This is a genomic window from Delftia sp. RIT313, assembly GCF_000632165.1.
In the GTDB taxonomy this organism is placed as follows: Bacteria; Pseudomonadota; Gammaproteobacteria; order Burkholderiales; family Burkholderiaceae_C; genus Comamonas; species Comamonas acidovorans.
This window is the reverse complement of the sequence record NZ_JFYT01000079.1, coordinates 1-110446: the sequence shown is the minus strand read 5'-3', so window position 1 is coordinate 110446 and position 110446 is coordinate 1. Positions and strand designations below refer to the sequence as shown.

Below are 110446 nucleotides of genomic sequence, written 5' to 3'. Positions count from 1 at the left end.
GAGCATGGCGGGATGCTGCGTACCCTGGCCCGAAAACAGCAGTGCAAAGCTCATGGCCGCTCGCAGACACGCAGCACCCAGCAGGCCGCCGCCAGGGTATCGGCCGCGCCGCCCGGCGAAAGGCGGCGCGCCACGAAATCGTCGCAAATGGCCTGCGCCCTGGACAGGCCTTCGGGATGCGCGCAGCCGCCCGCCTGGAGAAAGCGCCGCGCGGCATCCTGGCCATGGCGCAGCCCCTGCATGCCCGCGCGGTGGGCCAGGTTGCAGTCGTCCAGCACCGCCATGATGTGGAACAGGGCCTCCAGCCGCGCCAAGGGAGCGGGCAGCCCGCTGGCATGCGCTCTGGCCAGCGCCGGCACGGCGGTCTCGAACAGGATGGGGAAACCCAGGGCAGCCTCCTGCGAGGCGCCCCGCAGGCCGTGGCGGCGCGCGGCGATGCCGCCGGGCAGGGCGGAGGTCCGCAGGCTGCGCTGCTGCAGCGCCTCCCCCCAGTGGCGGCACAGGGCCTCGCGCAGCCATGCGGCGCCGGGAATGCAGGCCTGCTCGGCCAGCACCGCGCCGCCGGCCGCGCACAGCAGACCCAGCATGAAGACGGCGCCACGGTGGGTGTTGATGCCGCCGGTGGCGGCCAGCATGCGCTGCTCCGCCTCGATGCCCAGGCGCTCCAGCACGGGAAACGATGCGCCCTGGCTGCCTGCCTGGGCCATTTTGGGGAAGTAGCTGCGCAGCGCGAACAGGCTGCGCATGAAGCTGTGGGCATCCATGTCGTCATGGCTGCCGCGGTCCACCAGGGTCACCAGGCCGGGCTTGGGTGTCAGCGACAGCTCGTCGTAGAGGGCCAGCGTGGCCGCGCGGCCGATATGCCCGGTCGATGGCAAGGTCCGGGCCGGGTGGAGAAGGGCAGGTTTCATGCAGGAACTCCAGGCGCCGCAGCCGACGCACACCAGTCATGGTCTTCACGCAGTGCCACCCCGTGCAGGCCCTTGACCAGGACCGATCGCACCTTGCCTGCACGCCAGGCGGCCCATTCGCGCCAGACCACGGCCCAGCCGCCGGGAAACACCAGCTCGGCATCCACGCGCGGGCCTTCCTGCGGCATGGCCTGCAGCAGGCTGGCCAGCCGATCGCCCTGTTCGGCGCCATCGACCGGCACCCAGAGGTCGATGTCCGAGCCGGGCCGCAGATAGGGCAGGCCCGTGATGCACTGCCATCCGTGGCTGCCGAAGACAAAGCCCGTCGCACCGGCCGTGTGCAATCGCTGCTGCAAGGAGTCCAGCGCCTGCCGCAGGGCGCCGGACACCGCCAGGGGCGAGGCCATCAGCCCATCCAGCGAGGGAAATTCGCGGGTGCCGATGGCCGCGCCGCGCGCCACATCGAAGCCCATGCGCCGCCGCTGCCAGCGCCCGGGCGCAGGCAGGCCCAGCGCCATCAGGCCGGCGGCGGCATGGTCGGCCGACTGCCGCGCGACCACCAGCGGCAGTGCATGGTCGCGCCAGTGCGTGAGGATCTCGCGCGCCTGCGCATCCCAGGGGCGTTCCAGCAGGTCCGCCCAGGCCTGCGGGCCCAGGTCCACCAGCTGGTGGCGGTGCAGGGTGTCCAGCATGCTGCGGCCTGCCTTCATCCAGCGGCCAGGACGCGCTGCACCACCTCGGCGGCCAGCTTGCGGCCGCCGCGCTCGGCGCCGTCCAATGCGCGCATGTCCTCGCGCGGGCTGTGGGCCAGGGCGTCGCGCAGCGCCGCCTGCAGATCGCCTTGCCACAGGCCGCGCACGCCGCCCATGGCCACGTAGTTGCCCACGCCGGGTGCGAACACCGGGTTGGACTCGGACAGGGCATTGAGCAGGGATTCGGGCAGCTTGGTGATGCGCGACATGGCGGGGATGCGCATCACGCGGATCTCGGCTTCGGGCAGGGCGTAGCAGGCATCGGCGATCAGGCCCGAGGTGATGAAGCCGCCCGACAGCGCCTGGTCATAGACCAGGCCGATGACGCGGTGGCCCCGGCGCCGAGCCAGGTCGATGCAGGTGCCCAGGTGGGCCATGGCGCGGTTGATGCCCAGCAGCTCGTCATGGCGGCGCAGTTGCTGGCCCTGCGTGTCGATCAGCAGCACGATGGGGCGGCCAGGGTGCGCGCCGACCGTCTCCAGCACCACCCGGGCCTGGGCCAGGGCCAGCCGCACGCCGATGGGCGCGTGGCCCGTGGTGCCGACGATGGCGAGGGTCTGGCCATCGAACACGGCGTGGCCTTCGAGGAAATCGCCGTTGGCCTGAATCTGGTGGCCCGGGCCGAACAGGTGCTCGGCAAGTGTGTTCCATTGCATGGCGGCTACTCCTGTGAAATGCCCGTGGCGGGCGTCGTGCGCAAGGCACGCACGGCGGCGGCGTCCAGGTCGGGCACGCGCCAGGCGTCGGGCACGCCCAGGGCCTGCCACAGGCGCATGGCCTCGTCCTGCGGGCCGATGGCGCTGCCCGCCTTGAGGGCGTCCAGGGTGTCCAGCCGCGCGCGCAGCAGCGCATGCTCGTGCAGCAGCCCTTCAAGAGTCACCGGACGGGAGTGGTCCAGCGCGGCGATGGCGGCGGCGCGGAAGGCCTCGACATCGTCGGCCACCAGCGCATCGCAGTCGCCGCACAGCCAGCGGTGCTTGCCGCCGGTGGTGCGCCAGACCAGGGCGCGATCGCGCGCATCGAATTCATCGACGCCGTGCGAGGCCTCGATCACTTCCGGTCCCGACATGGCCAGGCGGCCTATGTCGCTCATCACCACCTGGTCGGCGCAGCGCGCCACGATGCCCATGCCGCCGAAGCAGCCGTTGGCCCCGCCGATGAGGACCACCACAGGGATGCCAGAGGCGCGCACGTCCAGCAGGGCGCGCATGACCTCCGACACCGCGATCAGCCCGGCATTGGCCTCATGCAGCCGAACGCCGCCCGACTCGGCCAGCAGCAGCACGGCCGCGGGCCGCTCCAGCAGGGCGCGGCGCAGCAGGCCCACGAGCTTGGCGCCATGCACCTCGCCCACGCCGCCGCCCATGAATTCGCCCTCCTGCGCGGCCACGAACACCGTGCGCCCGCCCAGCAGGCCCCGGCCGATGGCCACGCCGTCGTCAAAGGCGCTGGGCACGCCCAGCTGTGCCAGATGCGGGCTGGTCAGACGCTCGGAGGGCGGCAGCCATTCATGGAAGCTGCCGGCATCCAGCAGCTTCGCCAGGCGCTCGCGCGCCGTGCATTCCGCGTAGCTGATCATGGCTGGCCTCCCTGCAGTTCGGCCAGGGCCTGGTCCAGCCGCAGGCTGACCACGGCCGGCGTGGCCCCCATGTCGTTGATGGACACGCGCACGCCGCCCACGGGGTGGCGCTCGCGGAAATCCTCCACCACGGCCTGCCATATGGCGCCGAAGCCGTGTGCCGAGGTCTGCACCTGCACTTCGCAGCCATCGCCGCCCGTGCTCTCCAGCATCACCTCCAGGTTGCCCGAGCCGACCACGCCGACCAGGACGGGGGCAAAGCCGCCGGCCGGCCGGCCGCCTGCGAAGCAATAGCTCAGGGACTCCAGCCCTGCGGGTATCTCGCTCATATCGTCTCTCCTACCAGTTCCTGAATCGGCGGGGAGGCTGGTACAGCCCGCCCGAGGCCTGGGCCAGATCGCGCATGCTGCGCGCGGCCAGCAGATTGCGCGTGGCCTGGCGCGGGTCGATGCCCAGGTCCTGCGGACGGCGGATCACCCCGCGGTCGCGCAGGTTCTCCACCATGCGACGGTCGCGCGCCAGGCCCACGGCCGTGTAGCCGGCCACGCCGCGGATGGCCTGCTCGCGCTCTTCGTCGCTGCGGCACAGCAGCAGGTTGGCAATGCCTTCCTCCGTCAGGATGTGGGTCACGTCCTCGCCGTAGATCATGATGGGCGGCAGGTCCATGCCGGCCTGCTCCTGCAGCGTCCAGGCATCGAGCCGCTCCACGAAGGCGGGCTGCATGTGCTCGCGGAAGGTCTCCACCATCTGCACCACCAGCTTTTGCCCGCGCGGCGTGCCTGCCGCGCCGCTGCGGCCCGCCCGCGCCTCGCGCCCGGCCTTGAGCCAGGCGGCGCTGGCATGGCGCCGGCCGCGCGCGTCCGCGCCCATGTTGGGGGCGCCGCCGAAGCCGGCAATGCGCCCCAGCGTCGCGGTGGAGCTGTTGCCGTCCAGGTCGATCTGCAGCGTCGAGCCGATGAACAGGTCGCAGGCATAGTGGCCCGCCGCCTGGCAGAAGGCGCGGTTGCTGCGCAGGCTGCCGTCGGCGCCGGTGAAGAACACGTCCGAGCGCGCCCGGATGTAGTCCTCCATGCCCAGCTCGGAGCCGAACGAATGGATGGACTCCACCCAGCCGGCCTCGATGGCCGGTATCAGCGCCGGATGCGGGTTCAGCGCCCAGTGCCGCGCAATGCGGCCCTTCAGCCCCAGCGATTCGCCGTAGGTCGGCAGCAGCAGCTCGATGGCCGCCGTGTCGAAGCCGATGCCATGGTTCAGGCGCTGGACCTCGTACTCGGCGTAGATGCCCTTGATGGCCATCATGGCCATCAGCACCTGGATTTCGCTGATCTGGGCCGGGTCGCGCGTGAACAGCGGCTCGATGACGTTGGGCCGGGGCGCCTGCACGACGAAATGCACCCAGTCCGAGGGAATGTCCACGCGCGGCAGCGCCGTGGTGGTGCCATCCACCATCTCGTTGACCTGGGCGATGACGATGCCGCCCGAAAAGGCCGTGGCCTCGACGATGGCCGGCGTGTCCTCGGTGTTGGGGCCGGTGTACAGGTTGCCCTGGGCATCGGCCGCGTGGGCCGCCACCAGGGCCACCTTGGGCGTCAGGTCCACGAAGTAGCGCGCGAACAGCTCCAGGTAGGTGTGGATGGCCCCGATCTCCAGCTGCCGGGCCGAGACCAGCTTGGCCAGCCGCGCCCCTTGCGGGCCGGAGAAGCTGAAGTCCAGCCGCCGCGCGATGCCGTTTTCAAACACATCCAGGTGCTCCGGCAGCGCCAGCACCGACTGCACCATGTGCAGGTCGTGCACCTGCTGCGGATCGAGCTGGACCAGGGCGCGGGCCAGGAAGTCGGCCTGCTTCTGGTTGTTGCCTTCGAGGCAGACGCGGTCGCCGGGCGCCAGCACGGCGTGCAGCAGCTCGGTGATGGCGCCGGCATCGACGCGCTTGCCGGCCAGACGCGGCCCGAGGGCGGCCCGGGCGCGCGCCAGCCTGGCGGCGCGCTCCCCGGCTTTGAGGTTCCAGGAGGGGTCAGTCATGGGATATCAGGGGTTGGCGTGACATGGAGGGGGCAGGGGGCGTGCGTCCCGGTCGAAGTGCCTGGCTAGAGGACCACGAACAGCAGCCACACGAGCAGCGGCGCCACCAGGGTGACAAGGCCGCCGTAGACCATCAGCTGGCGGAAGAAGCGGTCGCGATCCACGCCCTTGGCATTGGCCAGGACGAGGGCGCCGTTGGTCGAGAAGGGGCTGACATCCACGATGGTCGAGGACACGGCCATGGCCGCGATGAAGCCGACGGCGCTCACATCGGAGCCGCCCTGCAGGAAGGGCACGGCCAGCGGAATCAGCGAGCCCAGCACCGCCGTCGAGGAGGCGAAGGCCGACACCACGGCGCCCACGAAGCACAGCAGCAAGGCCGCCACCAGGGGCGAGGTCAGCTGCGCCACGCTGTGGCCTACGAAGTCGATGGTGCCCATCTTGTCCATCACGCCCACATAGGTGCTGACACCCACGATGAGCATGATCTCGGGCCAGGACACCTGGCCCAGCGCGCGCTTTTGCAGGTTGGGCGCCATCAGCGTCAGCACCAGGCCGATGGTGATGGAGACAAAGCCGATGTCCTGCTTGAAGAACAGGGTGAGGACCGCGAGCGCCAGCAGGCCGACCACGGTGGCCACCTGGTAGCTGCGCGATTGCGGGGCGGCGTCCTGTTCAGGGGCGGCGCGCATCAGCGAGTCGCTGGAGCGTGCAGCCGTGTTGCGCTCCTCGGACAGGGCCTCGCCTTCGGCGTCTCCATACACCTGGGCGCCGCCCTGGGCATGCGAGACGCGCGGCGTGGCGGGCACGCTGCCATCGGCGTCGGCCTTCATGCGCATCAGCCGGGCGCCGCCCATCAGGAAGAACAGCAGCACGGCCACGGCCAGGTTGACCCCCATGCTGGCCAGCATGGTGGCCATCTCGTTGAGCGGCAGGCCCGCCTTGGCCACGATCTTGTTGGTGATGCCGCCGTAGATGCTGATGGGCGAGAAGCCGCCGCCCTGCGCGCCATGGATCACCAGCAGACCCATCATCAGCGGATTGATGCCGTACTTGGCGGCAAAGCCCAGGGCAATGGGCGCGATGATGGCCACGGCCGCAGGGCTGACGGCGCCCACCGCCGTCAGCAGGGCCGCAATGAAGAACATGATCCACGGTATGGCGGCAATGCGCCCGCGCACGGCGCGCACCGCCATGCGGACCAGCCAGTCGATGGTTCCGTTGTTCTGCGCCAGCGCGAACAGGTAGGTGATGCCCGCCAGCGTCAGAAACAGGTCGGCGGGAAAGCCGCCAATGATGGCCTTGGTCCCCATGCCGGCCACCAGGGTGCCGACCAGGAAGGCCCCGACAAAGGCCAGCAGGCCCATGTTGATGGGCAGTGCCGTCGCCAGGACGAACATGCCTATCAACGCGCCAATCGATATCCAATGGGAATTCATGCGATGTCTCCGGTTTTTTATGCGCCTGCAATACGTGTGCATGCTGGTATGCACGGTACGCGGCGGCCCGGAGCGCATCAATAAAGCGCGAGCGCCAACAATTACGCAGAGAGAAACAATGAAGGGTTAACCCGGCGAAGCGGGGCTGTCGCCCCCGGTATGGCGGGTCAGCCGAGCTGCCCGTCCGCGAGCCGGCACACGCTGAGCAGGGCCAGCAGGTTGGGGTCGCGTTCGCGGGAGCGCAAAAAGGTCAGCACGATGGTCTGGCGCATCAGGTACCTGGCCTGCAGCGGTATCAGCTGCACCTTCTGCGGCATCACGCCGCGCACCCGCCCGGGCAGCAGCGTGTAGCCGACGCCGCCGCTGACCAGGTTCATCAGCGAGAAGATGTCATCCGTCTTCATCACCACGTTGGGCGTGAAGCCGGCCACCCGGAAGGACTCGATGAAGCCGCCATAGGTCGCAAAGCCTTCGCCCAGGCTCACGAAGTTCTCGCGCGCCATGGCGCCCAGATCGACCTCGGCCAGATGCGCATAGGGCGAGCCCACGGGCGCGGCAAAGAAAATGTCGTCCTCGAACAGCAGCTGCGTCTGCATGTCGGCGGCGTTGTCCGGCATGGCCATCAGCGCCGCGTCCAGCGTTCCGTTGCGCAGCCGCTCCAGCAGGCCGGCGTTCGAGCCCAGCACCAGTTCGGTCTGCAGATCGGGGCGGCGCAGCTTCAGCGCCATCACCAGCGCCGGCACGGTGCGGTTGGTCAGGGAGTACAGCGAGCCGATGCGGATGCGGTCCGCCGAGTAGCCTGCCACCTCGCGCGTGGCGCGTATGCCCTCGGACATGGTGGCCAGCACTTCCCTGGAGACATCGGCCAGGGTCTGCGCTGCCTCGGTGGGCTTGAGGTTGCGCCCCTCGTGCCGGAACAGGGCGCAGCGCATGCCGGCCTCCAGCGCGTGCAGGGCGCGGTGCACGCTGACCGAACTGGTCTCCAGCCGTTCCGCCGTCTTGGCGAGATTGCCTGTCTCCAGGAAGGCGAGCAGCACCTCCAGTCTGCGGAAGGTTATTTCGTCATCGATTCTCAGGCTCATGGCAACGTCACGCTCTCATCGTGGGGGACGGGCGGATTGTGGCGTTGATCGCGTTGCGTGCACAGACTCCGGTCTGTCCGGGGGCGCGGCCCCGGGCGGCTCACGATGCGGATTGGCTGCGCTGGATGCTGCGGATATCGAAGGCGCCGCCGGTCTGGGCCTGGTCGCTGGTGGTGACCGCCCGCTTGCCGAGCAGGGGGAAGACCAGCTCGGCAAAGCGGATGGATTCCTCCAGGTGCGGGTAGCCCGAAAGCACGAAGCTGTCCGCACCCAACGCGGCGTACTCGCGCAGGCGCTCGGCCACGGTGGCGGCATCGCCGACCAGGGCCGTGCCGGCGCCGCCGCGCACCAGGCCCACGCCGGCCCAGAGGTTGGGCGCCACCTCCAGCCGGTCGCGCCGCCCGCCGTGCAGCGCGGCCATGCGCGACTGGCCCACGGAGTCCATGCGCGCATAGCCGGCCTGGGCGCGGGCGATGTCCTCGTCGGTGAGCTTGCTGATCAGGCGCTCGGCATCGGCCCAGGCCTCTTCGTTGGTCTCGCGCACGATGACGTGCAGCCGCACGCCCAGGCGCACCTGGCGGCCCTGCTGCGCGGCGCGGCGGCGGATGTCGGCGAACTTTTCGGCCACGGCGGCGGGGGGCTCGCCCCAGGTGAGGTAGGCGTCCACCTGGCGCGCGGCCAGGTCATGGGCGGCGTCCGAGGAGCCGCCGAAGTACAGCGGCGGATGCGGCTTTTGCACCGGGGGAAAGAAGTTGCGGCCCTGCTTGACCTTGAAGTATTTGCCGTCGAAATCCACGGCCTCGCCGGCGAGCAGGCGGCGCCAGATGGTCAGGAATTCATCGGCGTAGGCATAGCGTTCGTCGTGGGCCAGGAAGATGCCGTCGGCCTCCAGCTCGGTGGCATCGCCCCCGGGCACCACGTTGAGCAGCAGGCGCCCGCCCAGGGCCTGGTCCAGCGTGGCGGCCTGGCGCGCGCTGGACACGGGCGCGCCCAGCGAGGTGCGCAGGGCCACCAGCAGCTTGATGCGCTGCGTGACGGGCACCAGGCTGGAGGCGACCACCCAGGGGTCCAGGCAGGAACTGCCGGTGGGGATCAGCAGGCCGTCGTAGCCCAGCTCCTCTGCCGTGACGGCGATCTGGCGCATGTAGGCGTTGGTGGGGGCGCGGCCGAAGTCGGAGGTGCCGAGGTAGCGCGTGTCGCCCGAGGTGGGCAGGAACCAGAAGATGTCTGGCGATGCGTGGGGGTCTTGGCTCATGGGATCTCCGGGGACGATGGAAAAGACGGTGGCGCGGCCTCGCCCGGCACCTGGCCCAGGCGCTGCAGCCGCGCGCGCACCACGCTGCGGCTGATGCCCAGCTGGCGCGCGGTCTGCACCTGGTTGCCGCGGTTGCGCTGCCAGGCCTTGAGCAGCAGGGCGCCCAGCACGTGCTGCTCCAGGCCTTCGGCATGCACGTCGCACAGGCTGTCCAGCGCTTCGCCCAGGGCCAGTTCGGCGGCGGCGGCCTGGGCGCCGTGTTCGGCCTCGCGTGTGGGGACGGGATCGGGCTCGCCCTGGCTGCTGGCGATGTGCAGGTCGCCCGCGCCGATGTGCATGCCCTGGGTCAGCAGCAGGCTGCGGTGGATGACGTTCTCCAGCTCGCGGCTGTTGCCGGGCCAGTCGTGCTCCAGCAGCTTGCGCTGCGCGTCCTGGCTCAGTGCCATGGGCGCGTAGCGCATGCGCTGGCAGTAGCTCTCGATGAAGTGGCGCGCCAGCGGCAGGATGTCGGCCGGGCGCTGGCGCAGCGGCAGCACGGTGAGGGTGACGACATCGAGCAGGTAGTACAGGTCTTCGCGAAAGCGCCGCGCCGCCACCTTGGTGTGCAGCGGCGCGCTGCTGGCCGCGAGCACGCGCACATCGGCCGGCGTGCGCTGGCTGGCGCCGATGCGGGTGACCGCCTTGTCCTGCAGCACGCGCACCAGCTTGCTCTGGATGTGCAGGGGCAGGTCGTCGATCTCGTCCAGCAGCAGGGTGCCGCCGTGGGCGTCCTCGAAGCGGCCGGGCAGGTTGCCGAAGGCACCCGTCAGCGCACCGCTTTCGTGGCCGAAGAGCTCGGCGTTGATCAGGGCCTCGGACAGCGCGCCGCAGTTGACGGCGACAAAGGGGCCGTGGCGGCGCGGGCTCAGGCGGTGGATGTGGCGGGCCACCATTTCCTTGTCGGCGCCGCTGTCGCCCAGGATGAGGACGCCGGCCTCGCTGGCGGCCACCTGTCCCATGGTCTTGAGCAGGGCCTGCGAGGCCGGGTCTTGCAGTATCCACGGCGCGGGCGCGGCGCCGTCATCGTGCGCGGCAGAGGCTGCGGGCGCGGGCGCAGGTGTTGCCGAGGACTTGCCGGGCGGCCAGGTGGGCAGACGGGTGTTCATGGCGCGGCGTCACGAGTAGAAGCTGGGCTGCGGATGGGTTCCGTTGAGCACCCAGTCGCCCAGCTCCTGCAGCTTGTAGTGCAGCGGGTCGTGCAGCGTCTGCGTGCGCAGGTTGCGCCAGAAGCGGTCAAAGCGCAGCGCCGCGTGCGTGGCGCGCGCGCCCGTGGCCTCGAAGATGCGGCTGGACAGGTCCAGCCCCGAGCGCGTGGTGGCAATCTTGGCGGCCGTCACGGCCACGGCGACTTCGCCGCGCTGGTGGGCGGTCAGCGCCGGGCCCCGGCGCCAGGCGGCGTCAAAGCGCTGCGCGGCCTGCAGGGTCAGCAGGCGCGCGCCTTCCAGCGCGGCCCACAGCTCGCCATACAGCGCCTGGATGTGGGGGTCTGCGCTGGCTGCATCGGCAGGGGACTTGAACCAGGGCCGCGCCTCGTTCAGCGTGTAGCCGCGCGCCTGCTCCAGCGCACCCTGGGCAATGCCCAGGAACAGATGGGCCAGGATGAGCTGGGCCAGCAGCGGGCGCAGCGCGGCATGGGGAGTGGACAGCGGGCCGGGGTCGAGCAGCAGCTCGGCCGCCTCCACGCGCACGCGCTCGAACAGGGCCGAGCCGCTGTCGGTCTGGCGCTGGCCCATGTTGTCCCAGTCGCGCAGCAAGGTGATGCCCGTGCGCTCCGTGGGCACCACGCCGATCAGCAGCTGGCCGCTGTCGGCATCGATGGCCGAGGCCACCAGCATCTGCGAGTCCAGCGCGCCCGAGGTAAAGCTTTTCTTGCCCGAGAACTCCCAGTGGCCGGGCTGGCGCGTGGCCGTGGTGCGGCGGTCCAGAGGGTTCAGCGTATTGCCCCAGAACCAGCGGTGGCGTGCCGTCTGCAGCAGCCAGGGCCGCCACTGGGCGGGCTGGCCGAACAGCTGCACGGTGGCCAGGTGCAGGTGCTGGAAGCCGTAGACATGGGCCAGCGAGCCGTCTGCCGTGGCCAGGATGCGCACCGTCTCCAGCGTCTGCACCCAGTCCGCGCCCAGGCCGCCCAGCTCGCGCGGAATGCTCAGTGCCAGCAGGCCGCTGGCGCGCAGCGCATCGCGCTCGGCCTTGGGCGTGCCGCCTGCGGCATCGCGCCGGGCCGCCGTGGCGGCAAGGCGCTGCGCCAGATCCTGCGCAGTGGCTATCGGGTCCGCAGGGACAGCCTCTGCCTGGCTCACGCGGGCTGCCCGGCCAGGGCCAGGTCGGCGGCTTCGGGAACGGGCCGCTGTGCCTCGGCCTGTGCCTGGGCCTGCACCAGCTGCTGCAGCGCACCGCGCAGCACCGGGGCCGACAGCTGCACGGTCAGCTCGATGCGCTGGCGCAGCGATTCGCTGTGGACCTGGCCGTCCTGGATGTCCTCGGGCGTGGAGTACACGCCAATGGGCAGGGTGAGGGCCGAGAAAAAGCCGAACAGCGGGCGCAGCTGGTGGTCCAGGATGAGGGCGTGGCGCGGGCTGCCGCCGGTGGCGGCCAGCAGCACGGGCGTGCCCTGCAGCGCGTCCAGGTCGATGAGGTCGAACAGGTGCTTGAGCAGGCCCGGCAGGCTGGCGCGGAAGACCGGCGCGCCGACGATCAGGAAGTCGGCCTGCTCGATGGCTTCGATGGCCTGCAGCGTGGCCGGCGGCAGGTCGCTCTTGGACAGGGCCGCGCCCAGGTGGGGCTGCAGGTCCAGCAGGTCGATGACCTGTGCCTGCAGCGGCAGCTCCTGGCCCAGGCGGGCATGCAGGGCGTCCAGCAGGACACGGGTGCGGGAGGGGCGGCTCAGGCTGCCATTGACGATGACAGTCTTCAGCGATCGGCTCATGGAAACTCCTTGGCGTGGGTTCCAGGAGGCAGCGCGGCATGCGGTTTGCGAAGACTGCCAGCCCGGATGAGGTGGGATGGATGCCTTCATTACAGGGCCGAACGCCGGTATGGCGAAAGAAACTTAACGCATTTGCTTATCGGTTTGGGTGCCTTGGCAAGTGCTTGTTTCTGAAAGGAATTTTGTGGCGCATGGCATGTGCTAATGCGTTCTGGCGATATGCGCACGGCCGCTGCGCCCGTCCCTGCGCAGCGCGGCCGCGCAAGGGCCTTCAGCCCGCCACGCCCGTCACGCCCACGTGCCAGTAGTAGATGGGGTCGGCGCCGTTGAGCAGGATGTCGCCCGCCGAGCGGGCCTTGTACAGCACGGGGTTGTGCGAGGCCAGGGTGCGCGCATTGCGCCAGTGGCGGTCCAGTGCCAGGTCTTCGGACAGGGCGCTGGAGCCGCCCACCTCGAACAGCCGCGCGGCCGCCTGCAGCACGGGATCGACCACGGCCACCTGGGCCTGGGCCGTGCGCAGCTCCAGGGCATGCAGCTGCTGCAGCGGCACCTCGCGCCCGGCCTCGCGCTCGCGCGCGATGCGGCCCAGTTCGGCGGCCACGTCGGCCACGGCCAGGCCCGCGATGTAGGCCGTGCCGGCCAGCTGGCCGACGATGTGCTGCACCAGCGGATCGTCCTTGGGCAGGGTGGCGCTGCCGTGACTGAACACGCGGCGGCGCGCCTGCACATAGGCGATGGCATCGCGCTGCAAGGCCCGGGCAATGCCGGCCAGGGTGGCCAGGTGGGCCAGCTGGAAATAGGCCACCAGGGGTGTGGGCTGGGCGCGCGGGAAGCGGATCACGGCGTCGTCGGGCACGCGCACCTGGCTGAGCACGGTGGTGCCCGAGCCGGTCAGGCGCTGGCCAAAGCCGCGCCAGTCATCGAAGCGCTGCACGCCGGCCTCCGAGGTGGGCACGACGGCGTGCACGGTCTGGTCCTCCTTGCCCGGCTCCACCGCGCGCGCCACCACGGTCACCCAGTCGGCATACAGCGTGCCCGTGCTGTAGAACTTGCGCCCGTCCAGCCGCCACCAGCCGGGCTGCGTGTCGGGCACCAGGGTGGTCTGCAGCGTGCCCAGGGTGCCTGCGCCGACCTCGGTGGTGGCATTGCCGAACACGGCGCCGCGCGCGGCCAGCGGCAGCCAGCGGGCCTGGGTGGCGGCATCGCGGTCGATGAGCACGCGGTCCAGAAAGCCGAAGTGCGGGCGCAGGATCTGGGCGACGTTGGAGTCGGCCTCGGCCAGCTCGGTCCACAGCGCGAACAGCTGCTCCACGCTGGCGCCGGCCCCGCCAAGGCGGCGCGGCACGCGCAGCGCGGTGAAGCCGCTGTCACGCAGCCAGGCGATGGGTTCATGGGCCAGGCTGCGCGTGCGTTCGCGCTCGGCCGCACCCTGGGCGATGCGGTCGAACACAGGGCGAAAGCGCGCCTGCAGGGATGGCAGCGAGGGCGCGTCGGGATCGGCCGGGCCGTCTGTGGTTGGGCCGGGCGCCGCGTAGGCCGCAGGCTCGGTGGCGCAGGGGAGGGTGGTGGTCATGGCTTTGCAAATTCAAAGGCCCGCCAACCCGGCCTGCCTGCAAGGCAGAGCCGGGCCACGGGCCGGTGGGGGAGGGTGGCTAAGGACTTCAACGCCGCCAGCGCGCGGCGGCGTGGCTGGCGGGCAGGCGGTCGCCCTGGCCGAACAGGCGCTGGCGCAGCGTGGCGTCGTCGCCGTAGCTGGTGCGGTAGCGGCCCCGGTTCTGCAGCTCGGGCACGACCAGGCGGGCGAAGTCTTCCCAGGTCTCGGGCGCGACGATGCGGGTCAGGTTGAAGCCGTCGATCTCGCCCACGTCGATCCAGCGCTCCAGCTCGTCGGCCACCTGGGACGGGTCGCCCACGATGGTGGCGTAGCGGCTGCCCAGCGTGAACTGCTCCAGCAGCTTGCGCCGCGTGGTCCAGCCCTGCTTCTGCGCGGCCTGCGCCGCCGACTGGATGGCGTTGGTGTTGCCGAAGGAGATGGGGTCGTCCAGCCCGTACTGCGCAAAGTCCACGCCGGTGCTGGCGGCAAAGTGGGCCAGCCCGCTTTCCGCGCTGGCGTGGGCCAGGTAGTCGGCGTATTTCTCGCGCGCCTCGGCCTCGGTGGGGCCGGGCACCACGGCCACGCCGGCGTAGATCTTGATGTCCTCGGGGCGCCGGCCCGCGTCCACGGCGGCCTGGCGCAGCTGGCGCGAGGCCTCGCGCGCGGCCTCGGGCGTGCGCGCGCCGATGAAGATGCCCTCGGCATGCCGGCCCGCAAAGCGCAGCCCGCGCGGCGAGGTGCCGGCCTGGAACAGCACGGGCGTGCGCTGGGGCGAAGGCGCGCTCATGTGGATGGCGTTGGCGCGGTAGAACGGCCCCTCGTGCACCACCGGGTGCACCTTGTCGGGCAGGGCGTGGATGCGCCGCGCCTTGTCGGCGATCACGGCACCCTCTTCCCAACTGCCTTCCCAGAGCTTGTAGGAAAGCTCCAGGAAGTCGTCGGCCCGGTCGTAGCGGCTGTCGTGCTCGGCCAGGCCGTTCTGGCCCAGTCCGCGCGCGCCGCTGTCCACATAGCCGGTGACGATGTTCCAGCCGATGCGGCCATTGGTCAGCTGGTCCAGCGTGGTCACGTCGCGCGCGAAGGTATAGGGCTGGTGCGCGCCCACGGTGGCCGTGAGGCCGAAGCCGATGTGCCGCGTCACCGCCGCCATGGCCGAGACCAGCAGCCAGGGGTTGTTGACGGGCAGCTGTATGCCTTCGCGCAGGGTCAGGTCCACGCCGCCCTGGTAGACGTCGTAGTAGCCGACCACGTCGGCGATGAAGATGCCGTCGAACAGGCCTTCCTCCAGCACCCTGGCGATGTGGGTCCAGTAGGCCAGCGTGCCGTACTCGGTGGAGCGGTCGCGCGGATGGGTCCACAGGCCGTGGTGTATGTGGCCCACGCAGTTCATGTTGAAGGCGTTGACGTGGATGTGGCGCTTGGCTTGCGTCATGGGGCGGGTCCTGCAGTCCGTTGCGTCAGTTCTTCAACCAGGCCAGGCGGTAGAGCTTCTGGTCGTTCAGGTAGAAGGCGTGGATGGTCTTGCGCACCACGTCGGAGTTTTTGTAGATGTCCAGGAAGCGGGCGATGCGCGGGTCGGCCGCGCGGTCGCTGCGGGCCACGAACTGGATGGCCCAGGAGTCGTCCTCGTAGCTGGTGTAGGCCAGGCCCTTGCTGGCATCGAAGGCCTTGGAGGCGATGATGAAGTACGGAAAGCCCTGGGCCAGGTCCACGTCGGGCGTGGTGCGCGCCAGCTGCGGGCCTTCGATCTCCACGAACTGCAGCTTCCTGGGGTTGGAGACGATGTCCGCCTGGGTGCCCAGCAGCCCGGTGTCGGGGCGCAGCGTGATCAGGCCCGCGTGCTGAAGCAGGCGCAGGCCGCGGCCCACGTTGACGGGGTCGCTGGCAATGGCCACCTTGGCGCCCGTGGGCAGGTCGGCCAGGGATTTGTGGCGCGTGGAGTACAGGCCCAGGTAGGACAGGATGCCCGCCTGCACGCTGGTGAACTTGAAGCCCTTGCTGCGCGCTGCATTGGCCAGGTAGTTGCTGTTCTGGTAGTAGTTGAGGTCGATGTCGCCCGCGTCCAGCGCCACGTTGGGCGTGGCCCAGTCCGTGAATTCCACCACCTGCACGTCCAGGCCCTGCTTCTTGGCTTCCTTGGCGGCGGCTTCCACCGAGTCCGCGAAGATGCCCGGCACCACGCCGATCTTCAGGGGCGCGGCCAGGGCGCTGCCCGCGAGCAGGGCAGCGCCCAGGAAGGCGGCCAGCCGGGGCCAGAGTGTGGGGGAGGTCGTTGTCATCATTGCATTCCTGTGTCGTTGATAAAGGTCAGAGCGCGCCATGGCGCGGCGGGCGTATGCCGTTGAGCACGTAGTTGCCCACGGCGTGGTATTTCCAGCGCACGGGGTCGTGCAGGGTGTGGGTGCGCGCGTTGCGCCAGAAGCGGTCCAGGCCCTGTCCCGCCAGGGTGGAGGCCGTGCCCGCCAGCTCGAACAGCTTGCTGCCCGCCAGCAGGCTGGCGCTGGTGCTCAGCGCCTTGGCCTGGGCCACGGCCACCGAGGCGGCGGCCACGCTGTCGTCCGTGGGCGCGCGCTGGGCGGCGTCCACGGCCAGGGCCGCGCGGGCCACTAGGGCATCGGCGGCGCGCAGGCGCACGTGGACATTGCCCAGTTGCTGCAGCAGCAGCGGGTCCTGCGTGGCGCTGGCCACGCCCGCGTCCACCCAGGGCCGCGCATGCTCGCGGATGAAGGGCAGGGCAGCCTGCAGCGCGCCGTGGCCAATGCCCGCGTCCAGGGCGGCATGGATGATCTGGGCAAAGGGGCCGATGGTGGTGGGCCGCTCGAAGGAACTGGTGAAGGGCACCACCCATTCGGGCTCCACGCGCACGCGGTCGAACTGCACCGAGCCGCTGCCCGTCACGCGCTGGCCAAAGCCATCCCAGTCGTCGGTGACGGTGACGCCGGCCGCATCGCGCGGGATGAAGACCAGATACATGCGCTCGCCTTGCCCCGGCGCCTCTTCCTGCGCGCTGACCAGGGTGGGAATCCAGTGCGCGAACAGGGCGCCCGTGCAATAGAACTTGCGCCCCTGCACGAACCAGCCGCCGCTCTCGCGCAGCAGCCGGGTGCGGCGCTGGAAGTCGCGGTGGCCGATCTCGGCCAGCGCATTGCCCAGGCGTTCGCCGCGCAGCACACGGTCATAGAAGAAGGCCTTTTGCGCGGGCGATCCGCCCACGCGCAGCACTTCCAGCGAGTAATAGTGGTTCTGCGGAATGTGGCCGAAGTTGCCATCGGCCGCCGCAATCAGGGCAATGGCCCGCGCCAGCGTGGCCGTGGACACGCCCGCGCCGCCGTACTCCCGGGGAATGGTGATGCCCCACAGGCCGCTCTGGCTGAACTGCTCCACCTCCTGCCAGGGCAGCAGGCGGTCGCGGTCGCGCGCCAGCGCGCCGGGGCCGATGAGGGCGGCAAAGCGGCTGGCCGCTTCGAGGGCCTCGGCCTCGCTGCCGATGATGTGGGCGGGCCGGGCCGGAGGCGCTGCGGGAGCGGGCTGGCTGCCCGGTGTGGAGGCCAGGGCCTGCAGCTCTTGGGTCGATGTCTGTGTCATGGCGGTCAGTTCCACTGGTGGCGGCGCGGCAGGGCGCCGTTGAGCAGGTAGTTGCCCAGCAGGTGGTATTTCCAGCGCACGGGGTCGTGCAGCGTGTGCACGCGGGCGTTGCGCCAGTGGCGGTCCAGGCGGTGGGCAGCGCGGCTGGCCGAGGAGCCGGCCAGCGCGAACAGGTGCTCGCCGGCCTGCAGCGCGGCCTCGGTGGTGAGGATCTTGGCCTCGGCCACGGCCACCGAGGCCTGGGCGCTGGCCTGCTCGTCCACCGCGCCACCAGCCGCTGCAGCCAGCGCATCCAGCGCGCGCGCGGCCTCCAGCAGCACGGCATGGGCCGCGTCCACCTCGATCTGCAGCTGGCCGACCTCGTGGATGAGGTGAGGATCGTCGCTGGCACGCGCCACGCCCGAGTCCATCCAGGGCCGGCTCTTGTCGCGCACGAAGTCCACCGCGTCGCGCAGCGCGCCCTGGGCAATGCCCGCGTCGATGGAGGCCTGGATCAGCTGCGACACCGGGCCGGACAGCGAGGGCGTGGCCTCGAACTGCCAGGCAGGCACCACGTCCTCGGGCTGTACCTGCACCTGGTCCAGCTGCACGCTGCCGCTGGCCGTGGTGCGCTGGCCGAAGGAGTCCCAGTCGTCGAACACGGTCACGCCCGGCGCATCGCGCCGCACCCAGACCTGCACGATGCGGCCCTCCTCGTCCTGGGCGCGAAACGGCACCCAGTGCGCGAAGGCCGAGCCCGTGGAGTAAAAGCGCGTGCCGCTGACGCGCAGGCCGCCTGCGGCATCGCGCGACAGGCGCGCCGTGGCCTCCAGCACATGGGCCGCGCGGCCCTTGCGCTCCGGCCCGGCATTGCCCAGGCGGTGGCCGGCCAGCACGTCGGCGAACCAGCGGCGCTTCTGGGGCTCGCTGCCCATGTCCCGCAGGTTCTGCAGCACGGCGAAATGGTTCTGCGGAATCTGGCCCAGCGAAGGGTCGGCCGCGCACAGCGTGACGAAGACCTGGGCCAGCGTCTCGTAGGAAGCGCCCAGGCCGCCGTAGGCGCGGGGCACGGTGATGGCGCCCAGCCCGCTGGCCGTGTAGCGCTCGATTTCCTGCCAGGGCAGGCGCCGCTCGTGGTCGCGGGCCGCTGCGTTCACGCGCCATTCATCGGCCAGGGCCTGGGCGGCCTGCAGGGCCTCGGCCTCGCTGGTGATGCGGTGCGGGGTGGAGGGCGGCAGGGGCAGGCGCCGCAGCGCCCCGCCCGGGGTGTGGTGTGTGTTGCCGGGCAAGGCTGCGCCCAGGGCATCCGGTGTGGTCATTCCGTGCCTCGTTGCTGAGTCGGTGGGGAGAGGGCCGCCAGGCGGCGGCCCCGGAGGGAAAGGCGTGGTGCCTGTTTTCAGCGTCAGCGGCTGCGCAGCCGGCGCACGTAGCGGTCGCCCAGCACCTGGACCACGGTGACCAGCGCGATCAGCACGGCAATCACCAGCAGCATCACCTGGGTGTCGAAGCGCTGGTAGCCGTAGCGGATGGCCAGGTCGCCCAGGCCGCCCGCGCCCACGGCGCCGGCCATGGCCGAGGAACTGATCAGCGCCACCAGGGTGATGGTGAAGCCGCCCACGATGCCGGGCAGGGCCTCGGGCAGGTAGACGTGGCGCACGATGTCCCACTTGCGGCAGCCCATGGCCTGGGCGGCTTCGATGAGGCCGGGATCGACCTCGCGCAGGCTGACCTCGACGATGCGCGCAAAGAACGGCGTGGCGCTGATGGCCAGCGGCACGATGGCCGCCCACACGCCGATGGTGGTGCCCGTCACCAGCCGCGTGAACGGGATCAGCGCCACCAGCAGCACGATGAAGGGCGTGGCACGGAAGCCGTTGATCACGCTGCCCAGCGCGCGGTGCGTGCGCGGCGAGGCCAGGAAGCCGCCGGGCGCGGTGACGATGAGCAGCACCGCCAGCGGAATGCCCGCCGCCAGCGCGATGCCGCCCGAGACGCCGACCATCATCAGCGTGTCGGCCAGCGCGTTGCCGTAGCGCTCAATGGGAATGGACAGATTCAGCGACATATCCGAGATCCTTGATGTCATGCGCAATGGCCGCCGGGCCCTGCGTCAATGTGTGCCAGTCATGCGCGGTCGTGCCGCCGCCCAGCGCGATCAGCAGCTGCCCCTGGGCATGGCCCTGGATGCGGTCCACGCCGCCATGCAGCAGGCGAACCCGGCCGCCCAGGGCCTGGGCGATGCGCGGGAAGTCGGGCTCCAGCCCGTCCTCGCCGCGGTAGGTCAGCTGCAGGATGCGTTCGTGGCGGCCTGCGGGCGCGGTGCTCAGCAGGCGCTGGCGCAGGTCGTCGGGCAGGCCATGCTGCAGCGGTGCCAGCAGGGCGCGCGTGGCCGGGTGCTGCGGGTTGCCGAAGACCTTCCAGACCTCGCCCAGCTCGGCGATGCGGCCCTGCTCCAGCACCAGCACGCGGTCGGCGATCTCGCGGATCACGCTCATCTCGTGCGTGATCAGGATGATGGTGATGCCCAGCTTGCGGTTGATGGTGCGCAGCAGCTCCAGGATGGACTGCGTGGTCTCGGGGTCCAGGGCCGAGGTGGCCTCGTCGCACAGCAGGATCTCGGGGTCGGTGGCCAGGGCGCGGGCAATGCCCACGCGCTGCTTTTGCCCGCCAGACAGCCGGCTCGGATAGGTGTCTGCCTTCTCCTGCAGGCCCACCAGGGCCAGCAGCTCTTTCACCCGCGCATCGATGCGTGCGCGCGGCAGGCCCGCCACCTGCAGGGGCAGGGCCACGTTGTCATGCACCGTCTTGGCCGACAGCAGGTTGAAGTGCTGGAAGATCATGCCGATGCGCCGGCGCAGCTGCACCAGTTGCGATTCGTCCAGCGTGCCGATGTCCACGCCGTCGACCCGCACCTGGCCGCTGCTGGGCTGCTCCAGCCGGTTGATGGTGCGCAGCAGGCTGGACTTTCCCGCGCCGCTGCGCCCGATGATGCCGAAGATGCTGCCCGGCGCGATCTCCAGGCTGATCGCGTCCAGCGCCTGTACGGGCCCGGCCGAAGACTGGTAGGTCTTGCCCACGCCGCTGAAGGCCACGGCGCCGGGTCCACGGATGGATTCCCGCGTGGTGCCGGCCGCTGCCGATGAGCGCCTGCCCGCCTCATGGGCCGGCCTGTCCGCCTCGTGGGCCGGCCTGTCCGCCAGGGGCTGCCTGGCTGCAATGCTGGTTGACATGGCTGAAGTCCTCCCCGCGCCGCTCAGGGCTTGACCCAGGCCAGGTTGTACAGGCGCTTGTCGTTGGAGAAGGCGCGCTGGGCCTCGGCCTTCACCGCATCGGAGCTCTGGTAGATGCGGATGAACTTCTGCACCACGGGGTCCTGCGTGCGGTTGGCCTTGACCACGAACTGGATGGAAAAGCGCGCGTCCTCGATGCCCGAATACGCAAGCCCGCTGGAAGGATCGAAGGCCTTGGCCGCCACGATGAAGTGCGGGTAGCCCTGTGCGATGTCCACGTCGCCCGTGATGCGCACCAGCTGCGGCCCCTCGACCTCGACGAAGCTGAGCTTCTTCGGGTTCTCGACGATGTCGTCCAGGCTGCCCAGGTAGCCCACGCCGGGCTTGAGCTTGATCAGCCCCACCTTCTGCAGCAAGAGCAGGCCGCGGCCCTGGTTCACGGGGTCGTTGGCAATGCCCACCTTGCCGCCCTGCGGCACCTGGGCGATGGCCTTGTGCTTGAGCGAGTACAGGCCCACGTTGGCCAGGATGCCCGTGCCCGCGCTGGCCAGCTTGTAGCCGTTCTTCTGGATGGCGTTGTCCAGGAAGGGCTGGTGCTGGAAGTAGTTGATGTCCAGGTCGCCCGAGTCCACGGCCACGTTGGGCGTGGTCCAGTCGGTGAACTCCACCACCTGCACATCGATGCCCTGGGCCTTGGCCTCCTTGGCGGCCACGGCCACCGAGTCGGCGTAGGCGCCGGGCACCACGCCGATGCGCAGCTTGTCGGCAGCGTGGGCGGAGAACAGGGCCAGGGCGGCCAGCGGGGCGATCAGGGCACGGGAAAGCTTCATCGGGATCTCCGGAAAAAAAGGTTCGAAAAAGGCAGGAAGGGGCCGCGTCACGGCTTGCGCCACGGCAGGCTGTACAGCCTGTCGTTGGCGGCGAATGACTTGTGGATCTGCGCCTGCACGGCGCCCGAGGTCTGGTAGATGCGCACGAACTGCGCAATGCGCGGGTCCCGGGCGTTGTCCTGGCGCGAGACGAAGCGGATGGCGTAGTACAGGTCGTCAATGCCCGAATACAGCAGCGCATTGCCGGCCACCTGCGGCCGCCCGGCGTTGACGAAGTGGGCCGGGTAGCCCTGGGCCAGGTCCACATCGTCCAGCGCGCGCACCAGCTGCGGCCCTTCGATCTCGACAAAGCGCAGCCTGCGCGGGTTGGACACGATGTCGTCCAGCCCCGCGCGCGGGCCCTTGCCTTCGCGCAGCTGGATCAGGCCGGCCTTCTCCAGCAGCAGCAGGCCGCGCCCCTGGTTAACGGGGTCGTTGGCCACGCCCACGCGCGCTCCCTCCTTCAGGTCGGCAAAGCGCTGGGTCTTGAGCGAGTACAGGCCGATGTTGGGCAGCAGGCCCGTGGCCACGCTGGTGAAGGCATAGCCGCGCTCGCGGATGGCGTTGTCCAGGAAGGCCTGGTGCTGGAAGTAGTTGAGGTCGATGTCGCCGGCCGCCAGTGCCGTGTTGGGCGTGGTCCAGTCGGTAAACTCGATGACCTGCACGTCCAGCCCCTGGGCGCGCGCCTCCTTGGCGGCGACCTCCACGGAGTCGGCCAGCGAGCCGGGCGTGACGCCTATCTTCAGCGCGGCGGCCGCCGCAAGGCCGGGCAGCGCCAGCGTGGCGGCGAGCGACCAGAGCAATGTGTTTCTGCGCGTGGGCAAGGCGTGGTTCCTCCAGCTCGGCCAGGCCCGGCGCCGGCGCCCACATGGCGCCTGCCGGCATGGCCTCTGAAGGCATTGCAACACCCGGCCCCGGCGCGCACCACGACGGAATTCACATTTCCTTATAGCGAGCCATGTGCGGCGCAAGGCATTGATCGCAAAGGAAATTTTGCACAGGCAAGATTGAGCTTATGCCCGCGCGAAATATGGCACCGTGCCGGCTGCGCAGGCTTGCGGCAGCCAGGGCGGCATGCCGCGCTCCCAGGATCAAGCGCCCTGTTGCGCCTTCATCCTCGTCCAGGCCTTGAAGAGGATGGACTGAAGGCTGGCACGCTCGCCCTCGTCCAGGTAGTCGACCAGGGACTCGCACATGCGCCAGAAGGCCGGCAGCGCGCGGGCCAGCACCTCGCGGCCCTGGTCGGTGAGCGCCAGGTCGAAGCTGCGGCGGTCTTCCTGGCTCAGGCTGCGCGCCAGCAGCGAGCGCTTTTCCAGCCAGTCCAGCAGGCCCGTCACCGACGAGCGCGTCACGCCGACGTAGCTGGCAATATAGGACGGCGTGACCACCGTGTCGCCCAGCAGCCCGCGCTCGGCCAGGCCGAAGATCATGAGCACGTCGAGCTTGCTCTCGGACAGGCCGAACGCCTGCAGCGATGCGTTGGCGCGCTGCTCCACATCATCGGCCAGCCACAGCAGCAGCAGGCCCAGGCCGGCGGCCGGCGTGTCGGTGCCGGGCCGCGCGGTCTCGGCCATCAGGGCCAGGTGCGGGCGCAGCGCTTCGGGGGCGTTGGCGAGGGGGGTGGATTCGGGGGCCGGTGCGGCAGCGGTCTTGCGCGGACTCATGGGAGTGGATGGAAGCGGGTGAAGGCGGGTGAAACCGGGTTGAAGGCGGGAGAAGAAAGGGCGGTTGATTTTACGGCTTTCATATATTACGCTTTGTGTATAGTACGTTAAGCGTATTATTTGGCGGCACACAAATATGCAAGGACATCCCATGCCCATCAAAGTTCTGGAACTCCACCATGTCGGATTCGGCGTCAACCACGCCCAGGCCGACGCCATGCTCGACTTCTACCGCGAAGTGCTGAACCTGCCCCAGGACGCCGCGCGCTGGAAGATCCCCGGCATCTACGGCTCCTGGATCAACCTGCCCAACGGCAGCCAGTTGCACATCCTCGGCAGCGAGGGGCCGTCGCGCTATGCGCAGGGCCCGGGCAAGGACCCCGTGTCCAACCACATCGCGCTGGCCGTGGACGACATCCTCGGCGCCGAGCAGGAGCTGCTGGCGCGCGGCGTCGATTACTTCACGCTGGACAACGTGGCATCGCCCAGCCTCAAGCAACTGTTCCTGCGCGACCCGGCCGGCAACCTGGTGGAACTGCACCAGTCCAATGCGCGCGCCCCCGGCATCGCCCAGGCCGAGCAGGACGCGGCGCGCGCCGGCAACGAGTGACGCGACGCCCTCCCTTTTTCCCTTCCCCTCCCCTCCGGAATCCCATGTACTTTGAAATGCAATCGCTCAACAGCGAGCAGCGCAGCAACATCCTGCACTCCCTGGTTCTGCCCCGTCCCATCGCCTGGATCAGCTCGGTGGACGGGGACGGCACGGTCAACGTCGCGCCGTTTTCCTTCTTCAACGCCATGTCGGGCGATCCGCCGCTGCTGTGCGTGTGCATAGGCTCGCGCCAGGGCGTGCTCAAGGACACGGCGCGCAACATCGCGGCCACGGGCGAGTTCGTGGTGAACCTGGTGTCCGAGCCGCTGGCGCGCCGCATGGCGGTGACGGCCATAGAGTTCGGCGCGCAGGTGGACGAGTCGGCGCAGGCCGGCCTGGTCCTGGGTGATGCACGGCGGGTGAAGGCGCCGCGCATCGTGGACAGCCCTGCGTCCTTCGAGTGCCGCGTGCGCCAGATCATCGATATCGACGGCGTGCGCAGCCTGGTGCTGGCCGACGTGCTGGCCGCCCATGTCATGGATGCGGCCGTGGTCGATGGCGAGCTCATGTACTTCGACCCCGCGCCCATGGAGCTGATCGCGCGGCTGCAGAACCCCGGCTGGTATGGCCGCGTGGGCGATGCCTTCCAGATGCCCACGCCTTCGGTGGCGCAGTGGGATGCCATGCAGCGCCAGGGCGTGTCCGACAGCTACCTGGCCTGGGCCGACGATGGCGCCGCCGCGCGCTGAAGGGCCGCCCATGCTTGCGCAACACACCATAGACAGCCTGGCGGCCGAGCTGCACGCCAGCGAAAAAAGCCGCGTGCAGGTCCGGCACTTTTCCCGCCGCCATCCGGACATGACGGTGCAGGACGGCTACGCCATCTCGCGCGCCTGGATGCGGCTCAAGCGCGCCGAGGGCCGCACGGTCAGGGGCCACAAGATCGGCCTGACCTCGCGTGCCATGCAGCAGGCCGTGCAGATCACCGAGCCCGACTACGGCACCCTGCTGGACGACATGTTCTTCGAGCCCGGCGGCGACATTCCCTTTGCGCGCTTCATCGCTCCGCGCGTGGAGGTGGAGCTGGCCTTCGTGCTGGGCCGCATGCTCAAGGGGCCGGGCGTCACCCTGTGCGATGTGCTGGCCGCCACCGACTGGGTGGTGCCCGCCGTGGAAATCATCGACGCCCGCATCGAGCAAAAGGACCGCGATAACCAGGCCATGCGCACGGTGCGCGACACCATAGCCGACAACGCGGCCAATGCCGGCATCGTCATGGGCGGGCGGCCCGTGCGCCCCGACGCGGTGGACCTGCGCTGGGTGTCGGCGCTGCTGCAGCGCAACGGCGTGATCGAGGAGTCCGGCGTGGCGGCCGCCGTGCTCAACCATCCGGCCACGGGCGTGGCCTGGCTGGCCAACCGGCTCGCGCAATGGGATGAGCAGCTGGACGCAGGCCAGGTGGTGCTGGCCGGCTCGTTCACGCGGCCCGTCACGGCCCAGGCCGGCGACAGCTTCCATGTGGACTACGGGCCGCTGGGCTCCATTGCCTGGCGCTTTGCCTGAGCTTCGTCCGCAGTGTGGCGATGGTGTCGCCTGCGGCACAGTCCGCAGGCCCGGCGCGTCGCCGACAATGCAGCGGCGCCGCCCGCCACCGGTGCGCGGGCGGCGGCTGCAACACATGCACTACAGGATGGACAAGCAATGGAGATGAAGAACGCAAAGACGGCCGTGGTCACGGGCGGAGGAACCGGCGTGGGCAAGGCCGTGGCGCTGGCCCTGGCGGGCGCCGGCTACCAGGTGGTGGTGGCAGGCCGCCGCCAGGCGCCGCTGGATGAGACCTGCGCCGAGGCCCAGGCAAAGTACGGCGCAGGAGAGCGCATGCTGGGCATTGCCACCGATGTCAGCGACCCGGCTGCCGTGGAGCAGCTGTTCGCGCGCACGGTGCAGCGCTTCGGTCGCGTGGACCTGCTGTTCAACAACGCGGGCCGGGGCAATCCGCCTGGCTCCTTCCTGGACTGGACGCCCGAGCAGTGGCGCGAGGTGGTCGATGTCAACCTCAACGGCATGTTCTATTGCCTGCAGCAGGCGTTTCGCACCATGCGCGACCAGTCGCCGCGCGGCGGCCGCATCATCAACAACGGCTCCATCTCCGCGCATGCGCCGCGCCCCAATTCCAGCGCCTACACGGCCACCAAGCATGCCGTCATGGGCCTGACCAAGACCGCTGCGCTTGACGGCCGTGCCTACGACATCGCCGTGGGCCAGATCGACATTGGCAATGCCATGACCGAGCTGGCATCGCGCATGGCCAAGGGCGTGCCCCAGGCCAATGGCGAGATCGCGGTGGAGCCGCTGATCGACGCGGATGTGGTGGGCCAGTCCGTGCTCTACATGGCCAGCCTGCCGCTGGAGGCCAATGTGCTGTTCCACACGGTGATGGCCACCAAGATGCCCTTCGTGGGCCGGGGCTGAAACGGCAAAGGCAGGCCCTCAGGCCTGCACGCGGCGGCTCGCCGTCTCGGACGGGAGCTCGCCGAAGCGGCTGCGGTACTGGGCCGCGAAGTGGCCCAGGTGCAGGAAGCCGTATTTCTGCGCCACGTCGCGCACGCCGGATCCGGCTGCGACGCCCGGGCCCTTGGCTGCCTGGAGTTCGGCGCGCACCCGGTCCAGCCGCAGCTGGCGCAGGAAATCCATGGGCCCCATGCCCGCGTGCTGGCGGAAGGCGGCCTGCAGCGTGCGCGCGCTGCAGCCGGCCTCGCGGCAGACATCGGCCAGCGACAGGGGCTGGTCGGCATGGGCCTGCATGTACTCCTGGGCCTTGCGCACGCCGCGCGGCAGCAAACTGCGTCGGCTGTCCCCGGCCAGTGCGCGGCTGTGGCTGTGCGTGGCCGACATCAGCAGGCTGGTCAGCAGGTATTCCTCCGCATGCTGGGCCAGTGCCTGCGTGGCCTGCAGGGCGTTGCCCGCATCCAGCGTGTGCCGCAGGCAGTCGATGAAATGCACCAGCGGTGCCAGCGCCGGCTGGTCCAGCGGCACGCCCAGATCGAACACCAGGGGCCGGCCTGCGGGCGCCTGCAGCAGCGCCTCCAGCCGCGCCACCAGGGCCGGGCGGGCCATGCGCACGATCAGGTGCGGGCTGTCGTCGGCCCAGCGCATGGACAGCGGCTCGGTCGGCGAGGGCAGGGAGGCCAGGCGCGGCGTGGCATCCACCTGCTGCGCGCCGCAGCGGATCTCGGCACTGCCGCGCAGGGGAATCTGCAGCAGGAAGAAGTCCCGCAGGTAGCCGGGCTCGATGTGCACGCCGGGACCGTACTGCACATAGTTCAGGCTGACGTTGCGGGAAAGCGGCGCGCTGTGGTGGCAGGCGTCCAGCTCGGCGCGCGGGCGCAGCATGCCCAGGCCATGCGGACAGAAGACGCGCGCCACGCTTTCGCGGGCCTCGTCCATGTCGTGGCTCTCGAAAAGCCGGTAGCGCTGCAGCGGCAGCGGTGTGTGCATGGCGTGTTCCATAGGCTGGGCAGAACGTAGCAAAAACCACCCGCTCCCACAATTCGGACCATTCCCCGGGAGCCAATTTCTGCGCGCCAGGGACAGCGCCTGCGCTTGCCGGATGCCTGCGCGGCCCGGCCCCCCGTAACGTGTGCTGCACAGGCCAGCCCGGCCTGGCATCCACACGGGAGAACAAGCGTCATGTTCAAGGGACTCGAAGGCAAAAGCGCCATCGTCACCGGCGGCTCCACCCTGATAGGCGCCGGCGTGGTGCGTGCGCTGCACGCGGCCGGCGTGAAGGTGGTCATTGCCGACATCGATGCCGACAACGGCCAGGTGCTGGCCGATGCGCTGGGCGAGGGCGCGCTTTTCGTGCGCACCGACATCACCGACGACGCGCAGGTCGCCGCCTGCGTTCAGCAGGCATGCAGCCGGCACGGCGGCGTGCACATCCTGGTCAACCTGGCCTGCTCCTATGTGGATGAGGGCATGCAGTCGCCGCGTGCCGACTGGCTGGCCTCGTTCAACGTGAACGTGGCCAGCGCCGTGGCCATGCTGCAGGCCGTGCACCCGCACATGGTGGCTGCCGGTGGCGGGGCCGTGGTGAACTTCACCAGCATCTCCTCCGAGGCCGCGCAGACGGGGCGCTGGCTCTACCCGGCCAGCAAGGCGGCCATGAAGCAGCTCACGCGCAGCATGGCCATGGACCTGGCGGCCGATGGCATCCGCGTCAACAGCGTCTGTCCGGGCTGGACCTGGTCGGCGGTGATGGACCGGCTCAGTGGCGGCGACCGCGCCAAGACCGACCGCGTGGCCGCGCCCTTTCACCTGCTGGGCCGCGTGGGTGATCCGCACGAGGTGGCGCAGGTGGTGCTGTTCCTGTGCTCGGACCATGCCAGCTTCGTGACCGGCGCCGACTACGCGGTGGACGGCGGCTACGGCGCCATGGGGCCTGAGCGCGCCGTGGCCGCCATTCCCCAATTGATGGACTAGTACGCAGTACGGACACGGAGCCGCAAGGAGACAGCCATGAAGAAAATCGCCATCGTCGGAGCCGGCCAGTCGGGCCTGCAACTGGGCCTGGGCCTGCTGGCCGCGGGCCATCAGGTCACGATACTGAGCAACCGCACGGCGCAGGACATCGCCCAGGGCCGGGTCATGTCCAGCCAGTGCATGTTCGACAGCGCGCTGCAGATAGAGCGCGGCCTGGGCCTGGACCGCTGGTCGCGCGAATGCCCGGTGGTCGAGGGCATCAGCCTGTGCGTGCCACAGCCGGCGCAGCAGGGCGGGAAATCGGTCGACAAGGCCATCGACTGGGCGGCGCGTCTGAACGCGGGCGCGCAGTCCGTGGACCAGCGCCTGAAGATCCCCGCATGGATGGACGACTTCCGCCGCCAGGGCGGCGAGCTGGTGCTCAAGGACGCGGGCATCGCCGAGCTGGAGGAATGCACGCGCAGCCATGACCTGACCCTGGTCGCCAGCGGCAAGGGCGAGATATCGAGGCTGTTCGAGCGCGATGCCCACCGCTCGCGCTTCGACCAGCCCCAGCGCGCGCTGGCGCTGACCTATGTGACGGGCATGAAGCCGCGCGAGCCGTTCTCCGCCGTGTCCTTCAACCTGCTGCCGGGCGTGGGCGAGTACTTCGTGTTCCCGGCGCTGACGACCACGGGGCCCTGCGAGATCATGGTGTTCGAGGGCGTGCCCGGCGGCCCCATGGACTGCTGGGGCGATGTGAAGACACCGGAGCAGCACCTGGAGCGCAGCCGCTGGATCCTCGACACCTTCGTGCCCTGGGAGGCCGAGCGCTGCCGCGACATTGCGCTGACCGATGACAACGGCATCCTCGCGGGCCGCTTCGCCCCCACGGTGCGCAAGCCCGTGGCCACGCTGCCGTCAGGACGCAAGGTGCTGGGCATGGGCGACGTGGTGGTGCTCAACGACCCCATCACGGGCCAGGGCTCCAACAACGCGGCCAAGTGCGCCGACACCTATCTGCGCAGCATCCTGGCGCGCAGCAATGGTGACGGCCATGGTGACGGAAATGGCGCATTCGACGCCGCCTGGATGCAGCAGACCTTCGACCGCTACTGGTTCGGCTATGCGCAATGGGTCACGCAGTGGACCAACATGCTGCTGGCGCCACCGCCACCCCATGTGCTCAAGCTGCTGGCCAGCGCGGGCACGCTGGCACCGCTGGCCAGCGCCTTTGCCAACGGCTTCGATGACCCGCGCACCTTCTTCCCCTGGTTCGCGGACGCGGGCGAGGCGGACCACTACATCGACAGCTGCGCGGCCATCGCCGCCATGGCAGCCGTCCCCGCCTAGCCGCAGAGGCCGCCATGAGCACATGCGACACCCCGGCCGCCGCCCCGGCCTGCTCCTTCGATCCGCGCGAGCTGCGCAAGGCCTTCGGCCAGTTCACCACGGGCGTGACCGTCATCACCACGCGCGCGCCGGACGGGCGGCGCGTGGGCATGACGGCCAACTCGTTCTCCTCGGTCTCGCTGGACCCGCCGCTGGTGCTGTGGAGCCTGGCGCGCCAGGCGCCCAGCGTCTGCGATTTCCAGGGCGCCAGCCACTTCGCCATCCACGTGCTGGCTGCGGGCCAGCACCTTCTGTCGCGGCGCTTTTCCACGCCGCAGCAAGACAAGTTCGGCGGCCTGGACTGCGCGGAAGGCCCGGCCGGCGTGCCCCTGATCGATGGCGTGCTGGCCCGCTTCGTTTGCCGCAACGTCCGGCAATACGATGGCGGCGACCACCTCATCTTCATCGGCCAGGTCGAGCGCTGCGAACGCTTCGATGGCGAGCCCCTGGCCTTTCACGCGGGCTACTATCAGGTGACGGTGCGGCACCCCGAATGCGTATGACGGGTCATGAAAAAAGCGGCACCGCAGCTTTCCCCACCCTTTGAAACGGAGACAGACCCATGCAGCAGAAAGAACCCCCGGCAAGCCGCCATGTGCGCATCAACGCGCTGGACGGCAGCGGCAGCTTCAACGCCTACCTGGCCGTGCCGGCCTCGGGCAGCGGCCCCGGCCTGGTGCTGGCGCAGGAGATCTTCGGCGTCAACGCCACCATGCGCGAGGTGGCCGACTACTACGCCGAAGAAGGCTACGTGGTGCTGGTGCCCGACCTGTTCTGGCGCCAGCAGCCCGATGTGGAACTGGGCTACACGCCGGCGGACTGGGAGCGCGCCTTCGGCTTCTACAAGGGATTCGACGAGGCCCTGGGCGTGCAGGACATCCAGGCCTGCCTGAACGCCTTGCGCCAGCGCCCTGAGGTCACGGACGGCAAGGCCGGCGTGCTGGGCTTTTGCCTGGGCGGCAAGCTGGCCTACCTGGCCGCCTGCCGCACCGATGCCGATGCGGTGGTCGGCTACTACGGCGTGGGCATCGAGGCGGCGCTGGACGAGGCCGAGCGCATCCGCTGCCCGCTCACCCTGCATGTGGCCGAGCTCGACGCCTTCTGCCCGCCCGAGGCGCGCCAGCGCATCGTCCAGGCGCTGGGCGGGCGTCCCGGCGTGGCCGTGCATGTCTATCCGGGCGTGGACCATGCCTTCGCGCGCAAGGGCGGCGACCATTTCCACCGCGCCTCGGCCCTGATGGCGCACGAACGCAGCATTGCCACGCTCAAGTCCGCCATCGGCCCGCACTTCGACCTGGCCGCGCTGTGGGACAAGCACTGCGAGTACGAGTTCGCCACGCGCAACGTGGACGACACCATGGCCACCATGGTGGCCGAGCCCTATGTGAACCACATCCCGACCATGACCGGCGGCGTGGGCTTCAGCAACCTGCACGCCTTCTATACGAACCACTTCGTCAACAGCAATCCGCCCGACACATCGCTGACGCCGATTTCACGCACGGTGGGGGCCTCGCAGGTGGTGGACGAGATGCTGTTCTGCTTCACGCACACCACCGAGATCCCGTGGATGCTGCCCGGCGTGCGTCCCACGGGGCGGCGCGTGGAGATCCCGCTGCTGGCCGTGGTCAAGTTCCGTGGCGACAAGCTCTACCACGAGCACATCTACTGGGACCAGGCCAGCGTGCTGGTGCAGGTGGGCCTGCTGGACCCGGCGCTGCTGCCCGTGGCGGGCGTGGAGACGGCGCGCAAGCTGCTGGACGAGACACTGCCCTCCAACGAACTGCTCAAGCGCTGAGCGCGGCGCGGGCGCATGGGTTTCACCCTGCGCCCGCTGGCGGCCTGCAGGCCGTCAGGGCTCTCAGGGTTGCCACCAATGTTGATATGTCAACATTGGTGGATCATGCGGCCATCGCAATCGCAATCGCAATCGCCGTCGCCGCCCGGTTCCCTCCGCCCAATGCCCCGCCCACGCACATCCACGATCCCTGCCGCCGATGCCGCCACCGGCCCTGCACCGGACACGCAGGTCTGCAGCCAGACGCTGGCGCTGGAGGACTTCATCACCTTCCGCCTGGGCGCGCTGTCCAATGCGCTGCAGACCCAGGTGACGCGCCACTACATCGCGCCGGCATCGCCCGTGGGGCTGACCGAGTGGCGGCTCATGGGCCAGATCCAGCGCCACGGCGAGCTGCATGCCAGCGCGCTGTCGCGCCTGAGCCTGATGGACAAGGCCCAGATCAGCCGCGCGCTGCAGCCGCTGATCGACCGGGGCTGGGTGCTGCGCCGCGCCGATCCGCAGCACGCGCGCCGCCACCTGCTGCAGCTGAGCGAAGCAGGGCAGGCGCTCTTCGACGAGGTGCTGTCCCGCGCACGCCCCTACCAGGCGGCCCTGCTCAATGCCCTGACGGCCGAGGAGCGCGCCATGCTGGACCGCATCCTGGACAAGCTGGGCCGTGCCTCCCAAGCGCTGGACCAGGGGCTGGACCAGGGGCTGGATGCCTGATTTCCCCACGACCCACCTCAGAACCCACACCATGAATTGCTCCATGCACCCTGATGAGCGGGCCGCCCGCATCGAACTGGCCGCCTGCTACCGCGTCTTCGCCATGCTGGGCTGGGACGAACTGATCTACAACCACATCACGGTGCGCCTGCCCGACAGCGTGACGGGCGGTGAAAAGCAGTTCCTGATCAACCCCTTCGGCCTGCACTACGAAGAGGTCACGGCCAGCAACCTGGTGCGCATCAATGTGCGCGGCGAGGTGCTGGACGGCTCGCGGCATCCGGTCAACCCGGCCGGCTTCGTCGTGCATGCGGCCATCCACGACGGACTGCCGGGCGCGCACTGCGTGATGCACACGCACACCACCTCGGGCATGGGCGTGGCCTGCCTGGAGCAGGGCCTGTCGCAAAGCAACTTCTACAGCGCCCAGCTGCACGGCATGGTGGCCTACCATGACTTCGAGGGCATCACCATCCATGCCGACGAAGGGCCGCGCCTGCTGGCCAGCATCGGCCACCGCAAGGCCGTGATCCTGCGCAACCATGGCCTGCTCAGCTGGGGCAGCGACCTTCCCCAGGCCTTCGTGGTGCTGTGGACGCTGCAGCGCGCCTGCGACGTGCAGATGGCCACCCTGTCCATGGGCGCGCCGCGCATGGTCTCCGACGCCATGGCCCAGCGCTGCAACGAGGACTCGCTGACCTTCAACGACAGCCACGGCGGTGCCCGCGATGTGTTCGACCACCTGGTGCGCCGCGTGAACCGGCGCGACAGCAGCTATCTCGATCTTTGAACCCGGAGCTTCCCGCGCATGACCATGGAACAGACAAGCATTTCATTCGACAAGGCCTGCATCTTCGGCGCCGGCGCCATCGGCGGCTGGATGGGCGCGGCCCTGGCCCGCGCCGGCTGCCAGCTCAGCGCCGTGGCGCGCGGCGCCGCGCTGCAGGCCCTGCGCACCCAGGGCCTGACCCTGGTGCACGGCGAGCAGCGCGAGCACTTTGCGCTGCGTGCCGAACAGGACCCGGCCGCCCTGGGCGTGCAGGACCTGGTCATCATCTCCGTCAAGGCGCCGGGCATGCCCGATGTGGCCGAGCGCATCGCCCCGCTGATCGGTCCGCAGACCGTGGTGCTCACGGCCATGAACGGCGTGCCCTGGTGGTTCCTGCACGGCGGTGTCGATGCCAGCGTGCGCGGCAAGCAGCTGAAAGCCGTGGACCCTGAAGGCCGCATTGCGCAAGCCATCCCGCTGGGTCAGGTGCTGGGCTCCGTGGTCCATGCCAGCTGCTCCAACGATGCGCCCGGCGTGGTGCGCCGGCACTTCGGCAACAGCCTGATCCTGGGCGAGCCTCTGGCCACAGGGCCCGGCCAGCCGCCCACGCCGCGCCTGGCGGCACTGGCCCAACTGCTGCAGCGTGGCGGCATCGAGGCCAAGGTCTCCGACAACATCCAGCGCGACGCCTGGTACAAGCTCTGGGGCAACATGACCGTCAACCCCGTCAGCGCGCTGACGGGTGCCACCTCGGACCGCATCCTGGGCGACGACCTGGTGCGCGGCCTGATCACGCGCGTGATGCTGGAGGCCAAGGAAATCGGCGCGCGCATCGGCCTGCCCATCAACGAATCGCCCGAAGACCGCCATGCGGTCACGCTCAAGCTGGGCGCCTTCAAGACCTCCATGCTGCAGGACGTGGAAGCGGGCAAGCCTGTGGAGCTCGACGCCCTCGTGGGCGCGGTGCGCGAAATGGGCCAGCTGTGCGGCGTGGACACGCCCTTCACCGATGCGCTGCTGGGCCTGGCGCGGTTGCAGGCACGGCAAAAGGGGCTGATGGCCTGACGCCGCAAAGGCCAGTACCGGCCTGCAGCGCGCAACCGTAGACTACGCCTCCATGACTTCCGCCAAGAACCCCGCCTCGCCCTGGTCCACGCTGTGCGTGGTGGCCACCACCGTCCCCAGCGCCGAGGAGGCCGCCCATCTGGCGCGCAGCCTGGTGCAGCAGCAGGCCGCGGCCTGCGTGCAGGTGGAGCCCATCACCTCGCACTATGTGTGGGAGGGCGAGATGCACGCCACGCCCGAGTGGCGGCTGGTCTGCAAGACCCTGCCCGACGTGCTGGAGCGCCTGGCCCGGCTGCTGCGCGCCGGCCACAGCTACAGCGTGCCGCAGATCACCATGCGCACCGAGCGCTGCATGGCCGACTATGCGCAGTGGCTGCGCTCCCAGGTCTCGACCCGGGACGTGGCGGACACTGCAGAAAGGGCCGCCGCGCCCCGCATCACTGCGGCGTGACGTTGGCGGCCTTGATCACGGGCACCCAGGTCGCTGTCTCCTTGCGGATCAGCTCGCCGAAGGCGCTGCCCGTGACCACCCACGGCTCGATCCCCTGCAGGTCCAGCTGCCTGACCACGGCCGGCGTGTTGAAGATCTCCTGAATATCCTTTTCCAGCTGCCTGAGCACGGCCGGCGGCGTCTTCTTTGGCGCCATCACGCCGTACCAGGACGAGATGGCGATGCCCGGCACGCCCGCCTGGGCCAGCGTGGGCACATCAGGCAGGTACTTGCTGCGGGCCGGGTCGGTCACGGCCAGCGCACGCAGCTTGCCCGACTGCACATGCGGCAGCAGCGCGGGCACATTGCCCACGATCATCGGCACCGTGCCGCCCAGCACATCGTTGAGGCCGGGCGCCGTGCCCTTGTAGGCCACGTGCAGGATGTCGGCGCCGGTCTGCTGCTTGAACAGCTCACCGGCCAGATGCAGGCTGGAGCCCACGCCGGGCGAGGCATAGCTGATGGTGGCCGGCCTGGCCTTGGACAGGGCCACCAGCTCCTGCACCGTTTTGGCGGGCACGCCAGGGTGCACGGCGATCACATTGGCCGCCTTGGCCAGCGAGGCCACGGGCGCGAAGTCCGCCTCCACGCTGTAGCCGGGCCTGGCCAGCAGCGTGGGATTGATGGTCAGGTTGCCCTGGGGCACGACCAGCAGCGTATGGCCGTCCGCCGCGGCACGCTTGACCATGTCGATGCCGATATTGCCGTTGGCCCCGGGCTTGTTCTCCACCACCGAGGTCTGCTTGTAGCGCTCGGCCAATCCCGTGGACAGCAGGCGGGCCAGCGCATCGACCGGGCCGCCGGGCGGAAAGGGCGCGACGATGGTGAAAGGCTTGGCGGCCAGCTGCTGCTGCGCGGCGGCATCCTGGGCCAGGGCGCTCTGGCATGCGGCTGCTGCCAGCAGGGCGGCAGCGCCGAGCAAGGTGGGGGCTTTCATGGGGAACTCCGGGGAACAAGGCAAGGCAGGTACAAGCAAAAGAAATGCCTGAGGGCTATCGATTGTTTCTTATATAAAACAACGTTCTTCTTATAAATCAATGCAAGCATAAAACCTGCGGCTTGATTCGAATCAAGGGAAAACCCTTGCCTGCATGCCTGGGCCTTCGCTGCGCTCGCATGCCCATGAAAAAAGGAGCGCAGCGCGCTCCTTCGGGTGGTGGTGTGCCGGGTGGCCTCAGGACAGCAGCGCCTGCGCGAATTCCCGGGCGTTGAAGGTTTCCAGGTCCTCGACCTTTTCGCCCACGCCGATGAAGTACACGGGGATCGGCCGTTCCTGGGCAATGGCAGCCAGCACGCCGCCTTTGGCCGTGCCGTCGAGCTTGGTGACGATCAGGCCCGTGAGCTGCAGCGCATCGTCGAAGGCGCGCACCTGGGCCAGCGCGTTCTGGCCGGTGTTGCCGTCGATGACCAGCAGCACCTCATGGGGCGCCGTGGCGTCGGCCTTGCTGACCACGCGGCGGATCTTGCGCAGCTCTTCCATCAGGTGCAGCTGGGTGGGCAGGCGTCCTGCCGTGTCCACCAGCACCACATCCTTCTTGCGCGCGCGGCCGGCGGTGACGGCGTCAAAGCTCACGGCCGCAGGATCGCCCCCTTCCTGGCTGACGATCTCCACCGTGTTGCGGTTGGCCCAGACGCCAAGCTGCTCGCGCGCGGCGGCGCGGAAGGTGTCGGCGGCGGCCAGCAGCACGCTCTGGCCTTCATCGGCCAGGTGGCGGGTCAGCTTGCCGATGGAGGTGGTCTTGCCCGCGCCGTTGACGCCAGCCACCATGATCACGGTGGGCTGGTGCTCACCGATGACCAGCGGCTTTTCCAGCGGGCGCAGCAGGTCGGCCAGGGCATCGGCCAGCAGCGCCTTGACGGCGGCGGGGTCGGTGGCCTTGGCCTCCTTGACGCGGCGGCGCAGGTCGGCGAGCAGGTGCTCGGTGGCCTTGACGCCGGTGTCGGCCATCAGCAGGGCGTCTTCCAGTTCCTCGTACAGCGCATCGTTGATCTGCGTGCCCGTGAAGACCGTGGCAATGCTGCTGCCGGTCTTGCGCAGGCCGGTCTTGAGGCGCTGCATCCAGTTCTGGCGGCTGGCACCTTCGGCCTCGGGCTTGGCCGTGGGCTCGGGCGCGGCAATGAAGTCCGCAGGCGCGATGGTGGACGCGGGTGCAGCAGCTGGGGCAGGCGGGTTTTCGGGGGGCGCGGCATCGCCCTTGCCGCCGCCAAAGGGCTTGCGCCACCAGGCACTGCCGGTGTCGGCGGCCGGCGCTGCTGGCGGGGCCGGTGGCAGGGCCGGGGGGGTGTCCTGCGGTGGGGTTGCGGGAATGCCGGCCTTTTCAGGCGCGGCGCTGCTGTCCGCCGGGGAAATCTCGGCGGCGGAGGGGGTGGGCTTTTTCTTGAAAAAACTGAACATCGGCAGGTTCTTAGAATCACAGCATTCTATGAAACATGCACTCACCCTCCTGGGCTTAATGGCCTGCATGGGCACCGGGGCTGCTTTGGCAGCCCCGGATGCATCCTCTTCCATCCCTTCATCGCTGCTGCAGACGGTGGCCAGCCAGGCCGCCGGCGGCACGCGCACCGCCACTTCGGCACAGCAATTCACCTTGAAGAACGGCATGCAGCTCATCGTGCAGCCCGACCGGCGCGCGCCCACGGCCGTGCACATGGTCTGGGTGCGCGTGGGCTCCGTGGACGAGGTCGATGGCACCTCGGGCGTGGCCCACGCGCTCGAACACATGATGTTCAAGGGCTCGCGCAAGGTGGCTCCCGGCGAGTTCTCGCGCCGCGTGGCCGCGCTGGGCGGCCAGGAGAACGCCTTCACCAGCCGCGACTACACGGGCTACTACCAGCAGATTCCGTCCAGCCGCCTGGAAGACGTGATGAAGCTCGAATCCGACCGCTTCGCCAACAACCACTGGCCCGACAGCGAGTTCAAGAAAGAGATCGAGGTCATCAAGGAAGAGCGCCGCATGCGCACCGAGGACCAGCCGCGCGCCGTGCTCATGGAGCAGTTGATGGCGGCGACCTTCGTGGCCTCGCCCTACCACCGCCCCGTGATCGGCTGGATGAGCGACCTGGACGCGCTGACGCCCGGCGACGTGCGCGACTTCCACGGCCGCTGGTATGTGCCCGGCAATGCCACCATCGTCATTGCCGGCGATGTGGACGTGGCCAAGGTCCGCGCCTGGGCCGAGAAGTACTACGGCAGCATTCCCGCACGCGCCCTGCCGGTGCGCAAGCCGCGCACCGAGCCCGCGCAGATCGGCATCCGCCGCATCGAGGTCAAGCAGCCGGCCGAGCAGGCCCTGGTGGCCCTGGCCTTCCGCGCGCCCTCGCTGACGCGCGTCAGCGACCTGCAGGCCGATGACCGGGATGCGCTGGCGCTGCTGGTTCTGTCGGCCGTGCTGGACGGCTATGACGGCGCCCGCCTGGAGCGCGCCCTGGTGCAGGGCGAAGGCCGCGTGGCCGACGGCGCGGGCAGCTCCATGTCCCTCATGGGCCGTGGCCCCGGCCTGTTCATGCTGACGGGCGTGCCCGCCACGGGCAAGACCGCCGCCGAGGTCGAGGCGGCGTTGCGCGCCGAAGTGGCCAAGGTCGCCAAGGATGGTGTGGAGCCCGCCGAGCTGGAGCGCGTGAAGACGCAGTGGATGGCCTCCAATGTCTACGAGCGCGATTCGGTCATGGGCCAGGCCCAGAGCCTGGGCAATTACTGGATACAGGGCATGCCGCTGGATGCGGAAGACCAGCTGCTGACCCAGCTGCGCACCATCACGCCCGATGACGTCAAGCGTGTGGCTGCCAAGTACTTTGGCGATGACCAGCTCACGGTGGGCACCCTGGTGCCGCAACCCCTGCCCGAAGGCGGCAAGCCCCGTCGCCCCGATGCGGGTGCCGGCATCGGCGGACCCCTGCATTGATGCCCCCGAAGCACGCTGGAGTGAAGATGAAGAACATGAAAAAAATGGTGGCCAGCACGGTGCTGGCAGGCGTGGGCCTGGGCTTTGGTGCCACGTCCGCATGGGCCCTGCTGCCCATCCAGCACTGGACCCAGCCCAGCGGGGCGCAGGTCTGGCTGGTGGACAGCCCGGGCATTCCCATGGTCGATGTGCAGATGGACTTCGATGCCGGCAGCCGGCGCGATCCCGCCAACCAGGTCGGCCTGGCCAGCGCCGTGGCGCTGATGGCCTCCAAGGGCGTGACCGCCCAGGGCGATGCGCCTGCGCTGGACGAGAACGGCCTGGGCCAGGCCTGGGCCGATCTGGGTGCCAGCTTTGGCGCCCAGGCGGGCCGCGACAGCTTCAGCTACGGGCTGCGCTCCCTGACCGAGCCTGCGCTGCTGCAGCGCGCCGTGGCGCTGGCGGCGCGCCAGATCGCCAACCCCAGCTGGCCGCAGGACGTGTGGCTGCGCGAGCGTGAGCGCTGGACTGCGGCCATCAAGGAATCGGACACGCGCCCCGGCACGGTGGCCGGCAAGGCCCTGAGCCAGGGCGTGTTCGGCACCCATCCCTACGGCGCGCGCGCCACGGGCGAGAGCCTCGCGCACATCGACCTGTCCGACATGCAGTCCTTCCACCGCCGCCTGATCGCGGCCTGCCGCGCCAAGGTCAGCATCGTCGGTGCGGTCAGCCGTGAACAGGCCGACCAGCTGGTGCAGCAACTGCTGGCTCCGCTGCAGGCGGCGCAGGGCCAGGACGCCAGTGCCTGCGCGCCTCTGCCCGACGTGCCCAAGGTGCAGGCGCTCAAGGCGCCGGTCAACGAGAACATCCCCTTCGCCTCGGCCCAGGCGCAGGTGCTGATCGCCCAGCCCGGCATTGCACGCAACAGCCCGGACTTCATGGCCGTGCTGGTGGGCAACCACATCCTGGGCGGCGGCGGCTTCACCTCGCGGCTGACCGAGGAAGTGCGCGAAAAGCGCGGCCTGAGCTACAGCGTCTACAGCGACTTCTCGCCGGGTCTGGACGCAGGCGCCTTCACGATCGCCCTGCAGACGCGTCCTGACCAGGCAGCCGAGGCCCTGAAGGTGTCGCAGGACACGCTGCGCCGCTTCGTGGCCGAAGGCCCGACCGAGAAGGAGCTCAAGGCCGCAAAGGACAATCTGATCGGCGGCTTTGCGCTGCGCATCGACAGCAACCGCAAGCTGCTGGGCAATGTGTCCAACATCGCCTGGAACGGCTTGCCGCTGGACTACCTGGAGCACTGGACCGAGCGCGTGCAGGCGCTCACCGTGCGTGATGTGCGCGAGGCCATGCAGCGCATGCTGCAGCCCGAGCGCATGGTGACCGTCGTCGTGGGAGGCAAACAATGAGCCGCAACAGCATCAAAATTCATACCCCTGCCGGCAAGCGCTGGCTGGAAAAGGCCACCGCCGAGGCCGCAGCACCCAAGGCAGCTGCCGCAGCACCGGCTGCCGCCAAGGCGAAAGCCGGACGGCCGGCGCCGGTGGGCGCGGGCGAGGTCCGCATCATCGGCGGCCAATGGCGCCGCACGCGGCTGCCCGTGGCGCAGCACCCGGGCCTGCGGCCCACGCCGGATCGCGTGCGCGAGACCCTGTTCAACTGGCTGGGCCAGGACCTGACGGGCTGGCACTGCCTGGATGCCTTCGCGGGCACGGGCGCGCTGGGCTTCGAGGCCGCATCGCGCGGCGCGACCAATGTGCTGATGAACGAGCAGGACGCCACCCTGGTCCAGCAGTTGCAGCGCCTGCGCGAGCGCCTGGACGCCCAGTCCGTGCGCGTGCTGCGCGGCGATGGCATCGGCTGCCTGCGCCAGGTGGCGCCGGGCACGCTGGACCTGGTGCTGATCGATCCGCCGTTCGACCATGCCGATCTGTTCGAGCCTGCGCTGAAGGCCGCCGCACAGGCGGTGTCCGCCACGGGCTATGTCTATCTGGAGGCGCCCCAGGCCTGGACCGAGGAGCAACTGGCCGAGGCCGGTGGCCTGCAGCTGTTCCGCCATCTGAAGGCCGGCGCCGTCCACGCCCATCTGCTGCGCAAGGCGCCGCAGGACGAGTAAAGGGCGCTGCGGCGGCCGCGTTCCCTGGCAGGAGCGCGGCTGTCGCACAGCCGACCGGCCATGCTGCAGCGCAATGCATAATGCGCCATCCGTGCCGGACAGGGCACGCGCAGCCAATGAAAGCGACCGCCATGAGCCACGACGTGATTGCCGTCTATCCCGGAACTTTCGATCCGATCACGCTGGGTCATGAAGACGTGGTGCGCCGCGCGACCCAGCTGTTCAGCCACGTCATCGTCGCCGTGGCGGCGGGCCACCACAAGAAGACCATGTTCAATCTTGAGGAGCGCATGCAGATGGTGCGCGAGGCCGTGTCCATCTATCCCCATGTCCAGGTCGAGAGCTTTCATGGCCTGCTGCGCGACTTCGTGGTCGAGCGCGGCGGCAAGGCCATGGTGCGCGGCCTGCGTGCGGTCACCGACTTCGACTACGAGTTCCAGCTTGCCGGCATGAACCGCACGCTGATGCCCGAGGTGGAGACCGTCTTCCTCACGCCCAGCGACCGCTACCAGTTCATCAGCAGCACCTTCGTGCGCGAGATCGCCACGCTGGATGGCGAGATCGACAAGTTCGTCTCTCCCAGCGTGCGTACCCGCCTTCTGCAGAAGGTGCAGGCCAATCGTGGGTCGTGATCGCACCGCCTGATCGCACGACCTGGTCGCACGCCTTGATCCCGCTTCCTGATGCCCTGACCCCCTGGCTGTCCTGAGGCCCGGCAAGGGCGGCCAGGACCCTCTCGAAGTTTCTTCTTAGAAGGCAGCCTGCCGCGTGGCGCTCGCATTCACGGCGGCGTGCACGAATTCCAGCTTGCGCCTGGCCCCGGCCGAAAGGGCGAACGGATAGGCATCGCCATGGCCCAGGCTGCGGTTGAGGCTGTTGGTCAGCAGCGTCAGCGGCACCCACTGGTCCAGCATGGTGCCGAAGTCCGGCCGTGCATGGACCGCGAAAGGGTCCTGCACGCACAGCGCGGGCTGCGTGACCGAGCCTGTACTTGTCCCTGAGCCTCCAGGCATGGTGATGCAGGTGCCATAGCTGGCCGCAGTCTCCAGCAGATCCACCATGTGCAGGTAATGGGCCCAGCTTTCGGCCCAGTCTTCCCACGGGTGGGAGGTGGCATAGGCGCTGACGAAGTTGTCGCGCCACTGCTCATCCATCGGGTCGCGCGCATAGTAGTTCTGCAGGGCCTGGCCATAGTCCTGGCGCTCGTCGCCGAACAGGCGGCGGAATTCCTCGATACGGCCCGCGCCCACCACCAGCCTGTCCCAGAAGAAGTGGCCGGATTCATGGCGCAGATGGCCCACCAGCGTCCTGTAGGGCTCGTGCAGTGCCTGGCGGCGCCGGGCACGCTCGGCATCGTCGGCCTCCACCACGTTCAGCGTGATGGTGCCGTTGGCATGGCCGGTCATCACGGGCGCCTGCCCCGGCAGGTCGGCCAGCAGCTCGAAGCGCGGCCCGTCCTCTCCAGGCCGGGGACCCAGGCCCAGGCGGGCCAGCGTGTAGAACAGCTGGCGCTTGGCGGCCTCGATCCGGGTCCAGCGCAGCGCATTGGACGGGTCTGACAGATCGGGCAGCCAGCGTGTCTGGCGGCAGGACTCGCACAGCGCATGGGGATCGTCTGCGGGCAGGGCGAAGTTGCACTGTCCCACGGGACCCCGGTGGCTGCACATCTTGTAGAGCCGGCCTGGCGGCTTGCCGCTCGTCAGCGAGGACAGGCTCTCCCACAGCACGCTGTCCCGCGTGCCGGAAACCGGGCGCAGGCAGGCCACATGCAGTCGCTCGGGCAGGAAGGCCAGGGTGGCGCCGCAGTGCACGCATTGAACGCTGTCGAAGAAGACCGGGTGGCCACAGGCATCGCAGTTGAAGACTCGCATGTCGGTCACTTTACGCCGTATGTCCGGCGCACGGTGGAAAGGGGTCGTACCTGCCGTCGGCTGCAATGGTCGGCAATCCTCGCGGCGGACCGTGCGGCAGTTGGAGCCCTGGATGAAAAAAGGCCGGAAGTCTCCGGCCTTGTACTTGGATCAGCCCCCGCAGGGGCCTGCATCAGGGACGAACCACGATGCTGTTGCGCACTTCACGCACGTTCTTGGTGGTGCGGGCGATCTCGGCGGCGCGGGCCTTTTCCGATTCGGACTTGGCAAAGCCCGACAGCTGCACCGTGCCGTTCAGGGTCTCGACGCTGATGGAAGTGGCCGAGACGCTCTTGTCCTCTGCCATCTTGGCCTTCACCGCAGTGGTGATGCCGGCGTCATCCACATACGAACCCACGGACTGCTGGTCGCGGGCCACGGAGCAGGCGGTGGTACCGAGCACGGTGGCACCGGCGACGAGAGCGAAAGCGATGGCACGGGTGTACTTTTGCATGATCAGTTCTTTCCTGGACAAGAAGATTGAGAGTAACGGTACTCGAGGGAACTCAGGGGACTCGGCGGCAGCTCACTTGCGCGAGCGGGAACTCATGAAGAACGCGGTGGCCAGGGCAGCGCCCGTAGCTGCAGCCAGCAGGATGGAGCGGCCAGGCTGTTCGATGACGTAGCGCGTGGTGGCTTCCGTGGCCGATTGCAGCTGGCGGCGGGCGCGGTCGGAGCTGTCGGCGCAGAAGTTGATGCCGCGTGTGGCCAGTTCCTGGGCACGTGCTGCGAGGTCATCGATGACGGGGTTCAGTTCACGCTCGATGGACTGCACACCTTCCTCGGCCTTGTCCAGCGCATTCGCTGCAGTGCGGCGTGTGGTGTTGACGGCTTCCTTGGCGGCATCCGCGACATCCTGGGCAACGTCCTTGGCGGTATCGGCGGCTTTGTTCACGGCTTTCTCGGCTTGGCTCATTGGTTCTATCTCCTCAAAACTGGCATGAATACGAAAGGCGGTCGGGCTGCCGGGCTGGCTGCCCGCAGGAAGCGGGCTTGGGCTGGCAGGGGGATGAAGGCGGCGCCGCCGCTACTTCTTGATCAGGCTCATCACAAAGGTGACGACAGCCATGATCACGAAAATATAGAACAGGATCTTGGCGATGCCTACAGCACCTGCCGCAATACCACCAAAACCGAATATGGCGGCTACCAGGGCGATGACGAAGAACACGATGGCGTAGTGCAGCATGTAAAACTCCTTGGGTTGTTCGTTTCCAAGAAACGGCACGGGGCGGATGGGCCAAGTGCTGTTTGCATGGGTTCGACTGTACTGAGCCGCCAAAGGTGTATCTGACGGTGGCCGGCGTGGCATGGCGTCAGGGTTAGGCGGGGGGGTGGTGTAGGAATGCTCCGGCTGCACAGGGCTTGCAGCCGCCGCTGGCTGCAACCATCCAGGAGTGCACATGAAAAAAAGCCCCTGGCGCGTGGGCGCGCAGGGGCTTTTGCATGGCGGGTGCTGCCGCTTCAGGCGGTGGCGACCGTACCGCCGCTTTTGTCCGTGGAGATCGGCGCCAGCGGGATGACGGCGGAGATTGCCGTGCCCTTGCCCAGTTCGGACGAGACGGTCAGACGGCCGCCTGCGGCCTCCACGCGGTGGCGCATGCCGGCCAGCCCGTGGGAGTTGGGGCGCATGGCCGAGGTCTCGAAGCCTTCGCCGTCGTCCTGGATCTGCACCGTCACATAGGTCGGATAGTTGTGCACGGAGACCAGGACATGGCTGGCCTTGGCATATTTGCCGATGTTGGTCAGCGACTCCTGGACGATGCGGTAGACCGTGAGTTGGGTGGATTCCGGCAGCTCCACCTGCTCCAGGTTGGCCGTGACTTCGATGCCGCTGCGCTCGCCGAACTCGCGCGCCAGGATTTCCAGCGCCGTCGTCAGGCCCAGGTTGGACAGGGAAGAGGGGCGCAGGTCCTCGATGATGCGGCGCTTGAGGGCGATGCCGCTGTTGAGCGTCTCCACCAGATGGCTGACGCGTTCGCCCACGTCCGGCGCGCTGAGGTCGATCTTGGATTTGAGGCGCGCCACGTCGAGCTTGGCCGCCGTCAGCAGCGAGCCCAGCTCGTCGTGCAGTTCGCGCGCCAGGTGTCCGCGCTCGTCCTCGCGCACCTGCTGCAAGTGGTTGGCCAGCTCCGTCAGCGTGGCCGTGCGCTCGCGCACCAGGGCTTCGAGGCGGTTGCGCTCGTCGCGCTGGATCTCCTGCTCGCGCTGGTGGGCCTGCTGCAGCGCGTGGGCCTGGCGCAGGTACATGAAGAAGCCCAGCACGCCCAGGGCCGTGACCGTGGCGATGCCTATGCGCGACAGCGACAGCGTGTGCTCGATGTCCTGCAGGTTCTTGGCCGAGCGCTGGTCTATGCCTGACAGCAGCTTGCCCGTGTAGTCGCGGATGGCGTCCATGTTCTCCATGCCCACGTCGGTGAACATGACGAAGCGCCAGGCCTCCTCGTTGCCCTGGCGGTACAGGCGCAGGCTGAGTTCCATCTCGCTCATCTTGCGTTCGACCTGGCGCGCCAGCGGCGTGAAGATCGCCAGCTCCTGCGGGTCGTAGATGAAGATCTGGCGCAGCTCGTCCATGTTGTAGTTGATGGCCGTGATCGCCTTGCTGTAGGGCTCCAGGTAGCGCTCCTCGCCCGTGAGCAGGTAGCCGCGCAGGCCGGTCTCCGCATCCAGCATCAGCCGCAGCAGCTGGCTGATCTCCGAGCGAGTGTTCTGGGTCTGGGTCATGGCCTCCAGCGCCTTGGTGGAGCGCTTGTAGCTGGCCTCGTTAATGCTCACCAGCAGCACGGCCGCGACGATGGCGAATGCCAGGCTGATCGCAATTCTTCGGAAATTTATCCAACGCATAAGCATCCTCTCACCTACAAGATCTTCGCCGATATTCTGCATAATTCGTGTTATCGGCTGCCGGGGCAGTTCCTGCGCCGGCCGTTACCATATATTGTTTGCACGACCAGCGATCCCGCTGGTCCCCCGAAAAAGAGGTATTCATGATCAGAATTGGCATTGTGGACGACCATGCAATTGTGCGCTCGGGCCTGCGTCAGTTTCTCTCGGAACACGTGGACCTGCGTGTAGTCGGTGAGGCCGCCAATGGCCGCGAGGCCATCGATCTGGTGCGTGCCCACGAGATCGACGTGCTGTTGATGGACCTGTCCATGCCGGGCCAAAGCGGTATCGACGCGCTGGCCATGCTGCGCGCCAAGGCGCCGGACATGGGCATCCTGATCCTGAGCGGCTATCCCGAGGAGCACTACGCGATCAACCTGATCCGCCAAGGCGCCAGCGGCTACCTGAACAAGGAATGCGATCCCCAGGAGATTGCCGAAGCGATCCGCACCGTGGCCCTGGGCCGCCGCTACCTGACGCCCGCCGTGGCCGACCTGCTTGCCCAGCAGCTCAACCGCAAGGATGACGCGCCAGCCCATGAACAGCTGTCAGAGCGTGAGTTCCAGGTCTTCCTCAAGCTCGCGCGTGGTGAAACCGCAGGTGATATTGCAAAGTCGCTTTCACTGAGCGTAAAGACGGTCAGCACCTATCGCACGCGACTCATGGAGAAAATGGGATTGTCGTCCAACAGCGATCTGACGTATTACGCACTGAAGAACAGGCTGATCGATTGATTTTCAGTCAATAGAAAATACGGGCTGCACGATTATCAAGTCGTGCAGCCTTTTTCTTTGATGAAAAATCAAATGCAGTGCTTTGGGTTCAGGCTGTTTTGAGTTGGTTGAGTGACGCCGCATCGATATTCATGCAATAGTCCATGAGTGCGTCGATTTCATTGGACTTGTCGAAGACAGCATCCACGCCGAGCTGGGCGCAGCGGCTGCGGATGTCGGGGGTGGCGTAGTTGCTGAGCACCACGATCTTCTGGTGCGGCTGGCGCTCGCGGCAGGCAGTAAGCACACCCAGGCCGCTGCCCTGGCGCAGGAACAGGTCGACGATGGCGAGATCCCATGCGTCGGGGTTCTGCTGAAGCCAGTCCGTCCCCGCGCTCTCCGTCTCCGCGATGCCCACGGCCTCGACATCGGCCAGTTCTTCGAGCGTGGCGATCAGGTTCTCGCGGATCGTAGGGTTGTCTTCAACAAGATAGGTGCGCAATTTCACGGCTGTATCCAATAGGGACGCGGATGGCAATCGGAGTCCGGTGGAGCCCGGCCTCCATTGTCCTGCGCGACAGCGGGCGATTGTGCCAGTGAGGGATCGGCGTGGGGGTCAGCCGATTCCTACGCCTTGTTACCGCAAACGGGACATTCCGGTACACGAGTGGTTTGCATGCTACTCCAATCCAGGCTGCGGCTGTCGAACATGGTCAGGCGGTTTGTTGCAGGCGTGCCAAATCCCGCGATCAGCTTGAGGGCTTCCGCCGCCTGCAGCGTGCCCATGACGCCCACCACGGGCGCGAAGACGCCCATGGTCGAGCACTGCACTTCCTCGAACTGCGCATCGGGCGGGAACACGCAGGCATAGCAGGCGCAGTTCTCGTCGCGCGGGTCCATGACCATGAGCTGGCCGTCCAGCCGGATGGCCGCCCCCGCCACCAGGGGCACCTTGTGTCGCACGCAGGCCGCGTTGATCATGTGGCGCGTGCGGTAATTGTCCGTGCAGTCCAGCACCAGGCTGGCCTGGGGCACGAGCTCGTCGAGCAGCGCGTCGTCGGCGCGCTGCTGGCGGCAGTCGATGCGGATGCCGGGGTTGATGGCGTGCACGGCCGTGCGTATGGATTCCACCTTGGGCTGGCCCACGCGGTCCGTGGTGTGGGCGATCTGGCGCTGCAGGTTGGTCATGTCCACCGCATCGTCGTCCACCAGGGTGATGCGGCCTATGCCGGCCGAGCCCAGGTACAGCGCGGCGGGCGCGCCCAGGCCGCCTGCGCCGATGATGAGCACATGCGCTGCCAGGATGCGCTCCTGGCCCTCGATGCCGATTTCGTCGAGAAGGATGTGGCGCGAGTAGCGCAGCAGTTGATCGTCGTTCATTCGCGTCTCCAGACGTGAAAAAGCCGGGCGCAAGGCCCGGCTTGGTGCAGGCGCGGACCCGCTCCGCGCCGCGCTGTCAGTTTTCCTTCTTCTCGGGCTCGCGCTCGGTCAGGGTCTTGCTGACCATGACGGGCTGGCCCTTGAGGCGGTTGAGCGCCTGCTGCAGCTGGAAGTCCTTTTCGGTGCCGAACTCGGGCAGGCGGCGCTCGGCCGGCGGCTTCTTGGCTTCCTCTTCCAGGCGCTTGCGGGCTTCCTCGCGGGCCTTCTCGCGCACCTCGTCCTTGACCTCGGCACCCTGTCCGCTGGACAGGTGCTTTTCCAGGTCGGCCTCGCGCATGCGCAGGGCGGCGAACAGGTCACCTTCGGGCGTCTCATCCACCATCACGTCGGGCACGATGCCCTTGGCCTGGATGGACTTGCCGCTGGGCGTGTAGTAGCGCGCCGTGGTCAGCTTCAGGCCCGTATCGGGGCCCAGGGGGCGCACGGTCTGCACGGAGCCCTTGCCGAAGGTCTGGCTGCCCATGATGATGGCGCGCTTGTGGTCCTGCAGTGCGCCGGCCACGATCTCGCTGGCCGAGGCCGAGCCTTCGTTGACCAGGACCACCAGCGGCAGCTTCTTGAGCGAGGCCGGCAGGCGCTGCAGCGGGTCTCCCATGCCGCGGCGGGCATAGAAGCTGGGCGATGCCTTGTAGGTTTCCTTGCTCTCGGCCAGTTGGCCGTTGGTGGAGACCACGGTCACATCCGGCGGCAGGAAGGCGGCCGAAATGGCGACGGCAGCGTCCAGCAGGCCACCCGGGTCGTTGCGCAGGTCCAGCACCAGGCCCTTCATGTTGGGGTCCTGCTTGTACAGTTCCTCGACCTTGCGCACGAAATCGTCCACCGTGCGTTCCTGGAACTGGCTCAGGCGGATCCAGCCGTAGCCGGGCTCGATCACCTTGCCCTTGACGGACTGCGTCTTGATTTCTTCGCGCGTGATGGTCACGGGGAAGCTGCGGCTTTCATCCTTGCGCAGGATGGTCAGCTGCACCTTGGTGTTGGGCTCGCCACGCATGCGCTTGACGGCGTCGTTGAGCGACAGGCCCTTGACGGCCGTGTCGTCGATCTTGGTGATCAGGTCGCCGGTCTTGAGGCCGGCGCGGAAGGCGGGGGAGCCTTCGATGGGCGAGACGACCTTGATCAGGCCGTCTTCCTGCGTGATCTCGATGCCCACGCCGACGAAGCGGCCCGAGGTGCCCTCGCGGAATTCCTTGTAGGACTTCTTGTCGAAGTACTGAGAATGCGGATCGAGGCTGGACACCATGCCGGAGATGGCATCGGTGATCAGCTTCTTGTCATCGACCGACTCGACATAGTCGGTCTTGATCAGGCCGAAGACGGCGGACAGCTGCTGGATTTCCTCCAGCGGCAGCGGGGTCATGGCACCGCGGGCCACGGTCTGCAAGGAAACCGTGGTCAGTGCTCCGGCGATTACGCCTACGGAAACCCAGCCGGCAATTTTGATTTTCTGGCCCATATCACCCCTTTAACCGCGTCAATATACACCCGCTTGGAAAGGCAAGCGCCCGCGTGGTTCCCTAAAAACGGCGCAGCAAGCGCAATTTCCGCAGCAGGCGCTCACCTCAAGCGGGCCCGGCTCAGGCCTTGCCCTGTGCGGCCACGGCGGCTGCAGCCTTGGCGGCAGCTTCCGCATCGCCCAGGTAATAGTGGCGAATGGGCTTGAGATTGGCATCCAGCTCATAGACCAGCGGAATGCCATTGGGCACGTTGACGCCGACGATGGCGTCATCCGAGATGCCGTCCAGGTACTTGATCAGCGCGCGGATGGAGTTGCCGTGGGCCGCGACCACGACGCGCTTGCCGGACAGGATGGCGGGCGCGATGGACTCGTTCCAGAACGGCAGCACGCGGGCCACCGTGTCCTTCAGGCATTCGGTCAGCGGCACCTGGCTGGGGTCCAGCTGGGCGTAGCGCACGTCGCTGCGCTCGCTGCGCGGGTCTTGCGGCTCCAGGGCCGGCGGCGGCGTGTCGTAGCTGCGGCGCCACACCAGCACCTGGGCGTCGCCGTATTGCTTGGCCATGTCCGCCTTGTTCAGGCCCTGCAGGCCACCGTAGTGGCGCTCGTTCAGGCGCCAGCTGTGCTGCACGGGCAGCCAGGTGCGGTCCATTTCGTCCAGCGTGTGCCACAGCGTGCGCGTGGCGCGCTTGAGCACGCTGGTGTAGGCCAGGTCGAAGTCATAGCCCTCGGCCTTGAGCAGGCGGCCGGCGTTCTTGGCCTGTTCGACGCCGGTGGCGGTCAGGTCCACATCGGTCCAGCCGGTGAAGCGGTTTTCGAGGTTCCAGGTGGATTCACCGTGGCGGATCAGCACGAGCTTGTACATGGCGGCTTTCTAAGTCTCTCGATGCGACAAAGCTGGGCTGTCGCGGGGGCAAAAGCCAGCATTCTAGAATTGACAGGTTTGCCAACCCAAGGAATGACGTGAAATTCATCATCGATAACTGGTATTTGATCCTGATCGCGCTGGCTTCCGGCGTGATGCTGCTGCTGCCCCTGGTGCGCGGCGCAGGCGGCGGCTCGCTGACGGCGGCGCAGGCCGTGCAACTGATCAACCGCCAAAAGGCCGTGGTCATCGATGTCTGCGAGCCCGAAGAGTACGCGGCCGCCCATGCCAACGGCGCCAAGAATGTGCCGCTGAGCCAGTTCGAGGAAAAGCTGCCCACCACCGTGAAGAACAAGGCGCTGCCGCTGGTGCTGATCTGCACCAAGGGCAACCGCGCCTCCCGTGCCGAAGGCATTGCGAAGAAGCTGGGCTACGAAAAGGCCCAGGCCCTGGCCGGTGGCCTGAAGGCCTGGCGCGATGCCGGCATGCCGGTTGAAAAGGCCTGAGACGCCCCCATTTGACGGCGATGGAAGCCGCTGCTCCGCGCCCCGGGCGCCAGCCGGCGGCACGCCGCAAACTCGAAGAAAGACGCACATGCAAGCCGTGAAGATGTACACCACCGCTGTCTGCCCCTATTGCATCCGGGCCAAGCAGATCCTCAAGTCCAAGGGCGTGGAGCAGATCGAAGAGATCCGCATCGACACCGATCCGGCCGCGCGCGACGTGATGATGCAGAGCACGGGCCGCCGCACGGTGCCCCAGATCTTCATCGGCGACCACCATGTGGGCGGCTGCGACGACCTGATGGCGCTGGATGCCGACGGCGGTCTGGTGCCTCTGCTGCAAAGCTGAAACACGGGCACTGCATAATGCTGGCCCAGGTGCCCGCTGCGCAAGCTCTTGGCAGCGGGCATTTTGTTGGTGATTTTTTTGATGCCCTGGTCACCGCACCAGGGTTTTTTGCCCAGAAAGACTGATTCCATGGCCGAACAGGACACTCCCGTCTTCCAGATCCAGCGCGTCTACCTCAAGGACCTGTCGCTGGAGCAGCCCAATTCGCCCGCCATCCTGCTGGAGCAGGAGCAGCCCAGCGTGGACATCCAGCTTGGCGTCGAGGCGACTCCCGTGGCCGAAGGCATCTACGAAGTGGCCGTGACCGCCACCGTGCAGACCAAGATCCAGGACAAGACCGTGTTCCTGGTCGAGGCCAAGCAGGCCGGCATCTTCGAGATCCGCAACGTGCCCGAAGACCAGATGGGTGGCGTGATCGGCATTGCCTGCCCCCAGATCATCTATCCCTACCTGCGCGGCAACGTGGCTGACGTGGTCACCCGCGCCGGCTTCCCGCCCGTGCACCTGGCCGAGATCAACTTCCAGGCCATGTACGAGCAGCAGCAGGCAGCCGCCCAGGCGGACGGCAACTCGCTGCCGCAGTAAGCCGGTCCATTCCCGGACGATGTGATTTGCGCCCAGGCGCGTCTCATCGCTGTGGTACAAGAAAAGAGGCCCGAGGGCCTCTTTTTTTCATCAACGTCGCTTCTTCAACGTCGAGCAGATATGAACATAGTGGTGATTGGCGCAGGCGCCTGGGGCACGGCGCTGGCGATGAGCGCGGCCTCGCGCGGTGACGGGCGTGTCGTGACCCTTTGGGCGCGCGACGCCGCCCAGGCGCAGGCCATGCACGGCAGCGGCGAGAACGCACGCTACCTGCCTGGCGTGGCACTGCCTGCCGCGCTGCAGGTGGTGCATGGCGAGATCGACGGCCATCTGGCGGCCGCCGACCTGATCGTGATCGGCACGCCCATGGCTGCCCTGCGCGAATGGCTGGGCCGGCTGCAGCATGTGCCCGCACCCGTGGCCTGGCTGTGCAAGGGCTTCGAGGCCGTGCCCGCAGGCGCTTCGGCTGCGGCCCATGGACTGATGGCCCACGAGGTCTGCGCCGAGGTGGCGCCCGATCTGCTGTGCGGCGTGCTCAGCGGCCCCAGCTTCGCGGCCGAGGTGGCACGCCACCAGCCCACGGCCCTGGTGGCGGCCAGCCGCCATGCCCAGGTCAATGACGCCCTGGTGGCCGCCTTCCACGGCGGCGCCATGCGCGTCTATGCCAATGCCGACATCGTGGGCGTGGAGGTGGGCGGCGCCGTGAAGAACGTGCTGGCCATTGCCACCGGCCTGTGCGACGGCCTGCAGCTGGGCCTGAACGCCCGCGCCGCGCTGATCACGCGCGGCCTGGCCGAGATGACGCGTTTGGGCCTGGCCCTGGGCGCGCGCACCGAGACCTTCATGGGCCTGTCGGGCCTGGGCGATCTGGTGCTGACGGCCACGGGCGACCTGTCGCGCAACCGCAAGGTGGGCCTGCTGCTGGCCCAGGGCCGCACGCTGGAGCAGGCCGTGGCCTCGCTGGGCCATGTGGCCGAGGGCGTGTACAGCGCACGCACCGTGCTGGCGCGCGCGCGGCTGCTGAATGTGGAGATGCCCATCACCGAAACCGTGGTCGAGCTGTTGGACGGCCGGCTGCAGGCGGCCGAGGCCGTGCAGCACCTGATGGCGCGCGATCCGCGCGGCGAGTGATTCTTCGGTGTCCATGAAAAATGGCCCACACGCTCCCCTTGCTGCGCAAGGTCTACTGCCCCCCGAGGGGGCCGCTTTTCATCTTGGGGCGGCCCGGCGATGAAAAAGCCCCGGAGCTGGAAGGCCCCGGGGCTTTTTTGCGTCAGAAATCCTGGCGCCTGGCGCGCTACATGCCCAGTTACAGGCCCAGCTCCAGACCCAGCAGTTCCTCCACCGTCTGGCGGCGGCGGATGAGGCGCGCGCTGCCGCCATCGACCAGCACCTCGGCGGCCAGCGGGCGCGTGTTGTAGTTGCTGGACATGGAGCTGCCATAGGCGCCCGTGTCATGGATGACCAGCAGGTCGCCCACCGAGGCGCCTGCCAGCGCGCGCGGCAGCACCACGCCGCCGTCGCCCTGGGTGAACACGTCGCCCGATTCGCACAGCGGGCCGGCGACCACGGCATCGCGCAGGGGCATGGCCTGGCCGTCGCGGCGCAGCACTTCCATGCCGTGCCAGCTGCCGTACATGGAGGGGCGCATCAGCTCGTTGAAGCCCGTATCGACCAGCACGAAATGGTTGCTGCCCGCGTTCTTGGTGGCGCGCACCTGGCCCAGCAGCACGCCCGACTCGGCCACCAGGAAGCGGCCGGGTTCGATCTCCAGGCCCAGCGCGTGGCCCACGATGGCCTCGGCGTCCTTGCGTGCCGCATCCCACAGGCCGTGGTAGTGGGCGGTGTCGATGGTGGCGTCGCCATCGCGGTAGGGAATGGACAGGCCGCCGCCGGCCGAGATGGCCTGCAGGTCATGGCCTGCCTGGCGGGTGGCGCGCACCAGCTCGACCATGGCGCCGCAGACCTGCTGCAGGTGGCCGTAGTCCACGCCCGAGCCGATGTGCATGTGCAGGCCGGCCAGCTTCAGGCCGCCGTCGCGGATGGCCTGCAGCGCCGCCAGCAGGTCGCTGTGCCAGATGCCGTGCTTGCTGTGCTCGCCACCCGTGTTGGTCTTGTTGCTGTGGCCGTGGCCGAAGCCGGGGTTGATGCGCAGCCACACGGGATGGCCGGGCGAGGCCTGGGCCAGCTGGTGCAGCATGTCGATGGAGCCGGCGTTCACGGGCACCTTGTGCTCGGCCACGCAGGCCAGCGTGGCCTCGTCCATCACGTCGGCGGTGAACACGATGTCGCTGTGCAGGTCGTCGCCATGGCCGGCCGCGTAGCCGGCGGCCAGCGCGCGCAAGATTTCGCCGCGCGATACCGCATCCACCTTCACGCCCTGCTCGCGCATCAGCCGCAGGATGTGGATGTTGGAGCAGGCCTTCTGCGCAAAGCGGATGGTGTCGAAGGCCTTGAGCTGGGCGATGCGCGAGCGGATGGTGGCGGCGTCATAGACCCACAGCGGCGTGCCGTGCTGGTCGGCCAGAGCCCAGAGCTGGGCGGGCGAGAAGGGATTGGACATGGTGTCTCTTTCAGGGGAACTGCCGCGCATGATGGCGGATGGGAGTCATTCAGTCCAATGCTTGTTCTTATGGTGTCTATTTGATTTGGATATGCTTTGGCCATGCAAGACCCCGCGCTGCCGCACACGTCTCCCGAACCCCGCATCTCCCACCGCCACCTGGAGGTGTTTCGCGCGCTCATGCTCAGTGGCAGCGCCACGGCGGCGGCGCAGATGCTGTTCAGCTCCCAGCCCACCGTCAGCCGCGAATTGGCGCGGATGGAGAGCCTGCTGGGCTATGCGCTGTTCGAGCGCGCCCAGGGCCGGCTGCGGCCCACGGCACGCGCCCTCTCGCTGTGGGCCGAAGTGCAGCGCAGCTGGCAGGGGCTGGATCGGGTGGTGGAGCATGCGCTGGCCCTGGCGCGGCCGCACCAGGCGCGCATCAACGTGCTGTGCCTGCCCGCGCTCAGCCATGCGCTGCTGCCCGCAGCGCTGGCGCGGCTGCATGCGGAGCATGGCCCCGTGGCCGTCAGCGTGGCCACGCAGGAGGCGCCGCTGCTGCAGGAGTGGATGGCCGCCCAGCGCTACGACCTGGGCCTGGCCGAGCTGGCCGAGGCGCCTCCGGGCACGCGTGCCCTTGCGCTGCCCGCCATGGACGAGGTGGCCGTGCTGCCCGCAGGCCATGCGCTGGCCGCAAGGCCGGTGCTGGAGGTGGCTGACTTTGCCGGGGAAAGCTTTGTCAGCCTGGCGCGCGACGATCCCTATCGCCAGCAGATCGATGCCGTGTTCGAGCAGGCCGGCGTGCAGCGCCAGCTGCACCTGGAGACCCACAGCGCCGTGGCGGTCTGCGCCATGGTCCAGCACGGTCTGGGCGTGGCCATCGTCAATCCGCTGACGGCGCGTGCCTGCGCCGGGCCGCAGCTGGTGGTGCGGCCGCTGGCGTTCTCCATTCCCTTCCAGGTCCATGCGCTGCTGCCGCTGCACCGGCCAGCCGTGGCCGAGGTGCAGTGGCTGGTGGACGCGCTCGCCGCCGAGGTGGCCGCGGTCGGCTGAAGGCGGCAGTGCCTAGGCCGAAGGGGTGCGCACCATGTCGGCGGGAACGATGGCCTGGGCGCTGCGCTCCAGGCGCTGGCGCAGCCACCGGTGGGCGCTGTCCTCATGGCTGCGCGCATGCCAGACCAGCTCCACGGGGAAGGACGGAAAGGCAAACGGCAGCGGGCTGATGGCCAGGCCGAACAGCGGCGCATAGTGGAGTGCCACGATGGCCGGCACCGTGGTCAGCAACGGTGCGCGTGCCACGGTGGCAAACAGCGTGAGGAAGTTGGATGCCGCAAGCACCGGGTTGATGGCCACACCTGCCGCCTCCAGCGCATCTTCCAGGTAGCCGTACAGGCTGTCCTTGGCCGAGATCATGGCGTGGCGGCCGGCCTGGTACTGCGCCAGGCTCAGCGGCGTGGCAAACGGCAGCAGGGCCGGGTGGTAGCAGCAGACCACACCCAGGTCGAACAGCATCTGCCGGCGGTGCCAGCCGCTGCCGCCGGGCAGGTAGCCGATGGCCAGGTCGATCTGCTCGGCATCCAGCGCGTCGAAGGCCCGCTCGCGGCTGGTGGGGCTGAGCAGCAGCTTCACGCGCGGTGCGGACACGGCCAGGTCGGCAAACAGCTCGGAGACCAGCAGCGATTCGGACTGGATGGAGATGCCGATGCGGAAGGTGTGTTCATCGGTGGCCGGATCGAAGCTGCGACGCGACAGCAGCAGCCTCTGCGAGGCCTCCAGCAGCTCGCGCACCGGGGCGTGCAGTTCGCGGGCCATCAGCGTGGGCTCCATGTGGTAGCCCACGCGCACGAACAGTTCGTCGTCCATCAGCAGGCGCAGCGTGGACAGCGCATGGCTCATGGCCGGTTGCTTGATGCGCAGGCAGGCGGCGGCGCGCGTCACGCTGCGCTCCTGCATCAGCGCGTCGAAAGCCAGCAGCAGGTTCAGGTCGAAGGAGCGCAGATTGAAATGATCGATGCGAGACATCATTCATATCGATTTGTTGAATCAAGACCCGAAACCTACACTGAATTTCAATTTCACGCGGCCAGTCAGGCACAGGGCGGCCCGGTCCGGAAAGACGCCATTCAAGAGCCATACGAGGAAACATGATCGTGATACACCCCCGCCTCATCCTGCCGGCCCTGGGCTGCGCGCTGGCCACCGCCGCAGGCGCGCAGGAGCCGCGCTTTACCATGCAGCCCATACAGATCATCGTCGGCTTCACGCCGGGCGGCTCGGCCGACACCACGGCCCGCCTGGTCGGCGACGGGCTGGGCCGCGAGCTGGGCCAGGCCGTCATCGTGGTGAACAAGCCGGGGGCCGGCACCAACATCGCGGCGCAGTTCGTCGCCAAGGCGCCTGCCGATGGCCATACGCTGCTGTTCGGCGGGACCTCGCTGGTCTACAGCCCGGGCTTGCTGTACCCCTCGATGAAGGCCAATCTGGCCAGGGACTTCGCGCCCGTGGGCGGCCTGGTCAAGGTGCCCAACATCCTGGTCGTTCGGCAGGATTCGCCGCTGCGCGATGTCCGCCAGCTCGTGGCGCAGGCCAAGTCCCGGCCCGGCGGGGTCAACTACGGGTCCACGGGCGCCGGCGTGAGCCCGCAGATCGCCATGGAGATGCTCAGTGCCCGCGCAGGCATGCGCATGACCCATGTGCCGTACAAGGGCACGGCCCCCATGCTCACGGGCATCCTGGCCGGGGATGTGGATGTGGCCTTCGACATCGCCTCGTCCTCGGGCCCCATGATCCAGGCCGGCAAGATGCGCGGCCTGGCCGTCTCGGGGGCCACGCGGCTCAAGAACCTGCCCCAGATCCCGACGATCGCCGAATCCGGCTACCCGGGCTTCGACGTCACTTCCTGGTACGGACTGGTCGCGCCCCAGGGAACGCCCGAGGCCGTCATCCACAAACTCAATGCTGCCCTGCAAAAAGTGCTGGCGCAGCCGGACATCCAGACCACGCTGGCGGCCACCGGCAACGAAGTCATGCCGGGAACGCCCGCCGATTTCCAGGCCTTCCTGGCGGCCGAGCACCGCAAATGGAACGATGCCGTCAGGCAGCTGGACCTGCGCCCCGAGTGAGCCCAAACATGAACCAGACCGCAAGACACCAGAAACTGGCCGAGCTGGCCGGGGACATGCCCGAGATCCGGGCCATCCGCCACCGCATCCACAGCCATCCCGAGATCGCATTCGAGGAGCGCAGCACGGCTGCGCTGGTCGCCGAAAAGCTGGCCGAATGGGGCTTTGAGGTGGCCACCGGCGTGGGTACCACGGGCGTGGTCGGCACGCTGAGCGCGGGCACGGGCGGCCGCCGCATCGGCCTGCGCGCCGACATGGACGCCCTGTCCATGCAGGAAAAGACCGGCCTGCCCTATGCGAGCCGCATCGAGGGCAAGATGCACGCCTGCGGCCACGATGGCCACACCGCCATGCTGCTGGGCGCTGCCCGGTACCTGGCCAGGACGCGCAATTTCTCGGGCACGCTGCACCTGTACTTCCAGCCGGCCGAGGAGCGCGGCCATGACAGCGGGGCCGAGCGCATGATCGCCGACGGCCTGTTCGAGCGCTTTCCCTGCGATGCTGTGTTCGGCATGCACAACCATCCGGGCGCGGAGCAGGGGCACTTCATGATGCGCAAGGGTGCCTTTCAGCCGGCGACGGACAAGATCGCCATCCGCGTCATCGGCAAGGGCGGGCATGTGGCGCGCCCCCATCTCACGGTGGACCCGTCCGTGGTCTCGGCCAGCATCGTGATGGCGCTGCAAAGCATCGTCTCGCGCAATGTCGATCCCATGCAGACAGCGGTGCTGTCCGTGTGCTCGCTGCAATCGGGGGGCTTCTACGGCGTCATTCCCGACGAGGCGCGCATCGAGCTGAGCGTGCGCTGCTTCGATCCCGGCGTGAGGGTGCAACTGCGCGAGCGCATCGAGGCCATTGCCCAGGGGCAGGCGCAAAGCTATGGCGCCAGCGTGCAGATCGAGCACCAGCAGGGCTATCCGGTGCTGGTGAACACCGGGCGCGAGGTGGATTTCGCCGTGGAGGTCGCGCGCGAGCTGGTGGGGCCGCAGCGCGTGGACCCGGACTTCGGCCCGATCACGCCGGGCGAGGATTTCGCCTTCATGCTGGAGCGCCGGCCGGGCTGCTACCTGCGCCTGGGCAATGGCCTGTTCAGCGAGCACTGCCACCCCGTACACCACCCGCGCTACGACTTCAACGACGACAACCTGCTGACCGGTGCCGCGTACTGGAGCCTGCTGGTGGAGCGCTATCTGGTGGACTGAGGCCGGGGTTCGGCGGCGGGCTCGGGGGCCAGGCACGGGCCCGGGCCCCACTCCATCCAGTCGTCGCCAAAGATCTCCACCGGGTGCTGTGTGCGGTCCGATCCGTTGCCGCAGGCCAGCTCGTCGCGGGCGCAGTAGCGGTCACAACCCCAGCAGGTGCGCTCGGGATGGGCGGGGTGGATGGGGAATTTCTTGGCCATGGCATCCAGCTTGGACCGCCATGGCCGCCAGGGTTTTGCGCTGGATCAGAACTCCAGGTTGTCGATCAGGCGCGTCTTGCCCAGGCGCGCAGCGCCCAGGGCCACCAGTGGTGCACCGGCCAGTTGCGCGCCCTCGGCGGGGGGCTGCAGGTCACGGCGCAGGCGCACGGTCAGGTAGTCGGGCTCCCAACCCTGGGCGGCCAGGGATTGCATGGCCCAGGCTTCCAGTTCGGCCAGCGGCGCCTGGCCCGCACGCGCGGCATCGGCCAGTTGCTTGAGCGCCAGCGACAGCGCCATGGCCTGCTGCCGCTCGTCGTCGCTCAGGTAGCCGTTGCGCGAACTCAGCGCCAGGCCGTCGTCGGCGCGCGCAGTGTCTCCGGCCACGATGTTCACGGGCAGGGCGAACTGCTCGACCATGCGGCGGATCACCATCAACTGCTGGTAGTCCTTTTTGCCGAACACGGCCGTTCCGCCGCCGCTGGCGAAGAATACGGCCGAGAACAGCTTCATCACCACGGTGCACACGCCCGTGAAGAAGCCGGGGCGGAAATGGCCTTCGAGGATGTCGGCCAGCTGCGCGTCGGGCTGGATCTTGAAGGTCTGCGGCTCGGGGTAGAGATCGGCTTCGCGCGGGGCGAACAGCAGGTCGCAGCCTTCGGCCTCCAGCTTGGCGCAGTCGGCCTCCCAGGTGCGCGGATAGCTGTCGAAATCCTCGTGCGGCAGGAACTGCAGGCGGTTCACGAAGATGCTGGCCACGGCAATGTCGCCGTGCTGGCGCGCGGCGCGCACCAGGGACAGGTGGCCGTCGTGCAGATTGCCCATGGTGGGCACGAAGGCGGGGCGGCCCTTGCTCGACAGGATGGCGCGCAGGTCGGCGATGGAGTGGACGATTTGCATGGGAAAACGGGAAAACGGGGGAACGGGAAGCGGGAAGCGGGAAGCGGAAAAACGGATCGTGCAGCCTGCCGGACTACCAGGCGTGCTTGCTGTCGTCGGGGAAGCTGCCGTTCTTCACGGCATGCACATAGGCCTCGAATGCGCCCTTGACGCTGCCCGCATCGGCCATGAAGTTGTGCACGAAGCGGGCCATCTTGCCCAGGTTCACGCCCAGCATGTCGTGCAGCACGAGGACCTGGCCGGCCGTGCCGCTGCCCGCGCCGATGCCGATGGTGTGGCAGTGCGGCAGCTCGGCCGTGAGTTCGCGCGACAGCTGTGCCGGCACCATCTCCAGCACCAGCATGGAGGCGCCTGCATCCTGCAGCTCCAGCGCATGGCGGCGCAGCGTGGCCGCGCCCTCGTCGCTCTTGCCCTGGACGCGGTAGCCGCCCAGCGCATGCACGGTCTGCGGCGTCAGGCCCAGGTGGGCGCAGACGGGCACGCCGCGCTCGACCAGGAACTGCACGGTGGGCGCGGTCCAGCCGCCGCCTTCGAGCTTGACCATATGGGCGCCGGCCTGCATCAGCTCGCAGGCGCTGCGCATGGCCTGCTCGCGGCTTTCGGCGTAGCTGCCATAGGGCATGTCGGCGATCAGCCAGGCCGTGCCCTGCACGCGGTGCAGGCCGCGCGCCACGCTGGCGGTGTGATAGCACATGTCCTGCAGCGACACGCCCACGGTGCTGTGCAGGCCCTGGCAGACCATGCCCAGTGAATCGCCCACCAAAATGCACTCCACGCCGGCCGCATCGGCCACGGCCGCGAAGGTGGCGTCATAGGCTGTGACCATGGTGATCTTCTCGCCGGCCTCGCGCATCTGCGCCAGGCGCGGAAGGCTCACGGGGCGGCGCTGGGGCAGCGGCGAGGCGGGAGGGATGGTGCCGTAGGGCGTGCCGGCGGTGACGGGTGCTTGGGTCATGGGGCGCTCGGAGGGGGATGGAATTGCCGCGAGTCTATGCGATGCGCGCGGGGGGCACCTGTCCCTGAGCTGTCCTTTGCTTTTCCGTCACCTTTCGGGCAGGCCACGCCATCGGCGCCACAGCGGAGACAGCAGGGCCACGAGCATGGCCGTGCTGGCTGCCACGGCAGGCGCGCCCATCAGCAGGTCCAGCCAGTGCTGGGTATCCGTCCAAGGGTCTGCGCTGCCGGCGGGTTGGGGCAACAGCAGTGCGGACCACTTGGACCAGGCGGCGGCGAGCCATATCAGGGCCAGCGACATGCCCAGGGCCAGCAGCACCGCGCCGGCCCAGGGGCGCTTGAGCACACTGATGCGCAGCCAGGCGACCGATATCAGCGCGGCTGGAAACAGCCCCAGCACATAGAGGTTGGTGATTCCCAGCATCCCGGCCAGAACGCTGCCAAGCAAGGTCAGGACCAGGCATGCGCCCCAGGCCACCAGCTGCATGGCAGGCATCAGGCGCACCAGCACCAGGGCCAAGGCGAGGAAAAAGCCAGCGCTGGCGGTCGCCAGCAACTGGGACATCCTTGGCCATTCGTCGTCGCGGGACCTGTCAGCGCGCCGCAGATGGCTTTCCTGGTAGGCCGGCAGGGCGAGGCCGTAGCGCGCGTGCTTCCATTGCACATGCTGCAGCGGGCTCCACCGGCTGCCGAACATCTCCAGCAGCATGAGCCACTCACGGTTGCTCTGGGCCAGATAGGTACCGAAGCATTTGCGCGGATCCGGCTCCAGATCCAAAGGCCTGCTGCGACCCAGGGCTGGTTTGCAGTTGGAGTTCTGCGCTCTGGATACCTTCTCGCCAGTCTCTGATGGTGGGCTGGCGGCCAGGTAGGCGCGCCATTCCTCGGCCAGGGGGGATTGCAGCGCGCTGCGGTAGCTGGCCAGCAGGTGCTCCGCCTCGTCCCGGGCGGAGCTGGCAGACTGGCGCACATAGCCTCTGGCCTGCAATGGCTGGCCGTAGCGCTCCAGCGTCGCGGCAATCGCGGCCTGGTCTCCGCGCATCAACCAGACCAGGGCCTGGATGCTCGGGTACTTCGCCGGATCGACCTCTTCCTCGCGCAGCACACGTATCCATTCCACGAGCATGGCCGCCTGGCGTGGCGCGACAAGCGCCTCCAGGGCGGCGACTTGCTCGACAGTCTGGATCTGTGCACTGACATCCGTGTCCGACCATTGGCGCTGAATCCGCATTTCATAGATGGGCGAAAAGGCGATCGCAGGTGCGAACAATAGCGATAGGAAGAAGGCTCCCCACAGGTACTCCCACCACAGGCCCCAGCGGCCCACGGGGGCGTGTTCACGCCAGCGGTTGTGGATGCGCACGCGCAGCAACCACCACAGCGCCAGGCCGATCGCCACGATCCAGGCCACGACGAAGCCGATGTCCAGTGCCAATTGCTCGGGCGTTTGCCGGGCCGTGGACGCAACGCCGGGCAGGGAGCCCATCCAGCGCGCGGGTTCGGCCATCCATTGCATCCAAACGCCCAGCACCAGCACGCACCACAGCAGCGCCAGCGGCAGATACCAGTGCAGGCGCAGCTGCCACAGCAGGGGGCAGCGCATCAGCGCCCATTGGTCCCAGCGGTTCGTCATATCGGAAAAACGTGGCATGGCTCAGTCCCTCACGAACAGGCGGCGGGTGGATGCGGTGATGTCGCGGAAATAGCGCACGGGCATCTGTGCCTGCACGGCCTGTGCCAGGAACTGCGCTGCCGTGAACGGCACGTGAAAGCTCACGATGTGGGTCTGGCCGCTGAGCTGGTGCGTATGGGATGGCAGCCGGTCCAGCCAGGGTTTCAGTTGCGCCATGGCCCAGCCGGTCTCGAATTCGATGGCGCAGCCTTCCATGGCGGCAAAGCTCTGCTGGACGCTGCGCGGCTGGCCTTGTTCCAGGAACAGCACCTGGTCGGCCACCTTTTCCACCTCGTACAGCTGCTGTGAACTCAGCACCAGGGCCATGGGTTGCCAGGGCGAGCGCGCCAGCGACTGCAGATCGGTCAGCAGGGTCTGCTGGGCGTTGATGTCCAGGTTGGCCAGGGGCTCGTCCAGCAGCAGCACGCGCGTCCGGCACAGCAGGGCGCGCGCCAGCTCGAAGCGCATCTTGTAGCCCGAGGACAGCTGTTTCCACTGGTGGCCCCGGAAGGCGCGCAGCCCCAGCTGCGCGATGACCAGCTGTACCAGGCAGATGTTGCGTGGGCCCACGGCGCCATGGCTGCGCGCGGCGAATTGCAGATGGTCCATCAGGCGCCCGCCCCAGACGGCCGGGCGCTGGGGGATATAGGCGAGCTGGGTGCGCAGCAGGTAGGCATCAGTGGCGGGAACACCCCAGTCCAGCTGCCCTGCGTCGGGCGCCAGATCGGCGGCCAGCAGGCGCAGCAAAGTGGTCTTGCCGTTGCCGTTCTCGCCCACCAGTCCCAGGATGGTGCCGGGCTCCACGGCCACATCCACCGGCCCCAGCGCAAAGCCGCCGCGCCGGTAGCGCTTGACCAGTTGCCGACCCTGTACACGGTACGCGCGGTGCGCGCGGTGCGCGCGGGGAGGTGCGGAGTTGGCCTGCAGCGCCTGGCCCGGGGCATGGGCGGCATGCAGGGCATCGAATGCCTGCTGCACCAGCGCGCGGCGTGGCTCTGCGCCGGAATCGGCCGCAAGGCCATCCCAGGCATCCAGCGCAGTCAGCAGGCTCTGCTGCACGGCGGTTTCGGCCGGCAGGGCGGCGTCTATGAGTGCACGCCACGCGCCATGCCATTGCTGGCTGGCGATCGCCTGTTCCACGGATTGCGCCCAGGCCGCCACGGTGGCCTGCGGGCGCGCGGGTAGTCGTGCCGATTCGATGCTCGATTCCATGAAGCCCTCCCTTTTTTCTGTGCTGCGCGGTGCGGCCATCCGGGGAGCCGGACAGTGCGATTCCCGGCGCGCGACGAGTCTATGCGATCCCGCTATGCTGTACTTCCCGCGACGGACGACAGGGCCCGCACAGGCCCTGCGGATGCGCTTCAACGGTGTTGCACCATGTCCGGTTCCCTACAGACATCTCCGCTCCTTCCCGCCGTGGCCTGGCAGGGCCTGCGCCAGGTCCATGTGCTGCAAAGCCTGACCGACGAGCGCCTGGCCGAACTGGCCGCGCAGTGCCGCTGGCAGCATCTGGCGCTGCACCAGACGCTGGAGGGCGCGTACACCGATCAGCGTCTCTACATGCTCGTGCAGGGCGGCTTGCGCGTCAGCAGCTATGCCCCCAACGGGCGCGGGCTCACGCTGGGCGAGATTGCCCAGGGCGTGTTCTTCGGCGGTCTGCCGCAGCAGCAGGTGGGCTGCACGGCCATGCCCCTGGTGGTGGAGGCGGGAGTGCCCAGCCTGATTGCCTCGCTGGCCCATGAGGATGTGGAAGCCCTGCTCATGAACGAGCCCCAGGTCCTGCGCGCCTTCATCGGCCGGCTCAGCGATCTGGCCGTGGCGCTGGCGCGCCGCATGGTGGATCTGGGAACGCTGTCGGTGCGCAGCCGCCTGCATACCCAGTTGCTGGAACGTGCCGAGCGCGCGGGCATCGACCAGGGGCAGGCCCTGCTGGCGCCCGCACCCCGGCAGACCGACCTGGCCCTGATGCTGGGCTCCAGCCGCGAGGAAGTGGCGCGCGAGATGTCGCGCCTGGTGCGCCTGGGCCTGCTGCGGCGCGAAGGCCGCAACCTGCGCATCTGCCATGTCGAAGGCCTGCGCGTGCTGCTCGAGGAAGCGCGCTGAGCCTTGTCTGCCGCGGCTGTTTCAAGCCGCGAAAAACACTGTTTCAGGAACGCGTGAATTCGCCTTCTGTCGAGGGGAGCACGGGTGAAAAGGCAGCGGGCCGCCCGGGCCGGATGCGAAAACACGTGAGAAAACGCACAGACGAAGAATGCTGCAGCGCCGCATAGTACGTCCATGCCGTGAGGAAATGAATGCCGAGCGGCCTTTTGAAAGGATCTGACATGCGTACCCTCTCCGCTGCACTGGCCGCCCTGACCCTGGGCCTCGCCGGCACTGCAATGGCCCAAGAAGCCGTTTCCCCCTCGTCCTCCGCCACCGCAGGCCTGAGCCGCGCCGAAGTGCTGGCCGACCTCGAAATGTGGCACCAGGCGGGCATGACCTACCTGCCCTCGCCTTCGGCAGACCGCGACATCAGCTACAACTCGGCCGAATACCAGCGCGGCCTGGCCCGTTACCAGCAACTGCGCAGCGGCCCTGCCTACCGTGAGGCCGTGGCCCGCCTGGAAGGCCAGCACACCGTCACGCAGAAGTGATGTGAATGGATATGGGTCCGGCATGGTGCCGGGCCTGTTGGTGGAAAGCGTCCTTTCGGGACGCTTGGTTTGGCGCCCTTCGGGGCGCTTTTTTGTTTCCCTCGCTCTACACTGGGCGGCCCCGTGTCAGTGGCTGCTATCGATAGCGAAGCTGCTGATGCAAGTACAGCATGCGTTGACGGCCGTTTTGTGAAGTTTCTGATCGATTTTCCCAACCCCCATGACGGTTCGGCCGCCCGGCTGCGCCATGGCTTCGGGCCGCCGCTGCGCAGCCTGGCCGCCCATGCGCCCGAGCAGGTGCGCGGTGTGCTTGACGCCGTGCAGCAGGCCGCCCAGGCCGGCCTGTGGTGCCTGGGCTGGGTACGCTACGAGGCGGCGGCGGCCTTTGACGCGGCCTACGCGGGCGCCTTGCATGCCACGCCGCCAGGCGAGCCGCTGGCCTGGTTTGCCGTCTTCGACGGCCCCCGGCCCTGGCCTGAAGACGCGGATGCAGTCGATGCCGGCCCTCAGGTGCAAGCTCAGGCGCAATCTCAGGTGCAATGGCAGCCCGGCCTGGAGCGTGCCGATTTCGATGCCGCCATCGCGCGCATCCACGAGGCGATTGCGGCCGGTGACTGCTATCAGATCAATTACACGGCCCAGTTCATGGGCCGGCTGCTGGGCGACATTCCATCGCTGTTCGCCGCGCTGCGCCGTGCCCAGCCCGGCGGCTACGTGGCCTGCATGGACAGCGGCGACGAGCAGGTGCTGTCCGTCTCGCCCGAGCTGTTCTTCGACTGGGATGGCGAGCGCATCCTCACGCGCCCCATGAAGGGCACGGCGCCCCGTGGCGCCACGCCTGCACAAGACGAGGCGAACGTCCAGGCCATGCGGTCCTCGCCCAAGGAGCGGGCCGAGAACGTGATGATCGTGGACCTGCTGCGCAACGATGTCTCGCGCATTGCCGAGCCTTTCAGCGTCCAGGTGCCGCGCCTGTTCCATGCCGAACCCCTGCCCACCGTGTGGCAGATGACGTCCGACGTGCAGGCGCGCACGCGGCCCGGCACGGGCCTGGCGGACGTGTTTGCGGCACTGTTTCCCTGCGGCTCCATCACGGGTGCGCCCAAGCGCCAGGCCATGCGGCTCATCCACGAGCTGGAATCGGGTCCGCGCGGCGTGTACTGCGGCGCCGTGGGCGTGGTGCGGCCCGGCATCGCCGCGGGGCGCGTGCACGCCACCTTCAATGTGCCCATACGCACGGTGGTGGCGCGTGGCACGGAACTGCGCTGCGGCATCGGCAGCGGCATCACCTCGGGCGCCGAGGCGCCTGCCGAATGGCAGGAATGGCGCCACAAGAGGGCTTTTCTGGACAAGGTGTGAAAGGGCGTGCAGCCATGGCGGATACGGACTTGGATTTCGACATTCTGGAAACCCTGGCCCTGCGGGATGGCGGTTTCATCCACCTGCAGCGCCATGTGACGCGCATGCAGGACGCGGCGCGGCATTTCGGCCGTCCCTGCACGGATGACGTGCTGGAGCAGGCACTGCAGCAGCTGCGCCAGGCGCATGCCAGCGGCCACTGGCGCGTGCGCCTGGCGCTGGATGCCACGGGGCGGATACAGACCCAGGCGGCGCCGCTGCCGCCTTCCGCCACGCCTGTTCGGCTGGCGCTGGCCGACCGGCCCATCGCCAATGCGGTGGCGCATGGCGACTGGGTGCGTTTCAAGACCTCGCGCCGCGCGCACTACGACAGCCTGCAGCCCACCGATGCCTCGGTGTTCGACACCGTGCTCCACAACGAGGACGGCGAGATCACCGAGGGCACGCGCGGCAACATCGCCGTGCTGCTGGCGGGCCGCTGGGTGACCCCGCCGCTGTCCAGCGGCCTGCTGCCCGGCGTGGGCCGCGCGGTGGCGCTGGACGAGGGCCGCGTGGTGGAGCACCCGGTGCGGCTGGACGATCTGCCGCGCGTGCAGGGCTGGGCCTTCGTCAACAGCCTGCGCGGCTGGCTGCCGGCAGTTCTGCGCTGAGCTGCAGGCCAGGGGTGGAACTCATGGTTTTCAGGGATGGATTCCACAAGGCAATGTCAGACAATCGGTGAATATTGTTGAGCAATATCATTTTGATTGTTGGCTTATGCCTGTCTCCCCTGAGATCGATCCATGCATGAATTCCGTTTTTCCCGCCGCGCGCTGATCAGCGCCGCGGCTGTCCTGGCGGCGGGCCCGCTGTGCGCCCAGACCACCTATCCCAACAAGCCCATTCGCGTCGTCGTCGGCTACGCGGCAGGCGGCTCGGTCGACCTGGTGGGGCGCGTGGTGGGTGACATCCTGGCCAAGCACCTCAATGCGACCGTCGTGGTCGACAACGTGCCCGGTGCCGCCGGCGTGGTGGGCGCGCAGCGCGTGGTCGGTGCCAAGGCCGACGGCTATACCCTGCTCGCAGGCTCCAGCAACGAATTGGCGGGCACGAAGTTCGTCAACGCCGCGCAGAAGTACGACCCGGCCACGGACCTGACCGGCATCGCGCTGACCGGCGTGCTGCCCAACCTGTGGGTGGCCGGCACCAAGATGCCGGCCAAGACCATCGACGAGTTCATCGCCCTGGCCAAGGCCCATCCCGGCAAGTACAGCTACGGCAGCCCGGGCATCGGGTCCACGCCGCATTTCTCGGGCGAGCTGATCAAGAAGATTGCCGGGGTGGACATCGTCCATGTGCCCTACAAGGGATCGGCCGCGATGACCAGCGACCTGGCGGGCGGCAACCTGGATTTCGCCATCGTCTCTCCCTCGGTGGCGGCTCCGTTCATCCAGAGCGGCAAGATCAAGGCCCTGGGCGTGACCACGGCCCACCGCATCGCCATGATGAAGGACGTGCCCGCGCTGGGCGAGAACGCGGCGCTCAAGGGCTATGCGCTGAGCGGCTGGTTCGGGCTGGTGGGGCCCAAGGACCTGCCTGCCGAGGTGGTGGCCAGCCTGCAGAAGGCCTTGAAGGCGGGCCTGGCCGATCCGGCGATGCGCGCGCGCCTGGAAGGGGCGGGCATCATTGCAGCCACGGGCGACGAAAACCTGTCCCAGATCATCCGTACCGACATGGGCAAGTACGCCGAACTGGTCAAGTTCGCCAAGATCACGCCGGAAAACTGAAGCAGGGCCGGCCGCCATGAAAAACGCCTCGTTCCCCGAGGCGTTTTTTCATTCGGGCCTGTGCAGGGCATGCAGGGACAGCAGCCCCTCGAACGCATCGCGCAGCGGCTGCAGCGACGGGCCGGCAGGCGCCAGCCGTTGCAGCGCGCAGGCCGCTGCCTCCAGCGTGGACAGCTGGCCCGGCGCATGGGCCTTGCGCAGGGCGCCGTAGCGCGAGGCGGGCAGGTCGCCCTGCAGTGCCAGGCGCGGCAGGGCCTGCAGGCCGGGGTTGAGGTAGAGCATCTTGCGGCTCTTGCGCCAGGTGGCGTCCAGCACCACCAGGCGCAGGTCCTCGGGGCATGGCGCGGGCTGCGGCCAGGGCGCTTGCCTGGCCAGGCCCAGCTGATCGCCGTGCGGCGTTTCCGGATAGAGCAGTACAGCCTGCCGCGGGGCGTCGCCGGCCTGCCAGGGCGCGTGCAGCAGTGCCTGCAACTGCGCTGGCTCGAAGGCCTCGCCCACCGCCAGGCGGCTGGCGGGCAGGCACAGGTGCAGCAGCCGGCCCGTGCCCTTGGCCTGCAGTTCTTCCTCGGGATGCTGGAGCACCAGCAGCTGCACCGCATGCGGCACCGGCTGCACCAGGGGGCACAGGCAGGTGCGCTCAGGGCGCAGGCATTGTGCGCAGCGTGCGCGGGTGCTCACGGCGGACAAGGCCCGGCGCCTGCCTTACAGGCGACCCTTGTAGTAGCTGGGCTTGTCCATGTCGGCGATTTCCACGCTGAGCTGGACCATCATGCCGGCCGGCTGGGGCGTGAGGCGGCGCAGCACCGCGGCAATGCCTTCGGACAGTTCCTTCTTGGCCGTGTCGGTACGGCCCGCCAGCAGGCGCAGCTGCACGTGGACGAAGCCGCGGTTGGCCGGTGCCGAGCCGATCTCGAACTGGCTGACCGGCAGCAGGCGGGCCTTGACGTCGGCCTCGTCCAGGATGCTGGGGTGGCCGCAGACGAAGGCATTGAGTTCGGTCAGCAGTTGCTGGCCGGGCAGGCCGGCGAGGTTGTCGGTGTATTCGACGTAGAGATGGGGCATGGATGTCTCCGTTCCGGTGGTGAAGAGGGATTCAGGGGAGGGGTGGGGCCAGGCGCGAGACCTCGTCCAGCGCCGTCAGCAGCAGCTGCACGTCGATGCGCGTGTGGGAGGCCGACAGCGCGATGCGCAGCCGCGCCGTGCCTTCGGGCACGGTGGGCGGGCGGATGGCGGGCACCCACAGGCCGCGCTCGCGCAGGCCTTCCATCACGGCCAGGGCCGTGGCGTTGGAGCCTATGACCAGGGCCTGCACGGCGGTGCGCGAAGGCAGCAGCTGCCAGCCCGTGCGCGCCAGCAGTGGCGTGAGGCCGGCGCGCAGCTCGGCAATGCGTTCGGCCAGGGCCTCGCGGCGCTCGTCCTCGGCCTCGATCAGGGCCACGCTGGCCTGCAGCGCGCTGGCCAGCATGGGCGGCGCGGCGGTTGCGAAGATGTAGCTGCGCGTCTTTTGCAGCAGCCATTCGACCAGCATGTCGCTGCCCGCGACAAAGGCACCGGCCACGCCAGCGGCCTTGCCCAGCGTGGCCATGTAGAGCACGCGCGGCGAGGCGTTTGCACCCGTCAGTCCCGCCTCGGCCAGGCTGCCCCGGCCTTGTGGGCCCAGCACGCCGAAGCCATGCGCGTCGTCGAGCAGCAGCAGTGCGTCGTACTGCTCGCACAGCGCCAGCAGTCCGCGGATGTCGGCCACATTGCCGTCCATGCTGAACACGGCATCGCTGATGACCAGCTTGCGCCGGGCCGTGCTGGCGGCCAGTTGCGCGGCCAGATCGCCCAGGTCGGCATGGGCATAGCGGTGGACCTGGGCGCGCGACAGGCGGGCGCCGTCGATCAGGCAGGCGTGGTTGAGCGCATCGGAGAACAGGGCATCGCCCGCGCCCACCAGGGCCGGCACGATGCCGGCATTGGTGGCGTAGCCCGCATAGAAGTAGAGCGCGCGCGGCAGTTGCACGAAGTGCGCCAGCTGCTCCTCCAGCGCGGCGTTGGCCGTGCTGTGGCCGCTGACCAGGGGCGAGCCGCCCGAGCCCACGCCAAAGGCCTGGGCGCCCGCGCAGGCGGCGCGCACCAGGGTGGGGTGGCCGGCCAGGCCCAGGTAGTCGTTGCTGCAAAAGGCCAGCATGGGGTGGCCGTCCACCTCCATGTGGGCGCCGCTGGCGGCGCCCTGCAGCGGCGCCGTGGCGCGGCGGCGGCGGCGCAGGTGGGCCGCGTCGAGCTCGGCGATGCGCGCGGGGATGTCGTCCAGCCAGGAGCCGCTCATTGCCATTGCTCCGGCAGGGTGTAGGTGGTGGCGCGCGGGTCGGGGTGCTGCTGGAAGGGGATATCGGCCAGCAGCGGCGCCTGCAGTTGCCGGTCCAGGTGCTGGCGCAGCCAGGCCATGTTTTCCTCGGGCACCAGCATGGCGGGGTCCACGCGGCTGGCAATCCAGCCGGCCAGGCGCAGTCCGCGCGCGCGAATGGCCTCGGCCGTGAGGGCAGCGTGGTTCAGGCAGCCCAGCCGCAGGCCCACGACCATGACCACGGGCAGGTCCAGCGCGCAGGCCAGGTCGGCGCCCGAGAGCTGGTCGGACAGCGGCACGAGAAAGCCGCCCGCGCCTTCCACCACCACGGCGTCGGCCTGTTCGGCCAGGCGCCGGTAGCTGTCCACGATGTGTGCGATCTCTATGGAGCGGCCCGCGCGCTGCGCGGCGATGTGCGGCGACATGGGATCGGGCAGCAGCACGGGGTTGTCCAGTTCGGGCGGCACGGCCAGGGTGGAGGCGGCGCGCAACGCCAGCGTGTCCTCATTGGCCCAGCCGCCGTGGCCGTCGGGCTCGGCGCCTGCGGCCACGGCCTTCATGCCCACCACGCGGGCATGGTGGCGGGCCAGCGCATGCAGCAGCCCGCAGGAGGCCAGGGTCTTGCCCACGCCCGTGTCGGTGCCGGTGACAAAGCAGCCAATGGTGCGGTGGGCGTTCACGAATGGTTCTCCTGGGCCAGGGTGTCTTCAAGGGCGGCCAGCGCGCTGGCCGCCAGGTGCTGCACGGCTTCTTCGTCCAGCAAATAGGGAGGCATGGCGTAGAGGGTGTTGCTGATAGGGCGCAGCAGCAGCCCGCGCTCCAGTGCGGCTGCGCTGTAGCGGCGCGAGAAATCGGGCAGGGAGGTCTGCACATCCCAGGCCCAGATCATTCCCTGGCGCCGTGCGTGGCGCACGCGGGCGTGCTGGTTCAAAGGGGTGAAGGCGCCGTCAAGCCTTTGCGCCAGCGCGAGGTTGGCGTTGATGGCATCGGTCTGCTCGAACAGCTCCAGCGTGGCCAGGGCCGCGCGGCAGGCCAGCGGGTTGCCGGTGTACGAGTGCGAGTGCAGAAAGCCGCGCGCCACGGAATCGTCGTAGAAGGCGGCGTAGACGGTCTCGGTGGTCAGCACGGCCGACAGGGCCAGCGTGCCGCCCGTCAGGCCCTTGGACAGGCAGATGAAGTCCGGCCGTATGCCGGCCTGCTGGTGAGCGAACATGCTGCCCGTGCGGCCGAAGCCCACGGCGATCTCGTCCACCACCAGGTGCACCTCGTAGCGGTCGCACAGGGCGCGCGCCAGGCGCAGGTATTCGGGGTCGTGCATGGCCATGCCGGCCGCGCACTGCACCAGCGGCTCGACGATGAGGGCGGCCGTGGTCTCGTGGTGCTGCTCCAGCCACTGGCGCAGGCCTTCGGCGGCGCGCCGTGCCACATCGGCCGGGCTTTCGCCGCCTTGCGCGCCGCGTGCATCGGGGCTGGGCACGGTGTCGGCCAGGCGCACCAGGGGGGCATAGGCTTCGCGGAAGATGGGAATATCGGTCACGGCCAGCGCGCCCACGGTTTCGCCGTGGTAGCCGCCGGCCAGGCCGGCAAAGCGGCTCTTGGCGGGGCGGCCCAGGTTGCGCCAGTAATGGGCGCTCATCTTGAGGGCGATCTCGGTGGCCGATGCGCCGTCGCTGCCGTAGAAGGCGTGGCCCAGGCCGGTGAGCGTGGCCAGCCGTTCGGACAGCTCGACCACGGGCGCGTGCGTGAAGCCGGCCAGCATCACATGGTCAAGTCGGGCGAGCTGGTCGGTGAGCGCGGCCTGGATGTGCGGATGGCTGTGGCCGAAGAGGTTGACCCACCAGGAGCTGACGCCATCCAGGTAGCGGCGTCCTTCGGTGTCGTGGAGCCAGGGCCCCTGGGCGCGCGCGATGGCGATGGGGGGCGCGGCCTCGTGCCGCTTCATCTGGGTGCAGGGGTGCCACACAGCCGCAAGGCTGCGGGCGGCAAGCGATTGAGTCATCGCGCGATTGTCACACCGCAGCGCAGCTCACAGCTGCTGCGTGGGAACGTGGTGGCGCAGTTCGACCTGGCGGTTGGCATCGTCCACGAAGACCAGCTGCGGCTGGTGCGTGGCCACGTCGGTCTCATGCACCTGGGCGAAGGACGCAATGATCAGCAGGTCGCCCACGGCAGCGCGGCGCGCGGCCGAGCCGTTGACCGAGATCATGCCGCTGCCGCGCTGGCCCTTGATGGCATAGGTGACGAAGCGCTCGCCGTTGTCGATGTTCCAGATGTGCACCTGCTCGTTCTCGACGATGTTGGCGGCGTCCAGCAGATCCTCGTCGATGGCGCAGGAGCCTTCATAGTGCAGCTCGCATTGCGTGGTCTTGACGCGGTGGATCTTGGATTTGAGCAGGGTGCGGAACATGTTTTGTCTCTCGAGGGGCGCTTTGCGCGGTCTTGATGGGGCCTGGGCTGGCAAAAAAAGCCACCAAGTCTATATGCGAAGGAGAAATCCCATGAAGGCCGTGAAGTTGTTCAACGGCAGCGGCGCCGCTGTGGGGCCTGGCTTCAGTTCAGGTCGAGCACGCAGCCATCGCCGATGCTGTCGCGCCATACGCGGATGCGGCTGGGAGCGGGCTGCAGGTCGGCCAGGGAATCGGCAATGAACAGGCACAGGTTTTCCAGCGTGGGCTTGCCCAGGCCGGGGATTTCGTCGAGAAAGCGGTGGTCCAGCGCGTCGCCCAGGGTCTTCAGGCGCGAGCGCAGGTAGCCCAGGTCGATCACCATGCCGTTGTCCGGGTTGCGCGGGCCGGTGACGCTGACTTCGGCATAGTAGGTGTGGCCGTGGATGCGGCGGCTGCTCTCGGTTTCGATGGCGCGCTCCAGCGTGTGGGCGGCATCGAAGAAAAAGCGCTGGTGTACGGTGAACTGCATGGCAAAAATCAGCGGATGCCGGTGAGCTTGTGGGTCTGCAGGCTCAGGCGCCAGGCCGGGCGCTGCAGGCATTGCGCTATGCAGGCGGCCGTGTTGTCGGCCTGCAGGACGTTGTCCATGGGCTGCAGGAAATAGCGGTCGAAACGGGTGCCGGCCTCGATGGCCTGCAGATCGAAGCCGGGCTGCGGCCAGACCAGCTTGAGCTCCTGGCCGCTGCGCTGCACCCAGTCGGCGCCCGCCTTGGGGCTGATGCACAGCCAGTCGATGCCCTCGGGCGCGGCCACGGTGCCATTGCTTTCCACGGAAATGCGAAAGCCGCGCGCATGCAGGGCGGCGATCAGGGGCTCGTCCACCTGCAGCAGGGGCTCTCCCCCGGTCAGCACCACCATGCGGTGCTGGCTGTCGCCGGCCGGCCATTGGGACAGAATGCGTTCGGCCAGGGCGTCGGCCGTGGCGAACTTGCCGCCCAGCGTGCCGTCGGTGCCCACGAAGTCGGTGTCGCAGAACTGGCAGATGGCGCTGGCGCGGTCCTGCTCGCGGCCGGTCCAGAGGTTGCAGCCCGCAAAGCGGCAGAAGATGGCCGGCGTGCCGGCCTGGCCGCCCTCGCCCTGCAGGGTGTAGAAGATTTCTTTGACGCTGTAAGTCATGGTGCATGGAGGCCGGTGGAGCCGGCCTGTCGGTGTGCGCGTGCCTGTGTCCGTGCCCGCTAGACGGGCGTATAGGCCAGGCGCACGTAGATGGGCGCAAAGGCTTCGGCCTGGGTGATCTCGATCAGCGTTTCCTTGGCCAGCTCCAGCAGGGCGATGAAGGTCACGACCAGCACGGTCGAGCCTTTCTCGGGCTGGAACAGGGTCTCGAACTCGACGAAGCGCCGGCCCTGCAGGGCCTTGAGCACCTGGCTCATGTACTCGCGCACCGAGAGTTCCTCGCGCGTGATCTTGTGGCTTTGCACGAGCTTGGCGCGCTTGAGAATGTCGCGCCAGGCCGATTGCAGCTCGGCCACATCCACATCGGGAAAGCGCGGCTGCAGGTTCTGCTCGATGTGGATCTGGGCCCGGAGGAAGTCACGCCCGTAGTGCGGCACCTGGCCGAGCTGGTGGGCAGCGAGCTTGATCTGCTCGTACTCGAGCAGCCGGCGCACCAGCTCGGCGCGCGGGTCCTCGGCCTCTTCGCCGCCTTCCTGCTTCTTGGGCGGCAGCAGCATGCGCGACTTGATCTCGATGAGCATGGCCGCCATCAGCAGGTACTCGGCCGCCAGCTCGAGGTTGCGGCTGCGGATCTCGTCGACATAGCGCATGTACTGGCGCGTCACGTCCAGCATGGGAATGTCGAGGATGTTGAAGTTCTGCTTGCGGATCAGGTACAGCAACAGGTCCAGCGGCCCTTCGAAGGCTTCGAGGAAGACCTCCAGCGCATCGGGCGGGATGTACAGGTCCTGCGGCAGGGCGAACAGCGGCTCGCCGTACAGGCGCGCCAAAGCCACCTGGTCGATCACGACCGGGGTGCCGTCGCCAGGAGGGGGGGATGTGGCGGAGGCGCCCGCAGGCGCCAGCGCGGATTCAGCCTCGGCCATGCCTTGCTGCCTGGGCGAATGCCGCATGCGCAGGGTGCACGGTGGGAACAGGCTGATTTTTCATCGCATGGGCAATCAGGAGTTCGTCTGGTAGACGTAGGGCTTCTGGTCCACGCGGCCGGCGCGCAGGTCTTCCCAGACTTCGTGGTTCACGTCCTTGTCCCACAGCAGCGAGCGGCCGGCCAGCTGTTGGCTGGGCAGCTCGGGCTTTTGCTTCTTCAGGTCGTTGATGAAGTTGGTGGCGTCGGAGCGATAGTCGGGGCGGCGAAAGAATGACATAGTCTGATAACCTCTTGAATCGCGTGATTTTACCGGGACACCGCCGATGAACCTAGTCTCCCGTCTTCTGGGGGTTGCCGTGGCCGTGATGGGCATGCTCTCGCTGCCCGGCTGCGATCCCCAAAACATCAAGGAACTCGAAGAAGGCCTGTCCACCGAGGCCGACGTCCGCGCCCGCTTTGGCGAGCCCGAACGCATCTGGACCGAGCCCGACGGCTCGCGCACCTTCGAGTACAACCGCCAGCCCGCCGGCAGCCGCAACTACATGATCACCATCGGCACCGATGGCCGCATGAGCGCGCTGCGCCAGGTGCTGGCGCCGCACAACTTCGAGAAGATCCGCCCCGGCATGGACGAGGAGCAGGTGCGCCGCATGCTGGGCAAGCCCGCCAAGATCACGCCCTACCAGCTCAAGCAGGAAACCGACTGGGACTGGAACTACATCGATCCCCCCACGCGCGACATGGAGTTCACCGTGACCTTCGGGCCTGACGGCCGCGTGCTGCGCAGCGCGGGCCGCGAGAAACTGCACGGCGGCGCCTGACAGCAGGCCCTTGCAAGTTCCTGCAAGCATCCTGCGATGCGCTGTACCCTGCACGCCACAGCGCGCCGGGGCAACAATCTCTAGAATCCGGGTTTGTACCTATGACACCCCATGGGTACGGTGAAGGCCCCGAACCGGGGCCTTTGCGACGATAGATCTGTCATCACCCCGACAATGTCCACGCCTTCCCTACCCGCTGCCGCGCCTGCTGCGCCTGTCCCGGCCACCGCTTCGCTGCGCCATGGCCTCTTCGAGGATGTCCAGGCCCTCTTCACCGGAACCCTGTTCGTGGGCATCGCCATGATGATGTTCGCCCAGGCGGGGCTTTTGACGGGAAGCACGGCGGGCCTGGCCTTCGTGCTGCACTACGCCACGGGCTGGCCGTTCGGCCTCATCTTCTTCGCGATCAACATCCCGTTCTACTGGTTTGCCTGGACGCGCGTGGGCCGCACCTTCACGGTCAAGACCTTCATCTGCGTGGGCGCGTTGTCGCTGATCACCGAAATGGGGCCGCGCCTCATCCACATCGACTACCTGCACCCGGCCTTTGCCGCCATTGCGGGCGGCCTGCTCATGGGCTCGGGCCTGCTGTTCCTGGCGCGCCACCGTTCCAGCCTGGGCGGCGCCACCATTGCCTCGCTCTACCTGCAGGACCGCTACGGCATCCGCGCCGGCAAGGTGCAGATGGCCATCGACTGTTGCGTGGTGCTGCTGGCGCTGTGGGTCGTGCCCTTCGAGCGCGTGGCCTGGTCGGTGCTGGCGGCCGTGATCATGGGCGTGTTCCTGGCCGTGAGCCACCGGCCCGGGCGCTACGCCGGGCAGTAGCCTCAGGGCGTCAAAGGCTGCCCATCGGGCGTGCGGTAGCGGACCGTGATGCCGCTGTTGTCTGCGGCTGCCCCGTCATCGCTCATCGCATCGACGGCCTTGCCCACTCCCTTGCCGACGATTTTTACCGTGCCCACGGCCGCATCCGCGGCCAGCCCCACGGCCGAGGCCGTGACGCTGACCGCCGTGGCCGTTACGGCCACCACGGTGCAGCCGGACAGCAGGGCCGCGGCGCACAGGCAAAGAAAAGCCCCCAGGGCCGGGGACCGTGAGGGCTTGCGGGACTTTGCAGACTTCATGATTGTCGTCCAACACACTGTGCGCAATCTTTGAAACCGGCAGAGCCTAAGTCAGGGACGCCGAGGAAGGGCCTACGCCGGCCGCGCCGCCCCGCACCGAGGGTGTCGCCGGGTGCCCGTATGCCCCCCTTCAGGGGGAAGGCGCGAAGCGACTCAGGGGGCATTTCAATGTATACGCATGCCGGGTGTGGCGCCTGGGAAGGGCTCCAGCACGTAGATGCCGGGGTTGGCCTTCTCATCGGCGTGGCTGGCGGCCAGCACCATGCCTTCGGAGATGCCGAACTTCATCTTGCGCGGCGCCAGGTTGGCCACCATCACGGTGAGCTTGCCCTGCAACTGCTCGGGCTGGTACATGCTGGAGATGCCGGAGAACACGTTGCGTGTCTTGCCTTCGCCCACGTCCAGCGTGAGCTGCAGCAGCTTGGTCGAGCCTTCCACGGGCTTGCATTCCACGATCTTGGCAATGCGCAGGTCCACCTTGGCAAAGTCGTCGATGCCGATGGTTTCGGCAATCTCCTCGCCGCCGGGCAGGACCTTCTCGACCACGGGCTCGGGGGCCTCGAACAGGGCCTCCAGCTGCTTGACGTCCACGCGCTGCATCAGGTGCTTGTACAGGCCGATGGCATGGCCGGCGCCCAGCAGGTTCTGTGCGTCGGCGAACTGCAGCGGCGCCACGTTGAGGAAGCCTTCCACCTGTTCGGCCACGGCCGGCAGGATGGGCTTCAGGTAGATGGTCAGCAGGCGGAAGGCCTCGATGCAGGTGGTGCACACGTCCTGCAGGCGGGCGTCCATGCCTTCCTGCTTGGCCAGCTCCCAGGGCTTGTTGGCATCCACGTATTCGTTGACGCGGTCGCACAGCTGCATGATCTCGCGCACGGCGCGGGCCGTGTCGCGGTTCTCGAAGGCCTGGACAACGGCCTCGCTCTGGCCGCGCAGCTGGGCCAGCAGGGCCTGGCCGTCTTCGCTGACCGTGCCCAGCTTGCCGCCGAAGCGCTTGGCGATGAAGCCGGCCGCGCGCGAGGCGATGTTCACGTACTTGCCGATCAGGTCGGAGTTGACGCGGGCCATGAAGTCATCGGGGTTGAAGTCGATGTCTTCATTCTTGCCGTTGAGCTTGGCGCCCAGGTAGTAGCGCAGCCACTCGGGGTTCATCTGCAGGCCCAGGTACTTGAGCGGGTCCAGTCCGGTGCCGCGGCTCTTGCTCATCTTCTCGCCGTTGTTCACGGTCATGAAGCCGTGCACGCAGATCTTGGTGGGCGTCTTGCGGCCGCTGAACTTGAGCATGGCGGGCCAGAACAGCGTGTGGAAGGTGATGATGTCCTTGCCGATGAAGTGGTACTGCTCCAGCGTGGGGTCGGCCATGTAGGCCTCGTAGTCCTCGCCACGGCGGTCCAGCAGGTTCTTGAGCGAGGCCAGGTAGCCCACGGGCGCGTCCAGCCAGACGTAGAAGTACTTGCCCGGCGCATCGGGGATCTCGATGCCGAAGTAGGGCGCGTCGCGCGATATGTCCCAGTCGCCCAGGCCCTCGCTGGTCGTGCCGTCCGGGTTGGTGCGCACGCCGAACCATTCCTTGATCTTGTTGGCCACCTCGGGCTGCACATGCTGGCCGTCCTGGGTCCACTCGGTCAGGAACTCCACGCAGCGCGGGTCCGACAGCTTGAAGAAGAAATGCTCCGAGCTCTTGAGCACGGGCTTGGCGCCGGACAGCGCCGAGTAGGGGTTGATCAGGTCGGTGGGCGCGTAGACGGCGCTGCAGACCTCGCAGTTGTCGCCGTACTGGTCCTTGGCGTGGCAGCGCGGGCATTCGCCCTTGATGAAGCGGTCGGGCAGGAACATGTTCTTCTCGGTGTCGAAGAACTGCTCGATGGTGCGCGTCTCGATGAAGCCGGCAGCCTTCAGGTCCCTGTAGATCTGCTGGGCCAGCACATGGTTTTCGGGCGCGTCGGTGTTGTGCCAGTTGTCGAAGGCGATGTGGAAGCCGTCCAGGTACTGCTTGCGGCCTGCGGCGATGTCGGCCACGAACTGCTGGGGCGTCTTGCCGGCCTTCTCGGCCGCAATCATGATGGGCGCGCCGTGGGCGTCATCGGCACCCACGAAGTTGACCGCGTTGCCCTGCATTCGCTGCGCACGCACCCAGGTGTCGGCCTGGATGTATTCCATGATGTGGCCGATGTGGAAGTTGCCGTTGGCGTACGGCAGGGCGGTGGTGACGAAGAGTTTGCGTGCGGTCATGGATGGCGGCTTTCTCGGGGGAACCTGACATTCTAGAAGGGCTGGGCGGTTGTGGGGCGGCGATGGCTTTTCCGTGCAGGCCGACATACCAGGGAGTTGTTGCGGGCCTTCGCTGCGCTAGGCCTGTTGGCTGCAGGCCGTCAGTTGGCGACCAGCGGCCGTTGCCAGCCCAGGAACTGCTCTATGTCGCTGCGCCGCGCCAGCGCGTCGCGCCGGCCCAGGGCCATGAGTTCGCGGGTGAAGCTGCGCTCGAACAGCAGGTAGCTGGCCAGGGCGGCGCCGCGCGGGTCGCTGGCGTCCTGGCGCACGCCCAGGGCGCCCAGCAGGGTGCGCATGGGCAGCGGCAGCTGGCCCACGTGGCGCGCGGCGATGGCGTCTATACGCTCGGAGGGCGAGATGACCAGCAACTGCAGCGGGCGCAGCCGGCTGCGTTCGCGGTCGGCGGGCGGGATCAGAGCCAGGGTCTGGTTGATGCGCTCGGCGCGCTCCACGTCCAGGGACAGGGCGTCCAGGAAGATGCTCGACAGCGTGTGGCCCGCGATGTGGGCCAGCGACGGGTAGCTTGCGCCTTCTGGCGGCGGCCTGGCCGGCGGCTCGGTGCGCCGGCCCGCGCCCACTACGAGGATGCGCTCGGCGCCCAGGTGGATGGCGGGCGCCAGCGGCGCGGTCTGGCGCATGGAGCCGTCGCCGAAGTATTCGGTGGCGCCGTCCAGCGGCAGCGGCGTGGCCGGAAAGATGAAGGGGATGGCCGAGGAGGCCAGCAGGTGCGCGTGCGTGATCTGGGCGGCCGCGGCCTTGCGCTGGTTGCGCACCCAGGGCTGGAGCTGGTCCTGCGCCTGGCAGAAGGTCACGTGCTCGCTGGTGGTGTAGCTGGAGGCGGACACCGCCAGCGCGCGCAGGTGGCCATCCGCGATCAATTGCGGCAGGCGCTCCAGCGGAACCAGGCCGCGCGACAGCAGCCGGCCCAGCGGCTGGTTGTCCAGCAGCGAACGCGGGCGCATGCGGCCCCAGCGCGCCAGGGCCCAGCCCAGCGACAGCAGGGTCAGCCAGCGCGCGCCGCTGCGCAGCACGCTCAGCGAGTCGGACAGGTAGATGTCCTCGGGCCGCAGGTTGCGCCAGATGCGCGACATGCGGCGCACGGCCCGGTCGAAATGGTCGCTGCCACAGGCCAGGGCGGCCGCGTTGATGGCGCCGGCCGAGGTGCCGACCAGGATGGGGAAGGGATTGGGGCCATGCTGCTGGCCGCAGGCGCGGCGTATTTCGGCAATGGCCTCCAGCACGCCGGCCTGGTAGGCGGCGCGTGCGCCGCCGCCGCTGAGCAGCAGTCCGGTGCTGGGGGGAGGGAGGCTGGAGTCGGGTGAGGGCGCGGCATCGGGCATGCCTGGAGTGTGCCGCGCGCCGGCCGTCCTCAGATCAGGGGATGACCCCGAAGGGATCAGGCCTTGGCCAGCAGGGAGCCCAGGTCCTTGCCGGAGATCAGGGCGATGCCCTGCTGCTTGGCCCAGGCGGCTGCATTCTCGGCCGGCGGCTGCAGCGACAGGTAGCAGACCGTGGCCGCATCGCGCGCCTGGCCTGCGGCCAGCAGGGCGCGCAGCGGCTCCATGCCGTGCACGCCGGCCTTCCAGCGCTTGGCGCTGGCCACGGTGGTGCGGCCTTCGCGTTCCAGCACGAAGTCGGCGCCCTCCTTGTCGGACAGGCGGGTCACGGTGTAGCCCTCGGCCTGCCAGGCGCGATCGAGCCGATCGGCGAACTCGCGCCAGCTTTGCTGGGCGGCGATCTCCAGGGCCTGCTCCACCTTGGCGGGGCTGGGCGCGCGCAGCTGGCGCCAGGCGGCAACGCAGCCTATGCCGAAGAAGGGCAGGGCGGTGATGGCGGCGAACGGCGCGATGTCCTTGGGCAGCAGCGCCGTGGACACCAGGGTCACCAGCGCGGCCAGCGCGATGCTGATCCACCAGCGCGAGCGCAGCAGGATCGCGAACAGGGAGTTGTGGGCCATCTTGAATTTCACGGGGCGGATCTTTCGCGGAAAAAGGCGGGAACAGGGGCCGCAAAGGCAGCAAGGCCCGCATTGTCTCGCGTGAGCGAGGGGATGGTGCCTTGGATAGACTATCCGGCTCTAGGAGTAATCAAAGCAATGGCAGTCACAGAACAAGCGCTCTTGGCCGCGCTCTCCAGCGTGCTCGACCCCCACACCGGCAAGGACTATGTGAGCACCCGCGCCCTGCGCAACCTGCAGGTCACGGGGGCCGACGTGGCCTTCGACGTGGAGATGGGCTATCCGGCGCAAAGCCTGGTGCCGGCGCTGCGCGGCCAGTTCGTCGCGGCGGCCAAGACCGTCGAGGGCGTGGGCAATGTCTCGGTCAACATCACGTCCAAGGTCGCCGCGCATGCGGTGCAGCGCGGCGTGCAGTTGCTGCCGGGCGTCAAGAACATCATCGCCATCTCGTCCGGCAAGGGCGGCGTGGGCAAGAGCACGACCACGGCCAACCTGGCGCTGGCGCTGGCCGCCGAGGGCGCGCGCGTGGGCATCCTGGACGCCGACATCTACGGCCCCAGCCAGCCCATGATGATGGGCATCTCCGGCCGCCCCGAAAGCCCCGACGGCAAGACCATGGAGCCCATGGAAAGCCATGGCGTGCAGGTCATGTCCATCGGTTTCCTGGTCAACAACGACCAGGCCATGATCTGGCGCGGCCCCATGGCCACGCAGGCGCTGGAGCAGATGCTGCGCCAGACCAACTGGAAGGATCTGGACTACCTGCTGGTGGACATGCCGCCCGGCACCGGCGACATCCAGCTGACGCTGGCCCAGCGCGTGCCCATGACGGGCGCCGTGGTCGTCACCACGCCGCAGGACATCGCGCTGATCGACGCCAAGAAGGGCGTGAAGATGTTCGAGAAGGTGGGCGTGCCCATCCTGGGCCTGGTGGAGAACATGGCGGCCCACGTCTGCACCAACTGCGGCCATGTGGAGCACATCTTCGGCGCCGAGGGCGGCAAGCAGATGGCGGCCGAGTACGGCATCGACTACCTGGGCGCCCTGCCCCTGTCGCTGCAGATCCGCCTGCAGGCCGACAGCGGCAAGCCCACCGTGGTGGCCGAGCCCGACAGCGAAGCCGCGCAGATCTACAAGAAGGTGGCGCGCGACCTGGCCGTGAAGGTGGCGCTCAAGGCACGCGATTTCACGAGCAAGTTCCCCACCATCACGGTGAGCCAGGGAACCTGACCCTTCTGGCGCTGCCGGCATGAACCTGCTGACCTCGATGCGGTATCTGGCGGCGCTCAACGAGCACCGCCATTTCGGCCGCGCGGCGCTGGCATGCCACATCACCCAGCCGGCGCTGTCCAATGCGCTTCGCGCGCTGGAGGAGGAGTTCGGCACGGTCATCGTGCGCCGGGGCCGCTCGTTCGCGGGCTTCACGCCCGAGGGCGATCAGGTGCTGGCCACGGCCCTGGCCATGCTGCGGGCCGAGGAAGGCCTGCGCCAGGAACTGAGCGCCGCCGCCGGCGCGCTGCGCGGGCAGCTGCGCATGGCGGCCGTGCCCACGGCCATGCCCATGCTCACGCGCTTTGCGGCCCTGCTGCGCGAGCACCATCCGGGCATCACGCCCGTGGTGCTGTCCATGAGCTCGGCCGAGATCGAGAGCGGGCTCGAAGACCTGTCGCTGGACCTGGCCCTGGGCTACAGCGCGCGCATGCCGCCGCGCGGCCCGCGCCTGCAGTCCTGGCCCCAGTACGAGGAGCATTACTACCTGCTGTGCCGCGAGTGCCGCGATGGGCAGGGCGAGGGTCGGCCCTTTGCCTTTGGCGCCGACATCGCCTGGCGCGAAGTGGCCGGCATGCCGCTGTGCCTGCTCACGCCCGACATGCACAACCGCACGGTGATCGACGAGGCCTTCGCCGCCGTGGACATGGCCGTGCAGCCCGCCATGGAAACCAACTCCGTGCTGACCCTGGTGATGGCCGTGGCGCAAGGAACGGATGGCATGACCACCGTGCTGCCCGGCGCCATGGTGGCCACGGTGCGCCACATGCCGGGCCTGGTGGCCCGGCCGCTGCGCTCGCCCGAACTGGTCACGCCCATAGGCTTCATGGCCCAGCAGGGCGTGGCGCCCACGCGCGCGCTGCAGGCGGCGCTGCAACTGCAGGACGACGCCGGTTGGCGTGCGCAGTGCCTGCGGCATGCGGGGGCGCTGAAAGACTAGGCGGGCTGTGCAGTCTCTGGCGTGGCGTTCGGCGCGGCATTCAGTGCGGCGCGCACCACGTCGGGCGTGAACGGCGCGGCATAGAAGCGCCGGCCGGTGGCGTCGAACAGCGCATTGGCCAGCGCGGCCGGGCCGGGGACCGAGGCTGATTCGCCTGCGCCCATGGGGGGCTCATCCTGGCGCGGCATCAGCACCACTTCGATGGGGGGCAGGTCGCGGAATCCGATGATGGGGTAGCTGCCCCATTCGCGGCTGGCCACGCCTTGCGCATTGAAGGCGACCTTCTCCATCAGGCTGCGGCTCAGGGTCTGGATGACGTTGCCGTGGATCTGGTGGCGCACGCCGTCGGGGTTGACCATCATTCCCGTGTCCTGGCCCACGACCAGGCGCCGCACGGTGATGCGGCCGCTGGCGGGGTCCACGTCGATGTCGATGACCCAGGCGGCCCAGGCCGCGCCGAAGCCGGGAAATCGGCTGTGGATGTAGCGCGCATAGGCCACGCCGCGCCCGTGCAGCAGGCCGTCGGCGCCGGGGCGGCCCCGGCTTCCCGGCTGGTTTTGCTGCCAGTCCGCGTGGCGTGCCGTGGCCTCGATCAGCTCGACGGCGCGCGGGTCATCGAGGTGGCGAACACGGTAGTCCACGGGGTCGGCACCGGCCGCATGGGCCAGCTCGTCGATCATGCAATCGTGGGCAAAGGAATTGGGCAGGGCCGAGACGCCGCGCAGCCAGGACGAGCGAACGATGGGCGCCATGTCATGGCAGGTGATGCGCTGGCTGGCATAGCGGTAGGGCGGCACGGCCGTGCGGTCGCCCATCTCCAGCGTGCGCGGCTCGCCCGGGATGCGGCCCGTGAGCAGCAGGGCCAGCAGCGGCGCGTCGTTGGAGGGGTAGCGCACGGCAAAGTCGTAGGCCAGCAGTTCGCCCCGGGCATCGATGGCCGCGCTCACGTCCATGAGCTGGGCCGTGCCCTTGGGCTCCCACTGGTGTTCCTGCTCGCGCGTGAGCTGTACGCGCACGGGCGCGCCCACGGCCATGGACAGCAGGGCGGCGTCGGCGCAGACATCGTCGGCGCAGTTGCGGCCGTAGCAGCCGGCCGCCTCCAGGCGCACGATCTCGATGCGGTCTTCCCCCAATTGCAGCAGGCGGTCCAGGTCGGTGCGCAGCATGTGGGGGTTCTGCGTGCCGGCCCAGAGCTTGAGACGGCCCTCGCTGAAATCGGCCACGGCGCAGGACGGGCCGATGGAGGCATGCATCTGGTAGGGCCAGACGTAGCTGCGGCGCAGTTCGGTGGCCGCACCCGTGTCGACGCCCGCGAAGGCGTCGTCCACAGTGCCCTGGTCCACCAGCGCACGGTGTTGGGCCGGATTGGCGCGGATGGCTGCGGCCAAGTCAGACAGATCGGGCGCCGGCGGCACGGAGTGCCATTGCACGCGCAGCGCGCGCATGGCGGCAATGGCCTGTTCCTCGCGGTCGGCGACCACGCCGACGAAGTCGCCCTCGGTGACTACCTGCACGTTGCCGGGCAGGTGGGCCACGGAGTCGCGCTCCACGGCCACCAGGCAGCGGCCGATGAAATCGCCGCCGTCACGGCCCGGGTGCGGAGGGCGGATGACGCGACCATGGCGCATGCCGGGCACGCGCACATCGTGCACAAAGCTCAGTTCGCCCGTGGCCTTGGCAGGGATGTCCACGCGCGCCGCGCCACGGCCGACCAGCCGGTATTCGCTGGCGGGCTTGAGCTTCACTTCCTGATCGGGCGGGGCCAGCGTCAGCTGCAATTGCTGGCCGCGCAGCAGATCGCCATAGCCGAGTTCGCGGGCATCGCTGCCATCGGCAAAGCGCACCGCACCTTCGCGCGCCTGGAGCCGGTCCGCCGCCACGCTCCATTGCTGCGCGGCCAGTGCCAGCAGCTGCTCGCGCGCCTGGGCGGCGGCGCGGCGCAGCGGCACGGCCGAGATCTGGATGCTGGCGCTGGCAATGGTCGGGCCCTGGTTGGGCGCGGCGGCCGTGTGGCCCAGCACCATGTCCAGGCGCGCCAAAGGCACTTCGAGTTCTTCCGCCACGATCTGCGCCAGGGCCGTGCGTATGCCCGTGCCCAGGTCCACATGGCCGTTGAAGGCCAGGGCGCGCCAGCCCTGGGGCGCGGCTTCGTCGGCCAGCACGGCCACGAAGACCTCGGGCGTGGATTGCACATAGTCGGTGGCCGTGCCGGGCTGGCCGGGCGCAGGGCGCGGCGGCGCCACGGGCTGGCGCACCACGAGCAGGGTGTCGGCGCGCGTGAGCAGCTGTGCGTGCAGGGCTTGGGGCTGGGGCAGGTTCATGGGGCGGTGTTCTTCGCGGGCGCGCTTTCAGGCGTGCCCTGTGCATGTTATGCACTCCGGGGCCGGCTGCGCAGGGCCGGCCCCATAGGCGCGTTGGCGCGGTGGGATCAACCTGCGGCGAGGGCGTCGGTGTCGGCGATGGCCTGGCTCAGCGGCATCACGGCCGCGTACTTCTGGGCCATGTCGAACAGATTGGCTTCGTGCGGGCCCAGGGCGCGGTCGCCGCAGCAGTCGGCCACCACCAGCGGGCGAAAGCCCGACTGCATGGCATCGACCACGCTGGCGCGTACGCAGCCGCTGGTCACGCAGCCGGCCACCAGCAGGGTCTGCACGCCGCGCTGGGCCAGCCAGGGTGCGAGCATGGTGCCGAAGAAGGCCGAAGGCGTGCTCTTGCGCACCACGTATTCGCCAGCGGCCGGGGCCAGCTGGGGCACGATGGCGCTGTTGGGGCTGTCTTCCTTCAGGGTCAGCATGCCGGGCACCTTCAGGCAGAAGATGTTGTGGTCGGCATCGTCGTCCGAGAACACGATGCGGCTGTGCGCCACGGGCCAGCCGCGCTCGCGTGCATGGGCCAGCAGGTGCTGCGTCTGCGCGATGGCTTCGGGGATGTTGCCGCCGCCGAAGACGGCCGGGTCGGCAAAGCCGTTGACGAAGTCGATGATGAGCAGGCCGAACGGGGCCTTGAGCGGCAGCGGCGTGCCGAAGCCCTGGCGCGCGTAGGCAGAGATGTCGCCCTGCACGCCCTCGGTGGGAACGCTCTGCGCGCCGGGGGCCTGGCCGGTGGTTGTCGTGGTCATGCGATGTCCTTTCCTTGCTTGGACCTTTTGGCGGCGCGCGCCAGTCCTTCCTCGTCCTGCACCACGCCGTCAATGACCGTGGGCTTGCCGTCCAGCGCCACCGAGCAGTGGCGCATGGGGATGTCGATGTGGCAGGCCGTGGTGCGGCTGCCCCCGGCCTCGTTGTTGGGGCCCATGGACCACAGGAAGTTGCCCTCGAAGGCGCGGGCGTCCATGCCGATGTGGGTTTCCTTGTTGTAGTGGGCCAGCATGGACCAGTGGGCGCGCGGCTGCAGCCCCCAGCCGATGTGGGAGACGGCGTAGGCCTCGGGGTCCTCGTAGGAGGCCATGTACTCCTTGAGGATGTCGGCCTGCAGGCCGCCGCTGATGCGCGTGACGTAGCCCTTTTCGATGACGAGTTCGATGGGCTCGGTCACGTAGTCCTTCATGGGCAGCAGGATGTCGCCCCGGTCCAGCACCACGCGGCCGTTGCTCTCGCCCTCGTCGGGCCAGGTCAGCACGAAGCCGCTGGGCCAGTGGTCCCAGCGGCCGGGCTGGTCCACGAAGCCGTATTCGCAGATGGCCGGGAAGCTGCCCAGGCGGCAGCGCAGGTCGGTGCCCGCGGCCGAGGTGATGTGCATCTGCCCGGCCGCCTCGATCAGCTTGGATGCGGCCTGCACGCGCGCGCGGTCGCCCTCGGTGGGCACCAGGCGGCACAGCACCTCGGGCGGCTCCACGGCCAGCAGGATCTTGGTGCCGGTCTGCAGGATCTCGTGCTGCTCGGGCGAGAACAGCAGCGTCATCAGGTCCAGCACCAGGTCGCTGGCCTTGAGCGCGGCGATGGCGGCGGGGTTGCCGGTCAGCGGCGTCGTGCCAAGGTAGGCCAGCGAGTCGCGGCTCAGCGATTTTTCGGCGTTGACGGGCGGCAGGTCCAGGCGGTTGACGCGTGCACCCATTTCGCTGGAGGCGGCAATGGCGCAGCGCAGCGTCTGCGGGTGCGTGTCGGCGCCCGTGAGCACGGTGACGGTCTGGCCGGCTTCGAGCCGGGACAGCGTGAGCACCTGCTTCCAGGCGTGGATCAGATCGATATCGCTGACGGACATGGTCGGCTCCTTGGTGTCGCGATGGATGGGAGTGGGCTGCGGTTGGACATTCAGTCCACCCGCGCGCCGAGGAAATCGCCCAGGGCCGAATAGAAGCCGGCCTCGTTGTCCCAGGGAATCATGTGGCCGGCATTGGGCACGCGCACATGCTCGGTCTGGGGTGCCAGGCCTTGCCACTCGGCCACGTCCTCGCTGCGCACCACGTCGCCGCGCTCGGCCGTGACCAGCAGCAGCGGGTGCTGGATGCGGGGCAGGTCGGCATGGATGTCGTCACGGCCGAAGTCCTCGAAGCTCTGCACGATGGCCGGCTTGTGGCAGGTGTGCAGCCACTGGGCGCGCAGCTGGCGCTGCTCTTCGGTCCAGGTGGGGCAGAAGGCGCGCATGGCCTCGGCATCCATGCCCAGCGTGGCCTGGCGGATGGAGTCCACATACCAGGGCAGGGCGGCCGGGTAGGCGCGGCGGCCGGGGCCGGAGACCGGCGGATCGACGATGACCAGGCGCGTGAGCCCCACCGGCTGGCTGCGTGCGGCGCGCACGGCGATGCGCCCGCCCATGGAGTGGCCGACCAGCGCCCAGCGCTGCAGGCCCAGGGCCTGGGCGAAGGCGGCCACGTCGGCGGCCTGGGCATCGAGGCTGTAGTCCAGGCCCGGGCCCGAGGACGACAGGCCGCGCCCGCGCACATCGAGCACATAGGTGTCGAACTGGCGACCCAGGTGCTCGGCCACGAAGCCCCAGGTCACGGCCGGGCTGGTGATGCCGGGGATCAGGATGACGGCGTCGCGCTGCGCGCGTTCGCCCTCGGCGCCGCCGTAGCGCAGGTAGTGCTGGCGGATGCCGTTGGCGTGGACGTTGCCGCCGTAGCGGAATGTGCTGGGGGTGGGGGAGCTGGAGTGGCTGGTCATGCGTGTGTTCCTCAGGCCTTGGCTGCGCTGTTGCCGGTGTCGTAGGGATAGGCGCCCGACAGCAGCGCGCCCGCGCCCGGCACCACGGGGTCCAGCCCCAGTTCCTTGAGGATGGCATAGGTGGTGGCGATGGAGGCGGTCAGCACGGGCTTGCCGGTCTGGGCCTCGACCTGGGCCACGGCCGGCAGCGAGGGCATCTGCACGCAGGCCGACAGCACGATCACGTCGGCGTCGGCGTAGTTCATGCCGGCCACGATGCCGGGCAGCTTGGCGGGGTCGTGGCGGCCCACGTCCAGGTTGTCGGGGATCTCCAGCGCGCGCCAGTCCACGATCTCGAAGCCTTCGGCGGCCACGTAGTCCATGACCAGCTGGGTCAGCGGAATCATGTAGGGCGCCACCAGGGCGATCTTCTTGGCGCCCATCACCTTGAGCGCTTCCACCAGCGCGCCGGCGCTGGTGATCACCGGGGCGGTGGCGCCATTGCTGGCCGTGCGCTCGGTCAGGCGCTGCTGCGAGACGCGGTGGTAGCCCTTGCCCATGGCCATGATGGCCACCAGGCAGGCATAGCCCAGCACGTCCACGCGCGCGTCGCTCAGCTCCAGCGCGCAGCGGTCGCTTTCGGCGTCCATGGCGGCCAGCTCCTCCTTTTGCACCTTCTTCATGCGCATGCGGCTGGAGTGGAAGGTGAAGCGGTCCTGCGGGCGCAGCGTGGAGTGGGCCTGCAGCATGGCCGGCACCTCGGTCTCCATGGTGGTGTTGGAGCTGGGGACGATCTGGCCGATGCGGAACGTTTTGGTCATGGACTTGCCTTTGCGAAGTTTCGAGGGTTTCTGATCAGAATCAACTGAGTGTGTACGCTTTATTCTTGCAAAAGACGTGCCGCCTTGCAAATGAGAATTTTCTCGGGGTTTGTACTGATTTGGTGCAGAAATTGCACCAAAAATGGCGAACTTCAATTTATTCTGCCGCCCTATGGTGCATGCGTCGATTTGAAAAATTCAAGCGCATACACCTGAATTAAGTGTTTTGTTGCCTGGCACGCTTCCTGCTCTACACCCTGCAAGGACGCGCCGAAGCAACGGTTGCCCCGTCTGGCTTTCAACATTCCTGCAAGGAGAAAACTGTGTCTCAATCCCCTCGAATCGCCGTTGTCGGCGCCGGTCTCGGCGGGGCTGCAGCTGCCAAGCTGCTGCTCCAGGAAGGCTTCAATGTCCGCGTCTATGAGCAGGCGCCCAGCTTCTCGCGCCTGGGAGCCGGCATCCACGTCGGGCCCAATGTGATGAAGATCCTGCGCCGCATCGGCATCGAGGACGCGCTCAACGAGCAGGGCTCGCATCCCGACTACTGGTACAGCCGCCACTGGCAGACGGGCGATGTGCTGGCCCAGATCCCGCTGGGCGACTACGCCGTCAAGGAATACGGCGCCAGCTACCTGACCGTGCACCGTGGCGACTTCCATGCGCTGCTGGTCGAGGCCCTGCCCGACAGCGTGATGGCCTACGGCAAGTTCCTGACCAAGGTGGAGGACCGGGGCAACGTGGTGGTCATGCACTTCGCGGACGGCACGACCGAGGAGGCGGACATCGTCATCGGCGCCGATGGCGTGAACTCCCGCATCCGCGAGGAACTCCTGGGCCCGGAGCTGCCCAAGTACGCGGGCTACCTGGCCCACCGCGCCGTGTTCCCCACGCCCGAAGTCAAGGCCGGCATGCTGCCCTTCGATGCCTGCGTGAAGTGGTGGAGCGATGACCGCCACATGATGACCTACTTCGTCACCGGCAAGGCCGACGAGCTGTACTACGTGACCGGCGTGCCCGTCGAGAAGTGGGATCTCAACGACCGCTGGCTGGAAAGCAGCAAGGAAGAGATGCGCGAGGCCTTCTCGGGCTGGCATCCCACCGTGCAGGCACTGATCGATGCCACCGTGGAAGTGACCAAGTGGTCGCTGCTCGAACGCGATCCGCTGCCGCTGTGGAGCCGTGGCCGCCTGGTGCTGCTGGGCGATGCCTGCCACCCCATGAAGCCCCACATGGCCCAGGGTGCGGCCATGGCCATCGAGGACGGCGCCATGCTGGCGCGCTGCCTCAAGGAAGTCGGCGCGCACAACCATGAGCTGGCCTTCGCCCTGTACGAAGCCAACCGTGCCGAGCGCGCCAGCAAGGTGCAGCGCATCTCGCACGACAACACCTGGCTGCGCACCAACGAAGATCCGTCCTGGTGCTTCGGCTACGACGTGTTCAACGTGCCCCTGGTCGAGCCCAAGGTCAAGGCAGCGGCCTGATACTCGCTGCCTTGCCGGACGAGGGGAGGGGAGGGAATCCCCCCCTCCTGTCCGGCCGCAGAACGCCGACATCCTGAACCGCAGCCAAGTTGCAAGAGCCTCGTCCCATGGGAACCCCAGTCCATCCAAGCAGTACACCCAGCCCCATCCGCCTGCAGGTCAATGCACGCGCATGCGAGGTGCCGGCAGCGCCCGGGACGGCGCTGCTGCATGTGCTGCGCAATGACCTGGAGCTGAACGGGCCCAAGTACGGCTGCGGCCTGGGCGAATGCGGCGCCTGCACGGTGCTGATCGATGGCGTGGCCGCGCGTTCCTGCGTGATCCCCGTGCGGGCGGCCGTGGGCCGCGAGGTCACCACGCTGGAAGGCCTGGGCTCGCGCCAGTGCCCCGGCCCCACGCAGCAGGCCTTCATCGACTGCCAGGCGGCCCAGTGCGGCTACTGCCTCAACGGCATGATCATGACCGTGGAGGCCCTGCTGCGCCGCAACCCCAATCCCACCGAGCAGGAGCTGCGCAACGAGCTGCACCACAACCTGTGCCGCTGCGGCACGCATGTGGAAATCATGCAGGCCGCCCTGCGCGCCGTGCAGCTGCGTGCGCAACGCGCCGCGCTGCAGGCGCCCTCCGGTTTTCCATCTTCCAGCGCGGGCGAGGTCCAGCCATGAGCCCGGCCGGCCACACCCCCGCCCTGCCTTCCGACCTGCTGCACGGCCTGGCGCTGCGCCCGCCCGTCGCGGCCTGGGACGGTCTGCGCTACCGGGGCAGCGTGCCCCTGCATGCACGGCTGCAGGACGCCCAGGCCATGGCCGGCGTGGTGGCTGCGGTGCAGCGCGGGCATTTTCTGGGCGTGGTGGCCGTGGCGCCTGTCCATGCCCGGCAGGCCGCTGCCAGCCTGGCCCCTGCCTGGGACGACCGGCAGGAAGCCAGGGCCGCCAGCGCCCCCCGTGCTGCCGACAGAGCCGACAAGGCTGACAAGGCCGACCTGCCCGATGCCGGCCGCTATGTCTGGCGCATGGCGGCGCCCGTTTCTTGCGAGGGTGCCGCACGCGCAGCCGTGTGGTGCCTGGACGGCCATGCCAGCGTCTGGCTACCGCCCTGCGACGCCGATGCGCGGCAGATGATCGGCCGTGAACTGGCCGCATTGCTGCAATGCCCCGAGTCCGCGCTGCGGCTGTTCAGCCTGCCGGCCACGGCGGCCGGCACCCCGCATGTGATGGATCTCATGGACGCAGCGGCCGATGCGGCCCTGCTGTCCCAGGCCGTGGGCCGGCCTGTCAGCGTGACCTGCGAGGCCTGGACTGCTGCGGGCAGCGCAGACAGCCGGGAGCTGGTGCTGCGCGTGGATGCGCAGCCTTCGCAAGGGCTTGAAGCCGACACGGTGGTGCAGCCTCAACCGGGCAATGCATCGCCGCAGCCAGACCTGCTGCTGTCCGACACGCCCTGGGCCGTGCGCCCCAGCATGGCGCGCCTGCTGAGCCAGCCCGAGCTGGCGCGCGCCGCGGCCCTGGCCACCGTGCTCGATGCCGGCGAAGTGCATGAACGCAGGCTGGCCGCCAGCCTGCGGCATGCCGGCGTCGATGATCTGAATGCCGCCCAGGTCTTTGCCCGCGAAAGCCACTGGCATGAGCAGGCGCTGGACCAGGGCCGTGATCCGCTGCAATGGCGGCTGCAGCACCTGCCCGAAGGCCCGGTGCGCGATCTGGCCCGGCAGGTGGCCGAGCGTGCGCAGGCATCGCAGCAGGCACCATCCCACCAGGGCGCCGACGGCCGCCTGCTGGGCCGGGGCTTTGCCACCGCCCAGCTGCAGACCCTGGATGCGCAGGGCGCCGATCTCCATGCCTGGAGCGCCTGGGTGGCCGAGGTGGCCGTGCACCCGCAAACGGGCGAGATCGAAGTGACCCGCGTCGTGGCCGGCCATGACAGCCGCAGCCTGCAAGCGGCGCAGGCCGCCAGCACGCGGCCCGAGATCGTCCAGCAGGACCCGCAATTGCTGGCCGACGCGCGCCGGCTGCTGGGCGCGGCCCCGGCTTTTGACGACTGGGCAGGGTCCACAGCTTCCGCTGCTTCTTTCGACGTGATCGCCAAGCCCGGCTCCGACCTGGCGCAGCATGCGCCCGGCGATGTCGCGGTCATCCGCCACGGCGATCTGGCGCTCGACGGCGTGGCCACGCTGCCCGCCGCCGCCGCCATTGCCAACGCCATTCACCATGCGACAGGCGTGCGCCTGCGCGAAGTGCCCTTCCAGCCAGAGCAACTGCGCCTGGCCCTGGCGGGCGAGGGCGCCGGCAAGCCCGGTGCGGCGCGGGCCGGCCGTGGCTGGGGCTGGCTGGCCGCAGGCGCCGCAGGCCTTGCCGGCATGGCGGCCATGGCCTGGCCGCTGAAGCCAGCCCTGCCGCTGACCGACGGACCCGATGTTTCCGTGTACTCGCCGCAGGCCCTGGAGCGCGGCCGCCTGGTGGCGGCTGCGGGCGACTGCGTGGTTTGCCACACGGCCCCGGGCGGCGCGGCCAATGCCGGCGGCTTCGGGCTGGAGACGCCGTTCGGCACCATCTACTCCACCAACATCACGCCCGACAACGAAACCGGCATCGGCCGCTGGTCCTACGCGGCCTTCGAGCGCGCCATGCGCCACGGCATCCACCAGGACGGGCGCCAGCTGTATCCGGCCTTCCCGTACACGGCCTTCGCCAAGCTCAGCGATGGCGACCTGCAGGCCCTCTACGGCTACCTGATGTCCCAGCCCGCCGTGAAGGCCAAGGCGCCCGAGACGCAGCTGGCCTTCCCCTACAACCTGCGCCAGGCCATGGCGGGCTGGAACCTGCTGTTCCACGACGCCACGCCCTTCAAGGCCGACCCTGCGCGCAGCGCCGAATGGAACCGGGGCGCCTACCTGGTCGAAGGCGCGGGCCACTGCGCGGCCTGCCACTCGCCCCGCAATGCGCTGGGTGCGGAAAAGACCGGCATCCACTACCTGGGCGGCGGCGAGGCCGAAGGCTGGACGGCGCCCGCGCTCAATCAACTGGCCGGGGGCAAGCTGCCCTGGAGCCGCGAAGAGCTGTACCAGTACCTGCGCACCGGCTTCTCGGCCCGCCACGGCGTGGCAGCCGGCCCCATGGCGCCCGTCATCCACGGCCTGGCCCAGTTGCCCGAAGCCGATGTGCGCGCCATGGCCACCTATCTGATGGAACTGCCGGGCCAGGCCCCACAGGCCGCCCAGGCCGCCCCGGCCATGCCGCCACCGGCGCCGGCCGCCGTGCAGGCGGCGGCGCCTGCGGTCGCACAACATGCCAGGGCCCTGGACCACCACGCCAATGGCGAGCGCATCTACCAGAACGCCTGCGCGGTCTGCCATGAGGCGGGCAGCGGTCCCACATTGTTCGGCGTCAAGCCGCAGCTGGCCCTGAACACCAACCTGCATGCGGCCAGCCCCGACAACCTGGTCCAGGTGATCCTGAACGGCATACAGGCGCCGGCCGACGATGCGCTGGGCTACATGCCCGGCTTCGGGGACAGCCTGGATGACAGGCAGATCGCGGACCTGCTCGGATATTTGCGCGAACGATTTGCACCGGAGGAAAAAGCTTGGCCAGACGACACGAAGACGATTAACCGGCTGCGCATGCAGGCACAGGCGCATGCGCACTGAGGGCGGCAATGGGCAGCAATGGGCGGCGGCATGGGCGATGCCGCGGATATGGACACCTTGCCCTGGAATCTCTCCAGGGTCTGGGTCCTGACATCTGATGCTGGGGACGGGTGATGGGCAACAACGGACGGCGCTGTCGATGTGCAGCCTGTCCGCAATGCGCCCATCGCCCGGATGCAGAGACCGACATCCGGAAATTTTTCATCGGGCCATGGAGATGGCGCCGAGGGAGCGGTTCGCTCCGGATGTGTGAAGGGTGGAAGGCACGGCAGGAGACGGCAACACAAGCTGAACGGCCTTGCCTGGGAAAAGACAGATTCAACAATTGCGATGGCTAGAAAAGGAGTCCCTGCATGTCATCTACATACATTTCGGTGGAAAAAGGCATCCAGACAGCGGGTGTCGGCAAGTTCCAATATCGGCTGTTCGTCATCTTCGGGCTGGTCTGGCTGGCCGATGCCATGCAGGTGCTGTCCATCGGCTTCAGCGCGCCGTCCATTGCCAAGACCTTCGGCAAGACCGTGCCCGAGGCGCTGCAGACCGGCACCTTCTTCTTCATCGGCATGCTGATCGGCGCCTTCGTCTTCGGCCGCCTGGCCGACCGCATCGGGCGTCGCCCGGTGCTGATGATGGCCGTGGTGATCGACGCCTTTGCGGGCGTGGCCTCGGCCTTTGCGCCCGAGTTCGCCTGGCTGCTGGTGCTGCGCTTCATCACCGGCATCGGCGTGGGCGGCACGCTGCCCGTGGACTACACCATGATGGCCGAGTTCCTGCCCAGCGACCGCCGCGGCCGCTGGCTGGTGCTGCTGGAATCGTTCTGGGCCGTGGGCACCATCTTCCTGGCCATCCTGGCGCTGGTGGCCGTGTCCTGGGGTGACGATGCCTGGCGCGTGATCTTCTTCGTGACCGGACTGCCGGCGCTGATCGGCGTGGTGCTGCGCTTCTACATCCCCGAGTCGCCCATGTTCCTCAACCGCAACGGCAAGTCCGAAGAGGCGCGCAAAGTGCTGCAGCGGGTGGCCAAGGTCAACGGCACCACCGCGGAAATCCCCGCCCTGCAGCCTGAAAAGCAGGAGCGCAAATCCATCCTCGCGCTGTTCAACGGCGACCTGCGCCGCCGCAGCCTCTCGCTGTTCCTGGCCTGGGCGCTGATCTCCATCGCCTACTACGGTGTCTTCGTCTACCTGCCCGTCAAGCTCAGCAGCGAGGGCTTCGCCTTCATGCGCGGCCAGGTCTTCCTGGTGGTGCTGGCCCTGGTGCAACTGCCCGGCTTCGCACTGTCGGCCTATGGCGTGGAGCGCTGGGGCCGCAAGCCCACGCTGATCGGCTTTTTGCTGCTCAGCGCCGTCGGCTGCATGTTCTACAGCCTGGGCTCGTCGCCCTTCGTGGTCATCGGCTCCACCCTGCTGATGAGCTTCTCGCTGCTGGGCACCTGGGGCGCGCTGTATGCCTTCACCCCCGAGGTCTACCCCACCGACCTGCGTGCCAGCGGCATGGGCATGGCCGGCGCCGTGGCGCGCTTCGGCGGCCTGTTCGCCCCGGCCATCATTGCGCCCATCATGGCCACCCACTTCACCCTGGCCCTGGCCGTGCTGTCCGCCATGCTGGTGGGCGGCGCCCTGTCGATCTGGGCCGTGGATGTGGAATCGCGCAACCGGGCGCTGGATTGATGACGGCCTGAGCTGACTGAAAGGTCGGCTCAGCAAAAAGGCCAGAAGGATTTTTCCTTCTGGCCTTTGTTTTTTTGGGGAGGCTGCAACGGCTCAGTCGGCCTCGCCACTTTCCAGCATCTTCTTGAGCAGAAAATCCAGCGCCAGGCGCTCGGCCGGATTGAGCTTGCCGTAGGTGCTTTCGGTGATCTGCTTGGCGAAGGGCTCCATGTCGCGCACCAGGTCCTGGCCGGCCTCGGTGAGGTTGATGACGACCTTGCGGCGGTCGATGCGGTCATGGTCCACCTGCACCAGTTCGCGCTGCTTGAGCCGGTCCACCACGCCGCGGATGGTGGCCTGGTCGATCACGGTGGCCTTGACGATGTCGGCCAGCGAGCTGCCGCTGTTGTCGCGCACGGAGCACAGCACCACGAATTGCGCGGCCGTGAGCTGCGAGTCGGGAATGTATTGCTGGAAGAGTGCAGTGTGGCGCTGATAGACACGCCGCAGCAGGTGGCCGATCTGGTCTGAAAAATGATAGCCATCCTGTGGCGTCATGGCTGATGGCGGGTGGTTCATGGTGCGCGTGAGCTTATCAAAATTCACACCAAATACCGTGTGATTTGCGACAAGCCGGGCGCATTTGCCAAGTGGCGCAAACCCGCGCTGGCTGCGGCATCCGCAAGACCTGGGGCAGCAGGCGCAGCACTGCCCGGCGGCTCATTTGCCGATTGAATGGCGCAATCATCCGTTTGAATTTGACGGCTTGCCCGGCAGGCCTTGAAATGGCATGAGAGACAAAGCGCCAGCGGACCGGACCGCGCCGCTCCCCACAACGAAAGCCAGCAGGGACACCCATGCCAGCCACACAAGGGAAGATCATTCCTATCGCCGTCCTCAATGCCGCTGTTGCCGGCAGCGCACTCGGCGCCCATGAGCGCGAGGCCGTCGAGCACGCCATTGCCGTCCACGCCCGGCGCCCCGGCCCCCTGATCGAGTTGCTGCACGCCGTGCAGGACATGCTGGGCCATATCCCCGAAGCCGCCGTGCCGCGCATCGCCGATGCGCTGAACCTCTCGCGTGCCGAGGTGCATGGCGTCATCTCCTACTACCCCCATTTCCGCAGCACGCCAGCGGGCCGCCATGTGCTGCAGGTCTGCCGCGCCGAGGCCTGCCAGTCGAGCGGTGCGGATGCGCTGCTGGCCCACGCAGGCCAGGCGCTGGGCTGCGGATCGAGTGGGCACGGGCATGGGCATGCAACCAGTGCCGATGGCGCCGTCACGCTGGAGCCGGTCTACTGCCTGGGCCTGTGCGCGTCATCGCCTGCCGTGATGCTCGATGGCCAGCCCCATGCGCATGTCTCGGCCAACGGACTGGATGCACTCATCGCGCAATGCCGCCAGCCGGAGCAGGCCGGCGAGCCGGTGGCGCAGCCTGCGCATGCAGGGACAGGGGCAGGGGCAGGCTCCGGCGTGCGCGTCTACGTGCCCCGCGATGCCGCCGCGCTGGCCGTGGGCGCTGACGCCGTGGCCGGCGCCCTGCAGCGCGAGTGCGCGGCGCGCGGCCTTCAGGTGCAGATCGTGCGCAACGGCTCGCGCGGCCTGCTGTGGCTGGAGACCCTGGTGGAGGTCGAGACGCCCGAAGGCCGCGTGGCCTACGGCCCGGTCACGGCCGATGCGGTGCCGGGCCTGATCGATGCCGGAATGCTGCAGGGCGGCAGCCATGCGCTGTGCCATGGACTGACCGAGGCCATTGCCTACCTGGCGCGCCAGGAGCGCCTGACCTTTGCGCGCGTGGGCGTCATCGATCCGCTGAACCTGTCCGACTATGCGGCCCATGGCGGTTGGCAGGGGCTGGAGCGCGCGGCGCGCATGGAGCCCGCGGCCATCGTGCAGGAGGTGCTGGATTCGGGCCTGCGCGGCCGTGGCGGTGCGGCGTTTCCGGCCGGCATCAAGTGGAAGACCGTGGCCGCCGCAGCGGGGCCGCAAAAGTACATTGCCTGCAACGCCGACGAGGGCGACTCGGGCACCTTCGCCGACCGGCTGCTGATGGAGGGCGATCCCTACACGCTGATCGAAGGCATGGCCATCGCGGGCCTGGCCGTGGGCGCCACGCAGGGCCTGGTCTATGTGCGCAGCGAGTATCCGCATGCCATCGCCACCCTGCGCGAAGCCATTGCGCGCGCCGAGGCCGCAGGCTGGCTGGGCCGCGACGTGGCCGGCAGCGGGCGGGCCTTCCACATGGAGGTGCGCAAGGGCGCGGGCAGCTATGTCTGCGGCGAGGAAACGGCCATGCTGGAGAGCATCGAGGGCCGGCGCGGCATTGTGCGCGCCAAGCCGCCGCTGCCGGCCATCGAGGGGCTGTGGGGCCGGCCCACGGTGATCAACAACGTGATCACGCTGGCCACGGTGCCGCTGATCCTGGCGCGCGGCGCGGCCTTCTACCAGGGCTTCGGCATGGGCCGCTCGCGCGGCACCCTGCCGTTTCAGCTGGCCGGCAACATCGCGCGCGGCGGCCTGGTGGAAAAGGCCTTCGGCCTGAGCCTGCGCGAACTGGTGGAAGACTTTGGCGGCGGCACGGCCACCGGCCGCACCGTCAAGGCCGTGCAGGTGGGCGGCCCGCTGGGCAGCTATGTGGCGCCAGCCGACTGGGATGTGCCGCTGGACTACGAGGCCTATGCCGCCAAGGGCAACGTGGTGGGGCACGGCGGCATCGTCGTGCACGACGACACGGCCGACATGGCGCAGCTGGCGCGCTATGCCATGGAGTTCTGCGCCATCGAGTCCTGCGGCAAGTGCACACCCTGCCGCATCGGCTCCACGCGCGGCGTGGAGGTCATCGACCGCATCGTGCGCGCCGGCACCGACCCTGCCGCCCACGCCGGCCAGGTGGCCCTGCTGGAGAACCTGTGCGACACCATGCAGCATGGCTCCATGTGCGCCATGGGCGGGATGACGCCGTATCCCGTGCGCTCTGCGCTGAACCACTACCCCCAGGACTTCGGCATCGAGTCCACCACGGCCGCAGCGGCTGCCTGAACGGAGAACACCATGCTCGACCATTTGAAGCAAGCCGACTGGGGCACGCCCGCCAGCCCGTCCGAACGCCTGATCACCCTGGAGATCGACGGCCGCGAGGTCTGCGTTCCCGAGGGCACCTCGCTGATGCGCGCGGCCATGGAAGGCGGCGTCAGCGTGCCCAAGCTGTGCGCCACCGACAGCCTGGAGCCCTTCGGCTCCTGCCGCCTGTGCCTGGTGCAGATTGAAGGCCGCAAGGGCTTTCCGGCCTCGTGCACCACGCCGGCCGAGCCGGGCATGAAGGTGCGCACGCAAAGCCCGCAACTGCAGGAGCTGCGCCGTGGCGTGATGGAGCTGTACATCTCCGACCATCCGCTGGACTGCCTGACCTGCAGCGCCAACGGCGACTGCGAACTGCAGGACATGGCCGGCACCGTGGGCCTGCGCGAGGTGCGCTACGGCTTCGACGGCGCCAACCATTTCAAGGGCCAGGCGCGCGCCGAGGTCGATGACTCCAACCCGTACTTCAGCTACGACCCCAGCAAGTGCATCGTCTGCAACCGCTGCGTGCGCGCCTGCGAGGAGACGCAGGGCACCTTTGCGCTGACCATCTCGGGCCGGGGGTTCGAATCGCGCGTCACGGCGGGGCAGGGCGGCAGCTTCATGGAGAGCGACTGCGTCAGCTGCGGCGCCTGCGTGCAGGCCTGCCCCACGGCCACGCTGCAGGAAAAGACCGTGACCGAGCTGGGCCAGGCCGGGCACAGCGCCATCACCACCTGCGCCTACTGCGGCGTGGGTTGCGGCTTCAAGGCCGAGATGAAGGGCGAGCAGGTCGTGCGCATGGTGCCCTGGAAGGACGGCCAGGCCAACGAGGGCCATGCCTGCGTCAAGGGCCGCTTTGCCTGGGGCTATGCCACGCACAAGGACCGCATCACCCGGCCCATGGTCCGCGCGAAGATCACCGACCCCTGGCGCGAGGTCAGCTGGGAAGAGGCCATTGCCCACACGGCAAGCGAGTTCCGCCGCATCCAGGCGAAGCACGGCAAGGATTCCATTGGCGGCATCACCTCCTCGCGCTGCACCAACGAAGAGGCCTACCTGGTGCAAAAGCTGGTGCGCACGGCCTTCGGCAACAACAACGTCGATACCTGCGCGCGCGTGTGCCATTCGCCCACGGGCTATGGCCTGGGCCAGACCTATGGCACCTCGGCCGGCACGCAGACCTTCAAGTCCATCGAGCACACGGACGTGGTCATGGTCATCGGCGCCAACCCCACGGCCGCGCACCCGGTGTTCGGCTCGCGCATGAAAAAGCGCCTGCGCGGCGACGGCCGGCGTGCGGGCGCCAAGCTCATCGTCATCGACCCGCGCGAGATCGAGCTCGTCAAGTCGCCCCACATCCGCGCCGACTACCACCTGCAACTGCGGCCCGGCACCAACGTGGCCATGATCACCTCGCTGGCCCATGTCATCGTCACCGAAGGCTGGCTGGCCGAGGACTACATCGCCGAGCGCTGCGATGCCAAGTCCTTCGCGCAGTGGAAGGAATTCGTGGCCCGGCCCGAGAACTCGCCCGAGGCCATGGCCGAGGTCACCGGGGTCGCTCCCGAACTCGTGCGCGGCGCCGCGCGCCTGTATGCGCTGGGTGCCGAGGACCACGCGGCGGGCACTCCCGTCAACGCGGCCATCTACTACGGCCTGGGCGTGACCGAGCATGCGCAGGGCTCGACCATGGTCATGGGCATTGCCAACCTGGCCATGGCCACGGGCAACGTGGGCCGCGAAGGCGTGGGCGTGAACCCGCTGCGTGGCCAGAACAATGTGCAGGGCTCCTGCGACATGGGTTCCTTCCCGCATGAGCTGCCCGGCTACCGCCACATCTCGGACAGCACGGTGCGCGCCGAGTTCGAGGACGCCTGGGGCGTGGCGCTCAGCCCCGAGCCCGGGCTGCGCATTCCCAACATGTTCGAGGCGGCCCTGGCCGGCAGCTTCATGGGCCTGTACTGCGAGGGCGAGGACATCGTGCAGTCCGACCCCAACACCCAGCATGTGACGGCCGCGCTCTCGGCCATGGAATGCGTGGTGGTGCAGGACATCTTCCTCAACGAAACCGCCAAGTACGCCCATGTCTTCCTGCCAGGCGCTTCCTTCCTCGAAAAGGATGGCACCTTCACCAATGCCGAGCGCCGCATCTCGCGCGTGCGCAAGGTCATGGCGCCGCTGGCCGGCTATGCCGATTGGGAGGTCACCCAGCTGCTGGCCAATGCGCTGGGCTATGCCATGCACTACACGCACCCGAGCGAGATCATGGCCGAGATCGCCGCGCTCACGCCCAGCTTTGCGGGCGTGAACTACGACAAGATCGACCGGCTGGGCAGCGTGCAATGGCCCTGCAATGACAGCACCGAAGAGGCCGGCACTTCCATCATGCACAGGGATCGCTTCGTGCGCGGCAAGGGCCGCTTCATCATCACCCAGTACGTGGCCACCGACGAGAAGGTCACCCAGCGCTTTCCGCTGCTGCTGACCACGGGCCGCATCCTGTCGCAATACAACGTGGGTGCCCAGACCCGGCGCACGCACAACAGCCACTGGCACAGCGAGGACCGGCTGGAAATCCATCCGCATGACGCCGAGGACCGCGGCATACGCGACGGAGACTGGGTCGGCATCGCCAGCCGCGCGGGCGAGACCGTGCTGCGCGCCACCGTCACCGAGCGCATACAGCCCGGCGTGGTCTACACCACCTTCCACTTTCCCGAATCGGGCGCCAACGTCATCACCACCGACAGCTCCGACTGGGCCACCAACTGCCCCGAATACAAGGTCACGGCCGTGCAGGTGCTGCCCGTCCCCCAGCACGCCCAGCCGTCCGACTGGCAGCGCGGCTTTGCGCGCATGCATGAAGAGCAGATCGGCCTGTTGCAAGCCGCGCAGGCCGGCAGCATGGCCGTGGCGGGAGGCAAGTGATGGACAGCGCGAACCTGGTCCGCATGGCCAACCGCATCGGCGAGTTCTTCGAGGCCATGCCCGAGCGCGACGAGGCCCTGCAGGGCATTGCCGAACACATCCGCAAATTCTGGGAGCCCCGCATGCGCGCCGAACTGGCCCGCGTGCTGGCCAGCCCCGACGAGGCGCAGGCGCTCAAGCCCATCGTGCGCGAGGCGCTGGTGCTGCATCCGCTGACCTTGCCGTCGGCGGCGCAGGCTTAGCCAAACCGCTTCTTCTTCGCCATCTCCCGCGCCAGCTCCACAAAGCCGGCAGCGGCCGGTGACAGCCGTTCCATGCTGCGCACGGCCAGGCCGGTGACGCGGCGCTGGCGGGGCGCGAGGCTGCGGTAGACCATGCCTTCGGGCGCCTGCTCGGGCACGGCCAGGCGCGCGGCAATGGCAATGGCGTGGCCCTGGGCCACGAAGCCCTGCATGGAGGACATCTGCTCGAAGTGGTAGATGGCCGCAGGCTGGGCGCCGGCCTCGGCCAGGAAGCGGTCGATGTGCGCGCCCGACCCGGCCGAGGTGCGCACAAAGGCCTCGCCCTGCAGGTCGGCGGCGCGGATGCTGCGCTGGGCCGCCAGCCGGTGCGATGCGGGCAGCAGCGCCACCAGTTCGTCTTCCACCAGGGGCACGGTCTCGAAGCGCTCATCGGGCAGCACGACGAAGCCGATCTCCACCCGCCGCTCCAGCAGCCACTTGACCACGGTGTCGTCGTTTTGCTCGTCGATCTGCACCAGCACGGCGGGCTGGCGGCGCCGGTATTCGGTGATCAGCGGTGGCAGCAGACGCAGCGAAGAGGTGGCGCCGAACGAGGCCACGCGCAGCGTGCCGCGCGCCATGCCGCGTTCGGCATCGGCCTCCTGCCGCAAGGCCTCCTTTTGCTGGAGGATGTCGTTGGCGCGCTGCAGCAGCCGCGTGCCTGCGTCGGTCAGTGGGGAGTGGGGGCCTTCGCGCCGCACCAACTGCACCTGCAGCTCGCCTTCCAGCGCGCGCAGGGCATGGCTGACGGCGCTCTGGGTAATGCCCAGCAGCGCGGCTGCGCGCGAGAAACTGCCGGCGCGGGCCAGCGCCGCGAACACTTCGAGCTGGGTGAAGGTCATGGGATCACGGTGTCCAGGTCATGAGCATTCGCTCATTTGTCTATGAATCGATATGAGCACATAGTACGCGCCATGAATTTTCAACGCTTCTTCGGTCCCCACCTGCGGCTTGTCGGCATGGCCCTGCTGTGGGGCGCTTCCTGGCCTGCGGGCCGCGTGGTGGCACAGAACATGCCGCCGCTGGCAGCCGCCAGCCTGCGCTTCCTGCTGGCCGCCGCCGTGCTGCTGCCCTGGCTGTACTGGGCCGGCGGCATGGCCGGTCTCAGGCACTGGAGCGCCAAACGCTGGCTGGGCATGGCGGCCGCTGGCGCCACGGGCGTGTTCGGCTATGCGGCCTTTTTCCTCATGGGGCTGCAGCATGTGCCGGCCGGCAAGGCGGCCCTGGTGATCACGCTCAACCCCGTGCTCACGCTGGCGCTGGCGGTCTGGCTGTTCGGCGAGCGGCTCAACCGCACCATTGCCCTGGGCATGGCGCTGGCGGCCTGCGGCGCCGTGGTGGTGATCTCGCATGGCCAGCCGCTGGCGCTGCTGCAGGGATCGGTGGGCGCCGGAGAGCTGCTGATCCTGGGCTGCGTGGTCTGCTGGGTGAGCTACACCCTGATCGGCCGCTGGCTGCTCACGGGCGTGGATGCGCTGTCGGCCACGGCCGTGACCTCGACCATGGGCGCGGCCATGCTGCTGGTGGCCAGCCTGGTGGTCGAGGGGCCGGCAGGCCTGCAGGCTGCCGTGCTTGGCAACGCAACCGCCTGGAGCGCGCTGGCCTTCCTGGCCTTCGGCGCCACGGCGCTTGCCTATGCCTGGTACTTCGACGGCGTCAAGGCGCTGGGTGCGGGTGCGGCCTCGGGCTACATCACGCTGGTGCCCGTGATCGGTGTGGCGCTGTCGGCGCTGTGGCTGGGCGAGAGCATCGATGCCAGCATCGTGCTGGGCGGCGGCATGGCCGTGGCCGGCACGGCGCTGATGAACTGGGGGCGCAGGCCTGCGGCTGCGGTGCAGGTGGTTGCCAAGCGCACCGCAGTCCAGAGCTGAACGGACTCCGTCCGGTTCAATCCAGCGAGGCGCCCGAGGTGCGCACGCGCTCGCCCTGCACCTGGTAGTCGCGCGCCAGGAAGTCGCGGTATTCGGCGGGGCTGGAGGCCACGGCCACGTAAGAGAACGCGTCCACCTGGGTCTTGCGGAATTCGGGCTCCAGCAGCACGCGGCGCACATCGGCGGCGATCTTCTCCACCAGGGGCGCCGGCGTTCCAGCCGGTGCCAGCAGGCCGATGTTGAAGACAGCCTGGATGTCGCGCACGCCCGCTTCCTTGAAGGTGGGCACATCCGGCAGGGCGATGCTGCGTGTCTCCGAGGACACTGCCAGGGCCTTGAGCTTGCCCGACTTGATGTGCTGCTCGATCACCGACACGCCCAGCACCGCTGCGTCGATCTGGCCGGCGATGACTTCGGGGATCAGCGGTGCGGCGCCCTTGTAGGGCACGTGCACCATCTCCAGCCCTTCCTGCTTGGCGAACATGGCCAGCGGCAGGTGCACGATGCCGCCCGCGCCCGATGAGCCATAGGTCAGCGGTTTGGTCTTGCCTGCCTGGCGTGCCTGAGCGATGAACTCCTGCAGCGTGCCGGCCTTGGAGCTCTGGGGCACGAAGAAGACCATGGGCACGCTGATCAGGCGGGAGATGGGGGCGAAGTCCTTTTGCGGGTTGTAGGGAAGCTTCCTGTACAGGTGCGGGTTCATGGTCAGCGACGCTTCGGTCGCGGCGAACAGCGTGTAGCCGTCGGGTGCGCTCTTGGCCACGTACTCGGCCCCGATGATCTCGTTGGCGCCTGTGCGGTTGAGGATGACCACGGGTTGCGACCAGACCTTGTTCAGGCGCGTGGCCAGCGCGCGTGCCAGGTTGTCCACGGGGCCGCCGGCCGCGTAGGGCACGACGATGTTCACCGGCTTGGAAGGAAAGGCTGCCGGAGCCTGGGCGTGTCCCAGGGCGGGCACGAGGGCCACGGTGGCGGTCAGCAGGGTTGCGGCGATGCGATGCAGGCTGGACATGGTGTGGGAAGCGGGTACGGTGAAGCAGGCCGCACTCCAAGGGGCGGCCTGCTGTGGAACGGAAGAATCGAAAAAATGGCAGGCCGGAAGGCACCGGAAGGTGGCGGAGCCTCAGGCGCGCACGCGCTCCATGCGTGTCAGCGGCAAGGACTCGCCTTCGCTGACTGCGGGCTGCAGCACGAAGTCGAAGCGCGTGCGGACGAAAGGCGCGTTCACGCCCAGCGACTCATAGCCGGCCGGCGCCACGCCGCGCTCCAGCTCGACGATCAGGCCGTCACGCGTGGCGAAGGCGAAGTCGTCGTCCAGGTAGGTATCGCCGGGCAGGTTGACCTGGGTGGTCAGCGTGCGCATGCCGGATGCAACCACGAGAAAGTGGATGTGGGCGGGACGATGGCCGTGGCGTCCCAGCGCGTCGAACAGTTCCGAGGTGGGGCTGTTCGGCGGTATGGAGTAGCCGGGCGGCACATAGCTGCGAAAGCGGTAGCGGCCCTGGTCGTCGGTTTCTATGCGGCGGCGCAGCTCGTAGGGCTTCATGCCCGGGAAGAAGTGCGAGTAGCCGCCCTGGACATTGGCATGCCAGACATCGATGAGCGCATGCGGCAAAGGCCGGCCGTCAAGATCCAGCACCCGTCCTTCCATCACGAAGACCTCGCCCTGGGGCTCGCCTTCGTCCAGGCGCACTTCGGCTTGCGACAGCGGTGCACCGGCCACGAACAGCGGGCCTTCGATGGCGCGCGGCGTGCCGCCCGCACGGCCGGCACGCGCATCGGCCTCGTCGCTGCGGATGTCCAGCAGCCGGTCGAAGCCCAGGCCTGCCGTGATCAGGCCCAGCTGGCCGCTGCTCCCAAGGCGGCCCAGCCAGTCCACGGCGGCCCAGAACTCGTCGGGCGTGACATCCATCTCGTCGATGGTGTGGAACAGATCGCTGACGATGCGCTGGGTCAGCGCCCGCACGCGGTCGCTGCCAGGGGCGATCTGCTTGCTGTTGACCAGATTCAGCAGCTGGTCCTGGGACAGTTCGGACATGTTTGTCTCCTCGTGGTTTTATGGGATGTCCTGGAAAAGAGAAGCGCTCAGTCCATGCTGATGTTGCGCTCCGTGATCACCTTGGTCCAGCGCACGGACTCGGCCTGCAGGTGCTTGGCCGCCTCCTCGGGCGTGGAGCCCACGACTTCGGCGCCGATGGCCTTGAAGCGTTCGAGCACGTCGGGCTGCTTCATCTCGGCCACGAACACCTGGTTGAGCTTCTTGACGATGGCCGGCGGCGTGCTGGCGGGCATGAAGACGGCGAACCAGGGCGAGACCTCGTAGCCCTTGATGCCGGCCTCTTCCATGGTGGGCACGTCGGGCATGCTGGACGAGCGCTTGGCCGTGGTCACGGCCAGGGCGCGCAGCTTGCCCGACTGGATGTGCGGGCGCGCCGAGGTGATGGAGTCGAACATGTAGTTGACCTGTCCGCCCAGCAGGTCGGAGACGGCCGGGCCCGATCCCTTGTAGGGGATGTGCAGGATGTCCACGCCGGCCAGCGAGTTGAACACTTCGCCCGCCAGGTGGATGGAGGTGCCGTTGCCGGCCGAGGCATAGGTCAGCTTGCCGGGCGAGGCCTTGGCGGCGGCCACCACGTCGGCCACGCTCTTGACGTTGGGCTGGGTGGAGTTGGTGACCAGGATGTTGGGCACCACGGCCAGCACGCCCACGGGGGCGAAGTCCTTGATCGGGTCGTAGCTGAGCTTGCGGTACAGCGGCTTGTTGGTGGCCATGCCGATGGAGGTGATCATCAGCGTGTAGCCGTCGCCGGGCTGCTTGGCCACGAAGTCGGCGCCGATGTTGCCGCCGGCGCCGGGACGGTTCTCGATCACGAAGGGCTGGCCCAGCGTGCGGCCGGCCTTCTCGCCCAGGGTGCGCGCAATGGCGTCCATGGCGCCGCCCGGCGGGAAGGGCACGATCCAGCGGATGGGCTTGCTGGGCCAGTTGGCCTCGGGTGCCTGCGCATGGGCGGCGGGCATCACGGCGGACAGGCACAGGCCTGCGGCTGCGGCGGTCAGAAAACGGCGTTTCACATTCACTTCAGTTGTCTCCGAAAAATTTGGTCTTGGTTTGGGCTGTGCTCAGGCGATGGCCGAGGGGTGCCGGGCCAGCGGCGTGACCTGGATGTCCATGTAGGGGAACAGCGGCAGGCCCTGCAGCAGCTCGTGCAGCTCGTCGTTGGAGGCCACGTCGAACACGCTGTAGTTGGCGTACTCGCCCACCACGCGCCAGATGTGGGGCCAGCGGCCTTCGTGCTGCAGTTGCTGGGAATAGGCCTTCTCGCGGGCCTTGATCTCGGCTGCCACGTCGGCGGGCAGGTCGTGGGGGATCTTCACGTCCATGCGGACCAGATAAAGCATGTTTGTCTCCAGGAGGAATGAAAGGAATTCAGGTCGCAGCCCCGGTCCGGGCCTGCCCCATGTCGAAGTGCTGCGGCTGGCTGTCGGCCAGCGCGCGGTCGAAACGCGCGAGTTGCTGCAGGTCGATCTCCACGCCCAGGCCCGGCCCGTCGGGCAGTTGCAGCTCGAAGTCGCGGATGGCCATGCGCTCGGTGACGATGTCGTCCACCAGCAGCTGGGGGCCGAACAGCTCGCAGTTGTAGTGCTGCCCGCCCAGCGTGGCAAAGACATGGGCCGAGGCGGCCGAGCCGATCGAGGTCTCCAGCATGGTGCCGCCGTACCAGCCGATGTCGGCCGCCTGGGCGATGGCTGCCACCTTGCGCGTGCGCAGCAGGCCGCCGTGCTTGGCCACCTTGAGCGAGAACACATGGCTGGCCTGCTCGCGCGCCAGGCGCATGGCGTCGTAGGGCGTGCACACGCTCTCGTCGGCCATGACCAGCGCGCCCTGCAGCGTGGCCGTCAGCTCGCGCAGCGCGGGCACGTTCCAGCCGGCCACGGGCTGCTCGATCAGGGTCACGCCGGCATCGATCAGCTGCGGCAGAAAGCGCCGCGCCGTGGCGCCGTCCCAGGCCTGGTTGACGTCCACGGTCAGCGTGGCGCGGCCCTGCAGGCCGCGTGCGATCTCGCTCACATGGGCCACGTCGGCCTCGGGCGTGCGCGCGCCGATCTTCATCTTGAAGATGCGGTGGCGCTTTTGTTCCAGGCGCAGATGGGCCTCGGCCAGGTCGCGCTCGATGTCGCCGCTGGCCAGCGTCCAGGCCAGGGGCAGGCTGTCGCGCTGCTTGCCGCCCAGCAATTGCCACAGCGGCAACTGCAGGCTGCGGGCCACGGCGTCCATCAGCGCGATCTCGACGGCGCTCTTGGCAAAGGCATTGCCCTTGCAGGCCAGGTCCATGCGCGAGAGGCAGGCCTCGAAGCGCGCGCCGTCCTGGCCGATCAGGCTGGGCGCCAGGTGGTTGGTGATGGCGTGGTGGATGCTCTCGGGCGATTCCTCGTTCCACGACGGGCCGCCGATGGTGGCGGCCTCGCCAAAGCCCGTGGCGCCATTGCGCAGCCACAGCTGCACGATCACCGGGCTTTGCCGGCTGATGGAGCCGAACGACAGCTTGTGCGGACGGATGGTGGGAATGTCGAGGATCCGCGCCTCGATGCGCTCGATCAGGAAACGGTCTTGCATGGCAATGGCGTGTGTCTTGGCTGGCGGCGGCTGCCGGCGATGGACACAAGCGTAAATCCATGCATTGTGTGGATCTATTGAATTATTTGTGAGAAATCATTCGATGGTGTCGATGTGTTGAATGCCTGCGCGGCAGGCAGGGGGCGCGGCAGCCTTGTGCTGCGCACGCCTTCTGGCGACTGGGTCAGAAACTGCTGCGCAGCGTGACCATGATGCTGCGCGGCAGGCCGTAGTAGTTGCTGCGCGTGGCGGTGCCCACGCGCTCCCAGTAGACGCGGTCGAAGAGGTTGTCGATGTTCACAGCCAGCTTGACCTTGGGGGTAAGCGGGTAGGCGGCATAGACGGACCAGACGCCGTAGCCACCCGCGCGCCAGCGCACGGTGCCCAGGGTGTCGTAGAACTCGCTGACGGCGCGCACGCCCGCGCCCAGCTCCAGCCCCTGGGCCACGGGGCCGGCCACGCGGTAGCGCGCCCACAGGTTCACGCTGTGGCGCGGCGACATGGTGCTGAAGTCGGTGCCCGTCTGCGTGACGGTGCCCTGCAGGTATTTGGAGCGCATGTAGGCGTAGCTGGCCGCCACGTCCCAGCGCGGCGACAGCGAGCCGACCACTTCGGCCTCGAAGCCTTCGGAGCGCACCTTGCCTGCGGGGATGACGAAGGCGGCATCGCCAGGGTCGGCCAGCGCGCGGTTGGTGTCCTGCATGCGGTAGACGGCGGCGGTGGCGCTCAGGCGTCCGTCCAGCAGGCTGCCCTTGATGCCGGCCTCCACCTGCCGGCCCTCGCGCGGGGCGATCTGGCCGCCGCCGGCCAGGCGCCCGCTTTGCGGCTGGAAGATGCGCGACTGGCTGGCGTAGAGCGTCCAGCTGTCGTTCAGATCGAAGAGCACGGCGCCGAAGGGCGTGAACTGGCCATCGACCTCGTAGCCCGAGCGCGTGTTCTGCAGCCGATCCGAGGTTTCTGTCTTCCACCAGCTCTTGCGCGCGCCCGCCACCAGGGTGAGGGCCTGCGTGGGCTTGATGCGCAACTGGCCGTAGACGCCGCGCAGGCTGGTGCGCGTGATGTCGTCGGCAAAGGGCTTGAAGCTGGGCTCGGGAATGGAGGAGGGGTCGTAGTGGAACAGGTCGGCCGGCGTGTTCATGGCGCCGCGCAGCATGCGCAGGTGCATGTTGGAGCTGCGGTAGTCCGCGCCCGCGATGAAATGGTGCGTCTGCCCGGCCCATTGCCAGGGCGTGCTGTAGTAGATGTCGGCCGTGGTGTCGGCGTAGTCGCGGTCCACGGTCTGGGCCTGGGTGAAGCGGCTGATGCCGGTGTCCGAGACGGCCGAGTAGCCGTTGATGTACTTGTCGCGCTGCTGGCGCAGCACGCGGCGCGCGGCCACCTTGAACAGGCCGCCGCCGTCGAGCCGCGTCTCCGACTCGATGAAGCCGGCCAGCGATTCGGGCGCGGCGCGGCCCCAATCGGCGGCAATGGCCACGTCGCGCGGAATGGGGGCCAGCCTGCCGTCGGCGTGGGCGGGCAGGCCGGTGTCGTAGTTGCCCCGGCCGCGCTGCCAGGTGGCGCCCACCGAGACCGTGCTCTGGGAAGTGATGTCCAGCTCCACCGTGCCGTACAGGGCCTGCTTGTGGCCGTCCATGGCCATCACGGGGCTGCCGAAGTTCTCGTGCAGCGCCACCACCCGGCCACGCAGGCGGCCATCTTCGGACAGCGGGCCGGTGACATCCACCTCGGCCCGCTTGCGGCCCCGCGAGCCCAGGCCGATGGCGCCCTGGCCCTGGTAGTCCGGCAGGGCGCGCTTGCGCACCAGGTTGAGCATGACGCTGGGCTCGCCCGCGCCCGAGAACAGCCCGGCCGGCCCGCGCAGGGCCTCGACCCGGTCGAACAGGGCCAGGTCCAGCGTTTCCTGGGTGGCCGGGTTGCCGCTGACGGTGAGACCGTCCAACTGGTAGGTGGAGGACTGGTAGCCGCGCGAGAGGATGTCGCTGCGCCCGCCCGTGCTGCTTTGCCGGCGCACGACGATGCCGGGCACCACCTTGGCGGCTTCGGTGAGCTCCACGAAGTTCTGGTCATCGAGCTGCGCGCGCGAGATCACGGACACGGACTGCGGCGTCTCCCGCGCCGTCAGCTCGATCTTGGTGGCCGCGCTGGCATAGGGCGCCCGGTAGCTGCCCGTGCCTTCCGTGCGGCCGTCGCGCAGGGCCGTGGCCGTCACCCGCACTTCGTCCAGCGCGGTCTGCGGGCGCGCCGGGGTGGGACGCAGCAGCCAGCCGCCCTGGGGCTGGGCAGAGGCTTGCAGCCCGCTGCCGGCCAGCAGGCGCTGCAGTGCCTCGGCCGGCTCCAGGCGGCCCTGGACGGCGGGCGCGGTCTTGCCTGCCAGCAGGGCGCTGTCGGCCGCGATGCTGGTGCCGGTGGCGCGCGCCAGGGCCTTGATGGCGTCGGACAGCGGCTGGGCCGGCAGGTCGATGTCGGCAGGGGCGGCCAGGGCTGGCGTGCAGGCCAGTGCCGCCGCGCAGGCGAGCAGGGACAGGCAGGCGCGTGCCGGGCGGGAGGAAAGAGGGCGGGCGGG

General features: G+C 68.6%; 110 protein-coding genes (1 of these 110 cut by a window edge). 41 read left to right on the top strand and 69 right to left on the bottom strand.

Annotated elements, in window-relative coordinates; translation table 11 throughout:
- From BW39_RS23850 to BW39_RS23960, 23 genes are all read right to left on the bottom strand, one after another.
- Positions 1–54 carry the 5' end (the start) of an acyltransferase domain-containing protein gene (locus BW39_RS23850; RefSeq protein WP_043824648.1) on the bottom strand. It extends 858 nt beyond the left edge of the window, so only the first 54 of its 912 coding nucleotides appear in the window; its start codon is at positions 52–54; its stop codon lies off the left edge, out of view.
- Complete coding sequence (gene mdcB, locus BW39_RS23855) at positions 51–911, bottom strand: triphosphoribosyl-dephospho-CoA synthase MdcB (RefSeq protein ID WP_043824647.1); 861 nt, start codon at positions 909–911, stop codon at positions 51–53. Before mdcB ends, BW39_RS23850 begins: the two co-directional genes overlap by 4 nt.
- A complete protein-coding gene (mdcG, locus tag BW39_RS23860) occupies positions 908–1603 on the bottom strand; it encodes a malonate decarboxylase holo-[acyl-carrier-protein] synthase (protein WP_235264275.1) in 696 nt (231 codons plus the stop codon). Before mdcG ends, mdcB begins: the two co-directional genes overlap by 4 nt.
- 14 nt (positions 1604–1617) lie before the next feature.
- Entirely contained in the window at positions 1618–2319 is a 702-nt protein-coding gene (locus BW39_RS23865; RefSeq protein ID WP_043824644.1) for a biotin-independent malonate decarboxylase subunit gamma, read from the bottom strand.
- 5 nt (positions 2320–2324) lie between these two features.
- Positions 2325–3242: a biotin-independent malonate decarboxylase subunit beta gene (locus tag BW39_RS23870; protein WP_043824643.1), complete on the bottom strand. Its 918-nt coding sequence runs from the start codon at positions 3240–3242 to the stop codon at positions 2325–2327.
- Entirely contained in the window at positions 3239–3571 is a 333-nt protein-coding gene (gene mdcC / locus BW39_RS23875; RefSeq protein WP_043824641.1) for a malonate decarboxylase acyl carrier protein, read from the bottom strand. Before mdcC ends, BW39_RS23870 begins: the two co-directional genes overlap by 4 nt.
- A gap of 10 nt (positions 3572–3581) precedes the next feature.
- A complete protein-coding gene (mdcA, locus tag BW39_RS23880) occupies positions 3582–5264 on the bottom strand; it encodes a malonate decarboxylase subunit alpha (protein ID WP_013803961.1) in 1683 nt (560 codons plus the stop codon).
- Between the two features lie 65 nt (positions 5265–5329).
- The gene (locus BW39_RS23885) at positions 5330–6703 is read right to left on the bottom strand and encodes an SLC13 family permease (protein ID WP_012203696.1); all 1374 of its coding nucleotides are present in this window, start codon (positions 6701–6703) and stop codon (positions 5330–5332) included.
- Positions 6704–6870: 167 nt separating this feature from the next.
- Positions 6871–7785 carry a LysR family transcriptional regulator gene (locus BW39_RS23890; protein ID WP_043824640.1) on the bottom strand — a complete coding sequence of 305 codons (915 nt, stop codon included), beginning with the start codon at positions 7783–7785 and terminating at the stop codon, positions 6871–6873.
- A 100-nt stretch (positions 7786–7885) separates the two neighbouring features.
- Positions 7886–9040, bottom strand: a complete 1155-nt coding sequence (gene ssuD, locus BW39_RS23895; protein ID WP_012203698.1) for an FMNH2-dependent alkanesulfonate monooxygenase — start codon at positions 9038–9040, stop codon at positions 7886–7888.
- Positions 9037–10185: a sigma 54-interacting transcriptional regulator gene (locus BW39_RS23900; protein WP_043824638.1), complete on the bottom strand. Its 1149-nt coding sequence runs from the start codon at positions 10183–10185 to the stop codon at positions 9037–9039. The genes ssuD and BW39_RS23900 overlap by 4 nt, the downstream gene beginning before the upstream one ends.
- Before the next feature lie 9 nt (positions 10186–10194).
- Complete coding sequence (locus tag BW39_RS23905; RefSeq protein WP_043824636.1) at positions 10195–11376, bottom strand: acyl-CoA dehydrogenase family protein; 1182 nt, start codon at positions 11374–11376, stop codon at positions 10195–10197.
- Entirely contained in the window at positions 11373–12002 is a 630-nt protein-coding gene (gene msuE / locus BW39_RS23910; RefSeq protein WP_043824634.1) for an FMN reductase, read from the bottom strand. The genes BW39_RS23905 and msuE overlap by 4 nt, the downstream gene beginning before the upstream one ends.
- A 271-nt stretch (positions 12003–12273) precedes the next feature.
- Complete coding sequence (locus tag BW39_RS23915; protein ID WP_043824632.1) at positions 12274–13575, bottom strand: acyl-CoA dehydrogenase family protein; 1302 nt, start codon at positions 13573–13575, stop codon at positions 12274–12276.
- Positions 13576–13663: 88 nt separating this feature from the next.
- The gene (locus BW39_RS23920; protein WP_043824629.1) at positions 13664–15028 is read right to left on the bottom strand and encodes an LLM class flavin-dependent oxidoreductase; all 1365 of its coding nucleotides are present in this window, start codon (positions 15026–15028) and stop codon (positions 13664–13666) included.
- A gap of 25 nt (positions 15029–15053) precedes the next feature.
- Positions 15054–15878 (bottom strand): MetQ/NlpA family ABC transporter substrate-binding protein, encoded by an 825-nt coding sequence (locus BW39_RS23925; protein ID WP_012203704.1) that lies wholly within the window; start codon positions 15876–15878, stop codon positions 15054–15056.
- 25 nt (positions 15879–15903) lie between these two features.
- Entirely contained in the window at positions 15904–17181 is a 1278-nt protein-coding gene (locus BW39_RS23930) for an SfnB family sulfur acquisition oxidoreductase (RefSeq protein WP_043824682.1), read from the bottom strand.
- 5 nt (positions 17182–17186) lie between these two features.
- Entirely contained in the window at positions 17187–18479 is a 1293-nt protein-coding gene (locus tag BW39_RS23935; protein WP_043824626.1) for an SfnB family sulfur acquisition oxidoreductase, read from the bottom strand.
- Between the two features lie 83 nt (positions 18480–18562).
- Positions 18563–19225: a methionine ABC transporter permease gene (locus BW39_RS23940; protein ID WP_012203707.1), complete on the bottom strand. Its 663-nt coding sequence runs from the start codon at positions 19223–19225 to the stop codon at positions 18563–18565.
- Positions 19197–20390, bottom strand: coding sequence for a methionine ABC transporter ATP-binding protein (locus BW39_RS23945; protein ID WP_043824624.1), 1194 nt, complete (start codon positions 20388–20390; stop codon positions 19197–19199). The genes BW39_RS23940 and BW39_RS23945 overlap by 29 nt, the downstream gene beginning before the upstream one ends.
- Before the next feature lie 23 nt (positions 20391–20413).
- Positions 20414–21220, bottom strand: coding sequence for a MetQ/NlpA family ABC transporter substrate-binding protein (locus BW39_RS23950; RefSeq protein ID WP_043824623.1), 807 nt, complete (start codon positions 21218–21220; stop codon positions 20414–20416).
- 47 nt (positions 21221–21267) lie between these two features.
- Entirely contained in the window at positions 21268–22083 is an 816-nt protein-coding gene (locus BW39_RS23955; RefSeq protein ID WP_016449091.1) for a MetQ/NlpA family ABC transporter substrate-binding protein, read from the bottom strand.
- Between the two features lie 267 nt (positions 22084–22350).
- Complete coding sequence (locus BW39_RS23960; protein ID WP_043824620.1) at positions 22351–22923, bottom strand: MarR family winged helix-turn-helix transcriptional regulator; 573 nt, start codon at positions 22921–22923, stop codon at positions 22351–22353.
- A gap of 151 nt (positions 22924–23074) precedes the next feature.
- Here BW39_RS23960 and BW39_RS23965 point away from each other — a divergent pair, with 151 nt between their 5' ends.
- The 4 genes from BW39_RS23965 to BW39_RS23980 all read left to right on the top strand — a co-directional run bounded on the left by BW39_RS23965 (position 23075) and on the right by BW39_RS23980 (position 25987).
- Complete coding sequence (locus BW39_RS23965; RefSeq protein WP_017404212.1) at positions 23075–23533, top strand: VOC family protein; 459 nt, start codon at positions 23075–23077, stop codon at positions 23531–23533.
- A gap of 44 nt (positions 23534–23577) precedes the next feature.
- Positions 23578–24264, top strand: coding sequence for a flavin reductase family protein (locus tag BW39_RS23970; RefSeq protein WP_012203713.1), 687 nt, complete (start codon positions 23578–23580; stop codon positions 24262–24264).
- Between the two features lie 10 nt (positions 24265–24274).
- A complete protein-coding gene (gene hpaH / locus BW39_RS23975) occupies positions 24275–25078 on the top strand; it encodes a 2-oxo-hept-4-ene-1,7-dioate hydratase (protein ID WP_043824680.1) in 804 nt (267 codons plus the stop codon).
- Between the two features lie 138 nt (positions 25079–25216).
- On the top strand, positions 25217–25987 hold the full coding sequence (locus tag BW39_RS23980) for an SDR family oxidoreductase (RefSeq protein WP_013803947.1): 771 nt from the start codon (positions 25217–25219) through the stop codon (positions 25985–25987).
- 18 nt (positions 25988–26005) lie between these two features.
- On the opposite strand, the gene BW39_RS23985 is transcribed toward BW39_RS23980, so the two are convergent.
- The gene (locus BW39_RS23985) at positions 26006–27013 is read right to left on the bottom strand and encodes an AraC family transcriptional regulator (RefSeq protein WP_016454133.1); all 1008 of its coding nucleotides are present in this window, start codon (positions 27011–27013) and stop codon (positions 26006–26008) included.
- Between the two features lie 192 nt (positions 27014–27205).
- Between BW39_RS23985 and BW39_RS23990 the strand changes: the two genes are divergently transcribed.
- The 8 genes from BW39_RS23990 (at position 27206) to cutA (ending at position 34159) form a co-directional block, all read left to right on the top strand.
- On the top strand, positions 27206–27997 hold the full coding sequence (locus tag BW39_RS23990) for an SDR family oxidoreductase (RefSeq protein WP_043824618.1): 792 nt from the start codon (positions 27206–27208) through the stop codon (positions 27995–27997).
- A gap of 36 nt (positions 27998–28033) precedes the next feature.
- Positions 28034–29329: a styrene monooxygenase/indole monooxygenase family protein gene (locus tag BW39_RS23995; protein WP_043824616.1), complete on the top strand. Its 1296-nt coding sequence runs from the start codon at positions 28034–28036 to the stop codon at positions 29327–29329.
- Positions 29330–29343: 14 nt separating this feature from the next.
- Positions 29344–29871, top strand: coding sequence for a flavin reductase family protein (locus tag BW39_RS24000; RefSeq protein WP_043824614.1), 528 nt, complete (start codon positions 29344–29346; stop codon positions 29869–29871).
- Positions 29872–29930: 59 nt separating this feature from the next.
- Positions 29931–31166 carry a dienelactone hydrolase family protein gene (locus BW39_RS24005; protein WP_016449084.1) on the top strand — a complete coding sequence of 412 codons (1236 nt, stop codon included), beginning with the start codon at positions 29931–29933 and terminating at the stop codon, positions 31164–31166.
- A gap of 162 nt (positions 31167–31328) precedes the next feature.
- Complete coding sequence (locus BW39_RS24010; protein ID WP_043824612.1) at positions 31329–31874, top strand: MarR family winged helix-turn-helix transcriptional regulator; 546 nt, start codon at positions 31329–31331, stop codon at positions 31872–31874.
- Between the two features lie 31 nt (positions 31875–31905).
- Positions 31906–32664 carry a class II aldolase/adducin family protein gene (locus BW39_RS24015; protein WP_016454137.1) on the top strand — a complete coding sequence of 253 codons (759 nt, stop codon included), beginning with the start codon at positions 31906–31908 and terminating at the stop codon, positions 32662–32664.
- An 18-nt stretch (positions 32665–32682) separates the two neighbouring features.
- On the top strand, positions 32683–33708 hold the full coding sequence (locus tag BW39_RS24020; protein WP_017404218.1) for a 2-dehydropantoate 2-reductase: 1026 nt from the start codon (positions 32683–32685) through the stop codon (positions 33706–33708).
- A 52-nt stretch (positions 33709–33760) separates the two neighbouring features.
- Positions 33761–34159, top strand: coding sequence for a divalent-cation tolerance protein CutA (gene cutA, locus BW39_RS24025; protein WP_043824611.1), 399 nt, complete (start codon positions 33761–33763; stop codon positions 34157–34159).
- Here cutA and BW39_RS24030 read toward each other — a convergent pair.
- Positions 34146–35135 (bottom strand): Bug family tripartite tricarboxylate transporter substrate binding protein, encoded by a 990-nt coding sequence (locus BW39_RS24030; protein WP_043824609.1) that lies wholly within the window; start codon positions 35133–35135, stop codon positions 34146–34148. The two genes, cutA and BW39_RS24030, sit on opposite strands and share 14 nt — an antisense overlap.
- 237 nt (positions 35136–35372) lie before the next feature.
- Positions 35373–36593 (bottom strand): signal recognition particle-docking protein FtsY, encoded by a 1221-nt coding sequence (gene ftsY, locus BW39_RS24035; protein ID WP_043824607.1) that lies wholly within the window; start codon positions 36591–36593, stop codon positions 35373–35375.
- A gap of 28 nt (positions 36594–36621) precedes the next feature.
- On the opposite strand from ftsY, the gene BW39_RS24040 reads away from it, so the two are divergent.
- The 4 genes from BW39_RS24040 (at position 36622) to coaD (ending at position 40827) form a co-directional block, all read left to right on the top strand.
- Positions 36622–38100 (top strand): M16 family metallopeptidase, encoded by a 1479-nt coding sequence (locus tag BW39_RS24040; protein WP_013803936.1) that lies wholly within the window; start codon positions 36622–36624, stop codon positions 38098–38100.
- A 26-nt stretch (positions 38101–38126) separates the two neighbouring features.
- Positions 38127–39488: a M16 family metallopeptidase gene (locus BW39_RS24045; RefSeq protein ID WP_043824606.1), complete on the top strand. Its 1362-nt coding sequence runs from the start codon at positions 38127–38129 to the stop codon at positions 39486–39488.
- On the top strand, positions 39485–40195 hold the full coding sequence (rsmD, locus tag BW39_RS24050; RefSeq protein WP_012203729.1) for a 16S rRNA (guanine(966)-N(2))-methyltransferase RsmD: 711 nt from the start codon (positions 39485–39487) through the stop codon (positions 40193–40195). Before BW39_RS24045 ends, rsmD begins: the two co-directional genes overlap by 4 nt.
- Before the next feature lie 131 nt (positions 40196–40326).
- Positions 40327–40827, top strand: coding sequence for a pantetheine-phosphate adenylyltransferase (gene coaD / locus BW39_RS24055; protein ID WP_013803934.1), 501 nt, complete (start codon positions 40327–40329; stop codon positions 40825–40827).
- A gap of 117 nt (positions 40828–40944) precedes the next feature.
- Here coaD and BW39_RS24060 read toward each other — a convergent pair whose 3' ends face one another.
- From BW39_RS24060 to BW39_RS24080, 5 genes are all read right to left on the bottom strand, one after another.
- Positions 40945–42066 carry a zinc-binding metallopeptidase family protein gene (locus tag BW39_RS24060; RefSeq protein ID WP_043824679.1) on the bottom strand — a complete coding sequence of 374 codons (1122 nt, stop codon included), beginning with the start codon at positions 42064–42066 and terminating at the stop codon, positions 40945–40947.
- A 172-nt stretch (positions 42067–42238) separates the two neighbouring features.
- A complete protein-coding gene (locus BW39_RS24065) occupies positions 42239–42559 on the bottom strand; it encodes a BON domain-containing protein (protein WP_013803932.1) in 321 nt (106 codons plus the stop codon).
- Between the two features lie 72 nt (positions 42560–42631).
- Complete coding sequence (locus BW39_RS24070) at positions 42632–43021, bottom strand: hypothetical protein (RefSeq protein ID WP_013803931.1); 390 nt, start codon at positions 43019–43021, stop codon at positions 42632–42634.
- 111 nt (positions 43022–43132) lie between these two features.
- Positions 43133–43294, bottom strand: a complete 162-nt coding sequence (locus BW39_RS30625) for a DUF1328 domain-containing protein (protein ID WP_013803930.1) — start codon at positions 43292–43294, stop codon at positions 43133–43135.
- Between the two features lie 275 nt (positions 43295–43569).
- A complete protein-coding gene (locus tag BW39_RS24080; RefSeq protein ID WP_043824604.1) occupies positions 43570–44949 on the bottom strand; it encodes a sensor histidine kinase in 1380 nt (459 codons plus the stop codon).
- Positions 44950–45092: 143 nt separating this feature from the next.
- Between BW39_RS24080 and BW39_RS24085 the strand changes: the two genes are divergently transcribed.
- A complete protein-coding gene (locus tag BW39_RS24085; protein WP_012203736.1) occupies positions 45093–45725 on the top strand; it encodes a response regulator in 633 nt (210 codons plus the stop codon).
- A gap of 88 nt (positions 45726–45813) precedes the next feature.
- On the opposite strand, the gene BW39_RS24090 is transcribed toward BW39_RS24085, so the two are convergent.
- From BW39_RS24090 to gpmA, 4 genes are all read right to left on the bottom strand, one after another.
- Entirely contained in the window at positions 45814–46212 is a 399-nt protein-coding gene (locus BW39_RS24090; protein WP_013803928.1) for a response regulator, read from the bottom strand.
- A gap of 119 nt (positions 46213–46331) precedes the next feature.
- Positions 46332–47084: a HesA/MoeB/ThiF family protein gene (locus tag BW39_RS24095; RefSeq protein WP_012203738.1), complete on the bottom strand. Its 753-nt coding sequence runs from the start codon at positions 47082–47084 to the stop codon at positions 46332–46334.
- A 76-nt stretch (positions 47085–47160) separates the two neighbouring features.
- On the bottom strand, positions 47161–48597 hold the full coding sequence (locus BW39_RS24100; RefSeq protein WP_013803927.1) for a S41 family peptidase: 1437 nt from the start codon (positions 48595–48597) through the stop codon (positions 47161–47163).
- Positions 48598–48718: 121 nt separating this feature from the next.
- The gene (gpmA, locus tag BW39_RS24105; protein ID WP_012203740.1) at positions 48719–49462 is read right to left on the bottom strand and encodes a 2,3-diphosphoglycerate-dependent phosphoglycerate mutase; all 744 of its coding nucleotides are present in this window, start codon (positions 49460–49462) and stop codon (positions 48719–48721) included.
- 98 nt (positions 49463–49560) lie between these two features.
- On the opposite strand from gpmA, the gene BW39_RS24110 reads away from it, so the two are divergent.
- The 4 genes from BW39_RS24110 to BW39_RS24125 all read left to right on the top strand — a co-directional run bounded on the left by BW39_RS24110 (position 49561) and on the right by BW39_RS24125 (position 52030).
- Positions 49561–49968 (top strand): rhodanese-like domain-containing protein, encoded by a 408-nt coding sequence (locus BW39_RS24110; protein WP_013803926.1) that lies wholly within the window; start codon positions 49561–49563, stop codon positions 49966–49968.
- An 88-nt stretch (positions 49969–50056) separates the two neighbouring features.
- Positions 50057–50314: a glutaredoxin 3 gene (gene grxC, locus BW39_RS24115; protein ID WP_034390758.1), complete on the top strand. Its 258-nt coding sequence runs from the start codon at positions 50057–50059 to the stop codon at positions 50312–50314.
- A 129-nt stretch (positions 50315–50443) separates the two neighbouring features.
- Positions 50444–50899, top strand: a complete 456-nt coding sequence (gene secB, locus BW39_RS24120) for a protein-export chaperone SecB (RefSeq protein ID WP_013803924.1) — start codon at positions 50444–50446, stop codon at positions 50897–50899.
- A gap of 120 nt (positions 50900–51019) precedes the next feature.
- The gene (locus BW39_RS24125) at positions 51020–52030 is read left to right on the top strand and encodes an NAD(P)H-dependent glycerol-3-phosphate dehydrogenase (protein ID WP_013803923.1); all 1011 of its coding nucleotides are present in this window, start codon (positions 51020–51022) and stop codon (positions 52028–52030) included.
- 178 nt (positions 52031–52208) lie between these two features.
- Here BW39_RS24125 and lysA read toward each other — a convergent pair whose 3' ends face one another.
- Positions 52209–53462, bottom strand: coding sequence for a diaminopimelate decarboxylase (gene lysA / locus BW39_RS24130; protein WP_043824600.1), 1254 nt, complete (start codon positions 53460–53462; stop codon positions 52209–52211).
- A gap of 102 nt (positions 53463–53564) precedes the next feature.
- On the opposite strand from lysA, the gene BW39_RS24135 reads away from it, so the two are divergent.
- The gene (locus tag BW39_RS24135; RefSeq protein ID WP_043824598.1) at positions 53565–54494 is read left to right on the top strand and encodes a LysR family transcriptional regulator; all 930 of its coding nucleotides are present in this window, start codon (positions 53565–53567) and stop codon (positions 54492–54494) included.
- Between the two features lie 12 nt (positions 54495–54506).
- Here BW39_RS24135 and BW39_RS24140 read toward each other — a convergent pair whose 3' ends face one another.
- A complete protein-coding gene (locus BW39_RS24140; RefSeq protein ID WP_081816288.1) occupies positions 54507–55463 on the bottom strand; it encodes a LysR family transcriptional regulator in 957 nt (318 codons plus the stop codon).
- A gap of 128 nt (positions 55464–55591) precedes the next feature.
- On the opposite strand from BW39_RS24140, the gene BW39_RS24145 reads away from it, so the two are divergent.
- Positions 55592–56563 carry a Bug family tripartite tricarboxylate transporter substrate binding protein gene (locus BW39_RS24145; RefSeq protein WP_235264274.1) on the top strand — a complete coding sequence of 324 codons (972 nt, stop codon included), beginning with the start codon at positions 55592–55594 and terminating at the stop codon, positions 56561–56563.
- Between the two features lie 8 nt (positions 56564–56571).
- Positions 56572–57765, top strand: a complete 1194-nt coding sequence (locus tag BW39_RS24150) for a M20 aminoacylase family protein (RefSeq protein ID WP_043824597.1) — start codon at positions 56572–56574, stop codon at positions 57763–57765.
- On the opposite strand, the gene BW39_RS29930 is transcribed toward BW39_RS24150, so the two are convergent.
- The 5 genes from BW39_RS29930 to BW39_RS24170 form a co-directional block, all read right to left on the bottom strand.
- Positions 57750–57965 carry a DUF3079 domain-containing protein gene (locus tag BW39_RS29930; RefSeq protein ID WP_034390767.1) on the bottom strand — a complete coding sequence of 72 codons (216 nt, stop codon included), beginning with the start codon at positions 57963–57965 and terminating at the stop codon, positions 57750–57752. The two genes, BW39_RS24150 and BW39_RS29930, sit on opposite strands and share 16 nt — an antisense overlap.
- 45 nt (positions 57966–58010) lie before the next feature.
- Positions 58011–58862: a pantoate--beta-alanine ligase gene (panC, locus tag BW39_RS24155; protein WP_012203748.1), complete on the bottom strand. Its 852-nt coding sequence runs from the start codon at positions 58860–58862 to the stop codon at positions 58011–58013.
- Positions 58863–58935: 73 nt separating this feature from the next.
- The gene (gene panB, locus BW39_RS24160; protein ID WP_012203749.1) at positions 58936–59817 is read right to left on the bottom strand and encodes a 3-methyl-2-oxobutanoate hydroxymethyltransferase; all 882 of its coding nucleotides are present in this window, start codon (positions 59815–59817) and stop codon (positions 58936–58938) included.
- A gap of 87 nt (positions 59818–59904) precedes the next feature.
- Complete coding sequence (locus BW39_RS24165; protein ID WP_043824595.1) at positions 59905–61467, bottom strand: hypothetical protein; 1563 nt, start codon at positions 61465–61467, stop codon at positions 59905–59907.
- Between the two features lie 3 nt (positions 61468–61470).
- Positions 61471–62700, bottom strand: a complete 1230-nt coding sequence (locus BW39_RS24170; RefSeq protein WP_043824675.1) for an ATP-binding cassette domain-containing protein — start codon at positions 62698–62700, stop codon at positions 61471–61473.
- A gap of 165 nt (positions 62701–62865) precedes the next feature.
- Between BW39_RS24170 and BW39_RS24175 the strand changes: the two genes are divergently transcribed.
- The 5 genes from BW39_RS24175 to BW39_RS24195 all read left to right on the top strand — a co-directional run bounded on the left by BW39_RS24175 (position 62866) and on the right by BW39_RS24195 (position 67249).
- Positions 62866–63591: a Crp/Fnr family transcriptional regulator gene (locus tag BW39_RS24175; protein ID WP_043781030.1), complete on the top strand. Its 726-nt coding sequence runs from the start codon at positions 62866–62868 to the stop codon at positions 63589–63591.
- 221 nt (positions 63592–63812) lie between these two features.
- Positions 63813–64124, top strand: coding sequence for a DUF4148 domain-containing protein (locus BW39_RS24180; RefSeq protein WP_013803916.1), 312 nt, complete (start codon positions 63813–63815; stop codon positions 64122–64124).
- Positions 64125–64313: 189 nt separating this feature from the next.
- Positions 64314–65483, top strand: coding sequence for an aminodeoxychorismate synthase component I (gene pabB / locus BW39_RS24185; protein ID WP_043824593.1), 1170 nt, complete (start codon positions 64314–64316; stop codon positions 65481–65483).
- A gap of 29 nt (positions 65484–65512) precedes the next feature.
- Positions 65513–66133, top strand: a complete 621-nt coding sequence (locus BW39_RS24190; RefSeq protein WP_235264273.1) for an aminotransferase class IV — start codon at positions 65513–65515, stop codon at positions 66131–66133.
- Between the two features lie 132 nt (positions 66134–66265).
- Positions 66266–67249: a Bug family tripartite tricarboxylate transporter substrate binding protein gene (locus BW39_RS24195; RefSeq protein ID WP_043824590.1), complete on the top strand. Its 984-nt coding sequence runs from the start codon at positions 66266–66268 to the stop codon at positions 67247–67249.
- 48 nt (positions 67250–67297) lie between these two features.
- Here BW39_RS24195 and BW39_RS24200 read toward each other — a convergent pair whose 3' ends face one another.
- From BW39_RS24200 to BW39_RS24245, 10 genes are all read right to left on the bottom strand, one after another.
- Positions 67298–67936: a tRNA-uridine aminocarboxypropyltransferase gene (locus BW39_RS24200; protein WP_043824588.1), complete on the bottom strand. Its 639-nt coding sequence runs from the start codon at positions 67934–67936 to the stop codon at positions 67298–67300.
- Positions 67937–67951: 15 nt separating this feature from the next.
- Positions 67952–68311, bottom strand: coding sequence for a 5-carboxymethyl-2-hydroxymuconate Delta-isomerase (locus BW39_RS24205; RefSeq protein ID WP_012203756.1), 360 nt, complete (start codon positions 68309–68311; stop codon positions 67952–67954).
- Between the two features lie 31 nt (positions 68312–68342).
- Entirely contained in the window at positions 68343–69560 is a 1218-nt protein-coding gene (gene bioF / locus BW39_RS24210; protein ID WP_043824586.1) for an 8-amino-7-oxononanoate synthase, read from the bottom strand.
- Positions 69557–70258, bottom strand: a complete 702-nt coding sequence (gene bioD / locus BW39_RS24215) for a dethiobiotin synthase (protein ID WP_043790591.1) — start codon at positions 70256–70258, stop codon at positions 69557–69559. The genes bioF and bioD overlap by 4 nt, the downstream gene beginning before the upstream one ends.
- Positions 70255–71577, bottom strand: a complete 1323-nt coding sequence (gene bioA / locus BW39_RS24220) for an adenosylmethionine--8-amino-7-oxononanoate transaminase (protein WP_043824584.1) — start codon at positions 71575–71577, stop codon at positions 70255–70257. The genes bioD and bioA overlap by 4 nt, the downstream gene beginning before the upstream one ends.
- 27 nt (positions 71578–71604) lie before the next feature.
- Positions 71605–71985, bottom strand: a complete 381-nt coding sequence (gene panD / locus BW39_RS24225; protein WP_012203760.1) for an aspartate 1-decarboxylase — start codon at positions 71983–71985, stop codon at positions 71605–71607.
- Positions 71986–72128: 143 nt separating this feature from the next.
- Positions 72129–72494 carry a 6-pyruvoyl trahydropterin synthase family protein gene (locus BW39_RS24230; protein ID WP_012203761.1) on the bottom strand — a complete coding sequence of 122 codons (366 nt, stop codon included), beginning with the start codon at positions 72492–72494 and terminating at the stop codon, positions 72129–72131.
- A gap of 8 nt (positions 72495–72502) precedes the next feature.
- Positions 72503–73141, bottom strand: coding sequence for a 7-carboxy-7-deazaguanine synthase (gene queE / locus BW39_RS24235; RefSeq protein ID WP_034390787.1), 639 nt, complete (start codon positions 73139–73141; stop codon positions 72503–72505).
- Between the two features lie 59 nt (positions 73142–73200).
- On the bottom strand, positions 73201–74067 hold the full coding sequence (locus BW39_RS24240; RefSeq protein ID WP_013803906.1) for a segregation and condensation protein A: 867 nt from the start codon (positions 74065–74067) through the stop codon (positions 73201–73203).
- A 75-nt stretch (positions 74068–74142) separates the two neighbouring features.
- A complete protein-coding gene (locus BW39_RS24245) occupies positions 74143–74346 on the bottom strand; it encodes a DUF3460 family protein (protein WP_012203764.1) in 204 nt (67 codons plus the stop codon).
- A gap of 46 nt (positions 74347–74392) precedes the next feature.
- Here BW39_RS24245 and bamE point away from each other — a divergent pair, with 46 nt between their 5' ends.
- Together bamE and BW39_RS24255 are read left to right on the top strand one after the other, a co-directional pair.
- The gene (bamE, locus tag BW39_RS24250; RefSeq protein WP_012203765.1) at positions 74393–74890 is read left to right on the top strand and encodes an outer membrane protein assembly factor BamE domain-containing protein; all 498 of its coding nucleotides are present in this window, start codon (positions 74393–74395) and stop codon (positions 74888–74890) included.
- Between the two features lie 174 nt (positions 74891–75064).
- Positions 75065–75715, top strand: a complete 651-nt coding sequence (locus tag BW39_RS24255) for a YitT family protein (protein WP_043824582.1) — start codon at positions 75065–75067, stop codon at positions 75713–75715.
- 2 nt (positions 75716–75717) lie between these two features.
- Here the strand turns inward: BW39_RS24255 and BW39_RS24260 are convergent, their stop codons facing one another.
- From BW39_RS24260 to BW39_RS24275, 4 genes are all read right to left on the bottom strand, one after another.
- Positions 75718–76014, bottom strand: coding sequence for a hypothetical protein (locus tag BW39_RS24260; RefSeq protein WP_043824581.1), 297 nt, complete (start codon positions 76012–76014; stop codon positions 75718–75720).
- Between the two features lie 165 nt (positions 76015–76179).
- Positions 76180–78246 carry a methionine--tRNA ligase gene (metG, locus tag BW39_RS24265; RefSeq protein ID WP_043824580.1) on the bottom strand — a complete coding sequence of 689 codons (2067 nt, stop codon included), beginning with the start codon at positions 78244–78246 and terminating at the stop codon, positions 76180–76182.
- Between the two features lie 140 nt (positions 78247–78386).
- A complete protein-coding gene (locus BW39_RS24270; protein WP_013803901.1) occupies positions 78387–79625 on the bottom strand; it encodes a patatin-like phospholipase family protein in 1239 nt (412 codons plus the stop codon).
- Between the two features lie 56 nt (positions 79626–79681).
- Positions 79682–80242, bottom strand: coding sequence for a restriction endonuclease (locus BW39_RS24275; RefSeq protein WP_043824673.1), 561 nt, complete (start codon positions 80240–80242; stop codon positions 79682–79684).
- Positions 80243–80380: 138 nt separating this feature from the next.
- Here BW39_RS24275 and apbC point away from each other — a divergent pair, with 138 nt between their 5' ends.
- Positions 80381–81472 (top strand): iron-sulfur cluster carrier protein ApbC, encoded by a 1092-nt coding sequence (apbC, locus tag BW39_RS24280; RefSeq protein WP_012203771.1) that lies wholly within the window; start codon positions 80381–80383, stop codon positions 81470–81472.
- A 19-nt stretch (positions 81473–81491) separates the two neighbouring features.
- Entirely contained in the window at positions 81492–82451 is a 960-nt protein-coding gene (locus BW39_RS24285) for a LysR family transcriptional regulator (RefSeq protein WP_043824579.1), read from the top strand.
- Here the strand turns inward: BW39_RS24285 and BW39_RS24290 are convergent.
- From BW39_RS24290 to BW39_RS24310, 5 genes are all read right to left on the bottom strand, one after another.
- Positions 82448–84772 (bottom strand): xanthine dehydrogenase family protein molybdopterin-binding subunit, encoded by a 2325-nt coding sequence (locus tag BW39_RS24290; RefSeq protein WP_043824577.1) that lies wholly within the window; start codon positions 84770–84772, stop codon positions 82448–82450. The genes BW39_RS24285 and BW39_RS24290 overlap by 4 nt on opposite strands.
- A 107-nt stretch (positions 84773–84879) precedes the next feature.
- Positions 84880–85569, bottom strand: coding sequence for an N-carbamoylsarcosine amidohydrolase (locus BW39_RS24295; RefSeq protein WP_034390799.1), 690 nt, complete (start codon positions 85567–85569; stop codon positions 84880–84882).
- Positions 85566–86651, bottom strand: a complete 1086-nt coding sequence (locus BW39_RS24300; protein WP_012203775.1) for a hypothetical protein — start codon at positions 86649–86651, stop codon at positions 85566–85568. Before BW39_RS24300 ends, BW39_RS24295 begins: the two co-directional genes overlap by 4 nt.
- A gap of 50 nt (positions 86652–86701) precedes the next feature.
- Positions 86702–87553: an alpha/beta fold hydrolase gene (locus BW39_RS24305; protein ID WP_043824575.1), complete on the bottom strand. Its 852-nt coding sequence runs from the start codon at positions 87551–87553 to the stop codon at positions 86702–86704.
- An 11-nt stretch (positions 87554–87564) separates the two neighbouring features.
- Positions 87565–88353, bottom strand: a complete 789-nt coding sequence (locus BW39_RS24310) for a maleate cis-trans isomerase family protein (protein WP_043824574.1) — start codon at positions 88351–88353, stop codon at positions 87565–87567.
- 323 nt (positions 88354–88676) lie between these two features.
- Here BW39_RS24310 and BW39_RS24315 point away from each other — a divergent pair, with 323 nt between their 5' ends.
- From BW39_RS24315 to BW39_RS24330, 4 genes are all read left to right on the top strand, one after another.
- On the top strand, positions 88677–89834 hold the full coding sequence (locus BW39_RS24315; RefSeq protein WP_012203778.1) for an FAD-dependent monooxygenase: 1158 nt from the start codon (positions 88677–88679) through the stop codon (positions 89832–89834).
- Between the two features lie 107 nt (positions 89835–89941).
- Positions 89942–90499: a (2Fe-2S)-binding protein gene (locus BW39_RS24320; protein ID WP_012203779.1), complete on the top strand. Its 558-nt coding sequence runs from the start codon at positions 89942–89944 to the stop codon at positions 90497–90499.
- Positions 90496–93480, top strand: coding sequence for a cytochrome c (locus BW39_RS24325; RefSeq protein ID WP_043824573.1), 2985 nt, complete (start codon positions 90496–90498; stop codon positions 93478–93480). Before BW39_RS24320 ends, BW39_RS24325 begins: the two co-directional genes overlap by 4 nt.
- A 353-nt stretch (positions 93481–93833) precedes the next feature.
- Positions 93834–95150 (top strand): MFS transporter, encoded by a 1317-nt coding sequence (locus BW39_RS24330; protein ID WP_012203781.1) that lies wholly within the window; start codon positions 93834–93836, stop codon positions 95148–95150.
- Between the two features lie 93 nt (positions 95151–95243).
- Here BW39_RS24330 and BW39_RS24335 read toward each other — a convergent pair whose 3' ends face one another.
- Positions 95244–95687: a MarR family winged helix-turn-helix transcriptional regulator gene (locus tag BW39_RS24335; RefSeq protein ID WP_200871543.1), complete on the bottom strand. Its 444-nt coding sequence runs from the start codon at positions 95685–95687 to the stop codon at positions 95244–95246.
- A 299-nt stretch (positions 95688–95986) separates the two neighbouring features.
- On the opposite strand from BW39_RS24335, the gene BW39_RS24340 reads away from it, so the two are divergent.
- Genes BW39_RS24340 through BW39_RS24350 form a run of 3 tightly spaced genes read left to right on the top strand, consistent with a single transcriptional unit; the run spans position 95987 to position 101358 of the window.
- A complete protein-coding gene (locus BW39_RS24340; protein ID WP_043824569.1) occupies positions 95987–98167 on the top strand; it encodes a formate dehydrogenase subunit gamma in 2181 nt (726 codons plus the stop codon).
- 12 nt (positions 98168–98179) lie between these two features.
- Complete coding sequence (gene fdhF / locus BW39_RS24345) at positions 98180–101116, top strand: formate dehydrogenase subunit alpha (RefSeq protein WP_043824567.1); 2937 nt, start codon at positions 98180–98182, stop codon at positions 101114–101116.
- On the top strand, positions 101116–101358 hold the full coding sequence (locus BW39_RS24350; RefSeq protein ID WP_013803888.1) for a formate dehydrogenase subunit delta: 243 nt from the start codon (positions 101116–101118) through the stop codon (positions 101356–101358). The genes fdhF and BW39_RS24350 overlap by 1 nt, the downstream gene beginning before the upstream one ends.
- Here the strand turns inward: BW39_RS24350 and BW39_RS24355 are convergent.
- Positions 101355–102239, bottom strand: a complete 885-nt coding sequence (locus BW39_RS24355) for a LysR family transcriptional regulator (RefSeq protein ID WP_043824565.1) — start codon at positions 102237–102239, stop codon at positions 101355–101357. The two genes, BW39_RS24350 and BW39_RS24355, sit on opposite strands and share 4 nt — an antisense overlap.
- Positions 102240–102311: 72 nt before the next feature.
- Between BW39_RS24355 and BW39_RS24360 the strand changes: the two genes are divergently transcribed.
- On the top strand, positions 102312–103268 hold the full coding sequence (locus BW39_RS24360; protein ID WP_043824562.1) for a DMT family transporter: 957 nt from the start codon (positions 102312–102314) through the stop codon (positions 103266–103268).
- Positions 103269–103284: 16 nt separating this feature from the next.
- Here the strand turns inward: BW39_RS24360 and BW39_RS24365 are convergent, their stop codons facing one another.
- The 6 genes from BW39_RS24365 to BW39_RS24390 form a co-directional block, all read right to left on the bottom strand.
- Positions 103285–104280, bottom strand: coding sequence for a Bug family tripartite tricarboxylate transporter substrate binding protein (locus BW39_RS24365; RefSeq protein WP_012203791.1), 996 nt, complete (start codon positions 104278–104280; stop codon positions 103285–103287).
- 111 nt (positions 104281–104391) lie between these two features.
- Positions 104392–105306 carry a dioxygenase family protein gene (locus BW39_RS24370; RefSeq protein WP_043824560.1) on the bottom strand — a complete coding sequence of 305 codons (915 nt, stop codon included), beginning with the start codon at positions 105304–105306 and terminating at the stop codon, positions 104392–104394.
- Positions 105307–105353: 47 nt separating this feature from the next.
- Positions 105354–106346 (bottom strand): Bug family tripartite tricarboxylate transporter substrate binding protein, encoded by a 993-nt coding sequence (locus BW39_RS24375; protein WP_012203793.1) that lies wholly within the window; start codon positions 106344–106346, stop codon positions 105354–105356.
- Between the two features lie 42 nt (positions 106347–106388).
- Positions 106389–106667: a muconolactone Delta-isomerase gene (gene catC / locus BW39_RS24380; protein WP_034390814.1), complete on the bottom strand. Its 279-nt coding sequence runs from the start codon at positions 106665–106667 to the stop codon at positions 106389–106391.
- Between the two features lie 28 nt (positions 106668–106695).
- Positions 106696–107883, bottom strand: coding sequence for a muconate cycloisomerase family protein (locus tag BW39_RS24385; protein WP_043824557.1), 1188 nt, complete (start codon positions 107881–107883; stop codon positions 106696–106698).
- A 184-nt stretch (positions 107884–108067) separates the two neighbouring features.
- A partial coding sequence (locus BW39_RS24390; RefSeq protein WP_043824554.1) for a TonB-dependent siderophore receptor occupies positions 108068–110446 on the bottom strand: 2379 nt, incomplete at its 5' end.

What these genes read in the sequence shown, in the direction of transcription:
- BW39_RS23915 (WP_043824632.1), bottom strand. Translation starts at nt 13,575, where the DNA reads ATGACCACCACCCTCCCCTGCGCCACCGAGCCTGCGGCCTACGCGGCG.
- BW39_RS24195 (WP_043824590.1), top strand. Translation starts at nt 66,266, where the DNA reads ATGCATGAATTCCGTTTTTCCCGCCGCGCGCTGATCAGCGCCGCGGCT.
- coaD (WP_013803934.1), top strand. Translation starts at nt 40,327, where the DNA reads ATGAGCCACGACGTGATTGCCGTCTATCCCGGAACTTTCGATCCGATC.
- BW39_RS24135 (WP_043824598.1), top strand. Translation starts at nt 53,565, where the DNA reads ATGCAAGACCCCGCGCTGCCGCACACGTCTCCCGAACCCCGCATCTCC.
- BW39_RS23870 (WP_043824643.1), bottom strand. Translation starts at nt 3,242, where the DNA reads ATGATCAGCTACGCGGAATGCACGGCGCGCGAGCGCCTGGCGAAGCTG.
- BW39_RS24140 (WP_081816288.1), bottom strand. Translation starts at nt 55,463, where the DNA reads ATGTCTCGCATCGATCATTTCAATCTGCGCTCCTTCGACCTGAACCTG.
- bamE (WP_012203765.1), top strand. Translation starts at nt 74,393, where the DNA reads ATGAACCTAGTCTCCCGTCTTCTGGGGGTTGCCGTGGCCGTGATGGGC.
- BW39_RS24290 (WP_043824577.1), bottom strand. Translation starts at nt 84,772, where the DNA reads ATGAACCTGCCCCAGCCCCAAGCCCTGCACGCACAGCTGCTCACGCGC.
- BW39_RS24080 (WP_043824604.1), bottom strand. Translation starts at nt 44,949, where the DNA reads ATGCGTTGGATAAATTTCCGAAGAATTGCGATCAGCCTGGCATTCGCC.
- queE (WP_034390787.1), bottom strand. Translation starts at nt 73,141, where the DNA reads ATGACTTACAGCGTCAAAGAAATCTTCTACACCCTGCAGGGCGAGGGC.
- BW39_RS24170 (WP_043824675.1), bottom strand. Translation starts at nt 62,700, where the DNA reads ATGGAATCGAGCATCGAATCGGCACGACTACCCGCGCGCCCGCAGGCC.
- BW39_RS24040 (WP_013803936.1), top strand. Translation starts at nt 36,622, where the DNA reads ATGAAACATGCACTCACCCTCCTGGGCTTAATGGCCTGCATGGGCACC.
- mdcC (WP_043824641.1), bottom strand. Translation starts at nt 3,571, where the DNA reads ATGAGCGAGATACCCGCAGGGCTGGAGTCCCTGAGCTATTGCTTCGCA.
- BW39_RS24180 (WP_013803916.1), top strand. Translation starts at nt 63,813, where the DNA reads ATGCGTACCCTCTCCGCTGCACTGGCCGCCCTGACCCTGGGCCTCGCC.
- BW39_RS23945 (WP_043824624.1), bottom strand. Translation starts at nt 20,390, where the DNA reads ATGTCAACCAGCATTGCAGCCAGGCAGCCCCTGGCGGACAGGCCGGCC.
- panD (WP_012203760.1), bottom strand. Translation starts at nt 71,985, where the DNA reads ATGTTCCGCACCCTGCTCAAATCCAAGATCCACCGCGTCAAGACCACG.
- fdhF (WP_043824567.1), top strand. Translation starts at nt 98,180, where the DNA reads ATGCTCGACCATTTGAAGCAAGCCGACTGGGGCACGCCCGCCAGCCCG.
- msuE (WP_043824634.1), bottom strand. Translation starts at nt 12,002, where the DNA reads ATGAGCCGATCGCTGAAGACTGTCATCGTCAATGGCAGCCTGAGCCGC.
- BW39_RS24335 (WP_200871543.1), bottom strand. Translation starts at nt 95,687, where the DNA reads ATGACGCCACAGGATGGCTATCATTTTTCAGACCAGATCGGCCACCTG.
- BW39_RS24100 (WP_013803927.1), bottom strand. Translation starts at nt 48,597, where the DNA reads ATGGGCCAGAAAATCAAAATTGCCGGCTGGGTTTCCGTAGGCGTAATC.
- BW39_RS23885 (WP_012203696.1), bottom strand. Translation starts at nt 6,703, where the DNA reads ATGAATTCCCATTGGATATCGATTGGCGCGTTGATAGGCATGTTCGTC.
- BW39_RS23925 (WP_012203704.1), bottom strand. Translation starts at nt 15,878, where the DNA reads ATGATGACAACGACCTCCCCCACACTCTGGCCCCGGCTGGCCGCCTTC.
- BW39_RS23960 (WP_043824620.1), bottom strand. Translation starts at nt 22,923, where the DNA reads ATGAGTCCGCGCAAGACCGCTGCCGCACCGGCCCCCGAATCCACCCCC.
- bioF (WP_043824586.1), bottom strand. Translation starts at nt 69,560, where the DNA reads ATGAGCGGCTCCTGGCTGGACGACATCCCCGCGCGCATCGCCGAGCTC.
- BW39_RS24150 (WP_043824597.1), top strand. Translation starts at nt 56,572, where the DNA reads ATGAACCAGACCGCAAGACACCAGAAACTGGCCGAGCTGGCCGGGGAC.
- BW39_RS24300 (WP_012203775.1), bottom strand. Translation starts at nt 86,651, where the DNA reads ATGTCCGTCAGCGATATCGATCTGATCCACGCCTGGAAGCAGGTGCTC.
- BW39_RS23980 (WP_013803947.1), top strand. Translation starts at nt 25,217, where the DNA reads ATGGAGATGAAGAACGCAAAGACGGCCGTGGTCACGGGCGGAGGAACC.
- secB (WP_013803924.1), top strand. Translation starts at nt 50,444, where the DNA reads ATGGCCGAACAGGACACTCCCGTCTTCCAGATCCAGCGCGTCTACCTC.
- BW39_RS24270 (WP_013803901.1), bottom strand. Translation starts at nt 79,625, where the DNA reads ATGCCCGATGCCGCGCCCTCACCCGACTCCAGCCTCCCTCCCCCCAGC.
- BW39_RS24015 (WP_016454137.1), top strand. Translation starts at nt 31,906, where the DNA reads ATGAATTGCTCCATGCACCCTGATGAGCGGGCCGCCCGCATCGAACTG.
- BW39_RS23920 (WP_043824629.1), bottom strand. Translation starts at nt 15,028, where the DNA reads ATGACGCAAGCCAAGCGCCACATCCACGTCAACGCCTTCAACATGAAC.
- BW39_RS23985 (WP_016454133.1), bottom strand. Translation starts at nt 27,013, where the DNA reads ATGCACACACCGCTGCCGCTGCAGCGCTACCGGCTTTTCGAGAGCCAC.
- BW39_RS24330 (WP_012203781.1), top strand. Translation starts at nt 93,834, where the DNA reads ATGTCATCTACATACATTTCGGTGGAAAAAGGCATCCAGACAGCGGGT.
- BW39_RS24305 (WP_043824575.1), bottom strand. Translation starts at nt 87,553, where the DNA reads ATGACCAGCCACTCCAGCTCCCCCACCCCCAGCACATTCCGCTACGGC.
- BW39_RS24060 (WP_043824679.1), bottom strand. Translation starts at nt 42,066, where the DNA reads ATGCGAGTCTTCAACTGCGATGCCTGTGGCCACCCGGTCTTCTTCGAC.
- BW39_RS24245 (WP_012203764.1), bottom strand. Translation starts at nt 74,346, where the DNA reads ATGTCATTCTTTCGCCGCCCCGACTATCGCTCCGACGCCACCAACTTC.
- BW39_RS24020 (WP_017404218.1), top strand. Translation starts at nt 32,683, where the DNA reads ATGACCATGGAACAGACAAGCATTTCATTCGACAAGGCCTGCATCTTC.
- BW39_RS24065 (WP_013803932.1), bottom strand. Translation starts at nt 42,559, where the DNA reads ATGCAAAAGTACACCCGTGCCATCGCTTTCGCTCTCGTCGCCGGTGCC.
- BW39_RS24095 (WP_012203738.1), bottom strand. Translation starts at nt 47,084, where the DNA reads ATGAACGACGATCAACTGCTGCGCTACTCGCGCCACATCCTTCTCGAC.
- BW39_RS24260 (WP_043824581.1), bottom strand. Translation starts at nt 76,014, where the DNA reads ATGAAGTCTGCAAAGTCCCGCAAGCCCTCACGGTCCCCGGCCCTGGGG.
- BW39_RS24310 (WP_043824574.1), bottom strand. Translation starts at nt 88,353, where the DNA reads ATGACCAAAACGTTCCGCATCGGCCAGATCGTCCCCAGCTCCAACACC.
- ftsY (WP_043824607.1), bottom strand. Translation starts at nt 36,593, where the DNA reads ATGTTCAGTTTTTTCAAGAAAAAGCCCACCCCCTCCGCCGCCGAGATT.
- BW39_RS24370 (WP_043824560.1), bottom strand. Translation starts at nt 105,306, where the DNA reads ATGTCCGAACTGTCCCAGGACCAGCTGCTGAATCTGGTCAACAGCAAG.
- BW39_RS24365 (WP_012203791.1), bottom strand. Translation starts at nt 104,280, where the DNA reads ATGTCCAGCCTGCATCGCATCGCCGCAACCCTGCTGACCGCCACCGTG.
- BW39_RS24205 (WP_012203756.1), bottom strand. Translation starts at nt 68,311, where the DNA reads ATGCCCCATCTCTACGTCGAATACACCGACAACCTCGCCGGCCTGCCC.
- BW39_RS30625 (WP_013803930.1), bottom strand. Translation starts at nt 43,294, where the DNA reads ATGCTGCACTACGCCATCGTGTTCTTCGTCATCGCCCTGGTAGCCGCC.
- ssuD (WP_012203698.1), bottom strand. Translation starts at nt 9,040, where the DNA reads ATGAGCCAAGACCCCCACGCATCGCCAGACATCTTCTGGTTCCTGCCC.
- hpaH (WP_043824680.1), top strand. Translation starts at nt 24,275, where the DNA reads ATGCTTGCGCAACACACCATAGACAGCCTGGCGGCCGAGCTGCACGCC.
- metG (WP_043824580.1), bottom strand. Translation starts at nt 78,246, where the DNA reads ATGACCGCACGCAAACTCTTCGTCACCACCGCCCTGCCGTACGCCAAC.
- BW39_RS23950 (WP_043824623.1), bottom strand. Translation starts at nt 21,220, where the DNA reads ATGAAGCTTTCCCGTGCCCTGATCGCCCCGCTGGCCGCCCTGGCCCTG.
- BW39_RS24340 (WP_043824569.1), top strand. Translation starts at nt 95,987, where the DNA reads ATGCCAGCCACACAAGGGAAGATCATTCCTATCGCCGTCCTCAATGCC.
- BW39_RS24165 (WP_043824595.1), bottom strand. Translation starts at nt 61,467, where the DNA reads ATGCCACGTTTTTCCGATATGACGAACCGCTGGGACCAATGGGCGCTG.
- BW39_RS24175 (WP_043781030.1), top strand. Translation starts at nt 62,866, where the DNA reads ATGTCCGGTTCCCTACAGACATCTCCGCTCCTTCCCGCCGTGGCCTGG.
- apbC (WP_012203771.1), top strand. Translation starts at nt 80,381, where the DNA reads ATGGCAGTCACAGAACAAGCGCTCTTGGCCGCGCTCTCCAGCGTGCTC.
- BW39_RS23990 (WP_043824618.1), top strand. Translation starts at nt 27,206, where the DNA reads ATGTTCAAGGGACTCGAAGGCAAAAGCGCCATCGTCACCGGCGGCTCC.
- BW39_RS24240 (WP_013803906.1), bottom strand. Translation starts at nt 74,067, where the DNA reads ATGGCCGAGGCTGAATCCGCGCTGGCGCCTGCGGGCGCCTCCGCCACA.
- BW39_RS23940 (WP_012203707.1), bottom strand. Translation starts at nt 19,225, where the DNA reads ATGTCGCTGAATCTGTCCATTCCCATTGAGCGCTACGGCAACGCGCTG.
- BW39_RS24255 (WP_043824582.1), top strand. Translation starts at nt 75,065, where the DNA reads ATGTCCACGCCTTCCCTACCCGCTGCCGCGCCTGCTGCGCCTGTCCCG.
- panB (WP_012203749.1), bottom strand. Translation starts at nt 59,817, where the DNA reads ATGACCCAAGCACCCGTCACCGCCGGCACGCCCTACGGCACCATCCCT.
- panC (WP_012203748.1), bottom strand. Translation starts at nt 58,862, where the DNA reads ATGCAAATCGTCCACTCCATCGCCGACCTGCGCGCCATCCTGTCGAGC.
- BW39_RS23930 (WP_043824682.1), bottom strand. Translation starts at nt 17,181, where the DNA reads ATGACACAGACATCGACCCAAGAGCTGCAGGCCCTGGCCTCCACACCG.
- BW39_RS24360 (WP_043824562.1), top strand. Translation starts at nt 102,312, where the DNA reads ATGAATTTTCAACGCTTCTTCGGTCCCCACCTGCGGCTTGTCGGCATG.
- BW39_RS24125 (WP_013803923.1), top strand. Translation starts at nt 51,020, where the DNA reads ATGAACATAGTGGTGATTGGCGCAGGCGCCTGGGGCACGGCGCTGGCG.
- BW39_RS24070 (WP_013803931.1), bottom strand. Translation starts at nt 43,021, where the DNA reads ATGAGCCAAGCCGAGAAAGCCGTGAACAAAGCCGCCGATACCGCCAAG.
- BW39_RS24385 (WP_043824557.1), bottom strand. Translation starts at nt 107,883, where the DNA reads ATGCAAGACCGTTTCCTGATCGAGCGCATCGAGGCGCGGATCCTCGAC.
- BW39_RS24000 (WP_043824614.1), top strand. Translation starts at nt 29,344, where the DNA reads ATGAGCACATGCGACACCCCGGCCGCCGCCCCGGCCTGCTCCTTCGAT.
- BW39_RS24030 (WP_043824609.1), bottom strand. Translation starts at nt 35,135, where the DNA reads ATGAAAGCCCCCACCTTGCTCGGCGCTGCCGCCCTGCTGGCAGCAGCC.
- BW39_RS24320 (WP_012203779.1), top strand. Translation starts at nt 89,942, where the DNA reads ATGGGAACCCCAGTCCATCCAAGCAGTACACCCAGCCCCATCCGCCTG.
- bioA (WP_043824584.1), bottom strand. Translation starts at nt 71,577, where the DNA reads ATGACTCAATCGCTTGCCGCCCGCAGCCTTGCGGCTGTGTGGCACCCC.
- BW39_RS24295 (WP_034390799.1), bottom strand. Translation starts at nt 85,569, where the DNA reads ATGACCACGACAACCACCGGCCAGGCCCCCGGCGCGCAGAGCGTTCCC.
- BW39_RS23935 (WP_043824626.1), bottom strand. Translation starts at nt 18,479, where the DNA reads ATGACCACACCGGATGCCCTGGGCGCAGCCTTGCCCGGCAACACACAC.
- gpmA (WP_012203740.1), bottom strand. Translation starts at nt 49,462, where the DNA reads ATGTACAAGCTCGTGCTGATCCGCCACGGTGAATCCACCTGGAACCTC.
- BW39_RS24230 (WP_012203761.1), bottom strand. Translation starts at nt 72,494, where the DNA reads ATGCAGTTCACCGTACACCAGCGCTTTTTCTTCGATGCCGCCCACACG.
- BW39_RS23965 (WP_017404212.1), top strand. Translation starts at nt 23,075, where the DNA reads ATGCCCATCAAAGTTCTGGAACTCCACCATGTCGGATTCGGCGTCAAC.
- BW39_RS24010 (WP_043824612.1), top strand. Translation starts at nt 31,329, where the DNA reads ATGCCCCGCCCACGCACATCCACGATCCCTGCCGCCGATGCCGCCACC.
- BW39_RS23970 (WP_012203713.1), top strand. Translation starts at nt 23,578, where the DNA reads ATGTACTTTGAAATGCAATCGCTCAACAGCGAGCAGCGCAGCAACATC.
- BW39_RS23900 (WP_043824638.1), bottom strand. Translation starts at nt 10,185, where the DNA reads ATGAACACCCGTCTGCCCACCTGGCCGCCCGGCAAGTCCTCGGCAACA.
- BW39_RS24325 (WP_043824573.1), top strand. Translation starts at nt 90,496, where the DNA reads ATGAGCCCGGCCGGCCACACCCCCGCCCTGCCTTCCGACCTGCTGCAC.
- mdcG (WP_235264275.1), bottom strand. Translation starts at nt 1,603, where the DNA reads ATGCTGGACACCCTGCACCGCCACCAGCTGGTGGACCTGGGCCCGCAG.
- BW39_RS24045 (WP_043824606.1), top strand. Translation starts at nt 38,127, where the DNA reads ATGAAGAACATGAAAAAAATGGTGGCCAGCACGGTGCTGGCAGGCGTG.
- BW39_RS23890 (WP_043824640.1), bottom strand. Translation starts at nt 7,785, where the DNA reads ATGAGCCTGAGAATCGATGACGAAATAACCTTCCGCAGACTGGAGGTG.
- BW39_RS23995 (WP_043824616.1), top strand. Translation starts at nt 28,034, where the DNA reads ATGAAGAAAATCGCCATCGTCGGAGCCGGCCAGTCGGGCCTGCAACTG.
- BW39_RS23865 (WP_043824644.1), bottom strand. Translation starts at nt 2,319, where the DNA reads ATGCAATGGAACACACTTGCCGAGCACCTGTTCGGCCCGGGCCACCAG.
- BW39_RS24275 (WP_043824673.1), bottom strand. Translation starts at nt 80,242, where the DNA reads ATGGCCCACAACTCCCTGTTCGCGATCCTGCTGCGCTCGCGCTGGTGG.
- cutA (WP_043824611.1), top strand. Translation starts at nt 33,761, where the DNA reads ATGACTTCCGCCAAGAACCCCGCCTCGCCCTGGTCCACGCTGTGCGTG.
- BW39_RS24005 (WP_016449084.1), top strand. Translation starts at nt 29,931, where the DNA reads ATGCAGCAGAAAGAACCCCCGGCAAGCCGCCATGTGCGCATCAACGCG.
- BW39_RS24355 (WP_043824565.1), bottom strand. Translation starts at nt 102,239, where the DNA reads ATGACCTTCACCCAGCTCGAAGTGTTCGCGGCGCTGGCCCGCGCCGGC.
- grxC (WP_034390758.1), top strand. Translation starts at nt 50,057, where the DNA reads ATGCAAGCCGTGAAGATGTACACCACCGCTGTCTGCCCCTATTGCATC.
- catC (WP_034390814.1), bottom strand. Translation starts at nt 106,667, where the DNA reads ATGCTTTATCTGGTCCGCATGGACGTGAAGATCCCCCACGACCTGCCC.
- BW39_RS29930 (WP_034390767.1), bottom strand. Translation starts at nt 57,965, where the DNA reads ATGGCCAAGAAATTCCCCATCCACCCCGCCCATCCCGAGCGCACCTGC.
- BW39_RS24350 (WP_013803888.1), top strand. Translation starts at nt 101,116, where the DNA reads ATGGACAGCGCGAACCTGGTCCGCATGGCCAACCGCATCGGCGAGTTC.
- mdcB (WP_043824647.1), bottom strand. Translation starts at nt 911, where the DNA reads ATGAAACCTGCCCTTCTCCACCCGGCCCGGACCTTGCCATCGACCGGG.
- lysA (WP_043824600.1), bottom strand. Translation starts at nt 53,462, where the DNA reads ATGTCCAATCCCTTCTCGCCCGCCCAGCTCTGGGCTCTGGCCGACCAG.
- rsmD (WP_012203729.1), top strand. Translation starts at nt 39,485, where the DNA reads ATGAGCCGCAACAGCATCAAAATTCATACCCCTGCCGGCAAGCGCTGG.
- BW39_RS24285 (WP_043824579.1), top strand. Translation starts at nt 81,492, where the DNA reads ATGAACCTGCTGACCTCGATGCGGTATCTGGCGGCGCTCAACGAGCAC.
- BW39_RS24085 (WP_012203736.1), top strand. Translation starts at nt 45,093, where the DNA reads ATGATCAGAATTGGCATTGTGGACGACCATGCAATTGTGCGCTCGGGC.
- mdcA (WP_013803961.1), bottom strand. Translation starts at nt 5,264, where the DNA reads ATGACTGACCCCTCCTGGAACCTCAAAGCCGGGGAGCGCGCCGCCAGG.